We start from the raw sequence: 115,343 nt of genomic DNA, 5'->3' as shown, positions 1-115,343 counted from the left end.
TTCTTCATAAGTATTTATGAAAGAGGGTAATGTAAGGTGAAACTATTTTGCGCTTCAACCGTAAAAGTAGTATACAAAAAATTTAAATGATAAAAGAAAGGCTGATAAATAGATGGAAACTAAATGGGGAAAAGTAATTATACATGCAAGTGCATTTTTTGCTCCGATGCTAGTCCCAATTTTATTTTGGTTAATAAGCTCTGAGGAAGAAATTAAGCGAATTTCTATTCAAGCACTACTGTTCCAATTTGTGATGTGGCTCTTAATAGGAATATCTAGTTTCTTAAGCTTCATATTAATTGGGATACCATTCGTTATTATCTTTGTAATCATGACAATTGTGGTGCCGATTATCGGTATTATTAAAGCGTTAAACGAAGAAAAATGGAATTACCCGATTGTAGGACGCTGGGTTTAAGTTGTGAATTGTAAAAAATAGGGTTTAGATTAGAAAAAGAAATAACATACTGAGAGATGAACCAAAAGTAAATTTTGGGCTATTTCTCAAAATAAAGCTCCTTTAATATGAAGGAAATTTAAAGAGGTGGTCTCAAGTTTAGCAGAGATCACCTCTTTATTTTTTTGTACATATTCAACACAAAAACCGTTTTTTTTTAGTGGGCATTTGATTTGCATTTTGATTTTGATGTTTATATAATATAGTCAAAGATAGTCAAAGTCAGTAATGATTGGGGTGAGGAAGAAATGAGAAATATATCTGACATCATTGAAGGTTATTTGAAACAGGTTATCGAATTAGGTGGTCAAGGACATATTGAGATCAAACGAAGTGAGCTAGCGGATAAGTTTCAGTGCGTCCCCTCTCAAATTAACTATGTAATCAATACCCGATTTACTGCTGAAAGAGGTTATCTTGTTGAGAGTAAACGAGGAGGCGGTGGATATATCCGAATCTTACGTGTAAAAGCACATTCAAGAATTGATTTGATGGACGATATGATTAGTCAAATTAATCATGGTGCTACTCAAGCAATGGCAGAAGATATTATTTATCGTTTAATCGATGAGCAAGTAATCTCAAAGCGCGAGGCAAAACTGATGCTCGCAGCAATCGATAGGTCCACACTCCGATTACAATTACCTGTTAGAGACGAGTTAAGGGCCTATATTTTAAAATCCATGTTGGCCACATTAAAATACGATAAATAAACCTGAGCGAAAACTTTTTAGAGCTCTTGATCTATTAAAACAATTTTTAAAAAGGGGTGAGGTCATGGTTTGTGAACACTGTAAAGAGCAGCAAGCGACAATAACAGTTACACAAGTGGTTAATGGCCAAAAAAGTGAAAAGCATTATTGTGAGGTTTGTGCGCAAAATTTTCATCCTTTTAATTTAGATTTTCATAAAGAAGAACAAATTCCAATACATCAGCTTGTTTCCAATTTATTTGGATTACCGGTTTGGAATAATGGACCACAGGAAAAGGCGCCATCTACATCTCAAAAAAGCGCTAAATGTCCAACCTGTGGATTTACATTTCGAAAGTTTTTGAATGAAGGAAAGCTTGGTTGTCCACAATGTTATGAAACCTTTGGAAAACAGCTTCCACTCGTTCTGACAAAAATCCAAGCGGGTACTACACATAGTGGTAAAGCGCCCGGTAAACCAAATCATCATAATGAGTGGATTCAAAAGCAAATCGATTCGACTCGTGAGCAATTGCAGCTCGCAATCCATGAGGAACGCTTTGAAGATGCGGCTGACTTACGCGATGAGATTCGAGAAATGGAGCGTAGGCTGGAACGTGGGGGTGTTGATACACCATGAATCTAGAACATTTTTTAAAAAGCGAGGCACCAGGGTGGATGGATGTTAAAGGACTTGATGCAGATATTGTATTAAGCACACGCATTCGATTGGCTAGAAACTTAGATGGCTATCGTTTCCCTTTAAGCTTTACAGAAAATGAAGCACAGCAAATTGATGGCATGATTTATGAAGCATTACATTCGATTAATGCTGATGGACATAAGTTTTCACACTTTACCATAAAAGAAATGCCTGCCTTGCAACGGCAAGTTTTAGTTGAAAAGCATTTAATTAGTCCGCTCTTAGCTAAAAAGGAGAAGTCCGCCTCAGTTCATATATCGAATGATGAAACAATAAGTATAATGGTAAACGAAGAAGATCATTTACGTATTCAATGCTTAGCTCCGGGGTTGCAGCTAGTAGAAACCTACGGGATTGCATCTAAGCTGGATAGTAAATTAGAAGAACATTTACCCTATGCTTTTAATGAGTCATTTGGTTACTTAACAAGTTGCCCAACAAATGTTGGAACAGGACTCCGAGCATCTGTCATGATGCATTTGCCGGCTCTGACCATATCTAAGCAAATAAAAGTAGTAACTCAGATGCTTGCACGATTAGGAATGGTAGTTAGGGGTATATATGGAGAAGGTAGCGAAAATTTAGGGAATATTTATCAAATCTCCAACCAAGTTACTCTTGGAAAGTCAGAAGAAGAGATTTTAAAAGACTTACAAGAGGTCGCGTTACAAATTATTAAAAATGAGCGCGGTGCTAGGGAGGCATTATTAAAAAATTCTCGAATAATATTAGAAGACCGCTTTAATCGTTCGTTAGGTACTTTAAAGTATGCACGTATTATGACGAGCGAGGAAGCTGCTGCTTGTTTATCAAATGTTCGCCTTGGAGTTGATGTGGGCATCATTAACGAGGTCCCATTAAATGTATTAAATGAATGCATGATTCTTATACAGCCAGGCTTTGTACAGCAATATGCAGGTACAACTCTTCAAGCTAGTGAACGAGATATGTATAGAGCAAAACTATTGCGTGAAAAGTTAAATTCGAATAATCAAAAGCTAATGGAAAAAGGAGAGGAAAGATATGATGTTTAACCGTTTTACTCAACGTGCACAAAAAGTATTGCAATTAGCACAAGAAGAAGCAATTCGTTGGAAACACGAATCCATTGGTACAGAGCATATTTTACTTGGCCTTATTCGTGAGGGTGGTGGAATTGCAGCAAAAGCCTTAGAAGCAATTGATGTGAGTCCACAAATTATAGAATCAGGAATTGAAGAGCTAGTTGGAAAAGGTGCAAAGGATGTTGGTCCGATTGTTCACTATACTCCAAGAGCCAAAAAGGTTATTGAATTATCAGTAGACGAGTCTAGAAAACTAGGCCATGCATATATCGGAACAGAGCATATTCTGCTTGCCTTAATCCGCGAGGGTGAAGGGGTAGCAGCACGTGTATTAGCTAACGCTGGTGTAAGCCTAAACAAAGCGCGTCAACAAGTTCTTCTATTACTTGGAAATAATGATGCTGCTCAAAGTGCAAATAACCCTACCCAATCAGTTAATACACCAACATTAGATGGGTTAGCACGCGACTTAACAGCGATTGCGCGCGAAGGTTCACTAGATCCTGTAATCGGTCGCAGTAAAGAAATCACTCGTGTCATCGAGGTGCTTTCTCGCCGTACAAAAAACAACCCTGTCTTAATTGGTGAGCCAGGGGTTGGTAAAACAGCCATTGCTGAAGGTTTAGCACAGCAAATTGTTAACAATGAAGTACCTGAAACTCTTCGTGACAAACGTGTTATGACATTAGATATGGGTACAGTTGTTGCAGGCACAAAATACCGTGGTGAATTTGAGGACCGCTTGAAAAAAGTAATGGATGAAATTCGCCAAGCTGGTAATGTTATTCTATTCATCGACGAATTGCATACTTTAATCGGTGCTGGTGGTGCAGAGGGAGCAATTGATGCTTCTAACATTTTAAAACCGTCATTAGCTCGTGGAGAATTACAATGTATTGGTGCTACAACATTAGATGAGTACCGTAAATACATCGAAAAGGATGCTGCCTTAGAGCGTCGTTTCCAACCGATTCAAGTAGATGAGCCTTCTGTGGATGAAACAATCCAAATTATTCATGGCTTACGTGATCGTTATGAAGCACATCACCGTGTGAAAATTACTGATGAGGCTGTTGAGGCTGCAGCAAAATTATCAGACCGCTATATTTCAGATCGCTTCCTACCAGACAAAGCAATTGATTTAATTGATGAAGCAGGCTCGAAAGTACGTTTGCGTTCATTCACTGTTCCGCCAAATCTTAAGGCTTTAGAGGATAAATTAGAGGGTATCCGTTCTGAGAAAAATGCGGCTGTATCTGGCCAAGAGTTTGAAAAGGCAGCGGCATTAAGAGATACAGAGCAAAAAATCAAAGATGAATTAGAAGCTACTAAGAAAACATGGAAAGAGAAGCAAGGAAAAGAAGAGTCTCAAGTAACAGTAGAAGACATCGCATTGGTGGTTTCTATGTGGACTGGAATTCCTGTTTCTAAAATTGCTCAAGAGGAATCAGCAAAGCTTCTTAACCTTGAAGATGAGCTGCACAAACGTGTAGTTGGTCAAGGTGAAGCAGTAGAAGCCATTTCTCGTGCAATCCGTCGTGCTCGTGCTGGACTAAAAGATCCAAAACGCCCGATTGGTTCATTTATCTTCTTAGGACCAACAGGGGTTGGTAAAACAGAGCTTGCTCGTGCATTAGCTGAAGTAATGTTCGGCGATGAGGACGCAATGATTCGAATTGATATGTCAGAATATATGGAGAAACATTCAACTTCACGCTTAGTTGGTTCACCTCCAGGCTATGTAGGATTTGATGAAGGCGGTCAATTAACTGAAAAGGTTCGTCGTAAACCATATTCTGTTGTTTTACTTGATGAGATTGAAAAAGCGCATCCAGATGTGTTCAATATCTTACTTCAAGTATTAGATGATGGCCGTTTAACAGATTCTAAGGGGCGTACTGTAGATTTCCGAAACACAGTGGTTATCATGACATCAAACGTTGGTGCAGATGCACTGAAATACCAAAAATCATTAGGCTTTGGTGTTGGTAATACAGAGGCTTCTAAATACAAGGATATGAAGGGTACAATGCTTGAAGAGCTGAAAAAGGCATTCCGTCCGGAGTTCCTAAACCGTATTGATGAAATGATTGTTTTCCACTCACTTGAAAAAGATGAGTTGAAACAGATCATTGCCTTAATGGCAAATTCTTTAACAAAACGTCTGAGAGAGCAAAATATCGAGCTAGAGCTAACAGATGCGGCGCTTGTGAAAATTGCTGAAGAAGGATACGATCCACAATATGGTGCACGTCCATTACGTCGTGCCCTGCAAAAGCATGTTGAGGACCGTCTATCTGAAGAGGTATTAAAGGGCACAATTAGCACAGGTCAAAGTGTTGTTATCGACTATGCAGATAATGAATTTATCGTCGTACCCAAAAATGCTGTGCTAACTAAATCATAAAGGCTTTAAGCGGTTGACCAACTTACCGGTCAACCGCTTTATTTTTGTTTAAAGATGAATCGTACATATAAAAGGAAATGAGCGTTCTAAAAAGCAACCGCAACATTACTCATTACACAAGCGTAAAGATAAGTTGTACATAGACAAATTACAATTGCTTTACAAGTTTTTTAAATTTAACTGAACTTAACTTATATATTAGGAGGATCGTAGTGTTGTCATGTACAATTGACTAAAGAATTAAATTCGCGAGGAGAGACAAGATGGCAAAAAAGAAATCAAAGTTTTGTTGTAATTCATGTGGCTATGAATCTCCAAAATGGATGGGACGCTGCCCAGGATGTGGCGGCTGGAATACAATGGTGGAAGAAGTAGAGGTCGTTTTAAAAGGCCCACGTGGTGCTTTCCAGCATTCTAATACAATATCACAAAAAGCAACACCAATTATAGATATTGAAACCTCAGATGAACCTCGAATTCCAACTGAAATGGATGAGTTGAATCGTGTATTAGGTGGCGGAATCGTTCCAGGCTCACTTGTTTTAATTGGGGGAGATCCTGGTATCGGGAAATCGACTTTACTTATGCAGGTATCAGCTCTTTTATCTAACAAAGGGCATCGAGTTTTATATATTTCGGGAGAGGAATCGATGCGTCAAACAAAGCTTCGAGCTTCTCGACTAGGTGTACAATCACCGGAGCTTTACATCTATTCCGAGACAAATCTCGAGCTTATTAACCAAACAATCGAAGAGGTTACACCGAAATTCGTCATTATTGACTCCATACAAACTATTCATCACCCTGAAGTAACAAGTGCTCCAGGGAGTGTTTCTCAGGTTCGTGAATGTACAGCAGAACTAATGCGCATCGCTAAAACAAAAGGAATCGCTATTTTCTTAGTTGGGCACGTAACAAAAGAGGGGCAAATTGCTGGTCCTCGTTTACTTGAGCATATGGTGGATACCGTACTGTACTTCGAGGGAGAGCGTCATCATACTTATCGTATTTTAAGAAGCGTTAAAAACCGATTTGGCTCAACCAATGAAATTGCCATTTTCGAAATGGTTCAGGCTGGTTTAAAGGAAGTCTCCAATCCCTCAGAGCTGTTTTTAGAGGAGCGGTCCTACGATGCTGCAGGTTCAACGATAGTTGCTTCAATGGAGGGGACAAGGCCGATACTAGTTGAAATTCAATCACTAGTGACGCCAACGAGCTTTAACTATCCAAAACGTATGTCCACTGGAGTAGATCAAAACAGGGTGCAGCTGTTAATGGCAGTGCTGGAAAAACGGATGGGATTGCTGCTGCAAGCACAGGATGCTTATATTAAGGTAGCTGGTGGAGTAAAGCTTGATGAGCCTGCGATAGATTTAGCAGTTTTAACGTCCATTGTGTCTAGCTTCAAGGATCAGGCAGTTAAATCAACTGATTGCTTTATAGGAGAAGTTGGTTTGACAGGAGAAGTTCGACGAGTATCCAGAATAGAGCAACGGGTTCAAGAGGCTGCAAGATTAGGATTTAAGCGTGCATTTATCCCCGCTTCAAACCAAGGAGGCTGGGATTATCCAAGCGGTATACAAGTAGTGGGTATTGAAACCATAAATGAAGCATTAAGAGCGTGTTTTAACGATTTATAATGATGGATTTTGCCTAAAATATGAACAAAAAACGTGCCTATACAATCATTTTTGATGTATGGGCATTTTTCTTTTTAATTTTGGGAAGAAATAGAACATATCTTATTTTATACAGCTCAGAATATTTTTCCTTGTTTTTAAAATTCTTGAAGTGTTTATAGCGAAAATCGCTGATGAACTATGTATAATTGATAATAAGAAAAGGAGGTGGGAGCATGTTAAAAAGAGTGATACAAATTGCTTTCTTATTTATCGGAGGAGCGTTAGGTTTTGTTTTCTTACCGCCATTATACGAGTTTATTAATTTATCATCTAATCCCTGGCTTAACAATCCATATGTATCGGTAGCTTTAGGTGCAATTTTGTTATTCGTTTTATCATTCGCATTATCAGATTACTTTGTGAAGCTAATTGTTTGGATGGAAGGTATTTTATTTAAAGTGCCTGCAGCAGATCTTTTATTTGGTTCGATTGGGCTGATTGTAGGGTTAATGGTAGCCTTTTTAATTGGTTTTGCTTTAGAGCGAATTCAAATCCCAATCATAACTGATTTTATCCCTGTTATATTATCTATTTTACTAGGGTATTTAGGTTTCCGTGTTGGGTTCACCAAACGTGATGAGCTTAGTCAAATGTTTTCCAAAGCCAATACGGCACAAAAGAAGAAAACAGTCGATTCAGGGTTCACTCAGGTAGAGGAAAAGCAGTTATACAAATTGTTAGATACGAGTGTCATTATTGATGGTCGAATTGCTGACATTTCATCGACAGGGTTTATTGAAGGTGTTCTTATTGTCCCGCAATTTGTCCTGACGGAGCTACAACATATTGCAGATTCATCGGATACATTGAAACGTACTCGAGGTCGTAGAGGATTGGATATCTTGAAGAAACTACAAGACGAACGTGTTACAACTGTCCAAATATCTGAAGAGGATTTTGAGGATGTACAAGAGGTAGATTTAAAGCTAGTTCGTCTTGCGAAAAAAATGGGTGCTCAAATTTTAACGAATGATTTCAACCTGAATAAGGTTTGTGACTTACATCATGTCCAAGTATTAAATATTAATGATTTGGCAAATGCCGTAAAACCTGTAGTAATTCCTGGAGAGGATATGCAGGTAGTTGTCATCAAGGATGGAAAAGAACAAAATCAAGGTGTTGCTTATCTGGATGATGGCACAATGATCGTAGTAGAGGGTGGTAGAAGCTATATTGGGCAAGCGATTACCGTAACCGTGACAAGTGTCCTACAAACATCGGCGGGGCGAATGATTTTTGCCAAGCCTAAGGACGAACAAGTAGCATAATAGAATGGAAAATATAAGGCTTTAACAGATTAGGAAGTGAATTTGTGCAATATGAAGTAGTACTCCCGGCAGCAGGAAGTGGAAAACGAATGGGAGCAGGGCAAAACAAATTGTTTTTACAGCTGGATATGAAACCAATTCTTATCCACACACTAGAAGCCTTTCAAAGCGACGAAAATTGTACAGGTATCTGGCTTGCTGTTAAACCAGAGGAACGTGAATATATTCGAGGCTTGTTAGAGCAGTATCGTATTACGAAAGTGAAGGGTCTGCCAAATGGAGGGAAAGAAAGACAGCATTCTGTCCATTCGTGTATTAAAGAAATGCAGCAGGTAGAAATTGTGCTTGTGCATGATGCAGCAAGACCGTTTATAACAAAACTAACTATTTCGCGTTTAGTAGAGGTAGCTCAAGAAAAAGGGGCTGCCATTGCCGGCGTTAAAGCAAAAGACACAATGAAAAAAGTAAGTGATGGTGTCATTATTGAAACAGTCGATCGAGAGAGCTTGTGGATGATTCAAACCCCACAAGCCTTTCGTTTCGATTTGATACAGCAGGCAGAGGACAGTGCTGAAGCGCAGGGCTTCTTAGGAACAGATGAAGCGATGCTTGTTGAACGTTTAGGACATCAGGTTCACATTGTGGAAAGTACCTATGATAATGTGAAAATAACAACAAAAGAAGATTTAATATTTGGAGAAGCGATACTAAAGCATCGTAGCAACTAGGAGGATAATTATGTTTCGAGTAGGACAAGGATTTGACGTTCATGCATTTGCAGAAGGACGTCCATTAATAATTGGTGGGATTGAAATTCCTCACGAACGTGGGTTACTGGGGCATTCAGATGCAGATGTATTGTTACATACGGTAACGGATGCGGCTCTTGGTGCAATTGGAGAAGGGGACATTGGACATCATTTCCCTGATACAGATCCAGAATTCAAGGATGCAGACAGTGCAAAATTGCTAGAATATATTTGGAATATTGTTGAGGAAAAAGGCTATGTACTTGGAAATGTTGATTGTACAATCATGGCTCAACGTCCCAAAATGGCTCCGTATATCGAACCGATGCGTAACCGAATCGCAGAGCTATTAAAAGCAGACCCATCACAGGTGAATGTGAAGGCAACAACTACCGAGAAATTAGGTTTCACTGGTCGTGAAGAAGGAATTGCAGCAATGGCAACGATTTTATTAATTAAGAAATAAAATTTTGGTGCATATTATAGAGAATTAATGGATATTTTAGTCCGAATAAGTGATATCAAAGCATATACCCTTTACTTCAAGCTGACCCAGCTTTTCATTCTTATTCTTGAGTGGTAAAATGTACAAGGTTAACATGAGAAGTGGATTTGCGGCTTCTCAATATATATAACAAACTTTTTGAACTAATATAGGAGGCAATAATTATGACGAAGGAAGTTCGCGTTCGTTATGCTCCGAGTCCAACTGGCTTTTTACACATTGGTGGAGCACGTACAGCGTTATTTAACTATTTATTTGCAAAACATCACAACGGTAAATTTATCGTACGTATTGAGGATACAGATATTGAACGTAATGTAGAGGGTGGAGAAGCCTCTCAGCTAGATAACCTTCGTTGGTTAGGAATTACGCCTGATGAGTCAATTGATATTGGTGGACCGTATGCACCATATCGCCAAATGGAACGTTTAGATGTGTATACAAAACACGCTGAAGACTTACTAGAGCGTGGAATTGCTTACAAATGCTTCTGTACCTCAGAAGAGCTAGAAGCTTCTCGTGAAGCGCAAAGAGCAAGAGGAGTGGCAGCACCAACTTATGATGGGAAATGTCGTCACTTAACAAAAGAAGAGGTTGCAGCAAAAGAAGCAGAAGGTATTCCACACACTATCCGTATGCGTGTGCCTGAAAACACAACTTACCGCTTCACAGATTTAGTGCGTGGTGAAGTAACGTTTGAATCAAAAGACGTTGGTGATTGGGTACTTGTGAAAGCGAACGGAATTCCAACATATAACTATGCTGTTGTTTTAGATGATCACTTCATGGACATTACGCATGTATTCCGTGGGGAAGAGCATTTATCAAATACTCCAAAACAAATGATGATTTTTGATGCATTTGACTGGGAGTATCCACAATACGGTCACATGACATTAATCGTAAATGAAGATCATAAGAAATTATCAAAACGTGACGAGTCGATTATTCAATTTGTTACGCAATATAAAGAGCTTGGCTATTTACCAGAAGCAATGTTTAACTTCTTTGCCCTTTTAGGCTGGTCTCCAGAAGGAGAAGAAGAAATCTTCACTAAAGAACAATTCATCGAAATTTTTGATGAAAAACGTCTTTCAAAGTCACCATCTATGTTCGATAAAAATAAACTAACATGGATGAACAATCAATATATTAAAAAACTGCCTTTAGAAAAAGTTGTGGAATTATCTTTACCACATTTACAAAAGGCTGGTTTACTTCCACAAGAATTAAACGAAGAGCAACAACAGTGGACAACAGCTTTAATCGGTTTATATCATAACCAAATGAGCTTTGGCGCTGAAATTGTTGAGCTTACAAGTTTATTCTTTACAGAAGAAGTTGAGTATGATGAAGAGGCTAAGGAAGTAATGGCTGGTGAACAAATCCCAGAAGTAATGGCTTCTTTCAAGGCGCAACTTGAAGCGCTTGAAGGCTTCGATGCACCATCTATTAAGTCTGCTATTAAAGCAGTTCAAAAAGAAACAGGGCATAAAGGGAAAAACCTATTCATGCCAATTCGTGTAGTAACAACTGGCCAAACACATGGTCCTGAATTAGCAGATGCAATTGCTTTAATTGGAAAAGATAAAGCAATCGCACGTATTGAAAAATACGTAAAATAACCATTGCAATTGATTGACTTTTATTAAAGCTAATGTAAAATAAAGTTACTTTAGTCGTAATTGTTAAACATCAAAAATCTGTCAAAGCGTTGAGAAGGAGAAGTACATAAAATAAGTTTTCAAAGAGAGGGTCATCATCGGCTGAAAGTGACCTAGGCCTCTATTTTATGGAAATGCACCTTTGAGCACTTAGCTGAAAATTTTGCGGATAGTAAATTATAAGTAATTTGATTGTCCGCATAAGAAAATACACTGTTACGCCATCCGTGCGCGATAATTCGTATTTTCTAAGTAGGCGAGTCGAGTCGTCCGGCGTTAACGGACTTTCGAGTGGAAAGCATTTAACCTTGTGTTTAATGTGCTTTCAATCAGAGTGGAACCACGTATAATAGCGTCTCTGTCTTTTCATGTGAAAAGACAGGGGCGCTTTTTTATTAAAAAAACAGATTTATAATCTAGTCCATTTCAAAAGGAGAGAGTGAAATGACAATTCAAATATTTAATTCCTTAACAAGACAAAAAGAACCCTTTGTCCCACTAGAAGAAGGAAAAGTAAAAATGTATGTATGCGGGCCAACTGTATACAACTTCATTCATATCGGGAATGCCCGACCTGTTATTGTATATGACACAGTTCGTCGCTACTTCCAATACAAAGGCTTCGATGTGAAGTACGTTTCAAACTTTACTGACGTTGATGACAAAATCATCAAAGCAGCAAACGAATTAGGGGAAGACGTTTTTGAGCTAACAAACCGCTTTATTAATGCATATTTTGAGGATATTACCGCCCTTGGATGCAAAAAAGCAGACGTACATCCTCGTGTAACGAACCATATGGAAGATATTATCGATTTTATCGGTGTTTTAATCGAAAAAGGCTATGCCTACGAATCACAAGGAGATGTGTATTACCGCACGCGTAAGTTTGATGGGTACGGGAAATTATCGCATCAACCGATTGATGATTTAAAAGTGGGAGCACGTATTGAAGCTGGTGAAAAGAAGGAAGATCCTCTAGATTTCGCTCTTTGGAAATCAGCAAAACCAGGTGAGATCAAATGGGAAAGTCCTTGGGGTGAAGGTCGCCCAGGCTGGCATATCGAATGTTCGGTAATGGCTCGCGAGCATCTTGGAGACACAATTGACATACATGCGGGAGGTCAAGATTTAACTTTCCCTCACCATGAAAACGAAATTGCTCAATCGGAAGCTTATACAGGGAAGGAATTTGCACGCTACTGGATGCACAATGGATATATCAATATCGACAATGAGAAGATGTCTAAATCTCTAGGGAATTTTGTGCTAGTAAATGATATTCGTCAGCAAATCGATCCACAAGTATTACGTTTCTTTATGCTTTCTGTTCATTATCGCCATCCGATTAACTTTGCACAGGATTTAGTTGAGTCGGCTCAAGCTGGGTTAGAAAGACTTCGTACAGCTTATTCAAATATTCAGTACAGATTATCAGCGTCAACAAACCTGGCTGATAACGGTGGAGAATATTTAGATAAGCTTGAAGAAGTTAAAAAGCAATTTGAAATTGCGATGGATGATGATTTCAATACTGCAAATGCTATTTCTACCCTATTTGAGCTTGCTCGAATTGCAAACATCTACCTAAACGAAACAAATACAGAAGAACGTGTGTTAAAAGCATTTATCGAAACTTTTGATGCACTTGGTGACGTCCTGGGTATTAAGCTAGTTGTGGAAAAAGAGTTGCTGGATGAAGAAATTGAGGCTTTAATTGAAGAGCGTATTCTGGCACGTAAAAATCGCGATTTCGCTCGTTCAGATGAAATTCGTGACCAGCTTTTAAACATGAATATTATTTTAGAAGATACACGTCAAGGTACACGTTGGAAACGAGGTTTGTAAAATGGCGCAGCTTCGTATAGAAGATGTAAAACAACTAAATGCACTTGCATTAGCTTACATGGGAGATGCTGTTCTCGAACAAAAGGTTCGGGAGCATCTTCTTTTAAGTGGACGAGCTAAGCCCAATCGATTACATAAAGAGGCAACGAATTATGTATCTGCGAAGGCTCAATCTATGATTGTACATCGTTTAATGGATGAAAATTACTTAACTGAAGAAGAGGTTGCTGTTTTTAAAAGAGGTCGCAACGCAAAATCAGGATCTGTCCCAAAAAATACGGATGTTCAAACCTATCGTAATAGTTCAGGATTTGAAGCTGTTTTGGGAAGTCTATATTTAACAAAGCAATACGAAAGAGTTTATGAAATAATCGATTATGCGATAATAATTGTTGAGCAATCAAAGGGGGCATCATAAATGACTGAACATAATAATGAAATGATTGCTGGAAAGAACCCTGTACTAGAAGCACTACGTTCAGGAAGAGAAATCAATAAGCTTTGGATAGCAGAAGGCGTCAAGAAGACAGGCATTAACGAAGTATTAGATTTAGCTCGTGAGCGTGGCGTACTTGTACAATTTGTTCCAAAGAAAAAGGTAGACCAATTATCAAGTGAAAATCACCAAGGAATTGTAGCTTCTGTTGCAGCTTATAACTATGCGGAGTTAGAGGATTTATTTAAAGCTGCGAAGGCAAAAAATGAAGACCCATTCTTCCTTATACTTGATGAGCTCGAGGATCCTCATAATCTAGGTTCAATTATGCGTACTGCCGATGCAATTGGTGTTCATGGCATCATAATTCCAAAAAGACGCGCGGTAGGTTTAACTGCTGTTGTAGCGAAGGCTTCTACAGGAGCGATTGAACATGTACCTGTCGTACGTGTCACGAACCTTGCGCAAACAGTGGATGAGCTAAAAGAAAATGGCGTTTGGATAGCGGGAACGGATGCTTTGGGTTCTGCGGATTATCGTAAGATGGATGCGACTTTACCTTTAGCAGTGATAATTGGAAGTGAAGGCCGTGGAATGAGTAGATTGTTGAAAGATAAATGTGATTTTTTATATCACCTACCAATGGTCGGTCATGTGAATTCGTTGAATGCTTCAGTAGCTGCAGCCCTTTTAATGTATGAGGTATACCGTAAGCGTCAAGAAAAGAATGGATAAGTTGTATCATGCAAACGATTTTAATTGTCGACGGCTACAATATGATTGGGGCATGGAAGGAATTACGACCTCTTCGTGATACAAATTTTGAAGAAGCACGCAATCGCTTGCTTGAACTCATGGCTGAATATAAAGCAGCCATGGGGGGGCGATTGATTGTTGTGTTTGATGCCCACTTAGTTCCTGGAGTACAACAAACCTATGTACAAAAAGCGGTTGAAATCATTTATACAAGAAAAAATGAAACAGCAGATGAACGGATTGAGAAGCTAACGAATGAATTAAAGGGACGCAAAATACAAATCTATGTAGCTACCTCCGATATGACAGAACAAAATGTAATCTTCGGAAATGGGGCTCTTCGTAAATCGGCAAGAGAGCTAGAAATTGAAATGGAAATTATACAGTCGAATATCACGCAAAAAGTAAAGATAACCCATGATGAGCAGCCTAAATCTAGGATTCAATTATCTAAGGAAGTAGAACTAGCTTTTGAAAAATGGAGACGAGGTTTGAAATAACTAGGTTGACCTATATTTTCCAGTTCCGTTATACTATTCCTAACACTATACGATCGTTATGGGGTGATGCCGATGCTAAAAGAAAGTCAAACACAAGTATTGCAACGATTTGAAGACCTTTCAGATGAACAACTTATTGAAGAAGTACATCACGGAAATACAGAAGCTTTAGATTATTTAATTACGAAGTATCGACTGTTCGTCAAAGCGAAGGCGCGCTCCTATTTTTTAATTGGAGCAGATAAGGAAGACATCATTCAAGAAGGAATGATAGGTTTATATAAATCAATAAGAGATTTCAAAGGAGACAAGCTGTCCTCTTTTAGAGCGTTTGCGGAGCTTTGTATTACACGTCAAATCATTACAGCTATTAAAACAGCGACGCGTCAAAAGCATATTCCACTAAATTCCTATGTATCTCTTGATAAACCAATCTATGATGAAGAATCCGATCGGACATTAATGGATGTGATCACCAGCACAGAGTCTGATGATCCGGTGCATTTAATGATTAATCGTGAAGAGTATTCTCATCTTGAAGAAAAAATTGGCGAAATATTAAGTGAACTTGAGCAACAGGTGTTAGCTTTATACCTAGATGGACAATCCTATAACGAGATATCAGAAGGATTGAATCGTCACGTTAAGTCAATCGATAATGCTCTCCAACGTGTAAAGCGTAAGTTAGAGCGTCACCTGGAAATAGGTGACGTTTAAGTGGGGCAACACATTGCTCTTATTGACAGTAATAGGTTTAGGTGTTAGTCTTTAAAAGACAAAATGCAAAAAAAATAGGTGAATTTTCAGAATGCATAAGAAAATCGTTTTATGTTGTGAAAAATGTGGTTCCAGAAATTATTCAGTTCCTGAAAGAGCAAGTGCAAATGAGCGTCTAGAATTGAAAAAGTTTTGCTCACATTGTAATGAACATACGGTGCATAAACAAACTCGATAATTTTACTTTCATTCAGAAGTGGTCTCACAATAGTTTAAATGGTCCAATGAATACGAATCGTTCTATGACTCTACACGTATTCAAGCAACTGATTGAAGTTAAAGTCTATTTTGCGGATGCCTGTGCCAAGTTTATCAAATGTATTTCTTGAGTTCTCGGCGAACAGACACGCCTACGCATTTGATTTAGTAAATTAGATTGAAACATAGAATAGATGATTTGTTCGGAGGTTAAGCTAGAATGGGCAAGATTAAACAGTTTCTATCAGATGTAACATCTGAAATGAGAAAGACAAGCTGGCCAAAAAGTAAAGAGCTTACAAAATATACAGTTGTCGTAGTTTCAACGGTAATTGTTATGGCTATCTTTTTTGTGTTAGTAGACTTAGGTGTTTCAGAACTATTCCGCTGGTATATAGATCTATAAAAAGCATTGTTAATATTTTGAAAATGGCCCGTCTTTAAATGTTAACGGGTTTTTTTCATTTGTTTCGTTAATTGTATTATTAAGGTCCATGTGATGAGTGAAGGAGGGACGGACATATAGTCCGGCAACGTTATGGAAAAAAGATGGTATGTAGTTCATACTTATTCAGGCTATGAAAATCGCGTAAAAGCGAATCTTGAAAAACGTGTTGAAACAATGGGGATGCAAGATAATATTTTCCGTGTAATTGTTCCAGAACACGAAGAAACAGATTTAAAGGATGGGAAAAAACGTACAGTAATGCGTAAAGTTTTCCCGGGTTACGTATTAGTAGAACAGATTTTAACAGACGAATCATGGTATGTAGTACGTAATACACCAGGTGTTACAGGATTTATCGGTTCATCAGGCGGCGGTGCAAAACCAACTCCGTTATTACCTGAAGAAGTAGAACGTTTACTACAACAAATGGGTATGACGAAATCAACAGTTGGCGAATTAGATATAACTGTTGGAGAAGTAGTAGAGGTATTAGAAGGACCGTTTGCTCATTTCCAAGGTAAAATCGAAGAAATTGATGCAGACAAAGGGAAAGTTAAAGTTATTGTTGATATGTTCGGTCGCGAAACAAAGATGGAACTTGACTTCGAACAAATTCAAAAATTATAGTTCTTCAACAACGACGATATTTTTGAAATAAGATTTTACTTGCTAATATAATTTAAAAGTGATATCATTTCATAGGTCAGACTGTCGTAGCACAGTTTGTCTAAAAAGAAAATTAATCTTTTAATGTTATCGGCAAATAGCTGACAGACAGATATTGAGTGGGAGGGGCAACCCAGTTACCACATCACGGACTTAAGGAGGTGTGTCTCGTGGCTAAAAAAGTTATTAAAATTGTAAAACTTCAAATCCCTGCTGGTAAAGCTAATCCAGCTCCACCGGTTGGTCCTGCATTAGGTCAAGCAGGTGTTAATATCATGGGATTCTGTAAGGAGTTCAACGCTCGTACTGCTGACCAAGCTGGTTTAATTATCCCAGTTGAAATCACAGTTTTCGAAGATCGTTCTTTCACTTTCATTACAAAAACTCCACCTGCAGCAGTGTTACTTAAAGTAGCAGCAGGTATCCAATCTGGATCAGGTGAACCAAACCGTAAAAAAGTTGCAACGGTTAAACGTGATAAAGTTCGCGAAATCGCTGAACAAAAAATGCCAGACCTAAACGCTGCTTCAGTTGAATCAGCAATGGCGATGGTTGAAGGTACAGCACGCAGCATGGGTATTGTTATCGAAGACTAATTCGTAACAAATATCTTGTTTACTTGATGATGAGAAGGCTTTTGTTTATTGGAGGTTGCGGTAAGTTCTTTGGGAACAAGCGCAACCTCTATTCGTGGGAGGAATATCCGCTATAACCACAATCAAGGAGGAAATTATAATGGTAAAAAAAGGTAAAAGACTGCAAGATGCAGCTAAATTAGTTGATCGTTCAACTTTATATACTGCTGAAGAAGCAATCGCTTTAGCAAAACAAACAAGCACAGTAAAATTCGACGCAACAGTTGAAGTTGCTTTCAGACTTGGAATCGATACTCGTAAAAACGACCAACAAATCCGTGGTGCAGTAGTACTACCAAACGGTACTGGTAAAACTCAACGTGTATTAGTATTCGCTAAAGGTGAAAAACTTAAAGAAGCTGAAGCTGCTGGTGCTGATTATGTAGGCGATGCAGAATTCATCACAAAAATCCAACAAGGTTGGTTTGACTTTGATGTAATCGTTGCAACTCCTGACATGATGGGTGAAGTTGGTAAACTTGGTCGTGTATTAGGACCTAAAGGTTTAATGCCAAACCCTAAAACTGGTACAGTTACTTTCGACGTAACTAAAGCTATCAACGAAATTAAAGCTGGTAAAGTAGAATACCGCGCTGACAAAGCTGGTATCATCCACGCTCCTATCGGTAAAGTTTCATTTGAAACTGAAAAATTAGTTGAAAACTTCTTAGCTGTATTTGACGTAGTTCAAAAAGCAAAACCTGCTGCAGCTAAAGGTACTTACATGAAATCTGTAAACGTTACTTCTACAATGGGACCATCAGTGAAAATTGATTCTACTAACGTAGTTGTTAAATAATATAAAATATTATTAAGTAATTTAATTATAAATAATATTGACAACTATCATCATTCTTGTTAAGATGAATGACGTTGTGAATATCCATTTGTACCGTAGACAGTAGGGGTGCTTAGCACTTAAAACAATCCCTACCGAGGACACAGAAATCAGATTCTTTTTTAGATGATGAATTTTCCGCCTCTAGTCTACTCTAATGTGACTAGAGGCTTTACTTTTGTCGGTATAAATGACCCATTCTAATAGGAGGTGTCAATCATGAGCAATGTAATTGAAACTAAAAAAGCAGTCGTACAAGAAATCGCTGAAAAATTCCAAGCAGCAGCATCAGTTGTTGTAGTGGATTACCGTGGTTTAACTGTTGGTCAAGTTACAGAACTTCGTAAACAACTTCGTGAAGCAGGTGTTGAGTTCAAAGTATACAAAAATACTTTAACTCGTCGTGCATCTGAAATCGCTGGTGTTGATGGAATTAACGAATTCTTAACTGGTCCAAACGCTGTTGCGTTCTCTAACGAAGACGTAGTAGCTCCAGCGAAAATCATCAATGATTTCGCTAAAAAGAACGAAGCGCTTGAAATCAAAGCAGGTATCATCGAAGGTAACGTTTCTTCAGCTGATGATGTGAAAGCTCTTGCTGAACTTCCATCACGCGAAGGTTTACTATCTATGCTTTTATCTGTACTTCAAGCTCCAGTGCGCAACTTCGCACTTGCAACAAAAGCTGTTGCAGAACAAAAAGAAGAGCAAGGCGCTTAATAGTAGCCTAAACTTCAAAACAACAAACTTAAGGCAAATTGCCTAAAAAAATACAACATCCATATAGGAGGAAAATAAAATGAACAAAGATCAAATCTTAGAAGCTATCAAAGCTATGACAGTTCTTGAGTTAAACGACTTAGTAAAAGCAATCGAAGAAGAATTCGGTGTAACAGCTGCTGCTCCTGTAGCAGTAGTAGGTGGCGGTGCAGCTGCAGTTGAAGAAAAAACTGAGTTTGACGTAGTACTAGCTTCTGCTGGTGACCAAAAAATTAAAGTAATCAAAGTGGTACGTGAAATCACTGGTCTTGGCTTAAAAGAAGCTAAAGAAGTAGTAGATAACGCTCCTAAAGCATTAAAAGAAGGCGTTTCTAAAGAAGAAGCAGAAGAAATGAAAGCTAAACTTGAAGAAGTTGGCGCTTCAATCGAAGTTAAATAATTTCTGACTTACCTTATTTTCAATAAATAAAGAAAGCTCGTCTTTTTGACGGGCTTTCTTCATTTTCTTTGGCGGATAGGATGGTTTGAAATTATGGATATCCCGTAAAGATGCGCCATTGATTTGTCGTGTTACGGCGACAAACCTTGTTTTTTTAAAGGAGGGCACGTTAGATGTCTGAACACTATTATTCAAATAAGCCTCAAACTGAAAGTAAACCACGCCAATGGAAATTTACGTTACTCGGAAATTCGTTTTTATTTGAAACGGACTCTGGAGTATTTAGTAAAAGCGAAGTAGATTTTGGATCCCGTGTTTTAATTGAAGCTTTCCAAAATCCTGAAATAGAAGGTACGATATTGGATGTCGGTTGTGGTTATGGCCCAATTGGACTGTCGATTGCAAAGCAAAATCCAGAGCGTACTGTTTATATGATGGATATTAACGAAAGAGCGGTTGCGCTATCGAAGAAAAATGCGCAATTAAACGGAATTCAAAATGTACGAATTTTTGAAAGTGATGGCCTAGCTTCTGTAGAAGAAGGATTACAGGTAGCCGCAATTTTAACTAACCCACCGATTCGTGCAGGGAAAGAAACTGTATTTAAAATCTATGACGGTGCTTTTGAAAAGTTATCGATTGGTGGAGAATTGTGGATTGTAATTCAGAAGAAACAAGGGGCGCCATCAACGATGAATCATTTAGAAGAAAAGTTTGCAGAGGTTGAAGTAGTCGAGAAGAAGAAGGGTTATTGGATTATACGAGCTAAAAAGTAGTTTTTTGTTTCCAGTTTCGCTATAAATAGTATATGGAAATAAAAGCTCCCAAGTGTATAAAATATTGACTTGACAAAATGGCTATGATAACATAATAAAATGCAAAATTATTATTTTGTGGGAGTTTGCCCTTTTGTATGCAATGCATTTTATATGGGTATACTTACCACGGATAAGTTTAGTTTAACCGAAAATGACTCTTGAGAAAAGACTCGTTTTCTTTTTGTCTTTGGAAATCATACACCATTTACATGGTTTTGCAAAGACCTATTATCGCTTTAATGAGGGGTGAATGAGTTGACAGGTCAACTAGTTCAGTACGGACAACACCGCCAGCGTAGAAGCTTTGCGCGTATTAAAGAGGTGCTGGAGCTTCCGAATTTAATTGAGATTCAAACAGCATCTTACGAGTGGTTCCTTGAAGAAGGGTTGCGTGAGATGTTCCGCGACATTTCTCCAATCGAAGATTTTACAGGTAATCTTTCACTTGAATTCATCGATTACAGTTTAGGTGAACCTAAATATGATGTGGATGAATGTAAAGAGCGTGATGTAACTTATGCAGCACCATTGCGTGTAAAGGTACGTCTCCACAACAAAGAAACAGATGAAGTGAAAGAGCAAGATGTTTTCATGGGGGATTTCCCTTTGATGACAGAAACAGGCACATTTGTTATTAACGGTGCCGAACGTGTAATTGTTTCACAATTAGTTCGTTCTCCAAGCGTTTACTTCCATGATAAAACTGATAAGAACGGTAAAAAAGGCTTTGGTGCTACTGTAATTCCGAACCGTGGTGCTTGGTTAGAGTACGAAACAGATGCGAAAGATGTAGTTTACGTACGAATTGATCGTACTCGTAAATTACCTGTTACAGTATTATTACGTGCGTTAGGATTCGGTTCAGACCAAGAAATCATTGATATTCTTGGTGATAACGAATATCTAAGAAACACGCTTGAAAAAGATAATACTGATAGCACTGAAAAAGCGCTTTTAGAAATCTATGAGCGTCTTCGTCCTGGTGAACCACCAACGGTTGAAAGTGCAAAAAGCTTATTATATTCTCGTTTCTTCGATGCTAAACGCTATGATTTAGCAAACGTTGGACGCTATAAAATGAACAAAAAGCTTCACATTAAAAATCGTTTATTCAACCAAACGATTGCCGAAACTCTTGTAGATCCAGAAACAGGAGAAATTTTAGTAGAAGCGGGTACAACATTAGACCGTCGTAATTTGGATCGTATTATTCCTTATTTAGAAAACGGTATCGGCTTCCGTACATTATCACAAGTTGGTGGTGTATTAGAGGAAGATGTAACTATCCAATCTATTAAAATTTTCGCACCAAATGATGAAGCGCAAAAAGAAATCAACATTATTTCTAACGCTTATATTGAAGAAGAAGTGAAGAACATTACGCCTGCTGACGTAATTGCTTCAATGTCATATTTCTTCAACCTATTATATGGCGTAGGAAATACAGATGATATCGACCATTTAGGTAACCGTCGCTTACGTTCAGTAGGTGAGCTGTTACAAAACCAATTCCGTATCGGTTTATCTCGTATGGAACGTGTTGTACGTGAACGTATGTCTATTAACGACACAGCGTCTATCGTACCTCAACAATTAATCAATATTCGTCCTGTTATTGCTTCAATTAAAGAGTTCTTTGGTAGCTCACAATTATCGCAATTCATGGACCAAACAAACCCGTTAGCAGAGTTAACACACAAACGTCGTCTTTCTGCATTAGGGCCTGGTGGTTTAACTCGTGAACGTGCTGGTATGGAAGTACGTGACGTTCACTACTCTCACTATGGTCGTATGTGTCCAATCGAGACACCAGAGGGTCCAAACATTGGGTTAATTAACTCACTATCTTCATTTGCAAAAGTGAACAAATTCGGTTTCATTGAAACACCATATCGTCGTGTGGATCCTGAAACAAGTCGAGTAACTGAACATATCGATTACTTAACTGCTGATGAAGAAGATAACTACATCGTTGCACAGGCCAATTCACCATTAAATGATGATGGTTCATTTACAAACGAAGAAGTTTTAGGTCGTTTCCGTGGGGATAACACAGTCTTCAAAAGAGATCGTGTTGACTACATGGACGTATCTCCAAAACAAGTAGTTTCTGCTGCGACAGCTTGTATCCCGTTCTTAGAAAATGATGACTCAAACCGTGCATTAATGGGCGCGAACATGCAACGTCAAGCGGTTCCTTTATTAAACCCAGAATCACCATTTGTTGGAACTGGTATGGAACACGTAGATGCTCGTGACTCAGGTGCTGCTGTAGTTAACAAATTCCACGGAATTGTTGAACATGTAGAAGCTCGTTCAATTCATGTTCGTCGTATCGAAGAAATTGATGGGAAAGAAGTTAAAGGTGAATTAACGAAATATAAACTTCAAAAATTCACTCGTTCTAACCATGGTACTTCAATTAACCAACGTCCAATCGTTACAGTTGGCGATCGTGTTAAACCAAAAGATATTTTAGCTGATGGTCCTTCTATGGAACTTGGTGAACTTGCTCTTGGTCGTAACGTATTAGTTGCCTTCATGACTTGGGAAGGTTTTAACTATGAAGATGCTGTTATTATGAACGAACGTCTTGTGAAAGATGATGTTTATACTTCTGTTCATATTGAAGAATATGAGTCAGAGTCTCGTGATACAAAACTAGGACCTGAAGAAATCACTCGCGATATTCCTAATGTTGGTGAAGATGCTCTTCGTAACCTAGATGATCGTGGAATTATCCGTATTGGTGCGGAAGTTCGCGATGGTGACATTTTAGTAGGTAAAGTAACACCTAAGGGAGTAACAGAGTTAACGGCTGAAGAACGTTTACTACATGCTATCTTTGGTGAGAAAGCTCGTGAAGTTCGTGATACATCTCTACGCGTACCTCATGGAGCAGGCGGTATTATACTAGATGTTAAAGTCTTCAATCGTGAAGATGGTGATGAATTACCACCGGGTGTTAACCAATTAGTTCGTGCTTATATTGTTCAAAAACGTAAAATTCGCGTTGGGGACAAAATGGCCGGACGTCACGGTAACAAAGGGGTAATCTCACGTATCTTACCTGAAGAGGATATGCCGTTTATGCCAGACGGAACACCTGTTGATATCATGTTAAACCCACTTGGGGTACCATCTCGTATGAACATCGGACAAGTATTAGAGCTTCACTTAGGTATGGCTGCTCGTTACTTAGGTCTTCATATGGCTTCACCAGTATTTGATGGTGCTAACGAACAAGATGTATGGGAAACAATGGAAGAAGCAGGTATGAACCGTGATGGTAAGACAATTCTTTATGATGGTCGCTCAGGTGAACCATTAGACAACCGTGTATCTGTTGGTATCATGTACATGATCAAACTAGCTCACATGGTTGATGACAAACTTCACGCTCGTTCAACAGGTCCTTACTCACTCGTTACACAACAACCACTTGGTGGTAAGGCGCAATTTGGTGGACAACGTTTTGGTGAGATGGAGGTATGGGCACTTGAAGCATATGGTGCTGCTTATACTCTTCAAGAAATCTTGACAATTAAATCAGATGACGTTGTTGGACGTGTGAAAACTTATGAAGCAATTGTTAAAGGTGAAAGTGTTCCAGAACCAGGAGTTCCAGAGTCTTTCAAAGTATTAATAAAAGAGCTTCAATCACTGGGATTAGATGTTAAAATGCTTACAATCAATGACGAAGAAGTTGAACTTCGCGACTTAGATGACGAAGATGAGCTTCAACCAACTGATGCGTTAAATATTTTACCAGCTAGTGAAAAAGAAGATGCTGTTGAGTCTGTAGAATAGTCTAAAAGTATCGGGCAGGAGGAAGCACATTCTGCCTGCCCGGTTTTTAATTTTATATAAATGAATTAATTGTTGAGCTTCGGAATCGGAAAGTCGTTAGAGGACTTATACTAAAGGGAGGTAGGCTCCTTGATAGACGTTAATGAATTTGAATATATGAAAATTGGTTTAGCTTCACCAGACAAGATTCGTTCTTGGTCTTATGGAGAAGTAAAAAAACCAGAAACAATTAACTACCGTACGTTAAAACCAGAAAAAGATGGTCTGTTCTGTGAACGCATTTTCGGACCTACAAAAGACTGGGAATGTCACTGTGGTAAATACAAACGTGTACGCTATAAAGGCGTAGTTTGTGACCGTTGTGGTGTTGAAGTAACTCGTGCAAAAGTTCGTCGTGAACGTATGGGTCATATTGAGCTTGCAGCGCCTGTATCACATATCTGGTACTTCAAAGGTATTCCAAGCCGTATGGGACTTATCCTTGATATGTCACCTCGTGCATTAGAAGAAGTAATCTACTTTGCTTCATATGTTGTAATCGAAGCAGGCGATACTAGCTTAGATAAAAAGCAACTTTTATCTGAAAAAGAATATCGTGCATACCGTGAAAAATTCGGTGCTACTTTCGAAGCGGCAATGGGTGCAGAGGCAATCAAAAAACTTTTAGAATCAATTGATCTAGAAGATGAAACAAACACTTTAAAAGAAGAGTTAAAATCGGCTCAAGGGCAACGTCGTACTCGTGCGATTAAACGCCTTGAAGTAATCGAGTCATTCCGTAACTCTGGCAATAAGCCAGAATGGATGATTTTAGAAGTACTTCCTGTAATACCACCAGAGCTTCGTCCAATGGTGCAATTAGATGGTGGTCGTTTTGCAACTTCTGACTTAAACGATTTATATCGTCGTGTTATTAACCGTAACAACCGTTTAAAACGTTTATTAGACCTTGGTGCACCAAGCATCATCGTACAAAACGAAAAACGTATGCTACAAGAAGCGGTTGATGCATTGATCGATAACGGTCGTCGTGGTCGTCCTGTAACAGGTCCGGGTAACCGTCCTTTAAAATCCCTTTCACATATGCTAAAAGGGAAACAAGGTCGTTTCCGTCAAAACTTACTTGGTAAACGTGTAGACTATTCTGGTCGTTCGGTTATCGTAGTAGGTCCAAACTTAAAAATGTACCAATGTGGTCTTCCAAAAGAAATGGCTATCGAGTTATTCAAACCTTTCGTAATGAAAGAGCTTGTTGAACGAGGTCTTGCCCATAACATTAAGAGTGCAAAACGTAAAATTGAGCGTATGCACAATGAAGTTTGGGATGTTTTAGAAGATGTTATCCGTGAGCATCCAGTGTTACTTAACCGTGCACCAACGCTTCACAGACTTGGTATTCAGGCATTTGAGCCTACATTAGTAGAAGGTCGTGCAATTCGTCTTCACCCATTAGTATGTACAGCTTATAATGCTGACTTCGATGGTGACCAAATGGCGGTTCACGTTCCATTATCAGCGGAAGCACAAGCAGAAGCTCGTTTACTTATGTTAGCTGCTCAAAATATCTTAAACCCTAAAGATGGTAAACCAGTTGTTACTCCATCTCAGGATATGGTATTAGGTAACTATTACTTAACTCTTGAGCGTGAAGGAGCACGTGGTGAAGGTTCTATCTTCTATGGTCCAGATGAAGTGTTAATTGCATACCAAACAGGTAATGTACACTTACACACACGTATTGCGATTAAAGCAAGTTCATTAAACAACCAAACATTCACAGAAGAGCAAAATAAGCAATATCTGTTAACAACGGTTGGTAAGGTAATATTCAACGAAATTCTTCCTGAATCATTCCCATACATTAATGAGCCGACATCTGAGAACTTAGAACAAGAAACACCTCAACAATACTTCGCATCTTTAACGATTGATGAAGATACTTTACAACAACTTAAAACATCTGACGGCTACAATGAGCTATCAGAAGGTGAAAAAGTTGAAGCTGAACGTCGAGCTGTGTTAGTAAAACACTTTGCTTCAGTTAAAACAATTAGTCCATTCCGTAAGAAATTCTTAGGTAATATCATTGCTGAAGTATTTAAACGATTCCATATTACAGAAACGTCTAAAATGCTTGACCGTATGAAAGACCTAGGATTTAAATATTCAACTAAAGCAGGTATTACAGTTGCGATCTCAGATATCGTAGTATTACCAGAAAAAGTTGGAATTCTAGAAGAAGCACAGAAAAAAGTAGATAAAGTAATGGTTCAATTCCGTCGTGGTTTAATTACGGAAGAAGAACGTTATGACCGTGTAATTTCAAGCTGGTCTGCAGCCAAAGATGACATTCAGTCTAAACTGATGGACTCTTTACCAGATACAAACCCGATCTTCATGATGAGTGACTCTGGTGCCCGTGGTAACGCATCTAACTTTACGCAGCTAGCAGGTATGCGTGGATTAATGGCCAACCCGGCTGGTCGTATTATCGAACTTCCAATCAAATCTTCATTCCGTGAAGGTTTAACAGTATTGGAATACTTCATCTCTACTCACGGTGCTCGTAAAGGTCTAGCCGATACAGCATTAAAAACTGCCGATTCAGGTTACTTAACTCGTCGTTTAGTTGACGTAGCACAAGATGTTATCGTACGTGAAGACGATTGTGGAACTGATCGTGGTTTAACTATCGGTGCGTTAATGGAAGGTACTGAAGTTATCGAAATGTTAGATGAGCGTATTATCGGTCGTCATACAAAGAAAACAATTTACCACCCAGAAACTGGTGCTGTCATTTTATCTCGTGACGAATTAATTACTCAAGATATCGCTCGTGTTATTGAAGATGTGGGTATAACTGAGGTAACAATCCGTTCAGCATTCACATGTAATACTAAACATGGGGTATGTAAAAAATGTTACGGTATCAACCTAGCAACAGGTGAAGAGGTTGAAGTTGGTGAAGCAGTAGGTATCATTGCTGCTCAATCTATCGGTGAGCCTGGTACGCAGTTAACGATGCGTACATTCCATACTGGTGGGGTAGCTGGTAACGATATTACACAAGGTCTTCCACGTATCCAAGAGATCTTTGAGTCACGTAACCCTAAAGGGCAAGCGGTAATCTCTGAAATCTCGGGTAAAGTTTCTGAAATCGAAGAAATCCGTGAAGGCTTGAAAGAAATTACAATCCAAGGTGAAATCGAAACTCGTAAGTACCAAGCGCCATATAATGCGCGTTTAAAAGTACAACTAGAAGATGAAATCATTCCTGGACAAATTCTAACAGAAGGTTCAATTGATCCTAAACAATTATTAAAAGTTAAGGACGTTGCCACTGTACAAGAATACTTATTAAAAGAAGTACAAAAAGTATACCGTATGCAAGGGGTAGAAATTGGAGATAAACATATCGAGGTTATGGTACGCCAAATGCTTCGTAAAGTTCGTGTAATTGAAGCGGGAGATACTGAGTTATTACCTGGTTCATTACTAGATATTCACCAATTCGCTGAGGCAAACAAAGAAGTAATTCTAAGTGGTAAAGTACCGGCAACTTGTCGTCCTGTTATCCTTGGTATTACGAAAGCCTCTCTTGAAACGGAATCATTCTTATCTGCTGCATCATTCCAAGAAACAACTCGTGTGTTAACGGATGCTGCAATCAAAGGTAAGCGTGATGAGCTTCTAGGTCTGAAGGAAAATGTTATTATCGGTAAGCTAGTTCCGGCTGGTACTGGTATGCAACGCTACCGTCAAATTCGCATGGAAAAAACAGACGAACTAGAAGAAGTTGCTACAGTAGAATAATTATTCAAGTTATTTGAATGAAAATAGAGAAATTCCTTGGGAGATTATGCATCTCCCAAGAGAATTTCAATAAAATATTTGACAGTTTAAATTGATAGTGTTAATATACTTAAGGTTGATAGTTAACTGTCTGTACTTTGGAGGATATGAAAATGTCTTATGAAAGAGTAAAGCAGGCTAGTAAAACAATCATAGGTACAAAGCAAGCAGTGAAAGCAATCCGGGCTGGTCAAGTTACAGAACTCTTTGTTGCACTCGATGCAGACAATTGGGTAACCGATCCAGTGGTTATTCTTGCAAAAGAAGTCGGCGTACCAGTAAGTCTCGTTGAGTCTAAAAAAGAACTTGGCAAAGCTTGTGGTATTCACGTTGGAGCTGCGGTTGTTGCAATCGCTGCAAGTTAGTTTTTGTGTATAGAACACAAAGACTTTGTTTTTACCCTAAAAATGAACCACCTGGATGTGTGGTATTAAAAAGGAATATATGAAGGGAGGAAAAACCGATGCCTACAATTAACCAATTGGTACGTAAGCCTCGTAAATCCAAAACTACGAAATCAAATTCACCAGCGTTAAACAAGGGATATAACAGCTTTAAAAAATCTTTAACAGATGTTAACTCTCCACAAAAACGTGGTGTTTGTACTCGTGTTGGTACTATGACACCTAAAAAACCAAACTCAGCGTTACGTAAATACGCTCGTGTACGTTTAACTAACCAAATTGAAGTTACAGCTTACATTCCTGGTGAAGGTCATAACTTACAAGAACACAGCGTAGTATTAATCCGCGGTGGACGAGTAAAAGATTTACCAGGGGTACGTTATCATATCGTTCGTGGTGCTCTTGATACAGCTGGTGTAAACGGCCGTATGCAATCACGTTCTCTATACGGTACAAAACGTCCAAAAGAGAAAAAATAATTTAGTTTCCTGAAATAACACATAGTCCTTTGTAAATTGTACTTGAATTTGAATTCATATGAATCGTGCGCACGGTTCGAAATCTAAGTATAAAATACAAATGGCAACTTGATTATATAAAAGAGACAATTTTTGAAAGGAGGAAAACACATGCCTCGTAAAGGTCCTGTTTCCAAACGTGACGTGTTACCAGATCCAATTTATAATTCGAAACTAGTAACTCGTTTAATCAACAAAATGATGATTGATGGTAAAAGAGGTACTTCTGAAAAGATTTTATACGGTGCGTTCGAATTAGTTAAAGAACGTTCTGGTAACGATCCAATCGAAGTATTCGAAGCTGCTCTAAACAACATTATGCCGGTTCTTGAAGTACGCGCTCGCCGTGTTGGTGGTTCTAACTACCAAGTACCAGTAGAAGTTCGTCCAGAACGTCGTGTTACTTTAGGTCTTCGTTATTTAGTTAACTATTCTCGTCTTCGTGGTGAAAAAACTATGGAAGAGCGTTTAGCTAACGAAATTCTTGATGCATCTAACAACACTGGTGCTTCAGTTAAAAAACGCGAAGATATGCACAAAATGGCAGAAGCCAATAAAGCATTCGCACACTATCGTTGGTAGTAATTTAGACTACGTGCTAGCTGCTGGCTAGTACGTAGATTTAAATATATATTCAAACAATAGTAACACCCAATATGGAAGGAGAAATTTCCTATGAAACGCGAATTCTCACTAGAGAATACACGTAATATTGGGATCATGGCTCACATTGATGCTGGTAAAACAACAACAACTGAGCGTATCCTTTATTACACTGGTAAGATTCACAAAATCGGTGAAACTCACGAAGGTGCTTCTCAAATGGACTGGATGGAGCAAGAGCAAGAACGTGGTATTACTATCACTTCTGCTGCGACAACAGCTGCATGGAATGGACACCGCGTTAACATTATCGATACACCAGGACACGTAGACTTCACTGTAGAAGTTGAACGTTCTTTACGTGTACTTGATGGTGCAGTAACAGTACTTGATGCTCAATCAGGTGTTGAGCCACAAACTGAAACTGTATGGCGTCAAGCTACAACTTATGGAGTTCCACGTATTGTATTCGTTAACAAAATGGATAAAATCGGTGCAGACTTCTTGTATTCTGTAGGAACTCTTAAAGATCGTCTACAAGCTAACGCTCACCCAATTCAATTACCAATCGGTGCTGAAGATGAGTTCGAAGCTATTATCGATCTAGTTGAAATGAAAGCTATCTTCTATGGTAACGACCTTGGTACTGATATCCAAGTGCGTGAAATTCCAGAAGAATTCAAAGCGCAAGCTGAAGAATACCGTGAAAAATTAGTAGAAGCAGTTGCAGAACTTGATGAAGAACTTATGGAGAAATACTTCGCTGGTGAAGAAATCACTCTTGAAGAGCTTAAAGCTGGTATCCGTAAAGCTACATTATCTGTACAATTCTACCCAGTTATTTGTGGTACTGCTTTCAAAAACAAAGGTGTTCAATTAATGCTTGATGCTGTAATTGACTATCTACCAGCTCCAACTGACGTAGAAGCAATTAAAGGTATCGATCCCGACACTGGTGATGAAATTGTACGTCATTCTGACGATTCAGAGCCATTCTCAGCATTAGCATTCAAAGTAATGACTGACCCTTATGTTGGTAAGTTAACATTCTTCCGTGTGTACTCTGGTGTATTAGAATCAGGATCATACGTACAAAACTCTACAAAAGGTAAACGTGAACGTGTAGGTCGTATTCTACAAATGCATGCTAACTCTCGTGAAGAGATTGCGAAAGTATACTCTGGAGATATCGCTGCTGCTGTAGGTCTTAAAGATACGACAACTGGTGACACTCTTTGTGAAGAGAAGAATCTTGTAATCCTTGAGTCTATGGAATTCCCAGAACCAGTTATCTCTTTATCTGTAGAACCAAAATCTAAAGCGGACCAAGATAAAATGGGTCAAGCTTTACAAAAACTTCAAGAAGAAGATCCAACTTTCCGTGCACATACAGACCAAGAAACTGGTCAAACAATCATCTCTGGTATGGGTGAGCTTCACCTTGATATCTTAGTTGACCGTATGAAACGTGAGTTCAAAGTAGAAGCTAACGTGGGTGCTCCACAAGTTTCTTACCGTGAAACTTTCCGTGGTTCAGCTCAAGTACAAGGTAAATTCACACGCCAATCTGGTGGTCGTGGACAATACGGAGACGTTTGGATTGAATTCTCTCCAAACGAAGAAGGTAAAGGCTTCGAATTCGAAAACGCTATCGTTGGTGGGGTAGTACCACGTGAATACATTCCAGCAGTTGAAGCAGGTCTTCGTGACTCTCTTGACCGCGGTGTAATTGCTGGTTATCCATTAATCGACATTAAAGCTAGATTATTCGATGGTTCTTACCATGATGTCGATTCAAATGAAATGGCATTCAAAATTGCAGCATCTATGGCTCTTAAAGCAGCGGCTTCTAAATGTAACCCAGTTCTTTTAGAACCTATTATGAAAGTAGAAGTTGTAATTCCTGAAGAATACCTTGGTGATATCATGGGTAACATTACTTCTCGTCGTGGACGTGTAGAAGGTATGGAAGCTCGCGGTAACGCTCAAGTTGTTCGTGCAATGGTTCCACTTGCTGAAATGTTTGGATATGCGACTACATTACGTTCTGCAACACAAGGACGTGGGGTATTCTCAATGGTATTCGATCACTATGAAGATGTACCAAAATCAATTTCAGAAGAAATCGTTAAAAAAAATAAAGGTGAATAATTGAAATTTCATCTTGTATCAAGTATAAATAATTTGTAAGCTATGATTGACTGGCTGAAAAGGGCCCTTCTCAGCCAGCAGTTATAACATAAAAAAAATAATAAACTCATATTTAGGAGGCTAACTCAAATGGCTAAAGAAAAATTTGACCGTTCGAAAACGCATGCTAACATTGGTACAATCGGACACGTTGACCATGGTAAAACTACATTAACTGCAGCAATCGCTACAGTTCTTTCAAAAAAAATGGGTGGAGAAGCTAAATCATACGCTGATATCGATAACGCTCCAGAAGAAAAAGAACGTGGTATCACAATCAACACTTCTCACGTAGAATATGAAACTGAAACTCGTCACTATGCACACGTTGACTGCCCAGGACATGCTGACTATGTTAAAAACATGATCACTGGTGCTGCTCAAATGGACGGCGGTATCTTAGTAGTATCTGCAGCTGATGGCCCAATGCCACAAACTCGTGAGCACATCTTATTATCACGCCAAGTAGGTGTACCTTACTTAGTAGTATTCTTAAACAAATGTGATATGGTTGATGACGAAGAATTACTAGAATTAGTTGAAATGGAAGTACGTGACTTATTATCTGAGTACGATTTCCCAGGCGACGATCTTCCAGTAATCAAAGGTTCTGCTCTTAAAGCTCTTGAGGGTGAAGAAGAATGGGAAGAAAAAATCGTTGAATTAATGAACGCTGTTGACGAGTACATCCCAACTCCAGAACGTCAAACTGACAAACCATTCATGATGCCAGTAGAGGACGTATTCTCTATCACTGGTCGTGGTACTGTTGCTACTGGTCGTGTAGACCGTGGACAAGTTAAAGTTGGTGACGTTATTGAAATCGTTGGTTTAACTGAAGAACCAAAATCAACTACTGTAACTGGTGTTGAAATGTTCCGTAAATTATTAGACTATGCTGAAGCTGGTGACAACATCGGTGCTCTACTTCGTGGGGTTGCTCGTGAAGATATCCAACGTGGACAAGTATTAGCTAAACCAGGTTCAATTACTCCACACACAACTTTTAAAGCAGAAGTTTACGTTTTATCAAAAGAAGAGGGTGGACGTCATACTCCATTCTTCTCTAACTACCGTCCTCAGTTCTACTTCCGTACAACTGATGTAACTGGTGTTATCAACTTACCAGAAGGCGTAGAAATGGTTATGCCTGGTGACAACATCGAAATGAACGTTGAGTTAATCTCTCCAATCGCTCTTGAAGAAGGTACTAAATTCTCTATCCGTGAGGGTGGACGTACTGTTGGAGCTGGAGTAGTAGCTTCAATCCAAAAATAATAAAGTTTATTACTAAACTTTCGACCAATTCGTGGGGACGCTCGCGAATTGGTCTTTTTTATTTTCACGGAAAATATGGCAGCTTTTTGCAATGGGATTGCTATGCCAACAAACCTCCCTGATTACAAACACATCAAATATGTTTAATAAGTTATACTAACTTATTCTTTGATATTGTTAATTATTACCTCCATTTTCTCCCTCAATGTTACAATGGGTTGGAGGAGTGGTGATATGTTAACAAAGGTACTATTAATTGAAGATGATCAATCAATTTTTGAACTGATTCAGGAACGATTTATAAACTGGCAAATGCAAATTATTGGCCCTCCTGATTTTCAAAAGGTGATTGATTATTTTATTGCAGAAAAACCACAGTTAGTAATTATTGATATACAATTACCTGCATTTGATGGATTTCACTGGTGTAGAGAAATTCGTACTCTTTCAAAGGTGCCTATTATATTTTTATCTTCACGTGATCACCCAATGGATATGGTAATGGCGATGCAGATGGGTGCTGATGACTTTGTACAGAAGCCCTTTCATATGGATGTTTTATTGGCGAAGGTACAAGCTATCTTAAGGCGTACCTATCACTATGCTGAAGATCAAACTGAATTAGTTCGTTGGAATGGTGCAACAGTAGATTATAGTAAGGGTAAGATACAATTAGGCGAGCAATCTTGTGAATTAACGAAGAATGAGCTTTTTATCTTAAGACTCCTTATACAGCAGGTAGATAAAGTGGTTTCAAGGGATGAATTGATGCGAAAGCTTTGGGATGATGAACGTTTTGTCAATGATAATACATTAACGGTTAATGTAAATCGTCTACGCTTAAAGCTTGAGGAGATTGGCTTACAGGATGCCATTTTGACGAAAAAGGGTCTGGGGTATATGGCGATTACATTATAGAGGTGGCAAATGATTTTTCTATTGTTCTTAAAAGAGCGTTGGGCTTGGATTTCATATATCCTCTTACTGCTTTTATTTATTAATATAGTATTCTTTTTAGATGCAGGGTTATCAGGGATATCCATTAGTTATTTTAATATAGTCACCCTAATGTTATCATTTAGCTTCTTTATATGGCGTTATATTAAGGAAACTCAAGGGTTGGCTCATTTCCTGGGAAATTTGTCGAATCCAACGGAGTTTTTATATTCTGAAAATACTTTCCTCTCGCCTTTTCAACGGAAATATTTTGATGAAGTTCTTAATGTTATTGAGCAAAAAGATACTCTACTAAATCAGTCGAGAGTGAAGGTTCAAGAAGATGCTGAATCTCAACTAGCCTGGGTACATGAAATGAAAACCCCTTTAACAGCTATGAAGCTGATGATTGAGCAGGTAAATGATGCGAAATTACGCTATAGAATTGAGAATGAATGGATGCGGACACATTTATTATTAGATCAGCAACTGCACCATACAAGATTAGCATCAATAGAGAAGGATAATCGGTTAGAGAGGGTTATATTAAAGTCAGTAATATTTAAGGAAATACGTGAATTTCAGACATGGTGTATGGAAAAGGGAATTGGTTTTCAGACAGCCGAGTTAGATAAGGAAGTTGTATCGGATAATAAGTGGCTAGCCTTTATAGTGCGTCAAATTTTATCTAATGCTATTAAATATAGTCATGAAAATAGCGAAATCGATATCTATACGGAGGTAGATGAATTAGGGCATTTACTACTCCATGTTAAAGATTGTGGAAGAGGTATCCGTGCAGAAGATCTGCCTCGAATTTTTCAAAAGTCGTACACGGGGACAATTGGAAGAGAATCTGTTCAGTCTACAGGTATGGGTCTATATTTAGCTAAGAATGCAGCAGTAAGTCTTGGTATTAAAATTTCAGTAGAGTCAAAGTTAAATGAAGGTTCAATTTTTACTTTAAAATTCCCACTACAAAATGAATATCACAGCAGTTTTGATAGATGACAAAATTGTCACCTATCATTTATTTTTGTCATGTAAATCGGAGGAAGTAAGAATCCATCAGATGTACAATGAACAGAGTAATGGAAAGGGGCGAAAAGGTTTGTCAGTTTTGGTGGGTAGAAAGATCAGAAAGATATATGGTAAAAAATCAACAGCACAAGAGGTACTAAAAGGTATTGATATAGAAGTTAGTAAAGGTGAATTTGTTGGAATTATGGGTCCATCAGGTTCAGGTAAAACCACACTATTAAATGTTTTGTGTTCAATCGATCATCCGACAGAGGGTGTTGTAGAGATCAATGGGCAAAGTCTAAGTGGAATGAAGGAAAAGGAATTAGCTAAGTTTCGCCGTGAACAGCTAGGATTTATCTTTCAAGACTATAATCTACTGGATACATTAACGGTAAAGGAGAATATTTTACTTCCTTTCTCTATTAGTAAACTGCCAAAAGCAGCTGCAGAAGCTCGCTTGAAGGAACTTGTCGGTTTACTAGGAATTGAAGAGATTCTAAATAAGTATCCAAACGAGGTTTCAGGGGGGCAAAAGCAAAGAACTTCAGCTGCACGTGCGTTGATAACAAACCCTGCATTAGTATTTGCTGATGAACCTACAGGAGCATTAGATTCAAAATCAGCAACAGCATTATTAAAGAATTTAGAAAAAATAAATCAACAAAAATCTACTACGATTATGATGGTAACACATGACTCAGTTGCTGCAAGCTTTTGTTCGCGAGTTTTATTCCTTAATGATGGTGCAATCTATACAGAAGTCTATAGAGGGGATAAAACTAGACAGCAATTCTTCCAGCAAATCATTAATACTCAAAGTGTACTAGGTGGTGACGGTTATGACGCTTAGTCGCCTAGTTTTTAGAAGTATGAGAAAGAACCTCAAGCAATACTACTTATACTTCTTTGCCCTTATTTTCAGTGTGACGCTTTGTTTTTCTTTTACCACACTACAATATAATCCGAGTGTTACAGAGGCACTAGAACGAAGTGGAACAGCGAATGCAGGGTTTAGTGCTGCAAGCTATATCTTATATGTAATTATTACATTGTTTGTGCTTTATGCGAGTCAGCTCTTTATGAAAAGAAGAAGTAAAGAAATTGGTCTATATCAGCTAATTGGAATGACAAAAGGATTAGTCGTTCGATTGATTGCACTAGAGAATGTCGTGCTGTTTTTGTTTGCCGTTTGTATTGGAATGGTTCTTGGCTTTTTCAGTTCGCGTCTATTTGCGATGATCCTAATGAAAATGTTAGATATTGATATGGTGATTCATTTAGTATTTTCACAGGAAGCATTCAAACAGTCAGTAATCATTTTTGCGATTCTATTAGTAGTGATTATTTTGCAGCTTGCATGGATGGTGCGTCGTGTATCGTTACTATCTCTGTTCAGTGCTACTAAGCAGGCCGATGAACGAATAAAGCGTTTTAGCGTTTTTCAGGCAGTAATGGGATTCTTAGGATTATTATTCATAGCCGTTGGATATTATCTATCAACAATCTTATTTGATATTAAATCAGGTTTCTTAAATAATCTATTTTTGAACATGATTTTAATACTGGTATCAACCATGCTTGGTACGTTTCTATTCTTCCGTTATTCAGTGTCGCTGATTATGAATGTAATTCGCTCTAATAAGAAGGGGCATTTGAAAGTAAGTGATGTGTTAGCTGTGACGCCTATTATGCACCGCATGAAAGGGAACTCAAAGTCACTGACGCTTATTACGCTGCTTACTGGCTTGGCAGTGGGAATTATGAGCTTGTCGTATATTTCGTTCTATTCCTCGGGAACGAATGCAAGGCAGGCTTCACCTTATGACTACATTCTATTAAATGATAAAGGCACGGAATTTATAAATCAGTTAGAGCAAGAAGAAATTGAATATGAACAGGACTCATATAACATATCAAGTGTAATGCTTAACATAGCCGACTTAGTTTCTGTGCAGTTAGAAGAGTTTACATTATTTGATGGGGAGACACAGACTACGGTTATTCCTTTAAGTAATTTACAACAAATCGAGCCGGATGTGCAGTTAGCGGAAGGAGAAGCTTATTTAACTAGTTACGTTAATGTACTAGCGGAGATTATGCCTCTTGAAGCTGATAAAGAGATTACGGTTAAAGCAGGGGAGATTGAGCTTCCATTATATATTAAAGAAATAAGAGAAGATTTTATGTTATCGGAGGAAGTAGCGTTAGGCAGTCCAATCTTAGTAGTAACCGATAGCGTGTTTGAAGAGATACAGTCTAATAATATAGAAGAAACACAGTTTACTTCTCAAATAGGAATCAACCTTATCGACGAACGGGATAAGGAACTAGCAGAGGAGCTTTATAAAAATCTATCCGATGAAAGAACAATAGCTATAGGGGAGAACGATACTTATAGCTTTACGTTGGAGTCCTATGAAGAGCTAAGAAAACGTAATATTACTGCGTTAGGTTTAACAATCTTTGTAACAGCCTTTTTAGGACTAGCATTTTTATTAACAACAGGTAGTATTCTATACTTTAAACAAATGGCAGAAGCAGAGGATGAGAGAGAATCCTACAAAATTCTCCGTAAGATTGGTTTCTCGACAAATGACATATTAAAGGGAATCTACGCAAAACAAGCCTTTAACTTTGGCGTGCCATTAGTAATCGGTCTATTGCATAGTTACTTTGCAGTTAAATCTGGCTGGTGGTTATTTGGAACAGAGCTTGTGGCTCCATTAGTTATCATAATGGGATTATATATTGTTATGTATGCTGTATTCGCAATCCTTTCTATACAATACTACAAGAAGGTTGTAAAAGAGTCATTATAGATAGAAGAAACTCGAATTAAGCATTACAAAAATATTTGAATAGTATAACAAATCGCTCCTGAATAAACTCAGGAGCGATTTTACATATTAAAGGAATCAGGACGCAAATTACCACTAATTATATATAAAGAAATGTTTGATATAGTATAGGATTTCTTATATACTAATAAAGGCTTTGAAACAATATGTAGAAAAGCGATGTATAAAAACACGACAATTGAAAAGAAATTAGCAAAAACACTTGCTTATTCTTTTTTTATTGTATATAATGTTGAATGTTGGTCTTTGACTGCGATGAAGCGGGAGGTTGCCGACACACACGGCCGCTTTGCCATGGCGAGTGTGTGGGAAATTTCCGTGGAGAATGTCTAGTAATTAGGCGAAAAAAAGGAGGGAAAATAATGGCAAAACAAAAGATTCGTATCCGTTTAAAAGCGTATGATCACCGTGTTTTAGATCAATCTGCTGAGAAAATTGTGGAAACTGCTAAACGTTCAGGTGCAAGTGTATCAGGTCCGATTCCGTTACCAACTGAAAAGTCTGTGTACACAATTCTTCGTGCGGTTCACAAGTACAAAGATTCTCGTGAACAATTCGAAATGCGTACGCATAAACGTTTAATCGATATCATTAACCCAACACCACAAACTGTTGATGCGTTAATGAAACTTGATTTACCATCTGGCGTTGATATCGAAATCAAACTTTAATGGTAAAAAAAATAGAACTTTTTAATAATCACAGGAGGTGTGACAAATGGCTAAAGGAATCTTAGGTAGAAAAGTTGGTATGACACAAGTTTTCGCTGAGAATGGTGATTTAATCCCTGTAACAGTTATCGAAGCTACTCCAAACGTAGTTCTTCAAAAGAAAACTGTTGAAACAGATGGTTATGAAGCAATTCAAGTTGGTTTCGAAGATAAGCGTATTAAGCTTTCAAACAAACCACAACAAGGTCACGTAGCAAAAGCGAATACTGCTCCTAAGCGCTTCATCCGTGAATTCCGCAATGTAAACGTGGAAGAATACGAAGTTGGTCAAGAAGTCAAAGTAGAAGTTTTCGCAGAAGGCGATGTAGTAGATGTAACAGGTATTACTAAAGGTAAAGGTTTCCAAGGTGTTATTAAACGTCACGGACAATCTCGTGGTCCTATGGCCCATGGTTCTCGTTACCACCGTCGTCCTGGTTCAATGGGGCCAGTTGCTCCGAACCGCGTATTTAAACAAAAGAAATTACCTGGTCAAATGGGTGGGAATGTAGTTACAATCCAAAACATCGAAATCGTAAAAGTAGATGCAGAGCGTAACTTACTACTTGTTAAAGGTAATGTTCCTGGTTCTCGTAAAGCATTAGTTACAGTGAAAACTGCTGTAAAATCTAAATAATTTCTCGAAGAAAGGAGGAAACAGGAATGACAAAAGTATCTGTACTTAGTCAAACAGGCGCTTCTGTAGGTGAAATCGAATTAAACGACTTAGTTTTCGGAATTGAGCCAAATGAAGCAGTATTATTCGACGCAGTAGTTGCTCAACGCGCTTCACTTCGTCAAGGTAACCATAAAGTTAAAAACCGTTCTGAAGTTGCTGGTGGTGGACGTAAACCATGGCGTCAAAAAGGAACTGGTCGCGCTCGACAAGGTTCTATCCGTTCGCCACAATGGCGTGGTGGTGGTGTTGTATTCGGTCCAACTCCACGTAGTTATAGCTACAAATTACCGAAAAAAGTTCGTCGCTTAGCTCTTAAATCAGCTTTATCAGCTAAAGTTGGAGAACAAAATTTCTTAGTTCTTGATGCATTGCAATTAGCAGCACCGAAAACGAAAGATTTCAAAACGATTTTAGGTAACCTAAACATCGAAAAGAAAGCTTTATTCGTTACAGCTGAACTAGATGAAAATGTAGCATTATCTGCTCGTAACATCCCAGGTGTAACTGTAGTAACAGCTTCTGGAATCAACGTTCTTGATCTTTTAGGTCACGAAAAAGTTGTATTCACAAAAGCTGCAGTAGAAAAAGTTGAGGAGGTGCTTGGATAATGGAAGCACGTGATATTCTAAAACGTCCGGTCATTACTGAGCGTTCTTCTGAGCTTATGGCTGAGAAAAAATATACTTTTGAAGTTGATGTTCGCGCTAATAAAACTCAAGTTAAAGATGCTGTACAAGAAATCTTTGGCGTAACAGTTGATAAAGTAAACATCATGAACTACAAAGGTAAATTTAAACGTGTTGGTAAATTCGGCGGATACACTAACAAACGTCGTAAAGCAATCGTTAAATTAACTGCTGATAGCAAAGAAATCGAAATTTTTGAAATTTAATTTCCAATAGGAAATAAAATCGAACATTCAAGAAGGAGGGAAAACACATGGCGATTAAAAAGTATAAACCAACCTCAAATGGTCGTCGTAATATGACGTCATCTGATTTTGCGGAAATCACAACTAATAAGCCTGAAAAGTCATTATTAGAGCCAATTAAACGCAAAGCTGGTCGTAATAACCAAGGTAAAATTACTGTTCGTCATCACGGTGGTGGTCATAAGAAGCAATACCGCGTAATCGACTTTAAACGTACTAAAGACGGAATTCCTGCACGCGTTGCTACTATTGAATATGATCCAAACCGCTCTGCGAATATCGCATTAATCAATTATGCTGACGGTGAAAAACGTTACATCTTAGCACCGAAAGGATTAGAAGTTGGTCAAACAATCATCTCTGGTCCTGATGTTGATATTAAAGTAGGTAACACATTACCATTAGCAAACATCCCAATGGGTACAACAATCCATAACATCGAGTTAAAACCTGGAAAAGGCGGACAATTAGTACGTTCTGCTGGTACTTCTGCGCAAGTACTTGGACGTGAAGATAAATATGTAATCGTTCGTTTACAATCTGGTGAGGTTCGCTTAGTACTTGCAACTTGTCGTGCAACAATCGGTCAAGTAGGTAACGAGCAACACGAACTTATCCACATTGGTAAAGCAGGTCGTTCTCGTTGGTTGGGTAAACGCCCAACTGTACGTGGATCTGTAATGAACCCTAATGATCACCCACACGGTGGTGGTGAAGGACGTTCACCAATCGGACGTAAATCTCCAATGACACCATGGGGTAAACCAGCCCTTGGTTTCAAAACTCGTAAGAAGAAAAACAAAACTAGTAAGTTCATCATTCGTTCTCGTAAAAAATAATGTGATTGTACTACGGTTCGTATGCAGAACCGTGGTGGAGTCACGGAGGGAGGTTCCTAAATGGGTCGCAGTTTGAAAAAAGGACCTTTTGTGGATGATCACTTGATGAAAAAAGTTGAAGCACAAGAAGGTTCAGAGAAAAAACAAGTTATTAAAACTTGGTCACGCCGTTCTACTATCTTCCCGAACTTCATCGGTTTAACAGTCGCTGTATATGATGGACGTAAGCATGTTCCTGTATACGTGACAGAAGACATGGTAGGTCATAAACTAGGCGAATTCGCACCAACACGTACTTACAAAGGTCACGGTGCAGATGACAAGAAAACAAGACGCTAATTTTGAGAGGAGGTAAATCCTAATGACACAAGCTAAAGCTATCGCTCGCACAGTTCGTATTGCTCCTCGTAAAGTACGTCTAGTAGTAGACTTAATCCGAGGAAAGCAAATTGGTGAAGCAGTTGCAATTTTACGTCATACTCCAAAAGCGGCGTCTCCAGTCGTTGAGAAAGTATTAAAATCTGCAGTTGCAAATGCTGAGCACAACTATGATTTAGATATTAACAACTTAGTTATTTCTGAAGTATTTGTTGACGAAGGTCCAACATTAAAACGTTTCCGTCCACGTGCGCAAGGACGTGCAAGCGCAATTAACAAACGCACAAGCCACATCACTTTAGTGGTATCTGAGAAGAAGGAGGGTTAATCCGTGGGTCAAAAAGTACATCCAATAGGACTACGAGTTGGTATTATTCGTGATTGGGAGTCAAGATGGTACGCTGAGAAAGACTATGCGACTTTATTACACGAAGATATCAAAGTTCGTAAATATATCGAATCTGCTTTAAAAGAAGCATCTGTTTCTAAAGTAGAAATCGAACGCGCTGCAAATCGCGTAAACATTACTATTCACACTGCGAAACCAGGTATGGTTATCGGTAAAGGTGGTACGGAAGTTGAAAACTTACGTAAATATCTTAACGATTTAACTGGTAAACGTGTACACATTAACATCGTAGAAATCAAAAGAGCTGATCTTGATGCTCGTTTAGTAGCAGAAAACATCGCTCGTCAACTTGAGAACCGCGTATCATTCCGCCGTGCTCAAAAACAAGCAATTCAACGCACAATCCGTTCTGGTGCAAAAGGAATTAAAACACAAGTATCTGGTCGTTTAGGTGGCGCTGATATCGCGCGTGCTGAACATTACAGTGAAGGAACTGTTCCACTTCATACTCTTCGTGCTGACATTGATTATGCTCACGCAGAAGCTGACACTACTTATGGTAAATTAGGTGTTAAAGTATGGATTTATCGTGGTGAAGTCCTTCCAACGAAGAAGAGCTCTGTGGAAGGAGGCAAATAATAATGTTATTACCAAAACGCGTAAAATATCGTCGTGAACACCGTGGTAACATGCGTGGTGAAGCGAAAGGCGGTAAAGAAGTATCTTTCGGCGAATGGGGCTTACAAGCAACAACAGCTAGCTGGATCACTAACCGTCAAATCGAATCTGCCCGTATTGCAATGACACGTTACATGAAACGTGGCGGTAAAGTTTGGATTAAAATTTTCCCACACAAGCCTTACACTAAAAAGCCTCTAGAGGTTCGAATGGGTTCCGGTAAAGGTTCTCCAGAAGGCTGGGTAGCAGTAGTAAAACCAGGAAAAGTAATGTTTGAAGTTGCTGGTGTATCTGAAGAGATCGCACGTGAAGCACTTCGTTTAGCATCACACAAACTTCCTGTTAAATGTAAGATTGTTAAACGTCAAGAAACTGGTGGTGAATCTAATGAAAGCTAATGAAATCCGTGACCTTGCCACTTCTGAAATTGAATTAAAAGTGAAATCACTGAAAGAAGAGCTTTTCAACCTTCGCTTCCAATTGGCGACTGGTCAATTAGAAAACACAGCTCGCATCCGCGAAGTTCGTAAAGCGATTGCGCGCATGAAAACTGTGATTCGTGAAAGAGAAATCAGTGCAAATAACTGATAAAGGAGGTTCTTTAGTATGACTGAGCGTAATCAACGCAAAGTTTACACGGGCCGTGTAGTTTCAGATAAAATGGACAAAACAGTTACTGTTCTTGTTGAAACTTATAAGAAACACAAATTATATGGTAAACGTGTAAAGTACTCTAAAAAATTTAAAGCTCATGATGAGTTGAACGAAGCGAAAATCGGTGATATCGTACGTATCATGGAAACTCGTCCGTTATCAGCTACAAAACGCTTCCGTCTAGTGGAAGTCGTAGAAAAAGCTGTTATTATTTAATAACATATTCGGAAAACACATGAATTCCGAAGGGAGGTAACCTAAGTGATCCAACAAGAAAGTCGTATGAAAGTTGCTGACAACTCAGGTGCACGCGAAGTTTTAACAATTAAAGTACTTGGTGGTTCTGGCCGTAAAACTGCTAACATCGGTGATATCGTTGTTGTAACAGTTAAGAAAGCAACACCAGGGGGCGTTGTCAAGAAGGGTGACGTTGTTAAGGCTGTTGTCGTTCGCACAAAATCTGGTGTACGCCGTAAAGATGGTACTTATATTAAATTTGACGAAAATGCTTGCGTAATCATCAAAGACGATAAGTCACCACGCGGAACTCGTATTTTCGGACCTGTTGCACGTGAATTACGTGATAGCAACTTCATGAAAATCGTTTCATTAGCTCCAGAAGTTCTTTAATTTCATGATAGTACCAATCAAGGAGGTGCGACACTAATGCATGTAAAAAAGGGCGACAAAGTAAAAGTTATCTCTGGTAAAGATAAAGGTAAAGAAGGCGTAGTTTTAGCTGCTTTCCCAAAACAAGAACGCGTTCTTGTAGAAGGTATTAACATCGTTAAAAAACACGTTAAACCTAACCAGTTAAACCCACAAGGTGGTATTGTGAGCCAAGAAGCAGCAATCCACGTATCGAACGTAATGCTAATCGATCCGAAATCTGGCGAGCCGACTCGTGTAGGTTACAAAATCGAAGATGGCAAAAAAGTTCGTGTTGCAAAAAAATCAGGTGCAGTAATCGACTAAAACGAAATTTGAGAAGGGAGGTACGAACATGAGCCGCCTAAAAGAAAAATATTTAAACGAAGTTTCTCCTGCTCTAATGAGCAAGTTCGAATATAAATCAGTAATGCAAGTGCCTAAAGTAGACAAAATCGTTATTAACATGGGTGTTGGTGACGCTGTACAAAACTCTAAAGCACTAGATGCTGCTGTTGAAGAATTAACAATTATCACTGGGCAAAAACCAGTTGTAACAAAAGCGAAAAAATCTATTGCTGGTTTCCGTCTACGTGAAGGTCAAGCAATTGGTGCGAAAGTTACATTACGTGGTGAACGTATGTATGAATTCTTGGACAAATTAATCGCTATCTCACTACCACGTGTACGCGACTTCCGCGGTGTTTCTAAAAAATCATTTGATGGTCGTGGAAACTACACATTAGGTGTTAAAGAACAATTAATTTTCCCAGAGATCGATTACGATAAAGTTTCGAAAGTACGCGGTATGGACATCGTGATCGTAACAACTGCGAATTCTGATGAAGAAGCTCGCGAGTTATTGACACAATTCGGTATGCCGTTCCAAAAGTAATAAAATAAGGAGGGCGAAAACGTGGCTAAAAAATCAATGATCGTTAAACAACAACGTAAGCAAAAGTTTAAAGTTCAAGAATATACACGTTGTGAACGCTGTGGTCGTCCACATTCTGTATATCGTAAATTTAAACTTTGCCGTATTTGTTTCCGTGAACTTGCATATAAGGGACAAATTCCTGGCGTTAAAAAAGCTAGCTGGTAATCCCCTAAATTGGGAAGGAGGTAAAATTTATGACAATGACAGATCCGATCGCAGATATGCTAACACGCATTCGTAATGCTAACATGGTTCGTCACGAGAAGTTAGAAGTACCAGCTTCAAACTTAAAGAAAGAAATCGCTGAAATCTTAAAGCGTGAAGGTTTCGTTCGTGATGTAGAATATGTTGAAGATAATAAGCAAGGTATCATCCGTATCTTCTTAAAATATGGAAAAGAAAACGAGCGTGTTATCACTGGCTTAAAACGTATTTCAAAACCTGGCTTACGTGTATATGCTAAAACTGACGAAGTACCTCGTGTACTTAACGGTTTAGGTATCGCTTTAGTATCAACTTCTCAAGGTTTATTAACTGATAAAGAAGCACGTGCTAAAAAAGTTGGCGGAGAAATCTTAGCTTACATTTGGTAATAAGCAATAAAAGAATGGAGGTGCAACTAAATGTCTCGTGTAGGTAAAAAACCAATCGAGGTTCCAGCTAACGTGACTGTAACTATCGCTGACGATAACACAGTTACTGTTAAAGGACCTAAAGGCGATTTAACTCGTCAATTCAACCAAGATATGAAAATTGAGTTAGAAGGTAACATCATCAACGTTGTTCGCCCTTCTGAGTCAAAACAACACCGTACTATTCATGGTACAACTCGTGCGCTATTAGCAAACATGGTTACTGGTGTTTCTGAAGGATTTTCTCGTTCACTAGAACTTATCGGTGTAGGTTACCGTGCGCAATTACAAGGTAAGAAACTTGTACTTAACGTAGGTTACTCTCATCCAGTAGAGTTCACACCTGAAGAAGGTCTAGAAATCGAAGTTCCTTCAAATACTAAGGTAATTGTTAAAGGTATTAGCAAAGAACGTGTTGGTGCATTAGCATCTAACATTCGTGATGTTCGCCCACCAGAGCCTTACAAAGGTAAAGGTATTCGTTATGAAGGCGAATTTGTACGTCGTAAAGAAGGTAAAACAGGTAAATAATGCTTTTCGCATTAGAAAGGAGTGACCTCTGTGATTACGAAACAAGATAAAAATCAAGTTCGTAAAAAACGTCATGTGCGTGTTCGTACAAAGATCTCAGGTACTGCTGAGCGTCCACGTTTAAACGTATTCCGTTCAAACAAGAACATCTATGCACAACTTATTGACGATGTTGCTGGTGTGACACTTGTAAGTGCATCTTCTCAAGAAAATAGTTTTGAGGGTGCAGGTAACAATGTAGAAGCTGCAGCAAAAATCGGTGAAACAATCGCTAAACGCGCTGCGGAAAAAAATATTACTGCTGTTGTATTTGACCGCGGTGGTTACTTATATCATGGACGTGTAAAAGCTTTAGCTGAAGCTGCACGTGAAAACGGCTTAGAATTTTAATAAGAAGGAGGGACATACTTCATGAGTCGCATTGACGCAAACAAACTTGAACTTGAAGAACGCGTAGTTACTATTAACCGCGTTGCTAAAGTTGTTAAAGGTGGTCGTCGCTTCCGCTTTACAGCACTAGTTGTTGTAGGTGACAAAAACGGTCATGTAGGTTTCGGTACTGGTAAAGCTCAAGAGGTTCCAGACGCGATCCGTAAAGCTGTTGAAGACGCGAAGAAAAACTTAATCGAAGTGCCACGTGTTGGTGGAACAACTCCACATGATGTTGTTGGTCGCTTCGGAGCAGGTCAAATTTTAATCAAACCTGCAGCTCCAGGTACTGGAGTTATCGCTGGTGGTCCTGTACGTGCCGTACTTGAACTTGCTGGTATTACTGATATTCTTTCAAAATCTCTAGGTTCAAACACACCAATCAACATGGTACGTGCTACTGTTGCTGGTCTAAGTGAACTAAAACGCGCAGAGGACGTTGCAAAACTACGCGGTAAATCAGTGGAAGAACTATTAGGATAAGGGGGGGAATTATAATGACAAACAAATTAGAAATTACCCTTACTAAATCTTTAATTGGTACTAAGCCTCAACAACGTAAAATCGTTGAAGCATTAGGTTTACGTAAAATGAACCAAACTGTAGAACAAGCTGACAACGCAGCTATTCGCGGTATGTTAGATAAAGTAGCTCACTTAGTTACTGTAAAAGGAAATTAATTTTCAATCATTGAACAAGGAGGTGCCACCCATATGAAACTTCATGAGTTAAAACCAGCAGAAGGATCACGTAAAGAGCGTAACCGTGTTGGTCGTGGTATCGGTTCTGGTAACGGTAAAACTGCAGGTAGAGGTCATAAAGGTCAAAACGCTCGTTCTGGCGGCGGCGTTCGTCCTGGATTCGAGGGGGGTCAAAACCCACTATTCCGTCGTTTACCAAAACGCGGCTTTACGAACATCAACCGTAAAGAATTCGCAATCGTTAACCTTGATGCATTAAACCGTTTCGAAGATGGTGCAGAAGTAACACCTGCATTATTACTAGAAACTGGTATTGTGAGTAATGAAAAAGCTGGGATTAAGATTCTAGGTAATGGAACTCTTAACAAAAAGCTTACAGTAAAAGCTCACAAGTTCTCAGCTTCAGCTAAAGAAGCAATCGAGAACGCTGGCGGAACAACTGAGGTGATTTAATGTTTCAGACGATCTCTAACTTTATGCGCGTTCGAGATATACGAAATAAAATCATCTTTACATTATTAATGTTGATTGTTTTCCGTATTGGAACATTCATTCCAGTACCTAACGTCGACTCTCAAGTATTAAAGGTAGCCGATGAGTTTAACTTAATTGGTTTCCTTAATACTTTCGGCGGTGGTGCATTGTCTAACTTCTCAATCTTTGCATTGGGAATTATGCCTTACATTACTGCTTCTATTATTGTTCAGCTATTGCAAATGGATGTTGTTCCAAAGTTTGCGGAATGGGCAAAACAAGGTGATGTTGGTCGACGCAAGTTGGCTCAATTCACTCGTTACTTAACTGTAATTTTAGCCTTCATTCAAGCTTTCGCAATGTCATTTGGGTTCAATCAAATGTACGGTGGTTCCTTAATTACTGATACAAGTGTGTTGTCCTACATAACGATTGCGATCGTGTTAACTGCTGGTACTTCATTCCTACTATGGCTAGGTGAACAAATCACATCACATGGAGTTGGAAATGGTATTTCAATCATTATCTTTGCAGGGATTGTTGCTGCAATACCAACAACAGTGAACCAAATCTATGCACAACAAATCGAGGATGCTGGAGATCAGCTATTCATCCGAATTGCTATCTTAGTAATACTTGTTTTGATTATGCTAGCAGTTGTAGTTGGAGTAATTTACGTACAACAAGCTTTACGTAAAATTCCAATTCAATATGCAAAACGAGTTGCAGGTCGTACGCCACAAGCTGGTGGACAACAAACACATTTACCGTTAAAAGTAAATGCTGCAGGGGTTATTCCGGTAATCTTTGCCATTGCGTTTATTGTTACACCTCAAACTTTAGCTACGTTCTTCGGTCAAAATTCAGTGACTTCCTTCATTACAACTACGTTTGACTATACTAAACCTGTTGGAATGATTATCTATATTGCATTGATTGTTGCGTTCACGTACTTCTATGCATTTATACAAGTGAATCCTGAAAACTTGTCCGACAACTTGAAAAAACAAGGTGCGTATATTCCTGGGATTCGTCCTGGTAACGATACGCAAAGTTACTTAACAAAAGTACTATACCGTTTAACATTTGTGGGTGCACTATTCTTAGTTGCTATTTCAGTACTACCAATCCTATTTATTAATTTCATGAATCTACCTGCTTCGGCGCAAATTGGTGGTACTAGTGTAATTATCGTAGTTGGTGTTGCTTTAGAAACAATGAAACAATTAGAAGCTCAACTTGTAAAACGTCACTATAAAGGCTTTATGAAATAAAATGCAGGTTTTAGGAAACGTTCAAGTTTCCTAAGCCAGCAAGCTTTAGGGGGAATGAAACGTATGAATATCGTTTTAATGGGTCTACCTGGTGCTGGTAAAGGTACACAGGCAGATAAAATTATTGAGAAGTACGAAATCCCTCATATTTCTACAGGCGACATGTTCCGTGCTGCTATTGGTGCGGGAACAGAATTAGGTTTAGAAGCTAAATCGTTTATGGATCAAGGTGCTCTTGTACCTGATGAAGTAACGATTGGCATCGTTCGTGAACGACTAGCACAAAAAGATTGTGAAAAAGGTTTCTTATTAGACGGGTTCCCACGTACAGTTCCACAAGCTGAGGCTTTAGATAGCATCCTAGATGAACTTGGGAAAAAAATTGATCATACAATCAATATCCAAGTTGAAAAAGATGAACTAGTAGCACGTCTTAGCGGTCGTCGTATTTGTAAAACTTGTGGTACATCTTATCATGTCATTTTTAACCCTCCTAAAGTGGAAGGTAAATGTGACAAAGATGGCGGCGAATTATACACTCGTGCGGACGATAATCCTGATACGGTAGCAAACCGTCTGGAAGTAAATATGAATCAAGCACAACCTTTACTTGATTTCTATGAATCTAAAGGTGTTTTAACAAATATCGATGGACAGCAAGATATCGAAAAAGTGTTTGCTGATCTTGACGCTCTATTACTACAGGGCAGCCGCAGCTGATACCCGGCATTAGACGAGAGTCAATTGCTTTTCGCGGGAGAATTTGCGGGTGCAACAAAATAAACTTTATTGAGAGTTGCAAAAGCATATTGTGCCCGGTATACACGAGACACAAATGTGATAGAATCTATTTTGTGGTAAGTGTTATGGGTTTCGTGGAAGCATCTTTGTAACGGGTATGAATCTCTCATCCAAGACATTCCGGGATATCGAGTAAAGAATGTATACATTCTTAATCGGAAGTAGTCATTCCCAGGATTGTGTGAAGCGAAACCAGACGAGCGTCTTTCGAACATCTCTCATACAATCCAAGCATATGTTGGTGAAGTTGCTTCTATTGAATAAAAACAGTTGCATAGATTCTCTTTATCGTGTATGTTAGAGAATCGATAACGCATATAGAAGGGAGACAGGGTTGATGGCGAAAGACGATGTAATTGAAGTCGAAGGAACAGTTGTTGAGACTTTGCCAAACGCGATGTTTAAGGTAGAATTAGAAAATGGGCACACGGTGCTTGCACACGTTTCTGGAAAGATTCGAATGCACTTTATCCGTATTTTACCTGGAGATAAGGTTACTATAGAGTTATCTCCATACGATTTAACTCGCGGTCGTATCACATACCGTTTTAAATAATCTTTTGCACTCCGGACTATTAAGGAGGTTGGGTTAGATGAAAGTGAGACCATCTGTGAAACCGATCTGCGAAAAATGTAAAGTAATTCGCCGACGCGGTAAAGTAATGGTAATCTGTGAAAATCCTAAACACAAACAAAAACAAGGATAATTATAAGGAGGTGCACAACGTACATGGCACGTATTGCTGGAGTTGACATTCCTCGCGACAAACGCGTGGTAATTTCATTAACTTACATTTACGGAATTGGTAAAACTACTTCTCAAAAAGTATTAGCTGCTGCTGGCGTTAACGCTGAGACTCGCGTACGCGATCTTACTGAAGATGAGTTAAACAAAATCCGTGAACAATTAGATACTTTAAAAGTGGAAGGTGACTTACGTCGCGAAATTTCACTTAACATTAAACGTCTGATGGAAATCGGTTGTAACCGTGGTATCCGTCACCGTCGTGGTTTACCTGTTCGTGGTCAAAATACGAAAAACAATGCGCGTACGCGTAAAGGTCCTCGTAAAACTGTAGCGAACAAGAAAAAATAATAAGTAAAGGGGGTTCCTTCTTAACATGGCTCGTAAACAACAAACTCGTAAACGTCGTGTGAAAAAGAATATCGAATCAGGTATTGCACACATCCGTTCTACATTTAACAATACAATCGTAACGATTACAGATATGCAAGGTAACGCAGTATCTTGGTCTAGTGCTGGTGCGCTTGGATTCAGAGGTTCACGTAAATCTACTCCTTATGCTGCTCAAATGGCTGCTGAAGCTGCTGCAAAATCGTCCGTTGAACATGGTCTAAAGACGTTGGAAGTAACTGTTAAAGGTCCTGGTGCTGGTCGTGAAGCTGCAATTCGTGCACTTCAAGCTGCTGGTTTAGAAGTAACTGCAATTAAAGATGTTACTCCAGTACCACATAACGGTTGCCGTCCGCCAAAACGTCGTCGTGTATAATGGGAGCATCTCAAAGTAATCTTTGAGTTCATCATTGCTTGTACAAAACAAAAATCTTGTGCAAATCTTATAAAGTCAATAGTTTTTGACTATTATGATGTTATGAACCTATACATTCGATGTTTTAAAGGAGGGTAAATTGAATGATCGAAATTGAAAAACCAAAGATTGAAACTGTTGAGATCAGCGAAGATTCCAAATATGGCAAGTTTGTTGTAGAACCGCTTGAACGCGGGTACGGAAACACTTTGGGTAATTCTTTACGTCGTATCCTTCTGTCTTCATTACCAGGAGCTGCTGTTACATCTATTCAAATTGACGGTGTGTTACACGAATTCTCAACTGTAGAAGGCGTAGTAGAAGACGTTGCTTCAATTATTTTGAATATCAAAAAACTTGCACTTAAAATCTACTCTGACGAAGAAAAAGTTATTGAGATTGATGTGAAAGGTGATGGAACTGTTACAGCTGCTGATATCACACATGACAGTGACGTTGAAATATTAAATCCAGATTTGTATATTGCAACAATCGCTAAAAATGGTCATTTACGTATGCGTATGTATGCTCGTCGTGGCCGTGGATATACTCCTGCTGATCAAAACAAACGTGAGGATCTTCCTATCGGCGTGATCCCGATCGACTCTATTTACACTCCAGTTTCACGCGTTAATTTCCAAGTGGAGAATACACGTGTTGGACAGAACTCTGATTTCGACAAGTTATCACTTGATGTGTGGACAGATGGTAGCATCGGTTCAAAAGAGGCGATATCGCTCGGAGCGAAAATTTTAACAGAGCATCTTAATATCTTTGTAGGCTTAACGAATGAAGCACAAACTGCTGAAATCATGGTCGAAAAAGAAGAGGATCAAAAAGAAAAAGTTTTAGAGATGACGATTGAGGAATTAGATCTTTCAGTTCGTTCTTACAACTGCTTAAAACGCGCTGGTATCAATACGGTATTAGAACTTGCGAATAAATCAGAAGACGACATGATGAAAGTACGTAATCTTGGTCGTAAGTCACTAGAAGAAGTAAAAGCTAAATTAGAAGAGCTTGGTTTAGGATTACGTAAAGAAGACTAGTCAAGTGACTTTATTTATAGCAGTCTAGATTAAAGGAGGGAACATCCATGGGTTACAGAAAACTTGGTCGTACAAGTTCTCAACGTAAAGCGTTATTACGTGATTTAGCTACTGACTTAATCATCAACGAACGCATCGAAACTACTGAAGCACGTGCGAAAGAATTACGTTCTGTAGTTGATAAAATGATTACTTTAGGTAAACGTGGAGATTTACATGCTCGTCGTCAAGCGGCTGCATTTATCCGTCGTGAATTAGTAACAACTACTGATGCTGAAGGTAACGAAACAACTTCATTTGCACTTCAAAAGTTATTTAATGATGTTGCACCACGTTACGCAGAGCGTCAAGGTGGTTACACTCGTATCCTTAAAGTAGGACCTCGCCGTGGTGACGGTGCACCTGTAGTAGTTATCGAATTAGTTTAATATTTGATTTCTTATTTATACAGGTAGGAGGGTGTCCGGTTCACCGGTTGAACCCGGACCCCTCTATTTTTATTAAATGATTTATACGACAATAAAATGGCTTGAGCGTTATAATGAGCGGATCACTTGTTGATGGCGTCTCGTCTAGCTCTCCGCACCTCATTCAAAAGAGCCCGGAATTGAGCAGCCGTGTTCTTGTTAAAAATGTAGAAATAAAGCGCATTTCTCTGAATGAGGTGCGCGCTTTTTTATTTCCTTAAAAAAGCTTATGCATTTGTTTTAAGCTTTATAAATTACATATACAAAAATAAAGTACGTTTCAATCTGGCTGTTTTTTTGCTGATATGTAAACGTACCTTATTTTTATATATGACACTATACGAAATGGTAGCATTGGCGTGTAAAACAGTGTAATTTAGTTAGTAGAGATAGAGAGGAGCTAGAATAAGTGACCGAGATTTTATCGTTTAATAATGTAAATTTTTCATATACACCCGATAACCCGGAGCTTCGCAATGCGGTTCAGGATGTTTCGTTTTCTATTAATGAAGGCGAATGGATTGCGATAGTCGGACATAACGGTTCTGGGAAATCAACGATGGTCAAGCTAGTATGCGGATTACTCTTTCCACAAGATGGAGAAGTTCGTGTAATGAGAAATGTTTTAACAGAAGAGAATTTATGGGAAGTCCGTTCGAATATCGGTATGGTCTTCCAAAATCCGGATAACCAATTTGTTGGAGCTACCGTACAAGATGATGTAGCATTTGCTTTAGAAAATAGTGGAGTACCCTATACAGAAATGGTAGATCGTGTTCACTCGTCACTGGCACAGGTGAAAATGGACAAGTTTTTAAACCATGAGCCTCACCATTTGTCAGGTGGGCAAAAACAGCGTGTGGCCATTGCAGGAGCACTTGCTATGCGACCGAAGCTTCTAATTCTAGATGAAGCTACATCCATGCTTGATCCTCAAGGGCGTGACGAGGTTTTAAAAACAGTTCGCGCACTACGTGAAGAAATCGGTTTAACAGTTCTTTCGATTACGCACGATGTAGAAGAAGCACTGTTTGCTGATCGTGTATTATTTATGAATAACGGTCAAAAGTATGCTGAAGGTACACCTTCTGAAATCTTCTCACTAGGAGATAAGCTGGTCGAATTCGGTTTAGAGCTGCCATTTGCTATGCGAATGACAAAGCTTTTTAAAGATAATGGTGTTTTATTAGAAGGGCAACATATGTCAGAAGAAGAGTTGGTGAATGATCTATGGACATCAAACTTCAACAAGTAAGCTACGCATATTCGAAGGGGACACCCTTTGAAAAATATGCTTTATTTAATGTTGATTTAACAATTCCTCATGGAACCTATCAGGCAATAATAGGACATACTGGTTCTGGGAAATCTACCATCCTTCAGCACTTTAACGGTCTTTTAAAGCCATCAGAAGGACAAGTACATATTGGTGAACGTGTTATAGTAGCTGGAAAAAAAGCGAAAGAGCTAAAGCCAGTTCGTCAAAAAGTAGGGATTGTTTTTCAGTTTCCGGAGCATCAATTATTTGAAGAGACTGTACTTAAAGACATTATGTTCGGACCCATGAACTTTGGTGTATCTGAACAAGTAGCTGAAGCACGTGCACGGGAGCTTATCAAGCTAGTAGGCCTACCAGAGGATATTTTAAACAAGTCGCCCTTTGACTTGTCTGGAGGGCAAATGCGTCGTGTAGCGATAGCTGGCGTGCTTGCAATGGATCCAGAGGTAATCGTATTGGATGAGCCAACAGCGGGACTTGATCCTAGAGGTCAAAAAGAGATTATGGACATGTTCTATAATCTTCATAAGGAACGTGGCTTAACGACGATTCTTGTAACCCATAGTATGGAGGATGCTGCACGCTACGCAGATCAAATTGCCATTATGCATGAAGGACGTTGTGTACTAAATGGAACACCACATGAAATCTTCTCAGATTCAGATACACTAGAGAAATATCGTTTAGAGCTACCTCATATTGTTCGATTCCAAAGAAAAATCGAGCAGTTAATGAAGAAGCCATTAAGTAAAATATGTTTAACAGAAGAAGAGCTAGCGGCTGAAGTAGCACATGCCTTAAGAGAGGGGCGTGACGCTAAATGATGGAGAAAATGATTTTTGGACGTTATATTCCAGGTGAATCTTTTGTACATCGACTAGACCCACGTTCAAAGCTGATTTTTGTATTTGCTTTTATATTGGTAGTTTTTTTAGCTAATAATATTGTTACCTATGCATTACTATTAGCATTTACATTGCTAGTTATTCTAATGTCTCGCATTCGTTTATACTTTTTGATTAACGGATTAAAGCCGATAATTATTCTATTAGTATTTACGTTCTTTATTCATATTTTATTTACTAGAGAAGGGGATATACTCCTTGATCTAGGCTTTTTAAAGGTTTATGAGGAAGGGCTAAGGCAAGGGATCTTTATATCTGTCCGCTTCCTTGTTCTTGTCTTTATGACATCTATTTTGACTTTAACAACTTCACCTATTTCCATTACAGATGGGATTGAAGTATTGTTAAATCCTTTAAAGAAAATTAAGCTGCCTGTACATGAATTAGCTTTAATGATGTCCATCGCCCTTCGCTTTATTCCAACATTGATGGATGAAACAGATAAAATCATGAAAGCACAAATGGCGCGTGGTTCCGATTTAAGTGCAGGGCCATTAAAAGAACGTATAAAGGCAGTTGTGCCACTTTTAGTACCGTTATTCGTCAGTGCCTTTAAACGCGCTGAGGACTTAGCAACGGCCATGGAGGTTCGCGGTTATCGTGGTGGAGAAGGCCGTACACGCTACCGTCAGCTGAAATGGGATTGGCGTGATACATTATGTTTAGTTGTATTTGTTATCATGACGGCATTATTAGTATTTTATCGTAATTAGCAGTAGTTATCCCCGAGGTGAAGTATTTGAGACGTTTAAAAGCAACGATTAGTTATGATGGTACCCTTTTTGCAGGGTATCAGGTACAACCAGGCGAGCGTACTGTTCAGCTTGAGATTGAAAATGTATTAACCAAAATGCATAAAAGCGAAAAAGTGAAAATTATAGCAAGTGGTCGCACAGATGCGCGTGTTCATGCTACTGGACAGGTGATTCATTTTGATACCTCACTGTCAATTCCACTGGATCGTTATGAAAAAGCACTAAACGTCCAATTACCTCGTGATATTCGAGTGTTATCAGTAGAGGAAGTTGAAGCTGATTTCCATGCAAGGTACAGCGTTTCCGGGAAAAGGTATCGATACATCTGGAATTGTGAGGCACAGCAAAGCCCTTTTCGTCGAAATTATACAATAGAGACAAATGGCGTAAAGCCTGATATTGAAAAGATGCAGGCTGCTGCACAATATATTGTTGGTACGCATGATTTTTCTTGCTTCTGTGCGGCGAATACCAGTGTAGTGGATAAAGTTCGTACAGTTCAATCTTTAAACTTCTCTTGGCAGGGAGAAGAGCTTCATATGGTGATAGAAGGGAACGGCTTTCTTTACAATATGGTACGCATCATTGCAGGTACCCTGTGGGAGGTTGGCATTGGGAAGCGAGATGCACAAGAACTAGAGGGTATTATTGCTTCAATGGAGCGCGGAAAAGCAGGTAAAACAGCACCTGCACATGGTCTTTATCTGGAAAAAGTTTTTTATTAAAAAGCATTTTAGCTTCCCCAAAATATGGTGGTATACGTACTTTCATACTTGTGCTAAAATAAATAAGCAACACTACCAGGTGTGTTGCTTTTTTTCTTGACTTATGTGTAAATATATTATAAGATGACATATGGTATTTTCATTACCACCACAAATAAGCCCCGAAACTTATAAGTGTATAATAATGAAAAATAACGGTAATCGAATCGATTAGGAGGACATATAAATGCGTACAACATTCATGGCTAAAGGTCACGAAGTAGATCGTAAATGGTTAGTAGTTGACGCAGAAGGCCAAACGCTTGGACGTTTAGCTTCTGAAGTAGCTGCTATCTTACGCGGTAAACATAAACCAACATTCACACCAAACGTAGACACAGGTGACTTTGTTATCGTTATCAACGCTGACAAAATTCATTTAACAGGTAACAAATTAGAAGGTAAAATCTATTACCGTCACACTCAATTCGCAGGTGGTTTAAAACAACGTACAGCTGGCGAAATGAAAGAAAAATACCCAACACAAATGATCGAATTAGCAGTTAAAGGGATGCTTCCTAAAAACTCTTTAGGTCGTAAAATGTTCACTAAACTTAACGTTTACACTGGAACAGAACATCCACATGCAGCACAAAAACCGGAAAGCTATACGCTTCGCGGATAATTATTAAGAGGAGGATACACCCTTGGCACAAGTTCAATATATCGGCACAGGTCGCCGTAAAAGCTCAGTAGCTCGCGTACGTTTAGTACCAGGCGAAGGTAAAATTGTTATCAACAACCGTAGCATCGAAGAGTACTTACCATTCGAAACTTTACACTTAATCATCAACCAACCATTAGAAGCAACTCAAACTAAAGGTAGCTATGATGTATTTGTAAACGTAAACGGTGGTGGATTCACAGGTCAAGCTGGAGCAATCCGTCACGGTATCGCTCGTGCGTTACTAACAGTTGACCCAGATTTCCGTCCAGCACTTAAATCTGCAGGTTTACTAACACGTGACCCACGTATGAAAGAACGTAAAAAATACGGTCTTAAAGGTGCTCGTCGTGCGCCTCAGTTCTCAAAACGTTAATAATCTTGAGTTTCAAGGCTCTCAACCATTCTTGGTTGGGGGTCTTTTTTTGCGTGAAAAATAGATAGAAATTAGATTTGCAGCAAAAAAACGAGAAGCTCTATAAAATAGACTTCTCGCTTTAAATATTTATATGGATATTTTATTCTGGAATATACGGTAATTCCTTCATAGCAGGGATATTGATGACATGGGTTTCTGTATATGATTTAATTCCATCTAAACCATATTCACGACCTACACCGGATTGTTTAACACCACCAAATGGGAAGTGAACATCTAATCCTTGTACGGCAGCCGTGTTAATCATTGTTGTACCAGCTTCAATGCGGCGTGCCACTTTAATCGCGTGTTCCTCTTCGCCCCATACTGAGCTTGTTAAACCATAGATGCTTTCGTTGTGTAGATTGATGACTTCTTCTTCGCTATCGTATGGAAGAATTGGAACAGTTGGACCGAATTGTTCTTCTACAACAACGCGATCATGAACATCTGCACCTAAAACAAGTGTTGGTTGTAGGAAGTATCCATTATCCATTAATTCAGGATTTAGAATTGTACCTAAAGGAATGATTTTAGCTCCTTTATTTTTGGCATCCTCCACTAAGCTTTTCACGTAATCTACCTGGTTTTTATTATTTACTGGCCCAACTGTTACTTCTGGGTGGAATGGGTCTCCAACTCTAATCCATTTATTTGCTGCTTCAATGTATTTTTCAACAAACGCATCGTAAATTGAACGGTGAACATAGACGCGTTTCGCAATCATACAAATCTGACCGGCTGATAGGAAGTTAGAGATAACCATGCGTCGTAAAGCACGTTCGTCATTGACATCAAAGTCTTCCAGAACGATAGCTGCATCATTACCGCCAAGCTCCAATGTCATATTTTTAATAGTATCAGATGCTGCTTTCATGATATGTTTTGCTGTATTTGTACCACCTGTAAAGGCAATTTTTGCAATTTTAGGATTCGATGTAAGCTCGATACCAACCTCTGCATCACCGTTTACAAGATTTAATACGCCAGCAGGGAATTCATCTGCTATGATTTCCGTAACAAGGCTTACTGCTAAAGGAGCAAACGGGCTTGGTTTAAGCACCATTGTATTTCCTGTTAATAAAGCAGGTGCAATCTTAATTGTAGATAGAGAAATCGGATAGTTCCAAGGTGTGATGGCTGATACTACTCCGATAGGATCCTGTGCAATAATTGTACGACCGTTTTCGTGTTTTCTTTCTTCAGGTGTAGTTATCTTTTTCACATTTTTAACGGCAAATTCCATCCACATTACTGAAATGGCAATTTCCCCTTGTGCATCATAAAGCGCTTTACCATGCTCGCGAGCTAATAACTCCGAAATTTCTGGCATTTGGTCTTTAATTTTTTGAATCGCACGGTTCATTCTTTCGATACGATCGTCAACATTGCTCCATGCCCAAGTTTTGAAGGCTTCATGGGCTGCATCAATTGCTTGGATAGTTTCTTCTCTTGTATTGTTTGGAGCGTAACCAACAATCTGCTCAGGATGTGTTGGATTTTCACGCGCAATTTTTTTATCTGTTTGTATTTTTTCACCATTAATAATGGCGCTAACTATAATTGGTTCTTTAGACATACAAAACCCTCCTATATTAATAAACTTCGCTTACAACTAAGATAATAATTCTATTAAAATATAGTTTCAAGAAACTTGCTCACACTGTAAAAAAAAGTTTAATAGATAGAGCTTATACTTATTTCTATTTTATAGCAAAAAGTTACAAGTAGAGTTTTTTCAAAATATCTACTCGGGCTTTATATTTACCTTATATAACCCAAAATTTTTCAAGAAAACATAGATTTCTCATTTATTTCATGTAATATAGTAAATAGTTAAATGTTTTGCAGGGGGACACGATTAGTGTTGAGAAGGTAAAACCTGACCCTTAGAACCTGATCCGTTAATACGGGCGTAGGGAGCAACGTACAAATGATTTGTGTGCTTGTATGCTCTCCTTTTTTCAAGGGGGGCTTTTCTTTTGCAAAATTATTTTAATTGCGGGGGGACACGATTAGTGTTGAGAAGGTTAAAACCTGACCCTTAGAACCTGACAGTTAACACTGACGTAGGGAGCAATAATGGGTGTAGTCTACCTTTTTTTGGCCTCTACTTTCACTAGTAGAGGCCTTTTTGCTTCCTGAAAAAGGAGGAGAAGAAGATGTTAGTAAGTATAGAAATTCAAGAGATTTGGGGAGGGGAATTGCCATGTTAACGACTATCCATCAAGCAAAACCGCTTGTTCATTGTATGACCAATTATGTTGTAGCGAATTTTACTGCCAATGGGTTACTTGCTATTGGTGCTTCCCCAGTTATGGCCGATGAGGTAGAGGAAGTAGCGGATATGGTCTCTATAGCAGGTGCTTTGCTTTTAAATATAGGCACCGTAAATACCCGTACGGCCAAAGCCATGCTTGTTGCCGGGAAAAAGGCAAATGAATGTGGAGTACCTGTCGTATTAGATCCTGTAGGAGTTGGCGCAACACCTTACCGTAAAAGTGTGGTTATGGAAATCCTCGATCAAGTAAAAATCAATGTGCTTCGCTGTAACGAAGGGGAGCTTGCTTCAATTTATGGCGTGTCTTGGGATTCTCGCGGAGTGGATAGTGGCGAAGGTGATATGGATACAATCGAGGCTGCTAAAGAGGTGGCAAGGAAATATCAATGCATCGTTGTAGTGACAGGTGAAGTGGATTTTATTACAGACGGGCAAGAGGTAACGCATGTGCATGGCGGAAATAGTTTGGCAACCCGAGTAACTGGCACAGGCTGCTTGTTAAGTGCGATTTGTGCAGCAGTTTTAGCAGCGAGTAAACAACCGATGCTAGAGTTGGCCACTACACTAAAACAATATAAACAAGCAAGTGAGCAAAGCGGAGAAGAGCTGGGAGCATTCCAGATTAATTTCATAAATGCACTTCAAAAAATGGCGGAGGGACATCAATGATTGCCTTAACAATAGCTGGTTCAGATTCTGGTGGCGGTGCGGGGATTCAGGCGGATATTAAAACGTTTCAGGAGCTTGAGGTATTTGGCACAACAGCAATTACGGCATTAACCGCCCAAAATACACTTGGTGTGTATGATGTCCTTGATGTAACCCCTGCATTTTTGAAGCAACAATTAGATGCAGTTTTAGCCGACTTTAATGTGAAAGCCATTAAAACAGGAATGCTATTTTCTGCTGAACTGATTGAGGTAGTTGCCAAAATTGTGGGTAAATATAAAAATATCCCCCTTGTTGTTGATCCGGTCATGATCGCTAAAGGGGGAGAGAGTTTATTGCAGGAACAGGCAGTTGAGGCTTTAAGAACTAAGCTGCTTCCTTTAACGCTTATTTGTACACCGAATATTCCAGAAGCAGAGGTCCTGACTGGAATGACTATTCATAACGAAAAAGATATTGAGCAAGCAGCGAGAAAAATTCTAGGTATGGGTGTGCAGTATGTGGTGATGAAAGGCGGTCATTTGGACGGGGAATTTTCAACAGACACAGTTTATTGGACCGATGGTTACTTCACCATGAAGACGCCGCGTGTAGATACGAAGGACACACATGGCACAGGCTGTACATTTTCAGCAGCCATTACAGCGCAATTGGCAAAAGGATTATCGATTGAAGATGCCATTATTGAAGCGAAAAAATTTATACATTTAGCGATTTCTAATCCGTTATCCATTGGCCATGGACATGGACATGGCCCTACTAATCATTTTGCTTACAAGCGTACACTTGGAAATTGTGAGGTAATAGTCTATGAATCCTGATGTTTTGAATGTGTATTTTATCATGGGAACGGTAAATTGCGTGGAGCCACCGCTAGATACTCTTGAACAGGCTCTGCAGGCAGGAATTACTTGCTTCCAATTCCGGGAAAAGGGAGAAGGGTGCTTAAACGGTGAAGCTTATGAGACGTTTGCACGTAACTGTCAAAAGCTATGTAAGGATTATGGAGTGCCGTTTATCGTTAATGATGACGTCGAGCTTGCATTAAAGCTTGATGCAGATGGGATTCATGTCGGACAGGATGATTTGGCAATCACAGAATTCCGGGCACGGGCGGAAAATAAAATCATAGGTGTCTCTGTACATAACGAACAAGAGATGGAACTTGCTGTTCGAAGTGGTGCAGATTATGTGGGAATCGGTCCTATCTATCCAACGAAATCGAAGAAAGATGCAAAGCCCCCTGCTGGACTGGGATTTTTGAAGAAGGTAAGAAGTCAGTATCCATCATTTCCGATTGTTGCGATTGGTGGGATCAACGAAATGAATGCCTCAGAAGTACGATTAGCGGGTGCTGATGGGATATCTGTCATTTCCGTAATTTGTGAAAGTTCAAATGTAGAGGGAACAATACAAAAACTTAGGGGGGCGCGGGGATGAAGCTACATGAACAGACAGTGCTAATAACAGGGGCAAGCAGAGGTGTGGGAGAAGAGCTTGTGAGAGCATTTGCTAATGAAGGGGCAAATGTCATTGTTAACTATTATAAGAGTAAGGAAAAAGCGCAAGCCTTAGCAAAAGAGCTTGGGGATAGAGTTATTGCTTTGCAAGCCGATATACGGAACAAACAGGAAGTAATCCAAATGGTGGAAGCGGCAAAGCAGTATTTTCAAAAACCAGTTACGACGGTTGTTAATAATGCACTGATTGATTTTGAATTTAACCCACTTACACAAAAAAATGCCTTCGAACTAAGCTGGGCTGACTACAATAAGCAATTTGAAGGAACAATTCAAGGGGCACTTAATAGTATTCAAGTTTGTTTAAATGATATGAGAGAGCTAGGCTTTGGGCGGGTAGTTAATATTGGGACGAATCTTTTTCAAAATCCTGTGGTAGCCTACCATGAATATACTACAGCTAAAGCGGCATTACTTGGCTTTACTCGAAATATGGCAAAAGAGTTAGGCCCTTATGGAATTACGGTAAATATGATGTCTGGTGGTCTTTTAAAGCAAACAGATGCAAGTAAAGTCACAACAGCGGAAGTCTTTCAAATTATCGAATCCTCTACGCCCTTGCAAAAGGTGACAACACCCAAGGAATTAGCAGAGGTCGCCTTATTTTTTGCTTCTCCATGGGGACGAGCAATCACCGGTCAGAATCTCGTTGTAGATGGTGGCCTGGTGATGGATTAAAAAATCCAACAATAACTGAAACATTTTCTCCCCTCTTTGCGTATGGAAATACAGAATATGTAAATGAGGAGGCGTTAGATGGGTTCTTTAGATAAAGTAGAGCTTGCAAAAAGGGATTTGAAAAAAAAGCATCCAATAGAAAACTTTTTATTAAAACATCAAAATAAACTAATGATAGCTGCAGGCATATATATTTTACTTTTCTTTGTTATGGCATTTATAAATCAAATAATTGGATTACTTATATTCGGACCTATTTTACTATTGGTTGTCATAATAGGCTTTATTCTAAATCTTATTATTTTTTATAGTAAGGTAGATACTTTGCGAGAGTTTATCTTCTCAAAAAAATTATTTCATATAATTTTTATTTCTTCCATGATAGTGCTGGCACTATACTTAGGAAGGGAACAAATTTATGATCTCCCCAATTATGTGAAAAATAATTTTGAAGTTTATGTTGGTAGCCCAACTGAAATTGAAATTCGTTACGGTGATAAGGGGAAAGCTAGATATAGTACTACTCACTTTATCCTTCAAAATGGAGAAGATGTTTTTTATCGAGGAAAAATTGAAGACCTGGATCCAACACATGAATACGAAATAGAGTATTTACCAAATAGCAAGGAAATCACCGAGATAAATAATCTAACAACGGGTGAAAAGTGGAGGCATCGTTAAATGTAATGTCTTTGGCTTGTTTACCTATCAAGACTTTAAACAAATCTAGAGCACATCTCTTAGGAAATGTGCTCTAGTAATTGTGCATCTATTGGATTTTCAACACTTTAAACTTTAGCCACAGTCATTAGCTCCTGAATTTTTTCAACTAAATTCAGAACGAGGAATCCATTCCCTTCAGAGCTTTTACGATTTCCTAATGGTAAAGTACGTTTAATAAGCTGGGCATAAATCTCTACCTCACTAAGAGATCGACCAAACTCCTTCTCACTCAAAATAATCAGTAGTGCTACAGCTCCTGCAATATGAGGCGTAGCCATGGATGTGCCTGATAGAGAAGCATATTTGTTTCCTAAGTAAGTAGACATAACTTCTACTCCAGGAGCCACCAAATCGATCTCTTCGTTGGTATTTGTAAATGGAGCAAGTGCCAAATTATTATCTACAGCCCCAACTTGAATGACTTCATTATATTTTCCAGGATAAGCATATTCAAAAGTGTCTTCACTATTATCGCCTTCGTTTCCAGCCGCGACAACAACAGAGATATCTTGGCTAACTGCCTTTTGGATGGCTTCATGCATTTCTGGTACATCCTCAGGACCGCCAAGAGACATAGAGATGACACGTACTCGTTCTTGCTCGGGTCCTCGCCACTCGATTGCATAGTTAATGGCGTTGATAATCCAATCATAATTACCTGCACCTTCTCCAGTTAATGCTTTTAAGCTTAGAATTTTGGCTTTAGGAGCAACTCCTACAACACCTTCATTATCTAAACTAGCGGCAATCGTGCCAGATACATGAGTACCATGCCCATTATTATCTTCAAATATATTAGGGTCTCCGTCATAATCGGAAGTAAAATTTCGTCCATCGATGATTTGATCTTTGAGGTCGGGATGATCCGTGTCAATACCAGTATCAATTACTGCAATTACAATGCCTTCACCTTGATTGCTATCTTCCCAAATCGAAGCTGCTTCAACTAAATCTACCCCTTTTGGTATTTCGTTTGTGTTTTCTACAACCGACTCAACAGTGAAAGGAATTAATTTGACCTGTAATGGATTTTGAATCATTCTTCATCCGCTCCTTCTATTCAATTGGGAAGTTACTATAAAGTAATTAACTCCCTTGTTTATATAGGTTCAACAAATTATTCTCCATTCCTTCTGCAAAACAAAAGATAAGACTTTCGAACTCGTAAGCTTTAATAGTTGGGTTTTTTCTACTACAGGAGCTTTGTGCAGATGGTTTTGTTTGCTTACATAAACATGCTTAAGCGGATTTTGGGACATGATATAAACAAAGGAGGGAATAATTATGGCGCGAAAAAATAAAATACTTGTACCAGAAGCTCGTCAAGGACTAGATCAGTTGAAGGCAAAGGTAGCCGGCACTGCTGATCCAGAACAAGCTAAATACGAAATTGCACAAGAAGTAGGTGTCCCCTTAAAAGAAGGATATAATGGCAAGCTAACTTCTGAACAAGCAGGTAAAGTTGGCGGACGACTTGGCGGGAATATGGTAAAAGAGCTTGTAAGAATGGCTCAAGAAAATTTAAATAAAAATCAATAAAGAAAAAATCTCTCGCCATTTTTGGTGAGAGATTTTATTTGAATTCTAACCCGGGAAATAAAATGCTAAAATAATTTCCTGAAATGATAGTTAAAATGATGGTAATCCATTTTTAAATGGATTCTTCCATTCCATTAAAGTACCGTAATTTAAGGATTCCTCATCCTCCAAGTAATTTTCCACCACTGCTATTGGCAGACGTCCACATTTCAATAAGAATGAAATGACAGGGTCATATAATTCTCCACTAACTATTTTGTCTATATATTCCTGAGCTGAGAGCTGATGAGCGTTTTTGTGGTAACCTGGCATTCTACCACCGCCAAGCAAACGATCTAATCCCTTTTCGATCACAACATGGTACATTGCCTGCATCATGATTTTGCCTAGACCTAAAGAACGAAAGGCAGGTCGAACACTTATATCTACGATGTAGAGCGTATTACCGTTTGGATTATGATTTGTAATATAGCCGCCAGCTGTTGCTTCTTCCCATGTATGGTTTGGATGTGCTGGGTCAAATAGTGTACAAACGCCCGTTAAGGAGCTGACAACGTTCCCATCGATTTCAATACACAAGGCACCTTCAGGAAACAATGTAACATGATTGGTTAATTGCTCTTTATTCCACCACAGCTCAGAGGGGAAGGGTGGAGGAAAGCATTCCCTTTGAATATCGATTAATTCATCGAAATCTTTTTCTGTATAATTTCGCACCACAATTCGTACAGGTTCCCCATTATCAAATAATATTTGTTCACTTCGATACAAAGGTTTCACCTCGCTTTCTATCGTTTATCCGTTCTAGCTTTTATGACCAATCTGTATAAAGGTCAGTGCGGCGATCTCTCCAAGTTGTAACAGAGCCCTTTTCGCGAACCTTTTCTAGTAGCTCGATATCAAGATCGGCCGTTACGAGCATATCGTTGTTTATTTCTCCTTCAGCTAAAAGGCCTTTTGGAGGGAATGGCACATCGTTTGGTGTAATGATTGCTGCTTGACCGAAGTTTGCGCGCATGAAGTCAACAGTTGGTAGGGCACCGACTGTTCCAGTTAACACGACATATACTTGGTTTTCGATAGCGCGGGCATGGCTTGTATATCGAACGCGATGGAAGCCGTGACGGTCATCTGTACATGATGGACAGAAAATCACATCTGCTCCCTTAGCTTTTGCCATACGGACAATTTCCGGGAACTCGATATCATAGCAAGTCAAAATGGCAATGGTCCCTTTTTCTGTTTCAAAAACCTCTAAGCCCTCCCCGGCAGACATATTCCATTCATGAACTTCCGTAGGTGTGATATGTAGCTTTGCTTGTGTACCGACACGCCCATCCGGATAGAATAAATGCGCTGTATTACGAAGCTTCCCATCTACATTTACAACATGTGTACCCGCAATAATATGGACATTATACTTTTCGGCAAGTTCAGTAAATAATTCGAGGTACTGGTCGGTAAAGGCTGGAAGATCATCAATAGTTAAGGATTTACCACCTTCTCCTTTAATAGAAAGCAATTGCGTTGTAAAAAACTCCGGGAATAATATAAATTCCGTTTCAAATTCTAAAGCAGCCTTGATATAGTGCTCACTTTGATGGGCAAAATCTTCAAAGGATTCGATTGTATGGAGATGATATTGAACAGCAGAAACTCGTAATTTCATAGACAACCCCTCTTTTATTTGTATTTGATAGCTCTATTATAGAAAATTTTATCCCCAATGTATGCTAATACGCATTCGAAAAATCATCCGAGAAGGATATTGTAATTGTGTATACTTATGTATACAATTGTATACAAGAGGTGGTTTTTTTATGATAAACGAAGAGAATAATGAGAACCGTGAAGAGCGAAAAGCTAGAAGGGAGCATCATGGTCGACATGGTAGAGGTCATCATGGCGCTAAAACGTTTAGACGCGGTAGAGCATTGGCGTTTTATGAAATATTAATCGTAAAGCGAGATACCTTAAAGCAACAATTAGACTCTCCCGAATTGCAATCCATTCAACAGGTGATTGCAGGTGAGTTAAAGGCAACAGAAGCAATTATGAATGATTTCAAAGCGGCCTTTGAATTAGATGAGATTTCTCATGTGGATGCCAAGAAGGAAGATTAAAAGGCTTCTGAATTACTGACATTAAATCAAAATCTACTAAAAGAGTCATAGTGAAAGAGAGAAGGTACTACATGCAAGCAGTATTATCCTTGAAAAAATATTTAAAGCCATATATGGTCTTTGCAATCATTGCCCCTGTAATGATGCTGTTGGAGGTTGCGATGGATTTGGTGCAGCCTACAATCATGCAGCATATTATCGATAATGGGATTGCAAAAGGTGATACAGCCTATGTTTTCCAAATGTTTGGACTCATGATTTTATGTGCTGTTATCGGCTTAATCGGTGGGGTAGGCTGCTCCATATATGCTTCTAAGACAGCGATTAACTTTTCGGCAGATATTCGGCAGGATCTATATGAAACGATTACTTATTTTTCTAATAGTAACAAAGACCGTTTCACACTTGGAAAACTAATCACAAACATTACGAGTGATGTCGAAATGCTACAAAGAGCATTAACCATGCTTTTAAAAATGTTTATAAGAGGGCCATTTACTTTTATTGGAGCAATCGTCATTGTATTTTTAACAGCCAGAGAGCTATTTCCGATTTTACTAGTGGTTGTTCCCATTCTGGCCTTTGCTATTTTCTTTTTTACAAGACTGTCAGGAAAGCTATTCTTAAAGGTTCAAGAAGCAGTGGATGGGGTAAATATCCGAGTGCAAGAGAATCTGGCTGGTATTCGTGTCATTAAGGCATATAACCGAAAGCATCACCAAATTCAGCAATTTACATCGGTAAATGAAAACCTGATGAAACGCAACATCCACGCCGATCAAATTATCGGTATTTTAATGCCCTTAACAGCCTTTGTGGTTAATATGGGGATTATTGCAGCTCTTTGGATGGGCGCTATTAAAGTAGAGAATAGCACGATTGAAGTAGGGGTTATTTTAGCTTTCATAAACTATCTGATGATGATTATGGGCGGACTAATGGGCTCCTCCTCCGTACTAATGCAGATTGCTCGTGCAATTCCAAGTGCGAAACGTATTGTGGCAGTGCTTGAGGAGCAATCTGAAATAACGAATCTAGAGAATCCTGTGCTTACACCTATTAAAGGGGAAGTAGAATTTGACCAGGTTAGCTTCGCCTATAACAAAAACAACGAGCCGGTTCTAAAGAATATCACCTTTAAGGCAAAACCAGGGGAGACAATCGGGATTATTGGAATGACGGGGAGTGGAAAGTCATCTATTATCAATTTGATTCCGCGAATGTTTGACGTAGATAAAGGTGTTATTAGAATAGATGGCCTGCCTATTAAGGAATATGACCTGTCAATGCTTCGAGGGGCTATTGGCTTTACTCCTCAAAAAGCAACCTTATTTTCGAGAACAATCGAAGAGAATGTTAGATATGGGAATAACGAAGCAACGATGGAGGAATTTATAGAAGCCTTAGAAGCCTCCTGTGCCTTTGAATTCGTGGAAAAGCTCGATACCAAAGAACAATATAGAGTTACCCAAGGTGCTACGAATCTCTCGGGCGGGCAAAAGCAACGTCTTGCAATGGCTAGAGCCTTGATACGGAAGCCTGCTATTTTAATTTTAGATGATACAACCTCTGCAGTAGATAGTATCTCAGAGAAAAGAATTCAAAAAGCGATTGAAGAAAACTTCCGTGAAAGCACAAAATTCATCGTCTCTTCTAAAATTTCCTCGCTTCGCCATGCCGACAAGATCTTAGTATTGGATGATGGCGTCATTGTTGGGCAAGGGACTCATGAAGAACTGCTTGAAAAGAATAAAGCCTATCAAGAAATTGTATCGACACAATTGGTTAGAGGAGGGACTTTACATGAATAAACCGCCTGGAAGACCGGCTGGACCTCCTCCAATCGGCAGACATCCTGGACCAAGATTTAACGGTCCAGCAGAAAAAGCAAAAGATCAAAAAGCGACCTTGAAAAGAATCTGGACGTACTTAAATAAACAAAGAATAGGTTTAATCAGCTCTATTTTCTTTGTAGTCGTATCCACTCTTTTAAGTTTAGTTGGACCATTAATGATCGGGATGATAATCGATAACTATATATTAAAATTCGACCTTAATGGTGCAATTCGAATGGTATTAGTTCTTGCAGGAATTTATATTATATCTGCTGTATTTACCTGGTTGCAGACCTTTATGATGATACGGGTCTCGCAAAAAACGATTCGAGAACTTCGTCAAGATTTGTTTGAGAAGTTTCAATCCCTACCGATTTCCATTTTTGATAAGCGTCAACAGGGCGATTTAATGAGCCGAATGACAAATGATATTGAAAATTTAAATGCTGCTGTCTCACAAAGTGTGATTCAAATCGTATCAACGGTATTATCTGTAGTCGGTACGGGAATCGCAATGTCCTATTTAAATTGGATTTTAGCGATTGTTACATTGCTGGTCATTCCTATTATTATTGGGTCGACAAAGCAAATTATTAAGCGTAGTAGTAAAAACTTCTCTCAAAGACAAAGAGATTTAGGAAGCTTAAATGGGTTTATCGAGGAAACGATTTCGAATTCCCATATCACTACTTTATTTGGTAAAGAAGAGCAGGCTGTTGCTCAATTCAAAGAGGCAAATGAGAAGCTGCGCACGTCTGCTCTAAAGGCAGATATTACTTCTGGGTTCCTTGGCCCTATTAATAACTTTATTAATAACCTAGGGATTGGTTTAGTTATTGGTGTTGGGGCATTGCTTGCAATAGGTAGTCTGGGGGTAAGTGTAGGGGTCATTGCATCCTTTGTTACGTACACAAGACAATTTTTCCGTCCAATCAACCAATTATCAAATCTATTCAACACATTCCAATCGGCTATTGCCGGGGCCGAGCGTGTATTTGAAATATTAGATGAACAAAATGAAGTAGCAGATGTACCGAATGCGATAAGTAAAGATCGATATGATGGGGATGTGGAGTTCCGTAATGTAGAGTTCTTCTATCAACCCCAAAAATCAGTGCTTCACAACATTTCATTCCGGGCAAAGGCTGGGGAAACCATTGCCCTCGTTGGTCCTACCGGTTCCGGGAAAACATCTATTATTCAGCTGCTTAACCGTTTTTATGATGCAAAACGTGGAGGAATAATGATAGATGGTAATGATATTAAGGCATATCAAATGGAGAATTTGCGAGATCATATCGGCGTAGTTTTGCAGGATACGTATTTGTTTTCCGGGACTGTTAGGGAAAACATTCGCTATGGGAAGCTAAATGCTACCAATGAAGAGGTGGAAAGAGCTGCGAAAATTGCCTATGCCCACAATTTTATAAAATACTTACCACAAGGCTATGATACAATGCTTGTTTCTGGAGGGATGAATTTAAGTCAGGGGCAACGTCAGCTTATAGCCATAGCGCGGGCGATTTTAGAAGGTCCAGATATTCTAATCCTAGATGAAGCAACCTCGAGTGTTGATACGATGACAGAGGTACACATTCAAAAAGGGTTAAACAATTTAATGCAAGGTCGTACTAGCTTTGTAATCGCACATCGATTAAAAACGATTGAAAATGCCGACCAAATACTCGTTATAAAAGATGGCGAAATTTTAGAGCAAGGAAATCATGATAGCTTAATGATGAGTAATGGTTTGTATGCTTCGCTCCAAAATCAATTGCAGGTGCAGTAGAAGTTAAGGTGGATTTTGTGAATTTTGGCATATACTCACAAAAGAGGCAACTTTAACAGTAGACGGCTTTATAAAATTTTCACGAAATTTAGCCTTTAATATTATTAAAATAATCCCATGATAAGTAAATATTTAGGACATGCTAAACATAAGTTGTTAAGCGTGTCCTTTTTAATATTTTTCATACCTAAAACACTTTTTGGAAATAAGAAAGTTCACGCATACTCGTCCTAATTTTTGCGTATAGTAGTGAAAAAGGTTGCAAAAGGTGGTGTAAGAGCTTGAAAAGATGGATTGCACTAGGTGTTATATTGTTAGGGTGTTTGTGCCTTGTTGTTTATGAGACAAGCGCATCGGATCGAAGTTTCTTTTTACCTGAACCATTAGGTGGCGTTAAGATTGTTATTGATGCTGGTCATGGTGGAGTTGATGGTGGGGCTTCGTCTGGAGAAATAATTGAAAAAAATGTTACCTTAGCAATTGCACAAAAGGTAGAAAAACAATTAAAGCGTTTAGGTGCTGAGGTTGTTATGACGCGCTCGACAGATGGAGATGTATTAGATGAGCATGCACCAAGCGAGGAATTCTCTACTTTAAGAGAAAGAAAAAAGGAAGATATCTTCCTACGTTCAAATCTTGTTAGCAAAAATGAACCAGATATTTTCTTGACGATTCATGCTAATGCTATTCCAGAAGAAAAATGGAGAGGTGCACAAGTCTTCTATCATAAGGATGGGCATCAGAATAGTGAGCTTTTAGCAAAATCGATTCAGTCAACAATCAAAGAATCATTGCAAAATACAGAACGCGAAGCACTAGCCATTAAACAAATATATCTTCTAAAGAAAGCAGCTGTACCTGCTGTACTAGTTGAAACGGGCTTCCTAAGTAATCCAGAAGAACGTGATCTACTAGCAAGCCAAGAGTACCAAGAGAAGATGGCGGCTGCCATCGTTACCGGCATCGAGAGCTACGTAAACCTAGAATTCGAATAAAAAAATGTGATTATTATGTATGATAACCAATGCAAATTGCCAGAACCAATCTGCAAAGAAAATACATAATGATACGTTTAAACCCACTCACAAATCGTGAGTGGGTTTTTAAATTGTGTGAGAATTGTTTGTGTACCAGGTACACAAACAATTCTCTTTTAATTAAATGTAAATATTATTAACAGCATGATAATAAGTGTAAAAACCTTCCAAATTCATCGTTTTGTCCAATTAGATGTGGTTGAATAGATGTAGTTCATGAAGGAGGTTATTGTATGGGTTACATCGAACTGATGGGCATTTCAAAATCCTATAACAAGCAAAGTAACGTGTTAAACGGAATTGATTTAACAATTGAAAAAGGTGAGTTTTTTGTACTGGTCGGTCCTTCTGGTTCAGGGAAAAGCACGCTGCTTCGAATGATTGCAGGACTTGAAGAAATTTCAGGAGGTACTTTAAAAATTAGTGGGGAAATTGTAAACCATCTTCCTCCGAAGAACCGCAATCTATCGATGGTCTTTCAAAACTATGCATTATATCCACACTTATCCGTTGAGCAAAATATATTATTTGGTCTGCATGCTAAAAAAATTGATAAAGAAATACAAAGGAAGAGGCTAGAAGAGACGGCTGAGATGATGGGGTTAAGTGAACTTCTAAAACGCAAGCCGAGAGAGTTGTCTGGTGGACAAAGACAGCGTGTGGCCCTAGCTCGCGCGGTTGTTAGTGAAGCGCCACTTTGTTTAATGGACGAGCCATTATCAAATTTAGACGCCAAGCTACGTGCGAATATGCGAATTGAAATTCGTCGCCTCCAAAAAAGATTAGGACTAACGATGGTCTATGTAACACATGACCAAGTGGAAGCCATGACAATGGGAGATCGCATTATGGTGCTAAATGACGGCATTATACAACAGGTTGGCGAACCAATCGAGCTTTATAATAAGCCAGCCAATTTATTTGTGGCTACCTTCATCGGCTCACCAAAAATGAATTTGGGAAAAGCGGTTTTGAAGGATTCAAAGCTATTAATAGAAAATGCATTAGAGGTCCCGTTAGAACAAATGGAGGTGCCAACGAGCTTACAAAATCGGGATTTAGTAATTGGCCTCCGTGCAGAGCATATGCCACATGGTTCTGAGCAGCACCAAATTCAAAAAGTTGAAATCGTAAATGTCGAGCATTTAGGAAATGAAACATTGATCTCTTTTGAAGTGGGGACAGAGCTATGGACAGCAAAATGGCTTGGACAATGGTTAGTGCAAGTAGGTGACATAGTGCCTATACATATCTCCGTAGAAAACATGTGCTTCTTCGATGCTGACACAGGCTGCTTAATTCAAGAAGCGGCATTTAGTCAAAAGCAAGAGGTTGTGAGCAAATGAGTATGACGAAACCGATGCCCGATGCACTTGAAATTCAGGAGATTAATTTTGAAAGCGTGAAAAGGAAACAAAGGGTGAAGAGCTTTACAAAGGGCATGCTTTTCCTTTTACCATCCATTGTTTTGTTTGGCGTATTTTTATTCTATCCCTTATTTAAAACGATGTACCTAAGCTTTTTCTTAACTAATGCAAGAGGTGAAACAACAGTCTTTGTCGGCCTACAAAATTATATCGAAATGTTCACCTCTCCCATATTCCACCAGAGTATGAAATCGACGTTTTTATTTGTTCTCTATACTGTTCCAACAACGATTATTATTGCTCTTTTATTGGCAGTATTAGCGAACGAAAAGCTAAAAGGAATTGGCTTTTTTAGAACAATTTTTTCATCAACCATGGGGATTTCAGTAGCTGCCGCTTCCGTATTTTGGCTCTATATGTTCCATCCTTCTATCGGCTTTTTAAATAGAATTCTAAATTTAATAGGACTCGAATCCATCGGTTGGTTAACAGATCCTAATTGGGCTTTAATAGCAGTTGCCGTTACAACAATCTGGATGAATCTAGGATTTACCTTTTTAGTCCTGCTAGGCGGTCTGCAATCCATTGATTCCTATTTATATGAAAGTGCAGATATTGATGGAGCGGGCTATTTTTATAAGCTAAGACGAATCACGATTCCAATGCTTTCGCCAACACTATTTTTTGTTATTACAGTAACTATTATTAATGCATTTCAAACGTTTGGACAAATCGATATCCTAACACAGGGTGGTCCTCAAAACACAACGAATCTAATTGTTTACTCGATTTATCGAGAAGCCTTTTCAAACTATCAATTTGGAACTGCGAGTGCCCAGGCAATTGTCTTATTCATCATCATATTAGTAATGACGATTATTCAATTTAAACTTGGTGAAAGGAAGGTTCATTATCAATGACCATGCCAATCAGCAAAAAAATTCTATTTTATTTTCTACTTTCCATCGCAGCACTTGTCGTATTCGCACCAGCATTAATGGCATTTGTCATGAGCTTTATGGAGAACAAGGATATTATGACGGGGACCATCCCCCAATCCCTATCCTTTGATAATTATTTAAAGGCATTTGAGCAATTTCCGTTATTAAAATATTTATTTAATAGTTTAGTAGTCTCGATTGTCATAACAATCGGTCAATTGGTTCTGTCGAGTTTGGCTGCTTATGCCTTTGTGTTCTTGGAATTCAAGGGGAGAGATATGCTGTTCTTTCTATTTATAGCAACAATGATGGTTCCCTTTGAAGCATCGATTATTCCCAATTTCCATATCATTCGAGATTTGAACTGGATTGATCAGTATCCAGGGTTAACCGTGCCGTTTTTCGCTACAGCATTTGGCACATTCCTACTTCGCCAGAACTTTAAGCAAATACCGAAAGAGTTAAGGGAAGCGAGTCAAATTGTTGGGATGGGAGACTTTAAATTCTATTTAAAGGTTGTTTTACCCGTTGCCAAAACAAGTTTAGTAACACTTGGCGCATATGGGTTCCTAACCTCATGGAATATGTATCTATGGCCATTACTTTCAACTACAAATGACACTGTGAGAACAGTACAAATTGGCTTAAAGCAATTACAAACCCAGGAGCAGTTAAATGACTGGGGTGTCATTATGTCAGGTGCCATTATCGTTATTATTCCGACACTAATCTTATTGTTCCTTGGTCAAAAACAATTACAAAAGGGTTTAACAGAAGGGGCAATTAAGTAAAGCTCAATCAGCTATTGTCTTAGTCAAAGCAACACTAGAAACTGGTTTATCCCTTTTGAAAATCAAAAGGATAAATAGATAGATTATTAAATGAACCAAAAAGGAGTAGGAAAATGAAAAAACAATTTTTACTATCATCTTTAATGGTGCTACTTGTTGTATTTTTGGCAGCATGTAGTTCAAGCGAAAGTTCAGAAACAGAAGCAGAGGCAGAAGCAAGCACAGGTTCGGGTAATGAATCAGAAACAACAGATAACTCAGAGTCAAAAGCAAAACAAGTCGTAACATTCTGGCACTCAATGGGCGGTGCAGGTCAAGAAGCATTAAATGCGATTGTTGAATCATACAATAGCTCTCAAGATGAAATTCAAGTAAATGCAGAGTATCAAGGTACTTATGACGAATCTTTAACAAAATTTAATGCCGTTGCTGGTAGTGATAGTGCACCAACAATGATTCAAACATTTGAAATTGGAACAAAAGCAATGATCAATAGCGGACAAATCGCACCGATTCAAGAATTTATCGATGCAGATGGATACGATATGAGTGGACTAGAAGAAAATATTACGAATTACTATTCGTTGGATGGTACGTTTTATTCAATGCCATTTAACTCTTCAACTCCTGTAATGTATTACAACAAAGATGCTTTTGAAGCAGCAGGACTGGATCCGGAAGCTGCACCAGAAACATTTGAAGAAATTATCGAAGCTAATAAAGCAATTGCAAAGGCGAACCCGAAAATGAAAGGCTTCGCATTACAGGCTTATGGCTGGTTATGGGAGCAATTACTAGCGAACCAAGGCGCACTACTTTTAAACAATGACAATGGTCGTTCAGAAACACCTACTGAAATTGGTTGGTCAGAAGAAGAAGGAAAATCAATCTTCAACTGGGTGAAACAAATGGTCGATGACGAAACTTTTGCAAACTATGGTACAAATGGAGATAACATGGTTGCAGGATTCTTAGCAGGTGATGTAGCGATGTTCTTACAATCTTCTGCTAGTTCAAGAGATGTTATTGATAATGCACCATTTGAAGTAGGTATTGCTTATTTACCACATCCTGAAGAAAAAGAGCGTCAAGGTGTTGTTATCGGTGGTGCAAGTCTTTGGATGATTGATAGTAAACCTGAAGAAGAGAAAAAGGCGGCATGGGAATTCATGAAGTTCCTACAAACTCCAGAAGTACAAGCTCAGTGGCATGTTGGAACTGGTTATTTTGCTATCAACCCATCAGCCTATGGTGAACAGGTTGTAGTAGATGCTTACGCAGAAAAACCACAATTACAAGTAACGGTGGATCAATTACAGGATACAAAATCTTCATTTGCTACTCAGGGTGCATTAATGGACATGCTACCAGAAGGTCGTAAAATCATGGAGACTGCACTTGAAACAGTCTACAATGGTGGAGATGTCGATGAGGCCTATAATACGGCGGTTGAACAATTTAATGCAGCAATCCAAAAAGCTAATGCTGCACGCGGTGAATAATTAAACCTTAAGAATAAAGCGAGTTTTTCTCGTTTTATTCTTTTTCAATATGTAAAATTAAAATGTACAAACAAAGTAAAATCACAGCTATACATACATAGAATAAACAAATGAAAAAAAGGAGTGTAATTCACGAGTGAGAAAGACAATGAGAATATTTTTATATGCACTATTAATCGTGTTACTCCTTTGCCTCTTTGGCTTTCTTGGTAAGGGGAAACCAGAAGCCGAAGAAGCACCAGTACCTGGAGTTGTAGCCTCTCCTAAAATATTTGCCCATCGCGGGGCGGCTAATCAGTTTAATGAAAATACGATTAAGAGCTATAAAATTGCGAGCATGGAAGACGTTGATGCACTTGAAATCGACCTGCGTATGACAAAGGATAATGTGTTAATTGCCATGCATGACGAAACTATTGATCGTACGACAAATGGGACGGGAAGGGTAAGTGAGCTAACTCTTAGGGACATAAAATCCTACGTCACTTTAGGATTATATAACGGAGAAATAACAATGGAGGAAATCCCGACACTAGAGGAAGTGTTTCAAACCTTTGGTAGTACGCAAAATTATTACATTGAAACTCGTCTTGTCTATGGAGAAACTGTTATGGAAGAAGTGCTCGTTAAAATGCTAGCCAATCATCAATTATTGGATAAAGAAAAAGTGGCTATCCAATCCTTCTCAGAGGAAAGCTTAGAAAAAATGGCAGAGCTTGCGCCAGATTTACGCTTAACATTATTATTTAGAGAGGGCGAATTTGATTTAACAAAAGCGTTAGATGTCGATTTCCCAGTAATCGGAATGGAATCAACAGATGCTACCCTTGATGCGGTAAATGCATTGCACCGAAAGGGAAAAGAGGTGCATGTATTTTTTAATAATCCAGAGACACTGGAAGAACAGCAGGAAAAAATGAAACAGTTCAATATTGATGGATACTTTACTGATAACATCTCCTACACAAAGCGTTTGTTGGGCAAGTAGTTATAGTGGAGAACAAGCTAAATAAGTAGTAGAATTACACTATGTTATACTAACATTAGAAACAAAAATAGGGGAGTGTTTCAAGTGATAAACGAACAACAGGTCCGTGAAGTTTTAGGACAATTACAAGATCCTTTTTTACATAGAACGTTTGCTGAAACAAATGGCATCATAAACGTATCCATTAAAGAAGAAAAAAATCATGTCAGTGTAAAAGTAGCAATAGCAAAAACAAATACACCAGAACAAATGCAGCTGCAAATGAAAATTGTTGACACCCTAAAAGAAGCTGGTGCTAGCACTGTAGGGATTCGTTTTGAGGAGCTATCTCCTGAAAACCTAGAACAATTCCGAGGTAAAGCGACTGAATCAGAGGTACATGATTTACTATCTCCATTATCTTCAGTTCAATTTTTAGCAATTGCTTCAGGTAAAGGCGGCGTAGGGAAGTCAACGGTTTCAGTAAACTTAGCTGTAGCTTTAAGCCGACTAGGTAAAAAAGTTGGACTAATTGATGCCGATATCTATGGATTCAGTGTTCCAGATATGATGGGAATCCAAGATATGCCTGTTGTGAAGGATGACCGAATTTACCCTGTTGAACGTAAAGGCGTAAAGGTTATTTCAATGGGCTTCTTTGTGGAAAATAATGCGCCGATCGTTTGGCGTGGACCGATGCTTGGAAAAGTATTGGATCAATTCTTCCGCGATGTAGAATGGGGAGATCTTGATTACCTACTATTAGACTTACCGCCTGGAACAGGGGACGTAGCATTAGATATCCACCAAATGCTTCCTTCTTCTAAAGAAATCATTGTCACAACACCACATCCAACTGCTGCCTTCGTTGCGGCTCGTGCGGGTGCTATGGCATTACAAACAAACCATGATATTCTTGGGGTTGTGGAGAATATGGCTTGGTATGAATCTAAATCCGGAGAGCGTGAATACGTGTTTGGCCAAGGTGGCGGACCGAAGCTTGCTGATGAGTTACGTACAGAATTATTAGGTCAAATTCCACTTGGACAACCTGATTGGACAAATGAAGATTTTGCACCGTCTGTTTATGAAGAAAATCATCCGGCTGGTAAAATTTATTTAGAGGCAGCTCAAAAAATTATCGATAAATTAGCTAAATAAGCATATTAAAACGGATTGTACCTTAAGAGGATACAATCCGTTTTCCTTTATGAACCGCCGCCACCCGACTCTTCTTCTTCAGAGCCGCCGCTGCCTCCACTTTCGCCACCACCAGATTCACCGCCACCTTCTTCAGATTTTCCGCCTGAAGTAGCTTCGCCGCTTTCCTTAATAAGCTGTTGCCATTTCGTTTGTAAAAGAGGGTTTTCGATCGTCTGCATAACAACCTCCTCCATTTGCTTACGAAGAGGGGTGCTTTTTAAGACTGTTTCGAGCTCTTTTTGCATTTCAGACTGACCGAAGAAAGAAATAAGATCTTCCTGGTACGTTGCATCTTTTATTAATTCTTTCATGATTTCTTTTTGCTGTTCCTTCATACTTTTAGCTATATTCTCTTGGAATGACGGATCTTCAAATTGTTTATTCCAAAATTCTTTAGAATCCTCAGAAAGTAACGTTGTATTAATTGCTGATTGCACTTCATCGTGCTCCAGAACAATTAGATCACGGAAGCTTGGATCTTGCAGTAATTGACGAATTGCTTTTTTACCATCTTCCGTCTGAATTGAGTCCATCATGATTTTTTTAACTTCCTCGTAGGAAAGCGTCTGGTTGGCTGGTTCAGAACAACTGGCAAGCAAAAGAACGACGAACAATAAGGGAAATAAACGTTTAATCAATTTTCTCAGTCCTTTCTTAAAGGCTCTCTCTTTCAATTATTGTTCACAATCACTTCGCATAATATGTATCGGATTGTGACTTCGATAGCTTTTTTCAGAATGCATTGTTAAAATGAAAAATGGAGCTTTAAAAATATTGCAGTTTTAAATCGATTGGGTAGTACATCAATGGTGTTTCTCCTTGTCTGATAAATAAAGTACAAATGCTTTAGGATATCCTCGGCTTGCATGGATGTGTTTGGCTCCCAGTTATTTACTATGTGGGAATAGATCCTTTATATGGATCAAAGTATTTATAAATGGAGGACGTTTAGTCGTGACAATACGAAATTGGGTCAAATTTTTCTTAATGTGTATGCTAATAGGCGGTGTTGTTACTGGTATTGCTGGAATCTTTGTGCGTTGGAGCTTCTTTCAACCATATCTAGCAGCTGGGCATTTTGGTGAATTTTTTGCTGCCTTTGGATGGATGATATTATTAGGATGTACGATGAGTGTTATTGCTCAAGCGGGATTCTTTGCTTATTTAACACTGCATCAAGTAGGTGTAGGTATCTTTAAAACCTTGACTTTATGGAACTGGGTACAAATGCTGCTAGTTGTCATTCTTCTTGTGGATTTAGTTGTATTCCGTTTTGCTCCAAGTGCTGACGGTGCGAAGGATTGGTTATTTTATATTGGCTTATTAATGTTCTTGATTTTTGCAGCTATTGCTACAGCAATTAAAAAAGTACAACTAACAGGAAAAAAACATGTACTAGTGTCCGCAATCTTCTTCATGATTGTAATAACTTCTCTTGAGTGGATAATTGCATTAATGGGTCGTCAAGGTAATATCGATACATACGTTGCTTTATTATTGTTCCCGTTGGTTGCAGTTAATGCATATCAATTATTGTTATTGCCGAAATATAATTCAAAATCAGATGAAGATCGCAAAAAATTGGAAGAACGTAGAAAAGAACGTAAGCTTGAAAAGAAAGCAAAATCAACGAATGCTAAGGCATAAGAAAGAGGCTAAAACCATAATTTTAATGGTTTTAGCCTTTTCTATTTTTTGTCCTTATTTTGGAATTTTTTTCGTCTTAATAGTATATCCAAAAACATTTTCTTCTATTGAAACGAATTTTTCGCTTTCGATTAACTTTGAATACTCTTCAAAATTAGGTTTACTGTTTTCGTGTAGCTTAAGTGAGTAAATACCACCGTCAGATTTTTTATATGTTTCTTTAGAGTAAATCATGGATGGAGACAGTAAATTAATTTCTTGATTAAATACAGTTTGTTGTAGGTTTGTTTCAAATTCATAATCTGAAGTCATAAACCAAAGAGGTTTGTTATTGAAATGTTTTTCATAAATCTGTAAGTCTTTGTTAAAATCATCGAGGCTATAGTTATTTTTCGCCCCCTTACCACCTAGAAGTCCAGTTGGGATGTTCTGTTTTTTTATTTGCGCCACTATTTTAGGTGAACGGGCAATCCAATCTGCATCAAGCATTAATAATGGATAAGGCTGTTTTAATGTTTGTAGCCATTCCTCTAGACCATCGTGAGAAAAAGAAATTTCTACAATTAAAGATTGTCCATAATTTCCTTTTGAAATTATTAGTGGTTCATCAGTAATGCGAAACACAGATATAATTGAATCGCGCTGTGGGTATACGAATAATGTTACAATCACCACTAATACTACTGTTACCAAAAGTTTGCGAACCATGAATCTACCCCTTTTATTAGCTAATTTTAAAAATGAAAAATAGAGTCTCATAAAAAACTTATGAAATAGTGTTGACTTTAATGAATAAAACGGTGTATTATAGAAAAGTCGTCACAAGATGACACGACAATGTAACGAAATGAACCTTGAAAACTGAACAACAAAACGTTAATGAACATAGTTTCTTCTATTAATTTAGAGAAACAAAATTTTGGACATCAAAATTGATGCCAGCAGATGTTTGTCGGACATTTATAATGTCCGGTACAAAATTTGAGCTAATCAAATTTTCTCTTTTATGGAGAGTTTGATCCTGGCTCAGGACGAACGCTGGCGGCGTGCCTAATACATGCAAGTCGAGCGGACTTTAGAAAAGCTTGCTTTTCTAAAGTTAGCGGCGGACGGGTGAGTAACACGTGGGCAACCTGCCCTATAGTTGGGGATAACTCCGGGAAACCGGGGCTAATACCGAATAATACATTCCTTCTCCTGTTGGAATGTTGAAAGATGGTTTACGCTATCGCTATAGGATGGGCCCGCGGCGCATTAGCTAGTTGGTGAGGTAACGGCTCACCAAGGCGACGATGCGTAGCCGACCTGAGAGGGTGATCGGCCACACTGGGACTGAGACACGGCCCAGACTCCTACGGGAGGCAGCAGTAGGGAATCTTCCACAATGGGCGAAAGCCTGATGGAGCAACGCCGCGTGAGTGAAGAAGGTTTTCGGATCGTAAAACTCTGTTGTAAGGGAAGAACAAGTACAGTAGTAACTGGCTGTACCTTGACGGTACCTTATTAGAAAGCCACGGCTAACTACGTGCCAGCAGCCGCGGTAATACGTAGGTGGCAAGCGTTGTCCGGAATTATTGGGCGTAAAGCGCGCGCAGGTGGTCCTTTAAGTCTGATGTGAAAGCCCACGGCTCAACCGTGGAGGGTCATTGGAAACTGGGGGACTTGAGTGCAGAAGAGGAAAGTGGAATTCCAAGTGTAGCGGTGAAATGCGTAGAGATTTGGAGGAACACCAGTGGCGAAGGCGACTTTCTGGTCTGTAACTGACACTGAGGCGCGAAAGCGTGGGGAGCAAACAGGATTAGATACCCTGGTAGTCCACGCCGTAAACGATGAGTGCTAAGTGTTAGGGGGTTTCCGCCCCTTAGTGCTGCAGCTAACGCATTAAGCACTCCGCCTGGGGAGTACGGTCGCAAGACTGAAACTCAAAGGAATTGACGGGGGCCCGCACAAGCGGTGGAGCATGTGGTTTAATTCGAAGCAACGCGAAGAACCTTACCAGGTCTTGACATCCCATTGACCGCTATGGAGACATAGCTTTCCCTTCGGGGACAGTGGTGACAGGTGGTGCATGGTTGTCGTCAGCTCGTGTCGTGAGATGTTGGGTTAAGTCCCGCAACGAGCGCAACCCTTGTTCTTAGTTGCCATCATTTAGTTGGGCACTCTAAGGAGACTGCCGGTGACAAACCGGAGGAAGGTGGGGATGACGTCAAATCATCATGCCCCTTATGACCTGGGCTACACACGTGCTACAATGGACGGTACAAACGGTTGCCAACCCGCGAGGGGGAGCTAATCCGATAAAACCGTTCTCAGTTCGGATTGTAGGCTGCAACTCGCCTACATGAAGCCGGAATCGCTAGTAATCGCGGATCAGCATGCCGCGGTGAATACGTTCCCGGGCCTTGTACACACCGCCCGTCACACCACGAGAGTTTGTAACACCCGAAGCCGGTGGGGTAACCCTTTTGGGAGCCAGCCGTCGAAGGTGGGACAGATGATTGGGGTGAAGTCGTAACAAGGTAGCCGTATCGGAAGGTGCGGCTGGATCACCTCCTTTCTAAGGATTATTAACGGAATGGTTGACCTTCTGAGGTCAAACCAACATTAACGTTTTGTGTTCAGTTTTGAAGGTTCAGTAATGAAACTTCAAAATGTGCTCCTGCCGCGAAGAATAAGCAAAGAGGTAACTCAAAGCTATCGTCGCAAATCTGCACGGAGTAATATCACTGATGTTTAATCACGATGTGATTGAAGTCAGCTGATTTGTTCTTTGAAAACTGGATAAAACGACATTGAAAGCAACAAAATTCAAGTAATTGATTGTGTAGTTCTTAAGTCTTTTCTTTTTAAGAAAAGCAGTAACTAATCTTTATAGGTTAAGTTATTAAGGGCGCACGGTGGATGCCTTGGCACTAGGAGCCGAAGAAGGACGGCACTAACACCGATATGCTTCGGGGAGCTGTAAGTGAGCTTTGATCCGGAGATTTCCGAATGGGGGAACCCACTGTTCGTAATGGAACAGTATCTTGACGTGAATACATAGCGTCTTGAAGGCAGACCCAGGGAACTGAAACATCTAAGTACCTGGAGGAAGAGAAAGAAATTATTCGATTCCCTGAGTAGCGGCGAGCGAAACGGGAAGAGCCCAAACCAAGAGGCTTGCCTCTTGGGGTTGTAGGACACTCAACATAAGAGTTACAAAGGAATGAGTTAGACGAAGCGACCTGGAAAGGTCCGCCGTAGCGGGTAAAAGCCCCGTAGTCGAAAGTTCATTCTCTCTTGAGTGTATCCTGAGTACGGCGGAACACGTGAAATTCCGTCGGAATCCGGGAGGACCATCTCCCAAGGCTAAATACTACCTAGTGACCGATAGTGAACCAGTACCGTGAGGGAAAGGTGAAAAGCACCCCGGAAGGGGAGTGAAATAGATCCTGAAACCGTGTGCCTACAAGTAGTTAGAGCCCGTTAATGGGTGATAGCGTGCCTTTTGTAGAATGAACCGGCGAGTTACGATTACGTGCAAGGTTAAGCTGAGAAGGCGGAGCCGTAGCGAAAGCGAGTCTGAATAGGGCGAATGAGTACGTGGTCGTAGACCCGAAACCAGGTGATCTACCCATGTCCAGGGTGAAGGTGAGGTAACACTCACTGGAGGCCCGAACCCACGCACGTTGAAAAGTGCGGGGATGAGGTGTGGGTAGCGGAGAAATTCCAATCGAACCTGGAGATAGCTGGTTCTCTCCGAAATAGCTTTAGGGCTAGCCTCGTGATTGAGAATACTGGAGGTAGAGCACTGTTTGGACTAGGGGGGCATCTCGCTTTACCGAATTCAGACAAACTCCGAATGCCAGATATTTATACACGGGAGTCAGACTGCGAGTGATAAGATCCGTAGTCAAAAGGGAAACAGCCCAGACCACCAGCTAAGGTCCCAAAGTAATCGTTAAGTGGAAAAGGATGTGGCGTTGCTTAGACAACCAGGATGTTGGCTTAGAAGCAGCCATCATTTAAAGAGTGCGTAATAGCTCACTGGTCGAGTGACGCTGCGCCGAAAATGTATCGGGGCTAAACGATTCACCGAAGCTGTGGATGGAACATCTTAGATGTTCCGTGGTAGGAGAGCGTTCTAAGTGCGTTGAAGTCAGACCGGAAGGACTGGTGGAGCGCTTAGAAGTGAGAATGCCGGTATGAGTAGCGAAAGATGGGTGAGAATCCCATCCACCGTATGACTAAGGTTTCCTGAGGAAGGCTCGTCCGCTCAGGGTTAGTCGGGACCTAAGTCGAGGCCGATAGGCGTAGACGATGGACAACAGGTTGATATTCCTGTACCACCTCCCCGCCGTTTGAGTAATGGGGGGACGCAGTAGGATAAGATAAGCGTACCGTTGGTTGAGTACGCCCAAGCAGTAAGGCGTGGAAGTAGGCAAATCCGCTTCCTGTAACGTTGAGCTGTGATGGGGAGCTCTTATGAGCGAAGTATCTGATTTCACGCTGCCAAGAAAAGCCTCTAGCGAGGCGGGAGGTGCCCGTACCGCAAACCGACACAGGTAGTCGAGGAGAGAATCCTAAGGTGTGCGAGAGAACTCTCGTTAAGGAACTCGGCAAAATGACCCCGTAACTTCGGGAGAAGGGGTGCTCTCAGCAATGAGAGCCGCAGTGAATAGGCCCAGGCGACTGTTTAGCAAAAACACAGGTCTCTGCAAAACCGTAAGGTGACGTATAGGGGCTGACGCCTGCCCGGTGCTGGAAGGTTAAGAGGAGGGGTTAGCGCAAGCGAAGCTCTGAATTGAAGCCCCAGTAAACGGCGGCCGTAACTATAACGGTCCTAAGGTAGCGAAATTCCTTGTCGGGTAAGTTCCGACCCGCACGAAAGGCGTAACGATCTGGGCACTGTCTCAACGAGAGACTCGGTGAAATTATAGTACCTGTGAAGATGCAGGTTACCCGCGACAGGACGGAAAGACCCCGTGGAGCTTTACTGTAGCCTGATATTGAATTTTGGTACAACTTGTACAGGATAGGTAGGAGCCAGAGAACTCGGAGCGCCAGCTTCGAGGGAGGCGTCGGTGGGATACTACCCTGGTTGTATTGAAATTCTAACCCATGCCCCTTAGCGGGGCAGGAGACAGTGTCAGGTGGACAGTTTGACTGGGGCGGTCGCCTCCTAAAAGGTAACGGAGGCGCCCAAAGGTTCCCTCAGAATGGTTGGAAATCATTCGTAGAGTGTAAAGGCACAAGGGAGCTTGACTGCGAGACCTACAAGTCGAGCAGGGTCGAAAGACGGGCTTAGTGATCCGGTGGTTCCGCATGGAAGGGCCATCGCTCAACGGATAAAAGCTACCCCGGGGATAACAGGCTTATCTCCCCCAAGAGTCCACATCGACGGGGAGGTTTGGCACCTCGATGTCGGCTCATCGCATCCTGGGGCTGTAGTCGGTCCCAAGGGTTGGGCTGTTCGCCCATTAAAGCGGTACGCGAGCTGGGTTCAGAACGTCGTGAGACAGTTCGGTCCCTATCCGTCGTGGGCGTAGGAAATTTGAGAGGAGCTGTCCTTAGTACGAGAGGACCGGGATGGACACACCGCTGGTGTACCAGTTGTCTTGCCAAAGGCATCGCTGGGTAGCTATGTGTGGACGGGATAAGTGCTGAAAGCATCTAAGCATGAAGCCCCCCTCAAGATGAGATTTCCCATTACGCAAGTAAGTAAGATCCCTCAAAGACGATGAGGTAGATAGGTTCGAGGTGGAAGTGTGGTGACACATGGAGCTGACGAATACTAATCGATCGAGGACTTAACCAAAATCTTGAATGCAATCAATGTCTTTATCCAGTTTTGAGAGAACAAACTTCTTTTAGAAACAAATAGGAACTTCGCCTAAGAGCGCAACGTCCATGTTGCAACGGCGAAGCCAGCACATCCATGTGCAAGTCTAGTGATGATGGCAAAGAGGTCACACCCGTTCCCATACCGAACACGGAAGTTAAGCTCTTTAGCGCCGATGGTAGTTGGGGGCTTCCCCCTGTGAGAGTAGGACGTCGCTAGGCTCAAGAAGTCGTTACTGATTTAGTCAGTAGTGGCTTTTTTATTTTTATTAAATATAAATTGAATATACTTACATAATGCTATAAAACTAAAACTCCTGCGCCTATTTGAGCTGCATTAGATCCAGAAAAAGCTTCTAACTATCCATTGAATAAGAAAGCTTAAATAGATGAAGGTAGCCCGATTAGAAGCACTTTTATGGCTACGAAGCCCGGAACTTCATATGAAAAATGTAAAAGGAACTCGAACAAAACTATAACCTCTACAAGCATTAAATAAGTGCTATATCAATCTAATTAGCAAGCCTTCCAAAACACTCGATCTTATCCGGAAATATTACATATATAAAATCAAGCAGCTGTATATAACAAGCTTGAGAATCACACCTTCATAAATCATCATAAGAAGTCTGTTCACCTAAATAACAATTCTCATACTCAAAAAGCATCTTCAGAAATCTGTAAAATTCCAAAAACAAAAAAGTTTTCTTAATTTTAAATTTTTTCAATTAAAATACTTGCATATTTTTTCTGAATACTTATAATAATAAATGTGCAGTAAATAAAAAATAAAAATATTATTGTTCCGAAGTAGCTCAGTGGTAGAGCAACCGGCTGTTAACCGGTTGGTCGTAGGTTCGAGTCCTACCTTCGGAGCCATTTTTTTGCCTAAAAACTATATTATTACAGTTAGAAAAATTTTAGAAAAAAACTTTATAAAAATAGTTGCACCAACATAAAAATGATGTTATTATAAATCTTGTCTTGTTCGATATGGACAAGTACACTATACATAGGATGGCCCGTTGGTCAAGTGGTTAAGACACCGCCCTTTCACGGCGGTAACACGAGTTCGAATCTCGTACGGGTCACCAATTTTAATTTAAAAGATAACACTTACCTATATCCTGGAGGATTAGCTCAGCTGGGAGAGCACCTGCCTTACAAGCAGGGGGTCGGCGGTTCGAGCCCGTCATCCTCCACCATAAGTGTTTATCCGGAGGGGTAGCGAAGTGGCTAAACGCGGCGGACTGTAAATCCGCTCCTTAGGGTTCGGCGGTTCGAATCCGTCCCCCTCCACCATTTTTGGGGTATAGCCAAGCGGTAAGGCAACGGATTTTGATTCCGTCATGCCCAGGTTCGAATCCTGGTACCCCAGCCATTTTCTTAATAACAATACATAGTCCAATCCTTTACTCAAATGAGTAGGGGATTTTTTTATTTCATTAAAAATCATTAAAAGTATATGCAATGTCAAAATGTAAATTTTCTATTTCTCCTCTATATTGGTGAATTTTTCGAATCAAGTAACTAATAATAAGTGAATAAATATTCAAAATTTTGTTGAGTTGAGCCATCTAGGCTTTTCCATATAAAATAGAGAATATCAACAAGGGGGTCATTATATGAAAAACAAACAAATATCAATTATTGGAGCACCATCTGACTACGGACAACAACGACGTGGGGTGGACATGGGACCGAGTGCAATCCGTTATGCAGATGTATCTGAACGATTAGAAGCTTTAGGTTATGAGGTTAAAGACGAAGGTGACATCATTGTTAAAAGAGCAGTGAGTAATACACAGCTGGATACTAATTTAAAAAATTTAAAAGAAGTTGTGGAAGTATGTACACAGCTTTCAGATAAAGTTTCGGAGGTTATTGACCAAAATAGATTCCCATTAGTATTAGGTGGCGATCATAGTATCGCGATAGGGACACTTGCTGGGTTAGCTGCACATTATAAGAACCTAGGTGTTATTTGGTATGATGCACATGCTGATCTAAATACGCCAGCAACCTCTCCTTCAGGGAATATCCATGGTATGCCGCTTGCTGTTAGTATTGGTCTAGGTGATGAGCGATTAGTTCATATTGGTGGAGCTATGCCGAAAATTAAACCAGAAAATATTATTATTATCGGAGCTCGTTCAGTGGATCCAGGGGAAAGAGAGTTAATTAGTGAAAAAGGCATTAAAGTATATACAATGCATGAAATTGACCGAATGGGTATGACGAGAATTATTGAAGAGTCAATTGCTTATCTAAAAGAAAGAGATGTAGATGGCGTTCATTTATCTTTAGATTTAGATGGAATTGATCCTTTATATACTCCTGGAGTTGGAACACCGGTACCAGGGGGAATCACATACCGAGAAAGCCATTTAGCGATGGAAATGTTGGAGGAGGAAGGAATTATTACTTCTGCAGAATTTGTTGAGGTAAATCCAATTCTCGATGAACGAAATAAGACGGCTGACGTTGCTGTTGCTTTAATGGGATCACTATTTGGAGAAAAGCTTGTGTAATTTAGTGTTTTCGGCTCTTGAATTTTTTGGGAAAATATACTAATTTATAATCTTAGGGATAAAAATTTTATATAATCTCTCAATATACGCGAAACTTTTTTTAAAGTTTCGCGTAAATAATAATAAGCCGTAAAGGTGGAGAGGAAAACATAAATGGATGCGTTAGTGAACAAAAGAATAAAGCAAGTGCTAAAAGGTGATCAAAACGCATTTTCAGATATTGTGAGCCTCTACCAGCACAAGTTATACCAAATATGCTATCGTATGCTCGGCAACAAGCAAGAAGCGGAGGATATCTCACAGGAAGCATTTGTACGTGCATACATAAACCTTCATACTTTCGATCAAAAAAGAAAATTCTCAACATGGCTTTATCGAATTGCCACGAATCTCTGTATTGATCGAATTAGAAAGAAAAAACCAGATTATTATCTAGATGCAGAAGTTGCAGGGACGGATGGATTGAATATGTACTCGCAAATTGCATCAAGTGAACAGCTACCAGAGGAAACAGTTCAACAAATGGAGCTGCAGGATCGAATACAGTATGAAATCAGCAGGTTGTCTGATAAATATCGTTCAGTCATCGTCTTAAAATATATAGAAGAATTATCATTACAAGAAATTAGCGAAATCTTAGATATGCCTTTGGGAACAGTTAAAACACGAATTCATAGAGGGCGTGAAGCACTAAGAAAGCAATTAAACAATCTGTAGGAGGGTAACCGCATGAGTACGTGTCCACAATACATTGTTGACTATATGCACGAATATTTAGATGGCGAGATTAGTCGTGAACATGAACAACAGCTGAAGAAACATTTACAAATGTGCTCTGATTGTAGACAACATATGCACGAGTTAAGTGACACGATTGCTTTTGTTAAGAGTGCAGCACATATTACAGCACCTCCACATTTTGAGGAAGAAGTAATGAAGCGTCTACCTAAAGGGAAAAATCGCGTAGGCATACAAAGATGGTTGAGACGACATCCGATTGTGGTCGCAGCTGCTGTGTTCTTCTTGTTTATGAGTGCCACGATGTTAAGCAGTTATTCAAATGATGAATTTTCGGTTACAAAACAACCGAATTTAATAGTAGAAGGGCAAACTGTTATTGTGCCTGAAGGAGAAGTCGTTAAAGGCGACATCGTTGTGAAAAATGGTGACCTAATCATTGAGGGTGAAGTTGATGGTGATGTGGTTGTTATTAACGGTCAATACATGGCCTCTACTTCTGTTGTAACAGGGCAAATAGAGGAAATTAATCAGGTATTTGAATGGTTATGGTATGAGACGAAAGCAATGGCAAATGACTTTGTGAACTTTTTTAAAGATTGATGGAAAGCATATTTAATATGAAAAAGAAAAGTCTGCTCGTGAAGGGTGGGCTTTTTTACTTTTAGAAAAGCTTTATAAGTTGGAACTATGGTATACTATTTTTAGTAAAAAGACTAAATCTTTGTTGCTGAAACAGGTTCATTTAAAAGGAATAAAGAAGACAAATTGCGGCGAAAGTTTCCTACATTTATTGCTTTTTTTAGGCAATAATAAAGAGACTAGCAATTATTGCTCGAGTCATATTTGAATTTGTTTAACATTTTTCTAGTTTTCCGTAATAACGCCATGATGTAATTGATATAAATGAAATAGCAAGGAAAAAGTGGGGGATGCCACGTGCAGATTATCGAGCAGTTTACAGACTTCACGCCTGTAAATATTGTGTTTAGCATATTAGACGTACTATTAGTTTGGTACGTGATTTATAAATTATTAACCCTCATTAAAGGAACGAAAGCTGTTCAGTTATTAAAAGGGATATTCGTCATTATCTTCGCTAGGTTTGCAACAGTCGTTTTCGGTTTAGATACCCTCGGTTGGTTCCTACAAGAAATAATTGACTACGGTTTTTTAGCCATCATTATTATCTTTACCCCTGAAATCCGAAGAGCGCTGGAACAATTAGGCAGAGGTAAAATATTCCAACGTTCAACTGGTCAATTAGAGGATGAGCAAACTCGGTTAATAGAAGCCATGAAAAAGGCCGTAAGTTATATGGCGAAACGTCGTATTGGTGCCCTAATTTCAATTGAAAATGAAACAGGCTTAACAGAATATATTGAAACCGGTATCAAGTTAAATGCTGAAATAACATCAGAGCTACTTATTAATATTTTTATCCCCAATACGCCACTCCATGATGGTGCAGTGATCGTACAAAAGGATAAGGTCATTTCGGCTGCTTGTTATTTACCATTATCGGAAAGTACCTTTATTTCAAAAGAACTAGGAACACGTCACAGAGCTGCAGTGGGGCTAAGTGAGGTAACCGATGCCATTACAATTGTAGTGTCTGAAGAAACTGGTGCTATTAGCTTAACTCGAAATGGTAATTTATATCGAAATCTTTCAATAGAGGAATTCGAAACACATTTAAGAAAATTGTGGTTTGGACCTGAACAAGATTCAGATTTTGCCTCTAAGTGGACTTGGAGGGGGAAAAGAAATGGATAAACTATTTGATAGTTATTGGGCTTTACGTGTAACTGCCCTCATCTTAGCCCTACTACTCTTCTTTTATGCGAAGGCGCAATTAGATGATGGGCAAACCTCCCCGTCAAATGCACAGCTAGATATTATTACAGATGTACCTCTAGAGGTATACTATGACACCGAAAATTTAATAGTTTCCGGGTTGCCAGAAACCGTTGACGTGACCATCGAAGGTCCAATGCCAATAGTACTACAAACAAAGTTGTCAAAAGACTTTAAAGTGTTCGTTGACCTAAATTCATTGGTAATTGGTGAACACCGAGTTACAATTCAACATGAAAACTTTTCACCTAAGCTGGAAGTGACCATTGACCCAAAGGTGATTGATATTGTAATTGAAGAAAAAGTTACAGAAGAAGTAAAAATAGAGCCAGAAATGAATAATCGTTTAATAGCTGATGGTTATGAGTTAATTGGCATGTCAGCTGATCCAAGTACCGTTTTTGTAACAGGTGCTAAAAGTGTAGTTGAAAGCATTAGCTATGTAAAAGCAACGGTCAATAGTGATGAAGGAATTACAGAGTCCTTTGATCAAGAAGCAAATGTGAGGGTGCTTGATAGTAACTTGAATAAACTCGATGTTACTATTGACCCTGAGGTTGTTAAAGTAAATGTTGAGGTAAAACAGTATAGTCGAAAAGTACCTCTAACTATAAAGCAAACGGGCACTCCGATGGATGGAGTTACAATCAATAGTGCTAGCTCTCAGACTAAAGTCATTGAATTGTTTGGTCCAAAATCAATTATTGACCCTATCACAAGATTAGAAGTAGAATTTGACATATCAGAAATTCAAGAATCTGGTGTTTATGAAGTGAAAGTGCCGTTACCTAACGGAGTAGCAAAGCTCTCAAAAAATTCAATTGAGGTACAAGCTAACGTTACAAAGGCAGAAACTGAAACTGAAACGGAAGATGAGACAGCTCAGGGACAAGACCCTGAACCTGGACGAACAGAACCAGAGGAAGTAGAAGTAGAAGAAGAAACAAATGCTGGAGAAACAACTCCAGAAGATGAAACACCTGCTGACGAAGACAACAATACAGAATAGCAAATTCTTAAGATTATTTATAAAAGCATAAGATTTTGTATGTGAAACATGGAATGTCTAGCATTGAAGGAGAGAATAAGTAATGGGAAAATATTTCGGAACTGATGGCGTACGTGGTGTAGCCAATTCAGAGTTAACACCTGAACTAGCGTTTAAACTAGGTCGTGTTGGTGGATACGTACTTACTAAGCATGCAACAGAACGCCCAAAGGTTATTATTGGACGAGATACAAGGGTTTCTGGACATATGCTAGAGGGAGCATTAGTTGCAGGCCTACTTTCAATCGGAGTAGAAGTGATGCGATTAGGTGTAATCAGTACTCCAGGTGTAGCGTATCTTACACGTGTAATGAATGCAGATGCAGGCGTTATGATTTCCGCTTCTCATAACCCAGTAGCAGATAATGGTATCAAATTTTTTGGTCCAGATGGGTTTAAATTAACTGATGCACAAGAAGCAGAGATAGAAAATTTGATCGAGCAAGATAACGATACATTACCACGCCCAGTCGGAGGCGAATTAGGAGCAGTAAGTGACTACTTCGAAGGCGGACAAAAATATCTTTCATACTTAAAACAAACAGTAGAAGAAGACTTCTTAGGAATACATGTGGCTTTAGACTGTGCTCATGGTGCAACATCTCAGCTAGCTACACATCTATTTGCAGATTTAGAAGCTGATATTTCATCAATGGGCTCATCGCCTAATGGTTTAAATATTAATGATGGCGTAGGGTCAACTCATCCGGAAAAACTTGCGGCCCTCGTTTTAGAGCGTGGAGCAGATGTCGGTTTAGCGTTTGACGGAGATGGTGATAGACTGATTGCAGTTGACGAAAAAGGACAAATTGTCGATGGTGACCAAATCATGTTCATTATCGGAAAATACTTAAACAGTAAAGGTCGCTTAAAGAAAAATACAGTTGTATCAACTGTTATGAGTAACTTAGGCTTTTATAAGGCAATTGAGGAAAACGGGATGACGAGTGTGAAAACTGCCGTTGGAGATCGGTATGTTGTAGAAGAAATGCGTGCTAATGAGTATAACCTTGGTGGAGAGCAATCAGGGCATATCGTATTCTTAGATTTCAATACAACTGGTGACGGCTTACTAACTGCTATTCAGCTTGTGAATATCATGAAAGCAACAGATAAGCGCTTATCAGAGCTTGCAGCTGAAATGACAGTATTCCCACAAAAACTAGTTAACGTACGTGTGGTAGACAAGCATGCTGTTACACAAAATGAAAAAGTAGCAAAGACAATTGCGGAAGTTGAAGCAGCGATGGCTGGAAATGGTCGAGTATTAGTACGACCATCTGGTACAGAACCACTTGTTCGTGTAATGGTGGAAGCTTCTACTGAAGAAGAATGTGAAAGCTATGTAAACAGAATTTCAGACGTTGTACGTCAAGAATTAGGACTAGCTGATTAACCGAAAAACAATGCCGGTAAACGAACTCTTCAAAAGGAGTTTGTTTACTGGTTTTTTAGTTTTTACTTCCTTCATTCTTTGTTTATTTGTCGAATAAAAGGGAAATAGTAAGTCTGAAAGGAGTGATATCAATGGCAAAAGTAGCCACATTAATTACAGATCTATTTGAGGATATTGAATTTACAAGTCCAAAGGAAGCATTACAAGAGGCTGGTCATACCATAGTAACGATTGATAAAGAGGGAAATAAAGCGGTTCGCGGTAAACAAGGTGAGGTTCGAGTTGAAATCGATTATGGGATTGATGATGTAAATCCTGATGATTTTGATGCGTTATTCATTCCAGGAGGTTTCTCACCAGACCTACTAAGAGACGATGATCGTGTGGTAGCATTTGCGAAGAAATTTATGAGTGATATGAAGCCAGTATTTGCAATTTGTCATGGACCTCAGCTATTAATTACGGCTAGATCATTAGAAGGCCGCGATATTACTGGATATAAATCAATTCAAGTAGACCTAGAAAATGCTGGGGCAAAGTTCCATGATGAAGAAGTTTTTGTATGTCAAAAACAACTAGTTTCAAGCCGTACACCTAAGGACTTACCAGCATTCAATCGTGAAATCGTAAATTTACTAAAAGAAAAAGAGCTATAGTTAAAATAAATCAATTTTCTTTTTTAACTATCCACTAGAGGCCCGCTCGAACCTCTAGTGGAATTTTTTTCGGACTATCTGTAAGCCTAGTTTATCGTTGGAATGAGGAGCTTTAGGCAAACAATAAAAACGAATAAAATATCTGAAATTAGGAAATATGCGTGGATGATTGACGATTAGAAGCATATTCTGTATGATGAAGGTGCTTGAAAAAAATATTTTGAAGAATATTCCAATTTCCTTCAAATTTTCAAGCTAGCGCATCACTAGGAGGGAAGAATAAGCGCGATACAAGTAAAACGGAAAACAATTATAGCGCCTGAGCTAAGGAAATCGGACGGAATTTTAATCCTTAGTTGACGAGGTGGAGGATTATCGAATTTTCGGCGGATACCTCCCGATCGAATGCCCGGTCGATAGTTTCGTTTTAAAACGTAGAAGTGATTCTATGGACAGAAAAACGAAAAGGCAAATAAAACAAAGAAACAATATCAAAATTTAGAGCTAAACAGGTGTTGTTGAATTAGACAGAATTCTTGCACTGTATTTGAAGCTCATTTCTTTAACATTGACTTTTTGGTATTGCTTTTAACGGAGGATTTTAGATTATGTGTGGAATCGTAGGATATAATGGTGAACTTGATGCAAAGGAAATTTTACTAAAAGGATTAGAGAAATTAGAATACCGCGGATATGACTCAGCTGGTATTGCTGTTCGTAATGACGAAGGGGTAACAGTGTTCAAGGAAAAAGGTCGTATTGCAGATTTACGTACAGCGGTAAACGATGATGTAGCTGCAACAATCGGAATTGGTCATACACGTTGGGCAACTCACGGTGTACCAAACCAACTAAACGCTCACCCTCATCAAAGTACTACAGGTCGTTATACTTTAGTGCATAACGGGGTAATCGAAAACTATCACCTATTGCAAAAAGCCTACCTAAAAGGTATTCAGATGCAATCAGATACTGATACAGAAGTAATTGTGCAGCTAGTTGATTTATTTGCAAAAGAAGGATTATCAACAGTTGAAGCATTCCGTAAAACATTATCTTTATTACACGGTTCATATGCTCTTGCGTTACTAGACCAAGAAGATGAAGAGACAATTTACGTAGCAAAAAATAAATCTCCATTACTAGTAGGTGTAGGAGATGGCTTTAATGTTGTTGCTTCTGATGCAATGGCAATGCTACAGGTAACAGACCAATTCGTAGAGCTACGCGACAAAGAGGTTGTATTAGTGCACCGTGACAAAGTTGAAATTTCAACTTTAGATGGAACACCTGTTGAGCGCAAGCCATATAAAGCAGAGCTAGATGCTAGCGACATCGAAAAGGGAACTTACCCTCACTATATGTTGAAGGAAATGGATGAGCAGCCAGCTGTTGTTCGTAAAATTATTCAAGCATATAGCAATAATGATGAAGATTTAACAATCGATGACAATATTTTAGAGGCGATTAACCAAGCGGATCGTTTATATATTATTGCTGCTGGAACTAGTTACCATGCAGGCTTGATCGGAAAACAATATTTCGAAAAAATTGCAGGTATCCCTGTAGAAGTTCACATTTCAAGTGAATTTGGCTATAATATGCCACTTCTATCTGAAAAGCCTTTATTCATCTTTATTTCACAATCAGGTGAGACAGCAGATAGTCGTCAAGTACTTGTGAAGGTAAAGGAAGAGATGGGCTACCCAGCATTAACAGTAACTAATGTTCCTGGTTCTACACTTTCTCGTGAATCAGACTATACATTGTTACTACACGCAGGTCCTGAAATTGCTGTAGCCTCTACTAAAGCGTATGTGGCACAAGTTGCTGTACTGTCGATTGCTGCTTATGTTGCAGGTAAAGCGAAAGGGAAAGATCTAGACTTTGACTTAAAACAAGAATTAGCAATCGCTGCTAACGGTATTCAGACAATGGTTGACTCGAAGGAAGAGCTAGAGCAAATTGCTGAAGACTATTTAAAAATCGCACGCAATGCGTTCTTCATCGGACGTAACCTAGACTTCTATGTAAGTTCAGAGGGTGCATTAAAACTAAAAGAAATTTCCTACATCCAAGCAGAAGGATTTGCTGGTGGGGAGTTAAAGCACGGTACAATCGCTCTAATCGAAGAGGGAACACCAGTATTCGCTTTAGCAACACAAGAGCAAGTATCATTGAATATCCGTGGGAACGTAAAAGAAGTAGTAGCACGCGGAGCAAACGCATGCATTATCTCAATGGAGGGCATCGAGGAAGAAGGCGACCGCTTCGTCATTCCGAAGGTTCACCAATTACTAACACCACTAGTTTCTGTAGTACCACTACAACTAATCAGCTACTACGCAGCATTACACCGTCGCTGTGACGTTGATAAGCCAAGGAATTTGGCCAAATCTGTTACTGTGGAATAAGGGTGTCTTGAGAGCTATAGTGTGATGTTGAATGACAAAAAAGTCGGGAACTGGACAAAAAAGTTGGGAACTGGACAAAAAAGTCGGGTACCGAACAAAAAAGTTGGGAACCACTAAAACAAAAAAGCATGGCATTTGCCATGCTTTTTTAAAATTGTTTTCTAAATTATTATTTGAACAGTTTGCTGAAATACTCCAGATTGTTCAGATCTTCAATCATTTCATCATTACTCGGAATTATTCGACCGATTGCGTGCGATTCATCATGTACATAAGTAGATGATTTTGTCATTCCTTCATTAACGAGTTGAACTATTTCATCCGTGAATTTAATTTTATTAAGTCTTTGCGTTTGTACGGCTGAATCAAAACGTTCAACAACGCCATTTAATAGTAATTCCTCTACTGCTCTTTCCCATGATTCTCTTAATAGCATGTACCATGTTTTAGCATTCCGATAGTAGATATCAGGATCTAATTGACTTTCTTGCTTCTTTAATTTTGGCAATTCATTTTTTAAGTACCCTATTCTTTTACTTGTTGATAGGGTTATCCAAGGCATTTCTGGTTTTGCAATACCTGCTCTTTGTCCATGTCTTCTGATTGAACAATAGGATGCATTTACTTCATATAACTTAGCATATTTTTGAAGTGTATGAAGAAATACAATATCATGCGTAAAAATGATTACTTGACGTCTTTTTGCTTCTACAATTAGCCGCTTAGCTACATAATCTCTCCTACTGTGATCTAAAGATGAAACGGGATCATCGAGAATAATTCCTCCATTTGAATGCATAGATGAAATTTCAGCAAGGAAAAATGCTAATGATAAAACTTTTTGTTCTCCTTCACTAAGTATTTCATTTATATTTATTTTTGTACTAGATTCCAATGAAAGTTTTAATGTGGTTTTCCCTTTAACTCCCCTACTATTAAGCTTAAATAGAATGTGCTCTCTTCTAAGTTGCTTTAATTCATTTTCAATTTCCTCCTTAAATTTATCGGTCAACAATGAGTTAGATAATTCATTATATTTTCTTGTTAGCTTTGTTGTATCCAATGATTTTATAGCTTTATCAAACTTGTCAACTTGCTGAAGAGTTTTTATTAAATTATAAACATCTTCAATCCTTTTGAAGACTTGTTCCTTTGAAATTAACTCGTACTGTTCTGCTTTTAATTCAGCAGAATTGTCCTGTTGAACTAGTGATTTTAAGTGTTCCAATTCAATACATTTTACTTGCAACCAATCATCAAGTTCTTTTATTGGGAATGATTCTAATAATGGAACATCTTCCAATTCAATTCGAATATCATTCTCCACGCTTTGCAATTGAGCAACGATTTTCACAGCAGATTGTATAAACAATTCAATTTTCATATCTAATTCAGGTGAATCAATATATAGATAAGTACGAACAGAGGAGTCGGTTACTTTAGTAAAAGGAAGGAGTTTGAATTTAGAAAGTAATTGTCGCCTTTCCTCATGCAGTTGACGTGTTTCTTGGCTAATGCTGTCATTCATAAATTCTTCAAAACGCGTTAAGCGTATTCGAGCATCTTCTTTTAAGTCTTGTTGGCATAATAAACATTTTGCATCATTTTCTACGTTAGGAAATGCATGTTGAGGATATGCAATTTCATGATACTGTTTTGCCGTTTGCCAAAGTTTTTTCCATGGATTGCTACCAACTTCATTTAACGGTTGTTCTTCGAAAGCTTCATGAGTTAACGCTTCTAAGGTTGCTTTTGAATCAAGATATCGCTGATTTAAAAAGATGAAATCTTTAACTTTCCCATTAGATAATTCTTGATTTATATTTTGTAGGGTATTTTTCAAATTTGTAATATCGCTTATATTTCTTTGAAGTTCCTGAGCTACTTTAAGCGGATTTGAATGGCTTAGCACTTTTAAATCGCTTGAAATTTGTTCTAGCCTAGTCTGATCTTCCTTGGTAAAAATACAATTACCTCGTACATCTTTATCTTTAGTCTGGTATGTAATGGAATTTATAAAATTTTCCACCTTAGAAGAACTAGTTAATTCGTTAAAAGTCGGCATTGTTTTTAAAAGAGCTTCTTTTGACAGTAATAGTCTGTGTCTTATTTCTGTTTGAAGCGTAGCAAGTACATCGAAAATTTTAAATTCAGTTGGAATAAATACAACTTCATTTTCAGATTGTGCATAAACCCTCGCACAATCAGTATCAAAAATACTAATGGATGTTAGCTGTGATTCTGGCGCGGTATTTACAATTCTCTTAATTATGTTTTCTGAACCATTTTGTTGCGTATAAATATCCGCTGTGCTGGTTGCTGTCCCTGATTTATAGATATTTGGATAGATTTTTGTTTTTTCATCAACCGCCCGACAAGCCTGCTTTAAAACCTTTGCATAACTGGATTTACCAGCCGAGTTTTCACCATAGATAACAGTTAATCCATCTGGTGAGAATTGAATCCCATATTCTGAGTCGATGGCTGCAATATGTTGAAGATTTTTTAAAGATGTGATCTTAACTACATCTTTAGGATTTTTATTAGGAATATGACTTTCCTCTAAAGGAGTAATATTGAAATTTTTATCAGTAAAACCGTTTTCATAAAGGATATTATCTATCACTTCTTTTAATTCCTCAGAATCAAGTACAGATTTTTGATATAGTCTTCTAATTAAATCGTTTTGCCATTTGGGAAGTTGCAATGACCATTCCCAGATATGATTATTTAGTTCCATATAATACCTCCCTTTGACATTAACATAACCCATTCAACAAAAGAGGACAATACAATTTTTGGAAATTCTTAAATCCATAACTCATAAAAAGTTATTTTTACTGTGCCTTTGCTAATTGAAAATTATTAAAGGAGATTTAAAAACATTTATAGAAAATAGAAAGAATAATATCGTCAGGGGGTATGTAATTTGTATATTGAAAAAGTTAGGATAACTATTAAATCATTGGGCGACGAACAATACAATGAATTTATTTTAAAACTGAGAAACAAGCTCAAATACAAATTTGGAATCGATACAAAACCCTCTGAATTGAAAAAACAAGTAGATAATTTTCTTAATAACAAGACCGAAAAAATATCAATTCGTTATCTTGAAGCATATTTATTAACATTAAACGATCTATCAGTGAATGGTGGTATTAAAGCAATTGTTGAAGGAAAACTCACATCAGCAAATTCATGGAGAGATTTGTTAATACTTGCAACCCAGGATCAGCCACTCCCATTAGGTGTTAATGTTGATGTATTAGATGAAGTATTAATAAAAGATATCAAATCGCTTTTTACCAATATAATAAAATACTGTGCAAATGAAAATAAAGAAGTTTTTCGACATAATATACATACTGTTAATCAATTTCTCTCAATAAAAAAGGACTTGGAACAATAAATCCAAGTCCTTTTTGTTGCCCTTCTTTAGGGAAAAATTATTTTTGGTAAGTTGTAATTTACATTTTATGTTCTGAATATATATATAGATGTAGATTATGATTTACAACAAATTGAATAAAAAAATATTTTACTTGGAAAAAAGTAAATAAAAACATTTATTTTTTTCTTTTTACAATTTTTTTGCTGTATTTTAATTGGAAAATTTTATGGCAGGTATGGATAAGCTTTTGTACCTATGATAGGAAGGGACATGATTAAAGTAGGAGTGATGATTATGGCAAAGCGAAAAACTGGATTAACCGAAAAGAAGATTGCAGAAATGGAAAAAGAAGGTCGGGGTCAGGGGTCAGGAGAAAATTATAAACCTTGGATTAATATTCAAGATTTCCCCTCTAATGGATTAGTGACAAGAAGCAAAGGATGGAAAACAAATCGAATTCATCATTTCCTGTCTAAATTAGAACGGGATTACTTTTATACCCTTGAATGGAATCCCTCTGTTGTTGATGTAAGAGAACAATTTCCGCTTACACGTGAGGATACACTGTTTATCGCTGATAATAAAGGTATAAAGCATCCAACAGATCCTAAATCGCAAATTCCAATTGTGATGACGACCGATTTCTTGATTACACTTTCAAACGCAAACGATACAACACATGTTGCTCGAACAGTAAAACCATCAAAGGAATTGGAAAATGAGCGAACAATTGAAAAGTTCGAAATTGAACGGACCTATTGGGAGCAACAAAACATCGACTGGGGCATTATTACAGAAAAAGAATTGCCAAAGAACATGATTGAAAATGTTGAATGGCTTCATTCTTCCTATTTTGAAATTGAAAACTTGCCGTATTCCATTCTTCGAAATTATGCAGAACAAATGAAGAATTTTATAAGGAAATATAACATTTCCATTATCGAACTAGTTACTGAATTCGATCAAAGATATCAACTAGAAAATGGGACGGGCTTAGAAATTTTAAAGCATTTAATTGCACATCAAGAATTGGAAGTTGATATAAATCAAAAAATTTTTACCCATCTATGGGTAGAAGATGTCTTTAAATTGGATTCTTAAAAAAGGAGGAAATCAATGTTTGTAATCAACGACATAATTAGTTTTGTAGATGCAAATAACGAAAAACAGATTGAACGAATTTTATGGATTGATGAAGGTAATGTGATTTGTTACACAATTAATGTGGAGAAGACAAACGCTTTACCAATTAAAAGAAAAGTAACAGATTTAAATCAAATGTTTACCGAAAAGTTATTATCATTCGTTGATGGCGAACCTTATAGCTTTATCTATCAAATTGAAGATCAAATCTCCGAGAAAAATAAGCAATTACGAGATGAACGGTGGGAATGCATCGAACAATTGGTGTTGCAAGAACCAGATATATATGAAAGCGCGGAAAGAGGGCAAAAAATTAAAGCCGCTATGGTTAACAAAGGAAAGACGAAACGCCTTCTTTATAAATATTTGGTTCAATATTGGCAAAGAGGCAAAGTGAAAAATGCATTGTTGCCAGATTATAAAAACTCTGGTGGCAAGGGGAAAGAAAAAGTTTTCAAAGACAAGAAGAACGGCAGAAAGAGAAGGTTTGAACCCATCATAGGAGATGGAATTATCATCTCTGATGAAATCAAAAGAATCTTCGAAGTTAGCATAAAAAGATACTATCATACAGCTAAACAAAATCCATTATCAACTACCTACAACCAAATGTTGAAGACATTTTTTGTTGCCGATTGCCGATACGAAAATGGAGTTGAAAAGCCGATTCTCCAAGAGCAAGATAAACTTCCAACACTTCGCCAATTTAAGTTTTGGTATGACAAGACGTATAACACAGAAGAGAAACAACGGAAAAGAAAAGGTAACCGTAAATATGAATTGGAGCATCGAGCCGTATTGGGAACATCAGTTGGCGATTTATATGGACCTGGAACCAAATATCAAATTGATGCAACCGTTGCAGATGTCTATATCGTTAGTTCATTTAATCGAAACTGGATTATCGGTCGCCCAATCATCTATGTTGTCATTGATGTGTTTAGTCGAATGGTCGTTGGACTATATGTGGGGCTCGAAGGTCCTTCTTGGTTTGGAGCAATGATGGCACTTGCTAATACTGCCAGTGACAAAGTTTCCTATTGTAAAAAATACGGGATTGAAATCCAGAAAGAAGAATGGGATTGTCATTACCTTCCGCAGACGCTACTTGCCGACAGAGGCGAATTAGAAGGTTATAACGTTGAAAGATTGATTTCTGCATTCAATATGAAAGTAGAAAATACGCCACCGTATCGAGCAGACTGGAAAGGGATTGTTGAACAGCATTTTAGAATTCTAAATGCACGAGGTATCAAACCTTTCCTTCCTGGTGTTGTTGATACAGAGGTAAAGGTCAGAGGTGAAAGGGATTATCGGTTAGATGCAACGCTGACCTTAGAGGAATTTACAAGTGTCATTATTCGATGTGTGCTTTATCACAACAATCATCATTATTTAAAAAACTATAACGAGGATGAAATGATGATTGAAGACGAAGTTCCACTTATCCCGAAAGAATTATGGAATTGGGGGATTAAGAATCGTTCTGGCAAACTTCGCTCCTATTCAGAAGATATTGTAAAACTTCATCTCCTTCCTACCGCCAATGCCAGAGTCACGTATAAAGGTATTGAATTTAAGAAAATGAGGTTCAGCAGTGAAACAGCACTAAAAGAAAACTGGTTTGGGGAAGCAAGAGAAAAAAGTTGGAGAATCCCGATATGTTATGACCCACGTGATATGTCACACATTTACCTACCCAGCGAAGATGGTAGAAGTTATGAAGTGGCAACATTACTTGACCACCATAAGAAGTACGAAAGCAAAACAATGGAGGAAGTCGAATACTACTTTGCATATCAATCATTAAACTATCAAAAGCATGAGCATGAGGAAAGGCAACAAAAGGCAGACCTAGAAAGCGATATCGAACACATTGTTCGAAAAGCAGAAGCAAATTTAAACAAAGAAAAAATCGAAATCAGCAACAACCAGAAAGTCAAAGGGATACGGGATAATCGAACGATGGAAAAATCTGAGAAAAGAAAAGGAGAGGCTTTTTTACTAGCAGATGGACAACCAATCGAAAAACAAGCTATTTCAGAAGACGTATTGGAGACGCCTAAACAAGTATCTTCATTAAGTGAAAAGTTACGCCAAAAACAAAAGGAGAAGTTGAGAAATGCAAGAATTGGCAACTAAAGAAAAACAACTTTCGCATGATTCAATCGTTGATGCAATTTACAGTGAACAGATTATTCAAGACTATAACGCTAATCCATTAATCGAGGCACTTCCTCCTGTTTTTACAGAGGACGATGTCATTGAGCAGATATCCGTTTTCCCACCATTTGATGAATCGGAACGAACTTTAAGTCCAAATTATCGATTTCACTGCATCCAAAGACTATTTCAATATTTTCAGCCATTTGAAAAACATCTGGATTTGGAGCAACGTATTTCAAGGGCTATTCGTCAAGGGTATTTGCATCGTAATCCATTTCAAAAAGAAGAAGTCACGAGGGTACATGAAAGTTATCAAGCGATCAAAGCAGGGAAATTTTTAAAAAACTATCAAACAGAGATAAGAAGAACTTCAACAGGGTTTACGATTATTGGTCTATCTGGCATTGGAAAGTCAACCGCAATTGAACGGGTGCTGTCTTTCTATCCCCAGCTCATCAAGCACCGTGAATATAATGGGAAACCGTTTATTTTTACGCAGATCAGTTGGATGAAACTAGATTGCCCATTTGATGGTTCATTGAAAGGCTTGTGTATTAGCTTTTTCTCGGAACTCGACCGCTTGTTAGGGACTAACTATTTAAACAAGTTTGGTTCGCAGAAAAATACGACCGACTTAATGCTTCAACGTATGGCGCACCTTGCAAGCCTTCACGGGATTGGTTTACTCATCATCGATGAAATTCAACACCTTAACCTTAGCAAAAGTGGCGGGTCTGATAAGATGCTTAATTTTTTTGTAACACTTGTCAATACAATTGGTGTTCCTGTGATTATGGTGGGTACCAATAAAGCGGTTTCTGTGTTGCAAAGTGAATTTCGGCAAGCAAGACGCGGAAGTGGTCAAGGCGATATGGTGTGGGATCAGATGCCGAAAGATGAAAGTTGGGAATTGTTTGTTGATGGCATGTGGGAATATCAATGGACCGCTAATTACACCCCGCTTACTAGTGAATTAAACGAACTGATCTATGAGGAGAGCCAAGGCATTCTTGACATTGCAGTAAAGCTTTTCATGTTGGCTCAAGTTAGAGCTATTGCAACACGTAAAGAAAAAATTACGAAGCAATTGATAACACAAGTTGCCAATGAAAGTCTGAGATTAGTAAAACCAATGTTAAAGGCTTTGAAAACTGGGATTCCAAGCGAGATTGCAAAATACGAAGATATTCGTCCCATTGACATGGATGAAGAGATGGAAAAGTATAAGGCTTCCATCGGCATGCAGGATAGGATTCGCATTCAAAAGAAATTGCAGGAGCAAAAACGAATAAAGAAAGAACAACCGCTTCTCGAAGAAGTAACACTGCAATTGTTAGCAATGGATTTTAATCCAACAGCAGTTGAGCGTGCAGTCAAGATGGTTTTAAAGAACCTAGGAGAAGATATCGACAAATCATTGGTATTGAAAGAGACATTAAGGGTTCTTATTGAAAAAGATGACAAAAAGAATCAAATCCAGATGAAAAAGAAAGAGCAAAAGCAAATCAATCAAAGTTATCTTGTTCACTTAATGAAAGAGGCAAGACAAAATAAAAAGTCTGTTCATGAATTGTTTGTCGAAAAACAAATAATCAAAAATCCAGGTGAAGATTTATGGAAGGATGATGAAGATGGTACTTTGGTTTCCGACGCCATATCCTGATGAATTACTTTACAGTGTTCTGGCGAGATATCACGTGAGAGCGGGGAATACAAGTCCGAAGATAACCACTGAAGAACTGTTCGGAAAACGAACAGTTCGGTCAGTATGGGACTTACCTGCGAATTTAAATGCACTATTAAAGAATACGGGAGATTACTGGAATGCAGAACAATTAATTCTCAACTATACGATGTATCCTTATTACGCGGCGTTCCTGCTCCCCCAGCAAGCAAAAAAGATTAAACAGGCGATGATGAATGATGAGGGAAGCACGATTCATACTCGAATTGGCATGGCAGCCAGTAATGTGAAATTGAAAGAGAACTTTTGGGTGTGCAGTCATTGTATAAAAGATGATATGGAAACCTATGGAGAAACGTATTGGCGTCGAATTCATCAATGTCCTGGAGTATTTTTCTGTCCAACACACGAGGTTGAATTAGAAGAAACAATTGTTTCCGTGAGAGATTTTAATCAGCATGAATACATTGTTGCAACGGCTTTGGTAAAAAGAAGAAAGAACAATATGGGCGAATTAAAAAAAGAAGAGATTCAATTATTAAAAGCAATTTCCCAATCTTCTTATAGTCTGCTAACGACGAACTATCTTCAAAAAGACAATAACTCTTTACGTGATAAATATTTGGAACTCTTAAAACAAAACGAATATGCAACGCCTAATGGGAGAGTTAAACGGGATCGCTTGTATAGTGGTTTTAAAGCGAAATTTTCGAGTAGGTGTTTGGAACTTTTGCAATCGACAGTTGAATTTGTTGAGGCTGATTGGTTAACGATGATATTCCAAAAGCATCGTAAGTCCTTTCATCCAATTCGTCATTTGCTTGTGATGTCGTTTCTTGATACGGATTTAAATCATTTATTTGATAAAAATGAATATCATCCTTTTGGAAAAGGACCATGGCTATGTCTGAATGTAGCGTGTTCGGATTATAGAAAGCGTGTAGTAAAGGATATAGGAGTTACAATAGATTATGATACAAGGAAGCCTGTTGGAACCTTTCAATGCAATTGTGGCTTTGTCTATTCAAGAAAAGGACCCGATATAAATAAAGAAGATAAATTTCGAATCGGTACGATAAAAGAATACGGTCACGTTTGGAAACAAAAGCTTACCGAAGCAGTCAATGAAGGTAAAACTCTTACTGAGATTTCAAGGGAGTTTCAAGCAGACCGTGCAACAATTAAAAAATACGCGGATAAATTGCAGTTAAATGTTCCGTGGAAGGCTCCAAAAATTGTAGCTAAAATCGTTCAAAATTCGATTGAAGATTTAGAGAATCAATTACAATTGAGAAAAGAAAAATGGTTGGAAATTCAAGAATTGTATCCCGAGAAATCTAAGACGGAACTCAGAAAACTGGTACCCGATGTTTATGCTTTTTTGTATCGTAATGACCAAGACTGGCTGAATGATTTTTCACCAATCAAGAACAAAATTCAGACCCCTAACCACCGAGTTGATTGGAAAAAAAGAGATGAGGAATTGTTGGCATTATTAAAGCAAGCGGTTCGAAATTGGGATTTTGATGTTGAAAAACCCACAAGAATCACTGCAACATCACTTGGGAAGAAAATTAACAAACTATCCGTATTGGAGAAAAAGTCGGAAAAACTACCAGAATCAATGAATTTTATCAATAAAGTTTCAGAGGACCTAGTAGCCTTCCAAAAAAGACGAGTTGAATTCTGCATTGAAAAATTAACAGAAGAGGGAGAACCAATCATCGAATGGCAAATATACAAAAAAGCAGGACTTCGTTCAAATGTTTCAAATGAAGTTAAAAGATTTATTTCGCTTAAAGTAACTCAATACGAGAGTGCTAACAATAAATAAAAATGAGCTTAGAGTTTTTTCTAAGCTCATTTTTATTTTCATATTAAATCATTGTTAATTACTTCTTCTTTTCCTCAAAAAACAGGAATTTCAAAGGAAAAACTGCATAAAAAAGATAGTAAGGGGAAAAAGGAAATAGAGGAGGATTATATATGAAATATTACATCTCTTTGTTTTGTTCGGATCGCCAATGTGATAACCGTTCTATCACCCGTGTATTAGAAGCGCTTTCCGAATCAGCTGCAAAGCAAACGATATTTGAACTTAATAACGAGAATAGAAAAATATGTCCATGTTGTGGGAAAGAACTTAACTATTATTTGGATTTTCAACCAGATGACTTTGAATTAGAACATGAACAAAGCCTCCTTTGAAAAAGGAGGCTTTTTTTTGTGCTCGCTTACCGAGCTTAAAGGTATGTAGTATTGCTATTTGTCAAGATTACCTTGACGTGAAGGTTTTTTACTAATAATAGAATAACTCATCTTGGTAAAATATGCAATATATTTTAGCTGATATTTTATGAAATTACTGTTTCCAACATTTTTTGGTAAATTTCATTTCTTGCCGTTATCCTATCTTTTGTGTCGGTATCAATGACATTGGCTAGGCTTTGAATGGTCCTGATTCTACGTTCTTTTTTTAAAGAGGTTTTTACCCAAGTGATTTTGTACTCCGTTGAATCGTTGTACAGTCTATAAGTTAATACTTTCTTATCATAACTCTTTGACTCCAACGGTCTTAACAAATGGGTTAACTGTTGTGCTGGGTTATCAAACTGTGGAATAAACTTTAAATTATTTTTAATTAGGTGTTCAAGCAAAGATTCCTCATTCAACAACATAACGCGAATCCCTTCTTCGATTCTCTTTTCCTGATCTGAAGAGAGGTAAACAGGAATATTTTGCTTTGTAAATTCAGTTTTAACAATCCTTTTACGACTTATACATGTTATTTGCTCCATGCAAACCGCTGTTGCCAATGACAAAGGACGGATTTTCCCAATATTGAACCGATGTTTAGTTTCCTTTATTTTATTTTTCATGCTTTCAGTTGGAATTACCTGAATAGAATCTCTGTTTGGAATAGCATCCCATACGATAGCAAAATGTTCTCTATCGAGTTCACTCCCAACTGCTGAAAATTTTGCTTTTATTAATTGACCCTTTGTTAATGGTGGTACAAATTGTGTTGGTTGGCGAAGTTGTCCTTGATCATCTGTATCGTCCACTTCATCTACTTTTTTTGAGCATTGGATGAATCTCTCTGTTCGCTCGAAAATTGTACTTCGCGAGATAACTTGTCCATTAAGGGGACGACTATCATCAGTAACGCTAATTAATTCCTGTAATAATTGGGTTAACTGACTATCCACACCTACTTCAAGGAATAAATCTTTTAGATAAGGTTTATCGGCTAGTAAGTCAATAATATCTTGATGTTCACTTGGCATTTGTTTTACATTCTCCTTTCTGGACTATCTTCTTTATTAAAACATATTTTTCCTAATTTAGAATTAGTTTTTTACAAGATTCCCCTTTTTACTAGGGATTTACTTGTGGTTGAAAAGTCATTATTCATTAGTTTTTCATTCAAATAATTGTTTGAATATTGAAAAGGATTTGTTATAATTCATTCAAATGAATATTTGAGTAATGAAAAATAGAGGTGAGATGAAAATATGAAGTATGATGTAGTAATTATTGGAGCGGGGCAAGCTGGTCTTTCAATGGGGTATTTTTTAAAGAAGAGTAATTTATCATTTCTCTTACTAGATAAATCAGCATCAATAGGGGAGTCATGGAAAGAAAGATACGACTCTTTGACATTATTCACACCACGTTCCAACAGTTCATTACCTGGGTTTAAATTAGATGGTATCGAAAAAATCTATCCAACAAAAGATGAAATGGCAGAATATTTATCAACTTACACAACAAAATTTTCTCTACCTGTAAAACACAACACAGCTGTCTATGGATTAACCAAATTAGACGACACGTTTAAAATAATGACCAATCAAGGCGAGTTTCTAGCTCAGAATGTGGTGATTGCAACAGGTCCGTTTCAAAATCCGCAGATTCCACAGTTTTCAAAAACATTATCAGAAGATATTTTACAAATGCATTCTTCTGAATATAAAAACCCAAAACAATTAAAAAACGGTTCCGTTTTAGTAGTGGGTGGCGGAAATTCGGGAGCCCAAATTGCTGTTGAACTATCGAAGGAGAGGGATGTTTACTTATCGGTAGGTCATAAAATGCGGTTTATCCCTATGGACATTGGTAACAAAAGTGTATTTTGGTATCTTGATAAACTTGGATTATATAGAGCAAATGTTAACTCCGTCATCGGTCGTTTAGTAAAAAAACAATCAGATCCTATTTTTGGATTCGAACTCAAATTACTTTTGAAAAATGGCACCATCAAGTTAAAACCTAGAACTACTTCAATGGAAAATGATGCGTTTAAGTTTGAAGATGGCACTAAACTTAAAGTAGAGAATGTCATATGGTCAACAGGATTTAAATCGGATTATAGCTGGATAGACATCTCGAACGTAATTGACCAAAATGGTTTTCCATTTCAAGAAAGAGGTGTTACACCAGTAAAGGGACTATTCTTTTTAGGATTGCCTTGGCAATACAGTCGTGGTTCAGCACTAATTCAGGGTGTTGGCTTCGATGCTGAATATCTATTCAACTATATGATAGAGCAGTAACAAAAGAGAGCTGATTACCAGTTCTCTTTTTCATTCAAATAAATGTTTGAATAATAATGGAAAAGGGTTATAATATATTCAAATGAATATTTGAATAATGAGGAGGGATATTAATGAGTAAGAAAGATTCTTGTGAAGTTTATTGTTATGACGAGGAAAAGGTCAATCGAATACAAGGGGAATTAGAAAAAGAAAATGTTTCTAGTGTTGCCCAATTGTTTAAAGCACTTGCAGATGAAAATAGAGCAAAAATTTCCTATGCTTTATGTCAAGATGATGAGTTATGTGTGTGTGATGTTGCCAATATTATTGGTTCTTCTGTTGCAACGGCTTCTCACCATTTAAGGACTTTAAGTAAGCAAGGGATTGTAAAGTATCGAAAAGAAGGAAAATTAGCGTTTTATTCACTGGATGATGAACATGTCAAACAGTTAATCGTAATTGCTTTAGCACATCAGAAAGAGGTGAAACTAAATGTCTGAAAAACAAGTGAAACTATCTGAAGAAGAAATGAAAACCTATCGTGTTCAAGGGTTTACTTGTACAAATTGTGCAGCCATTTTTGAAAATAACGTAAAAGATTTGCCAGGAGTTGAGGACGCAAAGGTCAATTTTGGGGCATCTAAAGTGTATGTAAAAGGCAATGCAACGATTGAGGAGCTAGAAAAAGCGGGAGCATTTGAAAATTTAAAGATTCGGGATGAAAAAGAACAAAAAGCAGAACGAGAACCATTCTGGAAGCAAAAAGAAAATATTAAAGTCTATATTTCAGCGGTATTGCTTGTGATAAGTTGGTTTTTAGGGGAGCAATATGGAGAAGAACATATTCTTCCGACAATCGGTTATGCAGCGTCTATTTTAATTGGTGGCTATTCACTTTTCATTAAAGGGCTTAAAAATCTAAGCCGACTAAAGTTTGATATGAATACACTTATGACGATTGCCATTATAGGTGCTGCCATCATTGGTGAATGGGGCGAAGGAGCAACCGTTGTAATTCTATTTGCAATCAGTGAAGCATTAGAGCGTTATTCAATGGATAAGGCACGTCAATCCATTGAATCATTGATGGATATTGCTCCAAAAGAAGCATTAATTCGCCGTGGAAAAGAAGAAATGATGATTCATGTTGACGACATTCAAGTTAACGATATTATGATTGTAAAACCTGGTCAAAAATTAGCGATGGACGGAATCGTTATCAAAGGAACGTCCACATTAAATCAAGCAGCAATTACGGGGGAAAGTGTCCCAGTAACCAAAACAATTGATGATGAAGTGTTCGCTGGAACACTGAATGAAGAGGGATTGCTCGAAGTTAAAGTAACAAAACGAGTAGAAGATACAACATTATCAAAAATCATTCATTTAGTGGAAGAAGCACAGGCAGAACGAGCACCTTCTCAAGCGTTTGTTGATAAATTTGCAAAATACTACACACCAGCTATCGTGATTTTGGCGTTTTTAATTGCAGTCATACCTCCATTATTCGGGGGAGATTGGAGCCAGTGGATCTATCAAGGGTTAGCAGTATTAGTCGTTGGCTGTCCTTGTGCATTAGTTGTTTCAACTCCAGTTGCCGTTGTTACTGCAATCGGAAATGCAGCAAAAAATGGCGTGTTAATTAAAGGTGGCATCCATCTGGAAGAAGCAGGACACTTAAAAGCGATTGCGTTTGATAAAACTGGAACACTAACAAAAGGTATTCCTGCTGTAACAGATGTTATAACATATGGCGGAAATGAAGATGAATTAATGATCGTAACGGCAGCGATTGAAAAAGGATCGCAACATCCACTCGCTTCTGCCATTATCAGAAAAGCAGAAGAAAATGGATTGAATATGAATGGCGTATCTGTCGAAGAGTTCCAATCGATTACAGGCAAAGGTGTAAAAGCAAAAGTAAATAACCAAATGTATTATGTGGGAAGTCCAAATCTTTTTGAAGAATTGCATAAAACGATTGAAAGCAACATCAAAGAAAATATTACTCGTATGCAAACAGAAGGAAAAACGGTTATGGTGTTAGGAACCGAGAAAGAAATACTTTCATTGATTGCCGTAGCAGATGAAATGAGAGAAACATCAAAAGAAGTCATTAATAAGTTGAACCATATTGGAATCGAAACGGTCATGCTGACAGGTGACAACGAGAGAACCGCAAAAGCAATCGGAAAACAAGTCGGTGTTTCGGATATTCAAGCAGATTTACTTCCAGAAGATAAATTAAACTTTGTTAAAAAACTTCGTGAAAAACATCAAAGTGTCGCAATGGTTGGGGATGGCGTAAACGATGCACCAGCACTTGCAGCGGCTTCCGTTGGGGTTGCAATGGGTGGTGCAGGTACAGATACAGCACTCGAAACAGCCGATATTGCGTTAATGTCGGATGATTTAAGCAAATTACCCTATACGATCAAATTAAGTCGTAAGGCATTAATGATTATTAAGCAAAATATCACTTTCTCTTTAGCGATTAAATTACTAGCATTGGTATTAGTGATGCCTGGTTGGTTAACGCTATGGATCGCCATATTTGCTGATATGGGAGCAACATTGATCGTAACACTAAACAGTTTACGATTATTAAGAGTTAAAGAGTAAAGCAAATGAATAAATCAAGTTAGTTCACGAAGATAATATCCCGCGAGGGAAGGAAAAAAGGTGGCTTATCAAGCCACCTTTTATTCTTGTGCGCCCGGCATGCGCATGAACTATAGGGTGTAAGTCCCGAACCCCGAAGACAGAAGTAGAGGTTAGCCAAGAGCAAGGGTGTCCGTGGCGACGCGGAATCTGAAGGAAGCTGGAGGCAAAACACCGGTCCGAGGAACACGAATCTCATACAAGGCTAGTTACGACTGGATGAGTTTGCAAGACAAAACAAAGTCCTTTCTGTCGAAGGTCATACCTAGTAAATGAGGCGGATAGATGGTGTGAAAGTGCATGTGCTTACCCGGGGAGGTCTGATGGAAACATGAAGTACCCTTCATAACCTACTTGGTGACAAGTAGCTGAATCATCAGAAGTCAGCAGAGGTCATAGTACGATTGGGTCTAGAACCAGTCGGAAGGACTGAACAATTAAGAGAGATTAGCCCTTGGCTTTCCATCTAGAATGAATGAGCACAGAAAACAGAGAAACCTCACGCTTAGAAAGTAGTGGTGAATCCCACGAGGGTATTTGCGGAGGGTGGAGTTCAGATGGGCATAAGAAGATAAGCTAATCACGGAAAGGAACGAAATGGTGATGTTGAATCAAATTCTTGAACGGCAAAATATGATACAAGCGCTAAAGCGAGTTGAAGCGAATAAAGGAAGCCATGGAGTAGACATGATGCCCGTACAAACCTTACGACAGCACATGCTCGAAAATTGGGAAACCATTAAATCGCAGATTTTGAATGGAACCTATGAACCGCAACCAGTACGTCGAGTCGAAATCCCGAAACCAGATGGTGGTGTGCGTTTACTAGGTATCCCAACCGTGACAGACCGTTTGATTCAACAAGCTATCTCGCAGATTTTATCGAAGGAATATGACGAAACATTTTCGGACCACAGTTATGGATTCCGTCCAAATCGGAGCGCCCATGACGCCGTTCGGAAAGCAAAGGGTTATTTAAAGGAAGGTTATCGATGGGTAATTGACATGGATTTAGAGAAATTCTTCGATAAGGTTAATCATGACCGACTAATGGCAACATTAACGAAACGAATTTCAGATAAACCTTTATTAAAACTTATTCGTAAATACCTCCAAGCCGGTGTCATGATAAATGGAGTGGTTTCAAGTACAGAAGAAGGAACACCACAAGGTGGACCTTTAAGTCCTCTACTTTCAAACGTAGTTCTAGATGAACTTGATAAAGAGTTGGAGGAACGTGGACATAAATTCGTTCGATACGCAGATGATTGCAATATTTATGTGAAAACGGAACGTGCGGGGTTAAGAGTAATGGCGAGTGTACAAAGATTTATTGAGGGAAAACTTCGTTTAAAAGTAAACCAAAAGAAATCAGCAGTAGATCGTCCTTGGAACCGAAAGTTCTTAGGTTTTAGTTTCACGAATCACAAAGAACCAAAAGTTCGTCTTGCGAAAACAAGTCTAGTCCGAATGAAGATGAAAATACGAGAGATTACCTCAAGAAAGATGCCATATTCCATGGAATACAGAATCGAGAAGTTAAACCAGTATCTAATGGGGTGGTGTGGTTATTTTGCATTAGCAGATACAAGTTCCACATTCAAATCACTAGATAGCTGGATTAAAAGAAGATTAAGGATGTGTCTATGGAAGAATTGGAAGAAACCTCGAACAAGAGTCAGAAATCTTACTCGATTGAAAGTTCCTTTTGGAAAAGCATACGAGTGGGGAAACACCCGGAAAGGGTACTGGCGCATTTCTAATAGCCCCATATTACACAGAACCCTCGGCAATTCCTATTGGGAAAGCCAAGGGCTGAAAAGTCTGCAAGTTCGTTACGAAACTTTGCGTTATTCATCTTAATTGAACCGCCGTATACGGAACCGTACGTACGGTGGTGTGAGAGGTCGGGAGTTAATCACTCCCTCCTACTCGATTTTACATGCTATTTTGCAAATATAGCGCCAGTTAGTTCCATCTTTTGTCTTAATCATGGCATACGCCATATTCTATATTTGTTTTACAAAACAATATCTACTTCGTTCACTAAACCTTCCGACATATTCAGTACCCGACTTTTTTGTCACGTGTTAAAAAAGTTGGTTCCCGACTTTTATTTTTAGATGTGACAAGAACGAACGTAGGAATGCGGGTTTCAAGCTTCCATAGTACCCGACTTTTTTGTCTTATAACATGTGAATAAATCTAACTAAATTTTTTAAAAATATATAATCAGTTACAATTCAAAGTAACCTTGGTACAGCGCATTAAATGCTGTATCAAGGTTTTTTCTATTCTACTTTTAATCTTCATCCTGTGCTTTTATGGGTAAAGTCTATCATATCTAAATAGTTTGTATAACTTCAAATTATTAACAGAAGATAGTCTCATAAAAGAGAGTAATTTCCAAAGTAATTAACTTTTTCTGAAGAAGTTAATAGCAAATACCGAATAGAAATTATAGACAACACTTGAAAAGGGCAAACTTGTTGAAAGGCAAGAATGTGAAAATTCTCATGTAATAAGCTATTCGCTAGACCTGAGAGTTGCCGAAGGAGAGAAAAAGATGAACAAGAGGAATAATAGTAGGTCGGCAATAGAAATATTTAAACTCCTATTAGATTATTATGCTGTACCTCTAAAAATAACTCTTTTATATGCTGTATTAGGTAGTGCTTGGATTTTTATTTCAGATCAATTGTTAGAGACGGAGTTTGTTGATACACATTTATTTGCTTCGTTAACACTTTTAAAGGGCTACTTTTATGTCATTGTATCGTCTGCAATAATATTTGTTCTCGTTTCTAGTGGAATTGCTCGAGATAGAAAGCGAAATGAACTGGCATTGGATAGAAGTGAACGGGCATTGAAAGAATCCATTAAAGAACTAGCTGATGTTCAAAAAGCTTTAGATGAATCCTCCATTATAGCAATTACCGACCAAAGGGGGATTATCAAATTTGTTAATGATAAATTTTGCGAGATTTCTCAATACACGAGAGAAGAACTACTTGGACAAGATCACAGGATTTTAAATTCTGGCTATCATTCAAAAGAATTTTTTTAAGAGATGTGGAGAACAATTGGCACGGGTGGAACGTGGAAAAATGAAATCCGAAATAGAGCCAAGGATGGCAGTTATTATTGGGTAGCAACAACTATAGTTCCTTTCTTAAATGACAAGGGAAGGCCTTATCAATATGTAGCAATTCGAAATGATATTACAGAAAGAAAGCTTGCAGAAGAGTCGTTAAGAGAAAGTGAAGAAAGATATGGACGCCTAGTTGAACTTACACCAGAGGCAATTATAATCCATTCTAAAGGAGTAATCCGGTATGCGAATCGAGCTTGTATTAAGCTGCTGGGTGCTTCGTCATTAAATCAGTTAATCGATTTACCTGTGAATCGTTTTGCCTACCTACAATTTCTAGACGTAACGAATGAAAG

At 38.7% G+C, this 115,343-nt stretch carries 113 protein-coding genes, 5 tRNA genes, 3 rRNA genes, 1 pseudogene, 2 riboswitches and 1 other annotated feature (1 of these 125 cut by a window edge); of the genes and pseudogenes, 114 read left to right on the top strand and 8 right to left on the bottom strand.

All coding sequences use genetic code 11. The annotated features are described in order from the left end of the window. Nucleotides 1-112: 112 nt before the first annotated feature. The 69 genes from LG296_RS18895 (at nt 113) to rpsI (ending at nt 57,196) form a co-directional block, all read left to right on the top strand. Nucleotides 113-418 (top strand): DUF4870 domain-containing protein, encoded by a 306-nt coding sequence (locus tag LG296_RS18895; RefSeq protein ID WP_251398831.1) that lies wholly within the window; start codon nt 113-115, stop codon nt 416-418. 287 nt (nt 419-705) lie between these two features. Further along, nucleotides 706-1,170 carry a CtsR family transcriptional regulator gene (locus LG296_RS18890; protein WP_251398834.1) on the top strand — a complete coding sequence of 155 codons (465 nt, stop codon included), beginning with the start codon at nt 706-708 and terminating at the stop codon, nt 1,168-1,170. 64 nt (nt 1,171-1,234) lie between these two features. Further along, nucleotides 1,235-1,789, top strand: coding sequence for a UvrB/UvrC motif-containing protein (locus LG296_RS18885; protein ID WP_107932239.1), 555 nt, complete (start codon nt 1,235-1,237; stop codon nt 1,787-1,789). Next, complete coding sequence (locus LG296_RS18880; RefSeq protein ID WP_251398837.1) at nt 1,786-2,886, top strand: protein arginine kinase; 1,101 nt, start codon at nt 1,786-1,788, stop codon at nt 2,884-2,886. The genes LG296_RS18885 and LG296_RS18880 overlap by 4 nt, the downstream gene beginning before the upstream one ends. Next, nucleotides 2,876-5,323, top strand: coding sequence for an ATP-dependent Clp protease ATP-binding subunit (locus LG296_RS18875; protein ID WP_107932243.1), 2,448 nt, complete (start codon nt 2,876-2,878; stop codon nt 5,321-5,323). The genes LG296_RS18880 and LG296_RS18875 overlap by 11 nt, the downstream gene beginning before the upstream one ends. Before the next feature lie 263 nt (nt 5,324-5,586). Next, complete coding sequence (gene radA, locus LG296_RS18870; RefSeq protein WP_107932245.1) at nt 5,587-6,963, top strand: DNA repair protein RadA; 1,377 nt, start codon at nt 5,587-5,589, stop codon at nt 6,961-6,963. A gap of 215 nt (nt 6,964-7,178) precedes the next feature. Further along, complete coding sequence (locus tag LG296_RS18865) at nt 7,179-8,273, top strand: PIN/TRAM domain-containing protein (RefSeq protein WP_107932247.1); 1,095 nt, start codon at nt 7,179-7,181, stop codon at nt 8,271-8,273. A 44-nt stretch (nt 8,274-8,317) separates the two neighbouring features. Then, entirely contained in the window at nt 8,318-9,001 is a 684-nt protein-coding gene (ispD, locus tag LG296_RS18860) for a 2-C-methyl-D-erythritol 4-phosphate cytidylyltransferase (protein ID WP_404427249.1), read from the top strand. Between the two features lie 10 nt (nt 9,002-9,011). Further along, complete coding sequence (gene ispF / locus LG296_RS18855) at nt 9,012-9,488, top strand: 2-C-methyl-D-erythritol 2,4-cyclodiphosphate synthase (protein WP_137730361.1); 477 nt, start codon at nt 9,012-9,014, stop codon at nt 9,486-9,488. Between the two features lie 203 nt (nt 9,489-9,691). Beyond that, the gene (gltX, locus tag LG296_RS18850; protein WP_404427248.1) at nt 9,692-11,152 is read left to right on the top strand and encodes a glutamate--tRNA ligase; all 1,461 of its coding nucleotides are present in this window, start codon (nt 9,692-9,694) and stop codon (nt 11,150-11,152) included. Nucleotides 11,153-11,635: 483 nt separating this feature from the next. Next, entirely contained in the window at nt 11,636-13,039 is a 1,404-nt protein-coding gene (gene cysS / locus LG296_RS18845; RefSeq protein ID WP_404427247.1) for a cysteine--tRNA ligase, read from the top strand. 1 nt (nt 13,040) lies between these two features. Beyond that, nucleotides 13,041-13,457 carry a Mini-ribonuclease 3 gene (locus LG296_RS18840; RefSeq protein ID WP_107932257.1) on the top strand — a complete coding sequence of 139 codons (417 nt, stop codon included), beginning with the start codon at nt 13,041-13,043 and terminating at the stop codon, nt 13,455-13,457. After that, a complete protein-coding gene (gene rlmB, locus LG296_RS18835) occupies nt 13,458-14,210 on the top strand; it encodes a 23S rRNA (guanosine(2251)-2'-O)-methyltransferase RlmB (RefSeq protein ID WP_107932259.1) in 753 nt (250 codons plus the stop codon). Nucleotides 14,211-14,218: 8 nt separating this feature from the next. Continuing rightward, nucleotides 14,219-14,731 (top strand): NYN domain-containing protein, encoded by a 513-nt coding sequence (locus tag LG296_RS18830; protein WP_107932261.1) that lies wholly within the window; start codon nt 14,219-14,221, stop codon nt 14,729-14,731. Between the two features lie 72 nt (nt 14,732-14,803). Then, nucleotides 14,804-15,448 carry an RNA polymerase sporulation sigma factor SigH gene (sigH, locus tag LG296_RS18825; protein WP_107932263.1) on the top strand — a complete coding sequence of 215 codons (645 nt, stop codon included), beginning with the start codon at nt 14,804-14,806 and terminating at the stop codon, nt 15,446-15,448. A 91-nt stretch (nt 15,449-15,539) separates the two neighbouring features. Further along, a complete protein-coding gene (rpmG, locus tag LG296_RS18820) occupies nt 15,540-15,686 on the top strand; it encodes a 50S ribosomal protein L33 (protein WP_107932265.1) in 147 nt (48 codons plus the stop codon). 240 nt (nt 15,687-15,926) lie between these two features. After that, entirely contained in the window at nt 15,927-16,112 is a 186-nt protein-coding gene (secE, locus tag LG296_RS18815) for a preprotein translocase subunit SecE (RefSeq protein WP_107932267.1), read from the top strand. 132 nt (nt 16,113-16,244) lie between these two features. Then, on the top strand, nt 16,245-16,781 hold the full coding sequence (gene nusG, locus LG296_RS18810; protein ID WP_107932269.1) for a transcription termination/antitermination protein NusG: 537 nt from the start codon (nt 16,245-16,247) through the stop codon (nt 16,779-16,781). A 209-nt stretch (nt 16,782-16,990) separates the two neighbouring features. Beyond that, entirely contained in the window at nt 16,991-17,416 is a 426-nt protein-coding gene (gene rplK / locus LG296_RS18805) for a 50S ribosomal protein L11 (protein ID WP_137730352.1), read from the top strand. 139 nt (nt 17,417-17,555) lie between these two features. Then, nucleotides 17,556-18,254, top strand: a complete 699-nt coding sequence (rplA, locus tag LG296_RS18800) for a 50S ribosomal protein L1 (RefSeq protein WP_107932273.1) — start codon at nt 17,556-17,558, stop codon at nt 18,252-18,254. A gap of 75 nt (nt 18,255-18,329) precedes the next feature. Continuing rightward, nucleotides 18,330-18,479, top strand: a sequence feature (ribosomal protein L10 leader region). 33 nt (nt 18,480-18,512) lie between these two features. After that, on the top strand, nt 18,513-19,013 hold the full coding sequence (rplJ, locus tag LG296_RS18795) for a 50S ribosomal protein L10 (protein WP_107932275.1): 501 nt from the start codon (nt 18,513-18,515) through the stop codon (nt 19,011-19,013). 79 nt (nt 19,014-19,092) lie between these two features. Continuing rightward, nucleotides 19,093-19,452, top strand: coding sequence for a 50S ribosomal protein L7/L12 (gene rplL / locus LG296_RS18790; protein WP_107932277.1), 360 nt, complete (start codon nt 19,093-19,095; stop codon nt 19,450-19,452). Nucleotides 19,453-19,625: 173 nt separating this feature from the next. Further along, complete coding sequence (locus LG296_RS18785) at nt 19,626-20,228, top strand: class I SAM-dependent methyltransferase (protein ID WP_107932279.1); 603 nt, start codon at nt 19,626-19,628, stop codon at nt 20,226-20,228. A 288-nt stretch (nt 20,229-20,516) separates the two neighbouring features. Beyond that, entirely contained in the window at nt 20,517-24,080 is a 3,564-nt protein-coding gene (gene rpoB, locus LG296_RS18780) for a DNA-directed RNA polymerase subunit beta (protein WP_181417959.1), read from the top strand. Nucleotides 24,081-24,209: 129 nt separating this feature from the next. Further along, nucleotides 24,210-27,893 carry a DNA-directed RNA polymerase subunit beta' gene (gene rpoC, locus LG296_RS18775; protein WP_107932283.1) on the top strand — a complete coding sequence of 1,228 codons (3,684 nt, stop codon included), beginning with the start codon at nt 24,210-24,212 and terminating at the stop codon, nt 27,891-27,893. A gap of 152 nt (nt 27,894-28,045) precedes the next feature. After that, nucleotides 28,046-28,297, top strand: coding sequence for a ribosomal L7Ae/L30e/S12e/Gadd45 family protein (locus LG296_RS18770; protein ID WP_107932285.1), 252 nt, complete (start codon nt 28,046-28,048; stop codon nt 28,295-28,297). Between the two features lie 98 nt (nt 28,298-28,395). Next, nucleotides 28,396-28,815, top strand: a complete 420-nt coding sequence (gene rpsL / locus LG296_RS18765) for a 30S ribosomal protein S12 (protein WP_036200765.1) — start codon at nt 28,396-28,398, stop codon at nt 28,813-28,815. A gap of 150 nt (nt 28,816-28,965) precedes the next feature. After that, entirely contained in the window at nt 28,966-29,436 is a 471-nt protein-coding gene (rpsG, locus tag LG296_RS18760; protein ID WP_036200764.1) for a 30S ribosomal protein S7, read from the top strand. Nucleotides 29,437-29,529: 93 nt separating this feature from the next. Then, on the top strand, nt 29,530-31,608 hold the full coding sequence (fusA, locus tag LG296_RS18755; protein WP_107932287.1) for an elongation factor G: 2,079 nt from the start codon (nt 29,530-29,532) through the stop codon (nt 31,606-31,608). Between the two features lie 129 nt (nt 31,609-31,737). Continuing rightward, on the top strand, nt 31,738-32,925 hold the full coding sequence (tuf, locus tag LG296_RS18750; protein ID WP_107932289.1) for an elongation factor Tu: 1,188 nt from the start codon (nt 31,738-31,740) through the stop codon (nt 32,923-32,925). A gap of 234 nt (nt 32,926-33,159) precedes the next feature. Continuing rightward, nucleotides 33,160-33,843 (top strand): response regulator transcription factor, encoded by a 684-nt coding sequence (locus tag LG296_RS18745; RefSeq protein WP_251398850.1) that lies wholly within the window; start codon nt 33,160-33,162, stop codon nt 33,841-33,843. A gap of 9 nt (nt 33,844-33,852) precedes the next feature. Then, entirely contained in the window at nt 33,853-34,872 is a 1,020-nt protein-coding gene (locus LG296_RS18740; RefSeq protein WP_251398854.1) for a sensor histidine kinase, read from the top strand. A 100-nt stretch (nt 34,873-34,972) separates the two neighbouring features. After that, complete coding sequence (locus LG296_RS18735) at nt 34,973-35,734, top strand: ABC transporter ATP-binding protein (protein WP_251398879.1); 762 nt, start codon at nt 34,973-34,975, stop codon at nt 35,732-35,734. Then, a complete protein-coding gene (locus tag LG296_RS18730; RefSeq protein ID WP_404427246.1) occupies nt 35,724-37,703 on the top strand; it encodes an FtsX-like permease family protein in 1,980 nt (659 codons plus the stop codon). Before LG296_RS18735 ends, LG296_RS18730 begins: the two co-directional genes overlap by 11 nt. A 401-nt stretch (nt 37,704-38,104) precedes the next feature. Continuing rightward, nucleotides 38,105-38,413: a 30S ribosomal protein S10 gene (gene rpsJ / locus LG296_RS18725; protein WP_036172433.1), complete on the top strand. Its 309-nt coding sequence runs from the start codon at nt 38,105-38,107 to the stop codon at nt 38,411-38,413. A 46-nt stretch (nt 38,414-38,459) separates the two neighbouring features. Further along, on the top strand, nt 38,460-39,089 hold the full coding sequence (rplC, locus tag LG296_RS18720) for a 50S ribosomal protein L3 (RefSeq protein ID WP_251398858.1): 630 nt from the start codon (nt 38,460-38,462) through the stop codon (nt 39,087-39,089). Nucleotides 39,090-39,115: 26 nt separating this feature from the next. Continuing rightward, nucleotides 39,116-39,739 carry a 50S ribosomal protein L4 gene (gene rplD / locus LG296_RS18715; protein WP_107932299.1) on the top strand — a complete coding sequence of 208 codons (624 nt, stop codon included), beginning with the start codon at nt 39,116-39,118 and terminating at the stop codon, nt 39,737-39,739. Further along, nucleotides 39,739-40,023 (top strand): 50S ribosomal protein L23, encoded by a 285-nt coding sequence (rplW, locus tag LG296_RS18710; protein ID WP_107932302.1) that lies wholly within the window; start codon nt 39,739-39,741, stop codon nt 40,021-40,023. Before rplD ends, rplW begins: the two co-directional genes overlap by 1 nt. A gap of 47 nt (nt 40,024-40,070) precedes the next feature. Further along, nucleotides 40,071-40,901, top strand: a complete 831-nt coding sequence (gene rplB / locus LG296_RS18705) for a 50S ribosomal protein L2 (RefSeq protein ID WP_107932304.1) — start codon at nt 40,071-40,073, stop codon at nt 40,899-40,901. Between the two features lie 60 nt (nt 40,902-40,961). Next, nucleotides 40,962-41,240, top strand: coding sequence for a 30S ribosomal protein S19 (gene rpsS, locus LG296_RS18700; protein WP_107932306.1), 279 nt, complete (start codon nt 40,962-40,964; stop codon nt 41,238-41,240). A gap of 22 nt (nt 41,241-41,262) precedes the next feature. Next, on the top strand, nt 41,263-41,607 hold the full coding sequence (rplV, locus tag LG296_RS18695) for a 50S ribosomal protein L22 (protein WP_107932308.1): 345 nt from the start codon (nt 41,263-41,265) through the stop codon (nt 41,605-41,607). Between the two features lie 3 nt (nt 41,608-41,610). Continuing rightward, nucleotides 41,611-42,267 (top strand): 30S ribosomal protein S3, encoded by a 657-nt coding sequence (gene rpsC / locus LG296_RS18690; protein WP_107932310.1) that lies wholly within the window; start codon nt 41,611-41,613, stop codon nt 42,265-42,267. A gap of 2 nt (nt 42,268-42,269) precedes the next feature. After that, nucleotides 42,270-42,704 carry a 50S ribosomal protein L16 gene (rplP, locus tag LG296_RS18685; protein ID WP_107932312.1) on the top strand — a complete coding sequence of 145 codons (435 nt, stop codon included), beginning with the start codon at nt 42,270-42,272 and terminating at the stop codon, nt 42,702-42,704. Then, nucleotides 42,694-42,894: a 50S ribosomal protein L29 gene (rpmC, locus tag LG296_RS18680; protein WP_004233646.1), complete on the top strand. Its 201-nt coding sequence runs from the start codon at nt 42,694-42,696 to the stop codon at nt 42,892-42,894. Before rplP ends, rpmC begins: the two co-directional genes overlap by 11 nt. An 18-nt stretch (nt 42,895-42,912) precedes the next feature. Further along, the gene (gene rpsQ, locus LG296_RS18675) at nt 42,913-43,176 is read left to right on the top strand and encodes a 30S ribosomal protein S17 (protein ID WP_036200740.1); all 264 of its coding nucleotides are present in this window, start codon (nt 42,913-42,915) and stop codon (nt 43,174-43,176) included. A gap of 45 nt (nt 43,177-43,221) precedes the next feature. Further along, nucleotides 43,222-43,590 (top strand): 50S ribosomal protein L14, encoded by a 369-nt coding sequence (gene rplN, locus LG296_RS18670; protein WP_036200739.1) that lies wholly within the window; start codon nt 43,222-43,224, stop codon nt 43,588-43,590. 36 nt (nt 43,591-43,626) lie between these two features. Continuing rightward, on the top strand, nt 43,627-43,935 hold the full coding sequence (rplX, locus tag LG296_RS18665; protein ID WP_107932314.1) for a 50S ribosomal protein L24: 309 nt from the start codon (nt 43,627-43,629) through the stop codon (nt 43,933-43,935). Nucleotides 43,936-43,963: 28 nt separating this feature from the next. After that, nucleotides 43,964-44,503, top strand: a complete 540-nt coding sequence (rplE, locus tag LG296_RS18660) for a 50S ribosomal protein L5 (RefSeq protein ID WP_107932316.1) — start codon at nt 43,964-43,966, stop codon at nt 44,501-44,503. Nucleotides 44,504-44,524: 21 nt separating this feature from the next. Then, nucleotides 44,525-44,710 (top strand): type Z 30S ribosomal protein S14, encoded by a 186-nt coding sequence (locus LG296_RS18655; protein WP_004233656.1) that lies wholly within the window; start codon nt 44,525-44,527, stop codon nt 44,708-44,710. A 29-nt stretch (nt 44,711-44,739) separates the two neighbouring features. Beyond that, entirely contained in the window at nt 44,740-45,138 is a 399-nt protein-coding gene (gene rpsH / locus LG296_RS18650) for a 30S ribosomal protein S8 (protein WP_107932318.1), read from the top strand. A gap of 30 nt (nt 45,139-45,168) precedes the next feature. Further along, entirely contained in the window at nt 45,169-45,708 is a 540-nt protein-coding gene (gene rplF, locus LG296_RS18645) for a 50S ribosomal protein L6 (protein ID WP_107932320.1), read from the top strand. A gap of 30 nt (nt 45,709-45,738) precedes the next feature. Beyond that, on the top strand, nt 45,739-46,098 hold the full coding sequence (gene rplR, locus LG296_RS18640; protein WP_107932322.1) for a 50S ribosomal protein L18: 360 nt from the start codon (nt 45,739-45,741) through the stop codon (nt 46,096-46,098). 21 nt (nt 46,099-46,119) lie between these two features. Further along, nucleotides 46,120-46,620 carry a 30S ribosomal protein S5 gene (rpsE, locus tag LG296_RS18635; protein ID WP_107932324.1) on the top strand — a complete coding sequence of 167 codons (501 nt, stop codon included), beginning with the start codon at nt 46,120-46,122 and terminating at the stop codon, nt 46,618-46,620. Between the two features lie 14 nt (nt 46,621-46,634). After that, the gene (rpmD, locus tag LG296_RS18630) at nt 46,635-46,817 is read left to right on the top strand and encodes a 50S ribosomal protein L30 (RefSeq protein WP_107932326.1); all 183 of its coding nucleotides are present in this window, start codon (nt 46,635-46,637) and stop codon (nt 46,815-46,817) included. A gap of 33 nt (nt 46,818-46,850) precedes the next feature. Beyond that, a complete protein-coding gene (gene rplO, locus LG296_RS18625; protein ID WP_107932327.1) occupies nt 46,851-47,291 on the top strand; it encodes a 50S ribosomal protein L15 in 441 nt (146 codons plus the stop codon). Next, nucleotides 47,291-48,586, top strand: coding sequence for a preprotein translocase subunit SecY (gene secY / locus LG296_RS18620; RefSeq protein ID WP_107932329.1), 1,296 nt, complete (start codon nt 47,291-47,293; stop codon nt 48,584-48,586). Before rplO ends, secY begins: the two co-directional genes overlap by 1 nt. A 63-nt stretch (nt 48,587-48,649) precedes the next feature. Then, nucleotides 48,650-49,306: an adenylate kinase gene (locus tag LG296_RS18615; protein WP_107932331.1), complete on the top strand. Its 657-nt coding sequence runs from the start codon at nt 48,650-48,652 to the stop codon at nt 49,304-49,306. 418 nt (nt 49,307-49,724) lie between these two features. Then, nucleotides 49,725-49,943 carry a translation initiation factor IF-1 gene (infA, locus tag LG296_RS18610; protein ID WP_016839390.1) on the top strand — a complete coding sequence of 73 codons (219 nt, stop codon included), beginning with the start codon at nt 49,725-49,727 and terminating at the stop codon, nt 49,941-49,943. Between the two features lie 37 nt (nt 49,944-49,980). Further along, nucleotides 49,981-50,094 (top strand): 50S ribosomal protein L36, encoded by a 114-nt coding sequence (gene rpmJ / locus LG296_RS18605; RefSeq protein WP_000868344.1) that lies wholly within the window; start codon nt 49,981-49,983, stop codon nt 50,092-50,094. Nucleotides 50,095-50,117: 23 nt separating this feature from the next. Next, nucleotides 50,118-50,483 (top strand): 30S ribosomal protein S13, encoded by a 366-nt coding sequence (rpsM, locus tag LG296_RS18600; RefSeq protein WP_107932333.1) that lies wholly within the window; start codon nt 50,118-50,120, stop codon nt 50,481-50,483. 25 nt (nt 50,484-50,508) lie between these two features. Continuing rightward, nucleotides 50,509-50,898, top strand: coding sequence for a 30S ribosomal protein S11 (gene rpsK, locus LG296_RS18595; protein WP_107932335.1), 390 nt, complete (start codon nt 50,509-50,511; stop codon nt 50,896-50,898). A gap of 143 nt (nt 50,899-51,041) precedes the next feature. Beyond that, a complete protein-coding gene (locus tag LG296_RS18590) occupies nt 51,042-51,986 on the top strand; it encodes a DNA-directed RNA polymerase subunit alpha (protein WP_107932337.1) in 945 nt (314 codons plus the stop codon). Between the two features lie 47 nt (nt 51,987-52,033). Then, nucleotides 52,034-52,414: a 50S ribosomal protein L17 gene (gene rplQ, locus LG296_RS18585; RefSeq protein ID WP_107932339.1), complete on the top strand. Its 381-nt coding sequence runs from the start codon at nt 52,034-52,036 to the stop codon at nt 52,412-52,414. A 448-nt stretch (nt 52,415-52,862) separates the two neighbouring features. Continuing rightward, nucleotides 52,863-53,708, top strand: coding sequence for an energy-coupling factor ABC transporter ATP-binding protein (locus LG296_RS18580; protein WP_251398860.1), 846 nt, complete (start codon nt 52,863-52,865; stop codon nt 53,706-53,708). Continuing rightward, nucleotides 53,684-54,556 (top strand): energy-coupling factor ABC transporter ATP-binding protein, encoded by an 873-nt coding sequence (locus tag LG296_RS18575; protein WP_107932343.1) that lies wholly within the window; start codon nt 53,684-53,686, stop codon nt 54,554-54,556. Before LG296_RS18580 ends, LG296_RS18575 begins: the two co-directional genes overlap by 25 nt. Next, a complete protein-coding gene (locus tag LG296_RS18570; RefSeq protein WP_107932345.1) occupies nt 54,553-55,350 on the top strand; it encodes an energy-coupling factor transporter transmembrane protein EcfT in 798 nt (265 codons plus the stop codon). Before LG296_RS18575 ends, LG296_RS18570 begins: the two co-directional genes overlap by 4 nt. 26 nt (nt 55,351-55,376) lie before the next feature. Beyond that, the gene (gene truA / locus LG296_RS18565) at nt 55,377-56,117 is read left to right on the top strand and encodes a tRNA pseudouridine(38-40) synthase TruA (RefSeq protein WP_251398862.1); all 741 of its coding nucleotides are present in this window, start codon (nt 55,377-55,379) and stop codon (nt 56,115-56,117) included. 226 nt (nt 56,118-56,343) lie between these two features. After that, nucleotides 56,344-56,781: a 50S ribosomal protein L13 gene (gene rplM, locus LG296_RS18560; RefSeq protein WP_107932349.1), complete on the top strand. Its 438-nt coding sequence runs from the start codon at nt 56,344-56,346 to the stop codon at nt 56,779-56,781. 22 nt (nt 56,782-56,803) lie between these two features. Then, nucleotides 56,804-57,196, top strand: a complete 393-nt coding sequence (rpsI, locus tag LG296_RS18555) for a 30S ribosomal protein S9 (protein ID WP_107932351.1) — start codon at nt 56,804-56,806, stop codon at nt 57,194-57,196. 142 nt (nt 57,197-57,338) lie between these two features. Here rpsI and LG296_RS18550 read toward each other — a convergent pair whose 3' ends face one another. Then, nucleotides 57,339-58,817: an aldehyde dehydrogenase family protein gene (locus LG296_RS18550; RefSeq protein ID WP_107932353.1), complete on the bottom strand. Its 1,479-nt coding sequence runs from the start codon at nt 58,815-58,817 to the stop codon at nt 57,339-57,341. Between the two features lie 260 nt (nt 58,818-59,077). Next, nucleotides 59,078-59,177, top strand: a riboswitch (TPP riboswitch). A gap of 54 nt (nt 59,178-59,231) precedes the next feature. Beyond that, nucleotides 59,232-59,331: riboswitch (TPP riboswitch) on the top strand. 116 nt (nt 59,332-59,447) lie between these two features. Between LG296_RS18550 and thiM the strand changes: the two genes are divergently transcribed. The 5 genes from thiM (at nt 59,448) to LG296_RS18525 (ending at nt 63,067) form a co-directional block, all read left to right on the top strand. Further along, nucleotides 59,448-60,188 carry a hydroxyethylthiazole kinase gene (thiM, locus tag LG296_RS18545; protein ID WP_404427245.1) on the top strand — a complete coding sequence of 247 codons (741 nt, stop codon included), beginning with the start codon at nt 59,448-59,450 and terminating at the stop codon, nt 60,186-60,188. After that, nucleotides 60,185-61,009, top strand: coding sequence for a bifunctional hydroxymethylpyrimidine kinase/phosphomethylpyrimidine kinase (gene thiD, locus LG296_RS18540; protein ID WP_107932355.1), 825 nt, complete (start codon nt 60,185-60,187; stop codon nt 61,007-61,009). The genes thiM and thiD overlap by 4 nt, the downstream gene beginning before the upstream one ends. Beyond that, on the top strand, nt 60,999-61,628 hold the full coding sequence (gene thiE / locus LG296_RS18535; protein ID WP_107932357.1) for a thiamine phosphate synthase: 630 nt from the start codon (nt 60,999-61,001) through the stop codon (nt 61,626-61,628). Before thiD ends, thiE begins: the two co-directional genes overlap by 11 nt. Continuing rightward, entirely contained in the window at nt 61,625-62,386 is a 762-nt protein-coding gene (locus LG296_RS18530) for a 3-oxoacyl-ACP reductase (protein ID WP_107932359.1), read from the top strand. Before thiE ends, LG296_RS18530 begins: the two co-directional genes overlap by 4 nt. 78 nt (nt 62,387-62,464) lie before the next feature. After that, nucleotides 62,465-63,067: a hypothetical protein gene (locus LG296_RS18525; protein WP_107932361.1), complete on the top strand. Its 603-nt coding sequence runs from the start codon at nt 62,465-62,467 to the stop codon at nt 63,065-63,067. Between the two features lie 107 nt (nt 63,068-63,174). Here LG296_RS18525 and LG296_RS18520 read toward each other — a convergent pair whose 3' ends face one another. Next, the gene (locus tag LG296_RS18520) at nt 63,175-64,149 is read right to left on the bottom strand and encodes a S8 family peptidase (protein ID WP_107932363.1); all 975 of its coding nucleotides are present in this window, start codon (nt 64,147-64,149) and stop codon (nt 63,175-63,177) included. 244 nt (nt 64,150-64,393) lie between these two features. Between LG296_RS18520 and LG296_RS18515 the strand changes: the two genes are divergently transcribed. Continuing rightward, on the top strand, nt 64,394-64,648 hold the full coding sequence (locus LG296_RS18515; RefSeq protein WP_107932365.1) for an alpha/beta-type small acid-soluble spore protein: 255 nt from the start codon (nt 64,394-64,396) through the stop codon (nt 64,646-64,648). Nucleotides 64,649-64,738: 90 nt separating this feature from the next. On the opposite strand, the gene LG296_RS18510 is transcribed toward LG296_RS18515, so the two are convergent. Both LG296_RS18510 and LG296_RS18505 read right to left on the bottom strand, forming a co-directional pair. Continuing rightward, complete coding sequence (locus LG296_RS18510) at nt 64,739-65,419, bottom strand: GNAT family N-acetyltransferase (protein ID WP_107932367.1); 681 nt, start codon at nt 65,417-65,419, stop codon at nt 64,739-64,741. A gap of 40 nt (nt 65,420-65,459) precedes the next feature. Beyond that, the gene (locus LG296_RS18505; RefSeq protein WP_107932369.1) at nt 65,460-66,317 is read right to left on the bottom strand and encodes a carbon-nitrogen hydrolase family protein; all 858 of its coding nucleotides are present in this window, start codon (nt 66,315-66,317) and stop codon (nt 65,460-65,462) included. 151 nt (nt 66,318-66,468) lie between these two features. On the opposite strand from LG296_RS18505, the gene LG296_RS18500 reads away from it, so the two are divergent. The 10 genes from LG296_RS18500 (at nt 66,469) to LG296_RS18455 (ending at nt 78,161) form a co-directional block, all read left to right on the top strand. Beyond that, nucleotides 66,469-66,771 carry a 2-keto-3-deoxygluconate kinase gene (locus LG296_RS18500; RefSeq protein ID WP_235867569.1) on the top strand — a complete coding sequence of 101 codons (303 nt, stop codon included), beginning with the start codon at nt 66,469-66,471 and terminating at the stop codon, nt 66,769-66,771. Nucleotides 66,772-66,842: 71 nt separating this feature from the next. Further along, nucleotides 66,843-68,582, top strand: a complete 1,740-nt coding sequence (locus LG296_RS18495; protein WP_107932370.1) for an ABC transporter ATP-binding protein — start codon at nt 66,843-66,845, stop codon at nt 68,580-68,582. After that, a complete protein-coding gene (locus LG296_RS18490; RefSeq protein ID WP_107932372.1) occupies nt 68,575-70,395 on the top strand; it encodes an ABC transporter ATP-binding protein in 1,821 nt (606 codons plus the stop codon). Before LG296_RS18495 ends, LG296_RS18490 begins: the two co-directional genes overlap by 8 nt. A gap of 281 nt (nt 70,396-70,676) precedes the next feature. Continuing rightward, nucleotides 70,677-71,390: an N-acetylmuramoyl-L-alanine amidase gene (locus LG296_RS18485; RefSeq protein WP_107932374.1), complete on the top strand. Its 714-nt coding sequence runs from the start codon at nt 70,677-70,679 to the stop codon at nt 71,388-71,390. A gap of 275 nt (nt 71,391-71,665) precedes the next feature. Beyond that, nucleotides 71,666-72,778, top strand: a complete 1,113-nt coding sequence (locus tag LG296_RS18480) for an ABC transporter ATP-binding protein (RefSeq protein WP_107932376.1) — start codon at nt 71,666-71,668, stop codon at nt 72,776-72,778. Between the two features lie 14 nt (nt 72,779-72,792). After that, entirely contained in the window at nt 72,793-73,719 is a 927-nt protein-coding gene (locus LG296_RS18475; RefSeq protein ID WP_202973770.1) for a carbohydrate ABC transporter permease, read from the top strand. A 2-nt stretch (nt 73,720-73,721) separates the two neighbouring features. After that, a complete protein-coding gene (locus LG296_RS18470) occupies nt 73,722-74,531 on the top strand; it encodes a carbohydrate ABC transporter permease (RefSeq protein ID WP_107932419.1) in 810 nt (269 codons plus the stop codon). 113 nt (nt 74,532-74,644) lie between these two features. Further along, complete coding sequence (locus LG296_RS18465) at nt 74,645-76,033, top strand: ABC transporter substrate-binding protein (RefSeq protein ID WP_107932378.1); 1,389 nt, start codon at nt 74,645-74,647, stop codon at nt 76,031-76,033. A gap of 136 nt (nt 76,034-76,169) precedes the next feature. Continuing rightward, on the top strand, nt 76,170-77,021 hold the full coding sequence (locus LG296_RS18460) for a glycerophosphodiester phosphodiesterase family protein (RefSeq protein ID WP_107932380.1): 852 nt from the start codon (nt 76,170-76,172) through the stop codon (nt 77,019-77,021). An 84-nt stretch (nt 77,022-77,105) separates the two neighbouring features. Next, nucleotides 77,106-78,161 carry an Mrp/NBP35 family ATP-binding protein gene (locus tag LG296_RS18455; protein WP_107932382.1) on the top strand — a complete coding sequence of 352 codons (1,056 nt, stop codon included), beginning with the start codon at nt 77,106-77,108 and terminating at the stop codon, nt 78,159-78,161. Between the two features lie 47 nt (nt 78,162-78,208). Here LG296_RS18455 and gerD read toward each other — a convergent pair whose 3' ends face one another. Further along, a complete protein-coding gene (gene gerD / locus LG296_RS18450; RefSeq protein ID WP_251398865.1) occupies nt 78,209-78,817 on the bottom strand; it encodes a spore germination lipoprotein GerD in 609 nt (202 codons plus the stop codon). 340 nt (nt 78,818-79,157) lie between these two features. Here gerD and LG296_RS18445 point away from each other — a divergent pair, with 340 nt between their 5' ends. Further along, a complete protein-coding gene (locus tag LG296_RS18445; RefSeq protein WP_107932384.1) occupies nt 79,158-79,850 on the top strand; it encodes a KinB-signaling pathway activation protein in 693 nt (230 codons plus the stop codon). Nucleotides 79,851-79,904: 54 nt separating this feature from the next. Here the strand turns inward: LG296_RS18445 and LG296_RS18440 are convergent, their stop codons facing one another. After that, complete coding sequence (locus LG296_RS18440) at nt 79,905-80,558, bottom strand: hypothetical protein (protein ID WP_107932386.1); 654 nt, start codon at nt 80,556-80,558, stop codon at nt 79,905-79,907. Nucleotides 80,559-80,853: 295 nt separating this feature from the next. Between LG296_RS18440 and LG296_RS18435 the strand changes: the two genes are divergently transcribed. The 16 genes from LG296_RS18435 to glmS all read left to right on the top strand — a co-directional run bounded on the left by LG296_RS18435 (nt 80,854) and on the right by glmS (nt 96,310). Next, nucleotides 80,854-82,407 (top strand): 16S ribosomal RNA (locus LG296_RS18435). 317 nt (nt 82,408-82,724) lie between these two features. After that, a 23S ribosomal RNA gene (locus tag LG296_RS18430) occupies nt 82,725-85,647 on the top strand. A gap of 129 nt (nt 85,648-85,776) precedes the next feature. Beyond that, nucleotides 85,777-85,892, top strand: a 5S ribosomal RNA gene (rrf, locus tag LG296_RS18425). Together the 16S, 23S and 5S rRNA genes form the textbook arrangement of a ribosomal RNA operon. Nucleotides 85,893-86,474: 582 nt before the next feature. Beyond that, nucleotides 86,475-86,549 (top strand) — tRNA-Asn (locus LG296_RS18420). Nucleotides 86,550-86,689: 140 nt separating this feature from the next. After that, nucleotides 86,690-86,764 (top strand) — tRNA-Glu (locus LG296_RS18415). A gap of 35 nt (nt 86,765-86,799) precedes the next feature. Beyond that, nucleotides 86,800-86,875 (top strand) — tRNA-Val (locus LG296_RS18410). A gap of 13 nt (nt 86,876-86,888) precedes the next feature. Beyond that, nucleotides 86,889-86,972 (top strand) — tRNA-Tyr (locus LG296_RS18405). 4 nt (nt 86,973-86,976) lie between these two features. Then, nucleotides 86,977-87,051 (top strand) — tRNA-Gln (locus LG296_RS18400). A gap of 244 nt (nt 87,052-87,295) precedes the next feature. Further along, on the top strand, nt 87,296-88,201 hold the full coding sequence (gene rocF, locus LG296_RS18395) for an arginase (RefSeq protein ID WP_107937204.1): 906 nt from the start codon (nt 87,296-87,298) through the stop codon (nt 88,199-88,201). Between the two features lie 153 nt (nt 88,202-88,354). Then, nucleotides 88,355-88,918 (top strand): RNA polymerase sigma factor SigW, encoded by a 564-nt coding sequence (gene sigW / locus LG296_RS18390; RefSeq protein ID WP_107937206.1) that lies wholly within the window; start codon nt 88,355-88,357, stop codon nt 88,916-88,918. Between the two features lie 12 nt (nt 88,919-88,930). Continuing rightward, nucleotides 88,931-89,542, top strand: a complete 612-nt coding sequence (locus tag LG296_RS18385) for an anti-sigma factor (RefSeq protein ID WP_107937208.1) — start codon at nt 88,931-88,933, stop codon at nt 89,540-89,542. 336 nt (nt 89,543-89,878) lie between these two features. Then, a complete protein-coding gene (gene cdaA, locus LG296_RS18380) occupies nt 89,879-90,715 on the top strand; it encodes a diadenylate cyclase CdaA (protein ID WP_107937211.1) in 837 nt (278 codons plus the stop codon). After that, nucleotides 90,708-91,805 (top strand): YbbR-like domain-containing protein, encoded by a 1,098-nt coding sequence (locus LG296_RS18375; RefSeq protein ID WP_107937212.1) that lies wholly within the window; start codon nt 90,708-90,710, stop codon nt 91,803-91,805. The genes cdaA and LG296_RS18375 overlap by 8 nt, the downstream gene beginning before the upstream one ends. Before the next feature lie 82 nt (nt 91,806-91,887). Further along, nucleotides 91,888-93,240 carry a phosphoglucosamine mutase gene (glmM, locus tag LG296_RS18370; protein ID WP_107937214.1) on the top strand — a complete coding sequence of 451 codons (1,353 nt, stop codon included), beginning with the start codon at nt 91,888-91,890 and terminating at the stop codon, nt 93,238-93,240. Between the two features lie 131 nt (nt 93,241-93,371). Further along, complete coding sequence (locus tag LG296_RS18365) at nt 93,372-93,896, top strand: type 1 glutamine amidotransferase domain-containing protein (RefSeq protein WP_107937216.1); 525 nt, start codon at nt 93,372-93,374, stop codon at nt 93,894-93,896. A 608-nt stretch (nt 93,897-94,504) separates the two neighbouring features. Beyond that, on the top strand, nt 94,505-96,310 hold the full coding sequence (gene glmS / locus LG296_RS18360) for a glutamine--fructose-6-phosphate transaminase (isomerizing) (protein ID WP_107937218.1): 1,806 nt from the start codon (nt 94,505-94,507) through the stop codon (nt 96,308-96,310). A 169-nt stretch (nt 96,311-96,479) separates the two neighbouring features. Here glmS and LG296_RS18355 read toward each other — a convergent pair whose 3' ends face one another. After that, on the bottom strand, nt 96,480-99,050 hold the full coding sequence (locus LG296_RS18355) for an AAA family ATPase (RefSeq protein WP_181418109.1): 2,571 nt from the start codon (nt 99,048-99,050) through the stop codon (nt 96,480-96,482). 189 nt (nt 99,051-99,239) lie between these two features. Between LG296_RS18355 and LG296_RS18350 the strand changes: the two genes are divergently transcribed. The 6 genes from LG296_RS18350 to LG296_RS18325 all read left to right on the top strand — a co-directional run bounded on the left by LG296_RS18350 (nt 99,240) and on the right by LG296_RS18325 (nt 106,905). Continuing rightward, nucleotides 99,240-99,722, top strand: coding sequence for a hypothetical protein (locus LG296_RS18350; protein WP_107937223.1), 483 nt, complete (start codon nt 99,240-99,242; stop codon nt 99,720-99,722). A 276-nt stretch (nt 99,723-99,998) separates the two neighbouring features. After that, nucleotides 99,999-100,805 (top strand): TnsA endonuclease N-terminal domain-containing protein, encoded by an 807-nt coding sequence (locus LG296_RS18345; protein ID WP_251402466.1) that lies wholly within the window; start codon nt 99,999-100,001, stop codon nt 100,803-100,805. A 15-nt stretch (nt 100,806-100,820) separates the two neighbouring features. Next, entirely contained in the window at nt 100,821-102,989 is a 2,169-nt protein-coding gene (locus LG296_RS18340; RefSeq protein WP_107937228.1) for a Mu transposase C-terminal domain-containing protein, read from the top strand. Beyond that, the gene (locus tag LG296_RS18335) at nt 102,970-104,676 is read left to right on the top strand and encodes an ATP-binding protein (RefSeq protein ID WP_107937230.1); all 1,707 of its coding nucleotides are present in this window, start codon (nt 102,970-102,972) and stop codon (nt 104,674-104,676) included. Before LG296_RS18340 ends, LG296_RS18335 begins: the two co-directional genes overlap by 20 nt. Continuing rightward, complete coding sequence (locus LG296_RS18330; RefSeq protein WP_107937232.1) at nt 104,636-106,531, top strand: TnsD family Tn7-like transposition protein; 1,896 nt, start codon at nt 104,636-104,638, stop codon at nt 106,529-106,531. Before LG296_RS18335 ends, LG296_RS18330 begins: the two co-directional genes overlap by 41 nt. 152 nt (nt 106,532-106,683) lie before the next feature. Then, complete coding sequence (locus LG296_RS18325) at nt 106,684-106,905, top strand: hypothetical protein (protein WP_107937235.1); 222 nt, start codon at nt 106,684-106,686, stop codon at nt 106,903-106,905. A gap of 146 nt (nt 106,906-107,051) precedes the next feature. On the opposite strand, the gene LG296_RS18320 is transcribed toward LG296_RS18325, so the two are convergent. Beyond that, nucleotides 107,052-107,984, bottom strand: coding sequence for a hypothetical protein (locus LG296_RS18320; protein ID WP_107937237.1), 933 nt, complete (start codon nt 107,982-107,984; stop codon nt 107,052-107,054). A gap of 228 nt (nt 107,985-108,212) precedes the next feature. Here LG296_RS18320 and LG296_RS18315 point away from each other — a divergent pair, with 228 nt between their 5' ends. The 6 genes and pseudogenes from LG296_RS18315 to LG296_RS18290 form a co-directional block, all read left to right on the top strand. Continuing rightward, nucleotides 108,213-109,253, top strand: a complete 1,041-nt coding sequence (locus LG296_RS18315; protein WP_107937239.1) for an NAD(P)/FAD-dependent oxidoreductase — start codon at nt 108,213-108,215, stop codon at nt 109,251-109,253. Nucleotides 109,254-109,366: 113 nt separating this feature from the next. Then, on the top strand, nt 109,367-109,735 hold the full coding sequence (locus LG296_RS18310; RefSeq protein WP_107937241.1) for a metalloregulator ArsR/SmtB family transcription factor: 369 nt from the start codon (nt 109,367-109,369) through the stop codon (nt 109,733-109,735). Then, the gene (locus tag LG296_RS18305) at nt 109,728-111,857 is read left to right on the top strand and encodes a heavy metal translocating P-type ATPase (protein ID WP_107937243.1); all 2,130 of its coding nucleotides are present in this window, start codon (nt 109,728-109,730) and stop codon (nt 111,855-111,857) included. The genes LG296_RS18310 and LG296_RS18305 overlap by 8 nt, the downstream gene beginning before the upstream one ends. A 639-nt stretch (nt 111,858-112,496) precedes the next feature. After that, nucleotides 112,497-113,759: a group II intron reverse transcriptase/maturase gene (gene ltrA / locus LG296_RS18300; protein WP_107937924.1), complete on the top strand. Its 1,263-nt coding sequence runs from the start codon at nt 112,497-112,499 to the stop codon at nt 113,757-113,759. A gap of 976 nt (nt 113,760-114,735) precedes the next feature. Beyond that, nucleotides 114,736-115,179, top strand: a pseudogene (locus LG296_RS18295) (PAS domain-containing protein); the annotation flags it as partial. A gap of 21 nt (nt 115,180-115,200) precedes the next feature. Next, on the top strand, nt 115,201-115,343 hold the 5' end (the start) of the coding sequence (locus LG296_RS18290; protein WP_404427997.1) for a diguanylate cyclase domain-containing protein. Its footprint extends 1,066 nt past the window's final position; the window shows 143 of its 1,209 coding nt (coding positions 1-143); it begins with the start codon at nt 115,201-115,203; its stop codon lies off the right edge, out of view.

The sequence above is a fragment of the Ureibacillus chungkukjangi genome (assembly GCF_044795995.1).
Taxonomy (GTDB): domain Bacteria; phylum Bacillota; class Bacilli; order Bacillales_A; family Planococcaceae; genus Ureibacillus; species Ureibacillus chungkukjangi.
Note: the sequence above shows the minus strand (reverse complement) of the source record. Positions and strands in the feature narration are given on the sequence as shown.

Bases quoted from the DNA above. Each gene is read 5' to 3' on its own strand.
- secE (WP_107932267.1), top strand. From the start codon at position 15,927: ATGGGCAAGATTAAACAGTTTCTATCAGATGTAACATCTGAAATGAGA.
- ispF (WP_137730361.1), top strand. From the start codon at position 9,012: ATGTTTCGAGTAGGACAAGGATTTGACGTTCATGCATTTGCAGAAGGA.
- LG296_RS18335 (WP_107937230.1), top strand. From the start codon at position 102,970: ATGCAAGAATTGGCAACTAAAGAAAAACAACTTTCGCATGATTCAATC.
- LG296_RS18520 (WP_107932363.1), bottom strand. From the start codon at position 64,149: ATGATTCAAAATCCATTACAGGTCAAATTAATTCCTTTCACTGTTGAG.
- fusA (WP_107932287.1), top strand. From the start codon at position 29,530: ATGAAACGCGAATTCTCACTAGAGAATACACGTAATATTGGGATCATG.
- LG296_RS18340 (WP_107937228.1), top strand. From the start codon at position 100,821: ATGTTTGTAATCAACGACATAATTAGTTTTGTAGATGCAAATAACGAA.
- LG296_RS18730 (WP_404427246.1), top strand. From the start codon at position 35,724: ATGACGCTTAGTCGCCTAGTTTTTAGAAGTATGAGAAAGAACCTCAAG.
- rpsL (WP_036200765.1), top strand. From the start codon at position 28,396: ATGCCTACAATTAACCAATTGGTACGTAAGCCTCGTAAATCCAAAACT.
- rplW (WP_107932302.1), top strand. From the start codon at position 39,739: ATGGAAGCACGTGATATTCTAAAACGTCCGGTCATTACTGAGCGTTCT.
- rpsM (WP_107932333.1), top strand. From the start codon at position 50,118: ATGGCACGTATTGCTGGAGTTGACATTCCTCGCGACAAACGCGTGGTA.
- rpmG (WP_107932265.1), top strand. From the start codon at position 15,540: ATGCATAAGAAAATCGTTTTATGTTGTGAAAAATGTGGTTCCAGAAAT.
- LG296_RS18840 (WP_107932257.1), top strand. From the start codon at position 13,041: ATGGCGCAGCTTCGTATAGAAGATGTAAAACAACTAAATGCACTTGCA.
- rplJ (WP_107932275.1), top strand. From the start codon at position 18,513: ATGAGCAATGTAATTGAAACTAAAAAAGCAGTCGTACAAGAAATCGCT.
- LG296_RS18470 (WP_107932419.1), top strand. From the start codon at position 73,722: ATGCCAATCAGCAAAAAAATTCTATTTTATTTTCTACTTTCCATCGCA.
- rpmJ (WP_000868344.1), top strand. From the start codon at position 49,981: ATGAAAGTGAGACCATCTGTGAAACCGATCTGCGAAAAATGTAAAGTA.
- LG296_RS18465 (WP_107932378.1), top strand. From the start codon at position 74,645: ATGAAAAAACAATTTTTACTATCATCTTTAATGGTGCTACTTGTTGTA.
- rlmB (WP_107932259.1), top strand. From the start codon at position 13,458: ATGACTGAACATAATAATGAAATGATTGCTGGAAAGAACCCTGTACTA.
- rplX (WP_107932314.1), top strand. From the start codon at position 43,627: ATGCATGTAAAAAAGGGCGACAAAGTAAAAGTTATCTCTGGTAAAGAT.
- rpmD (WP_107932326.1), top strand. From the start codon at position 46,635: ATGACAAACAAATTAGAAATTACCCTTACTAAATCTTTAATTGGTACT.
- thiM (WP_404427245.1), top strand. From the start codon at position 59,448: ATGTTAACGACTATCCATCAAGCAAAACCGCTTGTTCATTGTATGACC.
- rplA (WP_107932273.1), top strand. From the start codon at position 17,556: ATGGTAAAAAAAGGTAAAAGACTGCAAGATGCAGCTAAATTAGTTGAT.
- LG296_RS18575 (WP_107932343.1), top strand. From the start codon at position 53,684: ATGGACATCAAACTTCAACAAGTAAGCTACGCATATTCGAAGGGGACA.
- rplV (WP_107932308.1), top strand. From the start codon at position 41,263: ATGACACAAGCTAAAGCTATCGCTCGCACAGTTCGTATTGCTCCTCGT.
- sigH (WP_107932263.1), top strand. From the start codon at position 14,804: ATGCTAAAAGAAAGTCAAACACAAGTATTGCAACGATTTGAAGACCTT.
- LG296_RS18895 (WP_251398831.1), top strand. From the start codon at position 113: ATGGAAACTAAATGGGGAAAAGTAATTATACATGCAAGTGCATTTTTT.
- glmM (WP_107937214.1), top strand. From the start codon at position 91,888: ATGGGAAAATATTTCGGAACTGATGGCGTACGTGGTGTAGCCAATTCA.
- LG296_RS18740 (WP_251398854.1), top strand. From the start codon at position 33,853: ATGATTTTTCTATTGTTCTTAAAAGAGCGTTGGGCTTGGATTTCATAT.
- LG296_RS18615 (WP_107932331.1), top strand. From the start codon at position 48,650: ATGAATATCGTTTTAATGGGTCTACCTGGTGCTGGTAAAGGTACACAG.
- rpsE (WP_107932324.1), top strand. From the start codon at position 46,120: ATGAGTCGCATTGACGCAAACAAACTTGAACTTGAAGAACGCGTAGTT.
- rplD (WP_107932299.1), top strand. From the start codon at position 39,116: ATGACAAAAGTATCTGTACTTAGTCAAACAGGCGCTTCTGTAGGTGAA.
- rplO (WP_107932327.1), top strand. From the start codon at position 46,851: ATGAAACTTCATGAGTTAAAACCAGCAGAAGGATCACGTAAAGAGCGT.
- rpsS (WP_107932306.1), top strand. From the start codon at position 40,962: ATGGGTCGCAGTTTGAAAAAAGGACCTTTTGTGGATGATCACTTGATG.
- rplP (WP_107932312.1), top strand. From the start codon at position 42,270: ATGTTATTACCAAAACGCGTAAAATATCGTCGTGAACACCGTGGTAAC.
- nusG (WP_107932269.1), top strand. From the start codon at position 16,245: ATGGAAAAAAGATGGTATGTAGTTCATACTTATTCAGGCTATGAAAAT.
- LG296_RS18330 (WP_107937232.1), top strand. From the start codon at position 104,636: ATGATGAAGATGGTACTTTGGTTTCCGACGCCATATCCTGATGAATTA.
- infA (WP_016839390.1), top strand. From the start codon at position 49,725: ATGGCGAAAGACGATGTAATTGAAGTCGAAGGAACAGTTGTTGAGACT.
- rplE (WP_107932316.1), top strand. From the start codon at position 43,964: ATGAGCCGCCTAAAAGAAAAATATTTAAACGAAGTTTCTCCTGCTCTA.
- rpsQ (WP_036200740.1), top strand. From the start codon at position 42,913: ATGACTGAGCGTAATCAACGCAAAGTTTACACGGGCCGTGTAGTTTCA.
- LG296_RS18785 (WP_107932279.1), top strand. From the start codon at position 19,626: ATGTCTGAACACTATTATTCAAATAAGCCTCAAACTGAAAGTAAACCA.
- LG296_RS18590 (WP_107932337.1), top strand. From the start codon at position 51,042: ATGATCGAAATTGAAAAACCAAAGATTGAAACTGTTGAGATCAGCGAA.
- rpsG (WP_036200764.1), top strand. From the start codon at position 28,966: ATGCCTCGTAAAGGTCCTGTTTCCAAACGTGACGTGTTACCAGATCCA.
- rpsH (WP_107932318.1), top strand. From the start codon at position 44,740: ATGACAATGACAGATCCGATCGCAGATATGCTAACACGCATTCGTAAT.
- sigW (WP_107937206.1), top strand. From the start codon at position 88,355: ATGGATGCGTTAGTGAACAAAAGAATAAAGCAAGTGCTAAAAGGTGAT.
- LG296_RS18490 (WP_107932372.1), top strand. From the start codon at position 68,575: ATGAATAAACCGCCTGGAAGACCGGCTGGACCTCCTCCAATCGGCAGA.
- tuf (WP_107932289.1), top strand. From the start codon at position 31,738: ATGGCTAAAGAAAAATTTGACCGTTCGAAAACGCATGCTAACATTGGT.
- LG296_RS18865 (WP_107932247.1), top strand. From the start codon at position 7,179: ATGTTAAAAAGAGTGATACAAATTGCTTTCTTATTTATCGGAGGAGCG.
- thiE (WP_107932357.1), top strand. From the start codon at position 60,999: ATGAATCCTGATGTTTTGAATGTGTATTTTATCATGGGAACGGTAAAT.
- cysS (WP_404427247.1), top strand. From the start codon at position 11,636: ATGACAATTCAAATATTTAATTCCTTAACAAGACAAAAAGAACCCTTT.
- radA (WP_107932245.1), top strand. From the start codon at position 5,587: ATGGCAAAAAAGAAATCAAAGTTTTGTTGTAATTCATGTGGCTATGAA.
- rpmC (WP_004233646.1), top strand. From the start codon at position 42,694: ATGAAAGCTAATGAAATCCGTGACCTTGCCACTTCTGAAATTGAATTA.
- LG296_RS18530 (WP_107932359.1), top strand. From the start codon at position 61,625: ATGAAGCTACATGAACAGACAGTGCTAATAACAGGGGCAAGCAGAGGT.
- LG296_RS18770 (WP_107932285.1), top strand. From the start codon at position 28,046: ATGTCTTATGAAAGAGTAAAGCAGGCTAGTAAAACAATCATAGGTACA.
- LG296_RS18885 (WP_107932239.1), top strand. From the start codon at position 1,235: ATGGTTTGTGAACACTGTAAAGAGCAGCAAGCGACAATAACAGTTACA.
- rplB (WP_107932304.1), top strand. From the start codon at position 40,071: ATGGCGATTAAAAAGTATAAACCAACCTCAAATGGTCGTCGTAATATG.
- LG296_RS18480 (WP_107932376.1), top strand. From the start codon at position 71,666: ATGGGTTACATCGAACTGATGGGCATTTCAAAATCCTATAACAAGCAA.
- LG296_RS18745 (WP_251398850.1), top strand. From the start codon at position 33,160: ATGTTAACAAAGGTACTATTAATTGAAGATGATCAATCAATTTTTGAA.
- thiD (WP_107932355.1), top strand. From the start codon at position 60,185: ATGATTGCCTTAACAATAGCTGGTTCAGATTCTGGTGGCGGTGCGGGG.
- gltX (WP_404427248.1), top strand. From the start codon at position 9,692: ATGACGAAGGAAGTTCGCGTTCGTTATGCTCCGAGTCCAACTGGCTTT.
- LG296_RS18310 (WP_107937241.1), top strand. From the start codon at position 109,367: ATGAGTAAGAAAGATTCTTGTGAAGTTTATTGTTATGACGAGGAAAAG.
- rplM (WP_107932349.1), top strand. From the start codon at position 56,344: ATGCGTACAACATTCATGGCTAAAGGTCACGAAGTAGATCGTAAATGG.
- rplL (WP_107932277.1), top strand. From the start codon at position 19,093: ATGAACAAAGATCAAATCTTAGAAGCTATCAAAGCTATGACAGTTCTT.
- LG296_RS18550 (WP_107932353.1), bottom strand. From the start codon at position 58,817: ATGTCTAAAGAACCAATTATAGTTAGCGCCATTATTAATGGTGAAAAA.
- LG296_RS18505 (WP_107932369.1), bottom strand. From the start codon at position 66,317: ATGAAATTACGAGTTTCTGCTGTTCAATATCATCTCCATACAATCGAA.
- LG296_RS18345 (WP_251402466.1), top strand. From the start codon at position 99,999: ATGGCAAAGCGAAAAACTGGATTAACCGAAAAGAAGATTGCAGAAATG.
- secY (WP_107932329.1), top strand. From the start codon at position 47,291: ATGTTTCAGACGATCTCTAACTTTATGCGCGTTCGAGATATACGAAAT.
- rocF (WP_107937204.1), top strand. From the start codon at position 87,296: ATGAAAAACAAACAAATATCAATTATTGGAGCACCATCTGACTACGGA.
- LG296_RS18500 (WP_235867569.1), top strand. From the start codon at position 66,469: ATGATAAACGAAGAGAATAATGAGAACCGTGAAGAGCGAAAAGCTAGA.
- LG296_RS18830 (WP_107932261.1), top strand. From the start codon at position 14,219: ATGCAAACGATTTTAATTGTCGACGGCTACAATATGATTGGGGCATGG.
- LG296_RS18440 (WP_107932386.1), bottom strand. From the start codon at position 80,558: ATGGTTCGCAAACTTTTGGTAACAGTAGTATTAGTGGTGATTGTAACA.
- LG296_RS18515 (WP_107932365.1), top strand. From the start codon at position 64,394: ATGGCGCGAAAAAATAAAATACTTGTACCAGAAGCTCGTCAAGGACTA.
- LG296_RS18525 (WP_107932361.1), top strand. From the start codon at position 62,465: ATGGGTTCTTTAGATAAAGTAGAGCTTGCAAAAAGGGATTTGAAAAAA.
- rplC (WP_251398858.1), top strand. From the start codon at position 38,460: ATGGCTAAAGGAATCTTAGGTAGAAAAGTTGGTATGACACAAGTTTTC.
- LG296_RS18495 (WP_107932370.1), top strand. From the start codon at position 66,843: ATGCAAGCAGTATTATCCTTGAAAAAATATTTAAAGCCATATATGGTC.
- LG296_RS18325 (WP_107937235.1), top strand. From the start codon at position 106,684: ATGAAATATTACATCTCTTTGTTTTGTTCGGATCGCCAATGTGATAAC.
- LG296_RS18890 (WP_251398834.1), top strand. From the start codon at position 706: ATGAGAAATATATCTGACATCATTGAAGGTTATTTGAAACAGGTTATC.
- LG296_RS18570 (WP_107932345.1), top strand. From the start codon at position 54,553: ATGATGGAGAAAATGATTTTTGGACGTTATATTCCAGGTGAATCTTTT.
- LG296_RS18475 (WP_202973770.1), top strand. From the start codon at position 72,793: ATGCCCGATGCACTTGAAATTCAGGAGATTAATTTTGAAAGCGTGAAA.
- rpsJ (WP_036172433.1), top strand. From the start codon at position 38,105: ATGGCAAAACAAAAGATTCGTATCCGTTTAAAAGCGTATGATCACCGT.
- rplF (WP_107932320.1), top strand. From the start codon at position 45,169: ATGTCTCGTGTAGGTAAAAAACCAATCGAGGTTCCAGCTAACGTGACT.
- LG296_RS18305 (WP_107937243.1), top strand. From the start codon at position 109,728: ATGTCTGAAAAACAAGTGAAACTATCTGAAGAAGAAATGAAAACCTAT.
- rpsK (WP_107932335.1), top strand. From the start codon at position 50,509: ATGGCTCGTAAACAACAAACTCGTAAACGTCGTGTGAAAAAGAATATC.
- LG296_RS18385 (WP_107937208.1), top strand. From the start codon at position 88,931: ATGAGTACGTGTCCACAATACATTGTTGACTATATGCACGAATATTTA.
- LG296_RS18320 (WP_107937237.1), bottom strand. From the start codon at position 107,984: ATGCCAAGTGAACATCAAGATATTATTGACTTACTAGCCGATAAACCT.
- rplQ (WP_107932339.1), top strand. From the start codon at position 52,034: ATGGGTTACAGAAAACTTGGTCGTACAAGTTCTCAACGTAAAGCGTTA.
- LG296_RS18375 (WP_107937212.1), top strand. From the start codon at position 90,708: ATGGATAAACTATTTGATAGTTATTGGGCTTTACGTGTAACTGCCCTC.
- LG296_RS18880 (WP_251398837.1), top strand. From the start codon at position 1,786: ATGAATCTAGAACATTTTTTAAAAAGCGAGGCACCAGGGTGGATGGAT.
- LG296_RS18875 (WP_107932243.1), top strand. From the start codon at position 2,876: ATGATGTTTAACCGTTTTACTCAACGTGCACAAAAAGTATTGCAATTA.
- LG296_RS18355 (WP_181418109.1), bottom strand. From the start codon at position 99,050: ATGGAACTAAATAATCATATCTGGGAATGGTCATTGCAACTTCCCAAA.
- glmS (WP_107937218.1), top strand. From the start codon at position 94,505: ATGTGTGGAATCGTAGGATATAATGGTGAACTTGATGCAAAGGAAATT.
- LG296_RS18315 (WP_107937239.1), top strand. From the start codon at position 108,213: ATGAAGTATGATGTAGTAATTATTGGAGCGGGGCAAGCTGGTCTTTCA.
- LG296_RS18365 (WP_107937216.1), top strand. From the start codon at position 93,372: ATGGCAAAAGTAGCCACATTAATTACAGATCTATTTGAGGATATTGAA.